The organism is Mesorhizobium sp. 113-3-9 (assembly GCF_016756515.1).
GTDB lineage: Bacteria > Pseudomonadota > Alphaproteobacteria > Rhizobiales > Rhizobiaceae > Mesorhizobium.
Map to the genome: position 1 here is coordinate 112,867 of NZ_AP023246.1, position 115,343 is coordinate 228,209.

Annotated in this window: 100 protein-coding genes (2 of these 100 only partly in view); 57 read left to right on the forward strand and 43 right to left on the reverse strand. The window is 63.8% G+C overall.

Translation table 11 applies throughout. The features are described 5' to 3' along the window. From MesoLj_RS00545 to MesoLj_RS00580, 8 genes are all read left to right on the forward strand, one after another. Positions 1–87, forward strand: the final stretch of a protein-coding gene (locus MesoLj_RS00545; RefSeq protein WP_202324730.1) for an ATP-binding cassette domain-containing protein. The gene continues 750 nt to the left of window position 1, outside the view; 87 of the gene's 837 nt are visible here — the last part of the coding sequence; its start codon lies off the left edge, out of view; its stop codon occupies positions 85–87. Positions 88–165: 78 nt separating this feature from the next. Beyond that, entirely contained in the window at positions 166–765 is a 600-nt protein-coding gene (locus MesoLj_RS00550) for a VOC family protein (RefSeq protein ID WP_140775612.1), read from the forward strand. A gap of 145 nt (positions 766–910) precedes the next feature. Further along, on the forward strand, positions 911–3,205 hold the full coding sequence (locus MesoLj_RS00555; protein ID WP_202324731.1) for a bifunctional salicylyl-CoA 5-hydroxylase/oxidoreductase: 2,295 nt from the start codon (positions 911–913) through the stop codon (positions 3,203–3,205). After that, a complete protein-coding gene (locus MesoLj_RS00560; protein WP_202324732.1) occupies positions 3,202–3,975 on the forward strand; it encodes an SDR family NAD(P)-dependent oxidoreductase in 774 nt (257 codons plus the stop codon). The genes MesoLj_RS00555 and MesoLj_RS00560 overlap by 4 nt, the downstream gene beginning before the upstream one ends. Further along, the gene (locus tag MesoLj_RS00565) at positions 3,969–4,439 is read left to right on the forward strand and encodes a MarR family winged helix-turn-helix transcriptional regulator (protein ID WP_056569752.1); all 471 of its coding nucleotides are present in this window, start codon (positions 3,969–3,971) and stop codon (positions 4,437–4,439) included. Before MesoLj_RS00560 ends, MesoLj_RS00565 begins: the two co-directional genes overlap by 7 nt. Then, complete coding sequence (locus tag MesoLj_RS00570) at positions 4,436–5,248, forward strand: enoyl-CoA hydratase family protein (protein WP_202324733.1); 813 nt, start codon at positions 4,436–4,438, stop codon at positions 5,246–5,248. Before MesoLj_RS00565 ends, MesoLj_RS00570 begins: the two co-directional genes overlap by 4 nt. After that, positions 5,248–6,396, forward strand: coding sequence for an acyl-CoA dehydrogenase family protein (locus tag MesoLj_RS00575; RefSeq protein WP_202324734.1), 1,149 nt, complete (start codon positions 5,248–5,250; stop codon positions 6,394–6,396). The genes MesoLj_RS00570 and MesoLj_RS00575 overlap by 1 nt, the downstream gene beginning before the upstream one ends. Positions 6,397–6,458: 62 nt before the next feature. Continuing rightward, entirely contained in the window at positions 6,459–6,854 is a 396-nt protein-coding gene (locus MesoLj_RS00580) for a RidA family protein (protein ID WP_202324735.1), read from the forward strand. 10 nt (positions 6,855–6,864) lie between these two features. On the opposite strand, the gene MesoLj_RS00585 is transcribed toward MesoLj_RS00580, so the two are convergent. Continuing rightward, positions 6,865–7,956, reverse strand: a complete 1,092-nt coding sequence (locus MesoLj_RS00585) for an LLM class flavin-dependent oxidoreductase (RefSeq protein ID WP_202324736.1) — start codon at positions 7,954–7,956, stop codon at positions 6,865–6,867. Positions 7,957–8,079: 123 nt separating this feature from the next. Between MesoLj_RS00585 and MesoLj_RS00590 the strand changes: the two genes are divergently transcribed. The 6 genes from MesoLj_RS00590 to MesoLj_RS00615 all read left to right on the forward strand — a co-directional run bounded on the left by MesoLj_RS00590 (position 8,080) and on the right by MesoLj_RS00615 (position 13,743). Continuing rightward, positions 8,080–8,841 carry an HpcH/HpaI aldolase family protein gene (locus MesoLj_RS00590; RefSeq protein WP_202324737.1) on the forward strand — a complete coding sequence of 254 codons (762 nt, stop codon included), beginning with the start codon at positions 8,080–8,082 and terminating at the stop codon, positions 8,839–8,841. A gap of 197 nt (positions 8,842–9,038) precedes the next feature. After that, positions 9,039–10,229 carry a pyridoxal phosphate-dependent aminotransferase gene (locus MesoLj_RS00595; RefSeq protein ID WP_181179763.1) on the forward strand — a complete coding sequence of 397 codons (1,191 nt, stop codon included), beginning with the start codon at positions 9,039–9,041 and terminating at the stop codon, positions 10,227–10,229. Between the two features lie 90 nt (positions 10,230–10,319). After that, entirely contained in the window at positions 10,320–11,117 is a 798-nt protein-coding gene (locus tag MesoLj_RS00600; protein ID WP_202324738.1) for an ABC transporter substrate-binding protein, read from the forward strand. 163 nt (positions 11,118–11,280) lie between these two features. Next, a complete protein-coding gene (locus MesoLj_RS00605) occupies positions 11,281–11,955 on the forward strand; it encodes an amino acid ABC transporter permease (RefSeq protein WP_056569735.1) in 675 nt (224 codons plus the stop codon). Positions 11,956–11,972: 17 nt separating this feature from the next. Next, a complete protein-coding gene (locus MesoLj_RS00610; RefSeq protein ID WP_202324739.1) occupies positions 11,973–13,265 on the forward strand; it encodes a cysteine desulfurase-like protein in 1,293 nt (430 codons plus the stop codon). Position 13,266: 1 nt separating this feature from the next. Continuing rightward, positions 13,267–13,743, forward strand: a complete 477-nt coding sequence (locus MesoLj_RS00615; RefSeq protein ID WP_202324740.1) for a GNAT family N-acetyltransferase — start codon at positions 13,267–13,269, stop codon at positions 13,741–13,743. A gap of 33 nt (positions 13,744–13,776) precedes the next feature. Here MesoLj_RS00615 and MesoLj_RS00620 read toward each other — a convergent pair whose 3' ends face one another. The 5 genes from MesoLj_RS00620 to MesoLj_RS00640 all read right to left on the reverse strand — a co-directional run bounded on the left by MesoLj_RS00620 (position 13,777) and on the right by MesoLj_RS00640 (position 19,042). After that, positions 13,777–14,610, reverse strand: a complete 834-nt coding sequence (locus MesoLj_RS00620) for a dipeptide ABC transporter ATP-binding protein (protein ID WP_202324741.1) — start codon at positions 14,608–14,610, stop codon at positions 13,777–13,779. After that, a complete protein-coding gene (locus MesoLj_RS00625) occupies positions 14,607–15,464 on the reverse strand; it encodes an ABC transporter ATP-binding protein (protein ID WP_056569729.1) in 858 nt (285 codons plus the stop codon). Before MesoLj_RS00625 ends, MesoLj_RS00620 begins: the two co-directional genes overlap by 4 nt. A gap of 2 nt (positions 15,465–15,466) precedes the next feature. After that, the gene (locus tag MesoLj_RS00630) at positions 15,467–16,321 is read right to left on the reverse strand and encodes an ABC transporter permease subunit (RefSeq protein WP_171883339.1); all 855 of its coding nucleotides are present in this window, start codon (positions 16,319–16,321) and stop codon (positions 15,467–15,469) included. A gap of 70 nt (positions 16,322–16,391) precedes the next feature. Next, positions 16,392–17,399: an ABC transporter permease subunit gene (locus tag MesoLj_RS00635; protein WP_056569725.1), complete on the reverse strand. Its 1,008-nt coding sequence runs from the start codon at positions 17,397–17,399 to the stop codon at positions 16,392–16,394. A 50-nt stretch (positions 17,400–17,449) separates the two neighbouring features. Further along, a complete protein-coding gene (locus MesoLj_RS00640) occupies positions 17,450–19,042 on the reverse strand; it encodes an ABC transporter substrate-binding protein (protein WP_140769808.1) in 1,593 nt (530 codons plus the stop codon). Positions 19,043–19,512: 470 nt separating this feature from the next. On the opposite strand from MesoLj_RS00640, the gene MesoLj_RS00645 reads away from it, so the two are divergent. Then, positions 19,513–21,534, forward strand: coding sequence for a long-chain fatty acid--CoA ligase (locus MesoLj_RS00645; protein WP_202324742.1), 2,022 nt, complete (start codon positions 19,513–19,515; stop codon positions 21,532–21,534). Next, complete coding sequence (locus MesoLj_RS00650) at positions 21,534–22,247, forward strand: class I SAM-dependent methyltransferase (protein WP_446720284.1); 714 nt, start codon at positions 21,534–21,536, stop codon at positions 22,245–22,247. The genes MesoLj_RS00645 and MesoLj_RS00650 overlap by 1 nt, the downstream gene beginning before the upstream one ends. A gap of 134 nt (positions 22,248–22,381) precedes the next feature. Here MesoLj_RS00650 and MesoLj_RS00655 read toward each other — a convergent pair whose 3' ends face one another. Then, entirely contained in the window at positions 22,382–23,104 is a 723-nt protein-coding gene (locus MesoLj_RS00655; protein WP_202324743.1) for an HAD family hydrolase, read from the reverse strand. Positions 23,105–23,109: 5 nt separating this feature from the next. Beyond that, positions 23,110–24,753, reverse strand: coding sequence for a glucose-6-phosphate isomerase (gene pgi / locus MesoLj_RS00660; protein WP_202324744.1), 1,644 nt, complete (start codon positions 24,751–24,753; stop codon positions 23,110–23,112). 299 nt (positions 24,754–25,052) lie between these two features. Here pgi and pdxR point away from each other — a divergent pair, with 299 nt between their 5' ends. Together pdxR and MesoLj_RS00670 are read left to right on the forward strand one after the other, a co-directional pair. Next, positions 25,053–26,546: a MocR-like pyridoxine biosynthesis transcription factor PdxR gene (pdxR, locus tag MesoLj_RS00665; protein WP_056569714.1), complete on the forward strand. Its 1,494-nt coding sequence runs from the start codon at positions 25,053–25,055 to the stop codon at positions 26,544–26,546. A 190-nt stretch (positions 26,547–26,736) separates the two neighbouring features. Then, positions 26,737–28,326, forward strand: coding sequence for a trimethylamine methyltransferase family protein (locus MesoLj_RS00670; RefSeq protein WP_202324745.1), 1,590 nt, complete (start codon positions 26,737–26,739; stop codon positions 28,324–28,326). A 15-nt stretch (positions 28,327–28,341) separates the two neighbouring features. Here the strand turns inward: MesoLj_RS00670 and MesoLj_RS00675 are convergent, their stop codons facing one another. From MesoLj_RS00675 to MesoLj_RS00690, 4 genes are all read right to left on the reverse strand, one after another. Further along, positions 28,342–28,740 (reverse strand): hypothetical protein, encoded by a 399-nt coding sequence (locus tag MesoLj_RS00675; RefSeq protein WP_202324746.1) that lies wholly within the window; start codon positions 28,738–28,740, stop codon positions 28,342–28,344. 269 nt (positions 28,741–29,009) lie between these two features. Beyond that, complete coding sequence (gene chrA / locus MesoLj_RS00680; RefSeq protein WP_202324747.1) at positions 29,010–30,401, reverse strand: chromate efflux transporter; 1,392 nt, start codon at positions 30,399–30,401, stop codon at positions 29,010–29,012. Beyond that, positions 30,398–31,216, reverse strand: a complete 819-nt coding sequence (locus tag MesoLj_RS00685; protein ID WP_202327097.1) for a chromate resistance protein ChrB domain-containing protein — start codon at positions 31,214–31,216, stop codon at positions 30,398–30,400. The genes chrA and MesoLj_RS00685 overlap by 4 nt, the downstream gene beginning before the upstream one ends. Before the next feature lie 228 nt (positions 31,217–31,444). Beyond that, positions 31,445–33,250 carry an IlvD/Edd family dehydratase gene (locus tag MesoLj_RS00690; protein ID WP_202324748.1) on the reverse strand — a complete coding sequence of 602 codons (1,806 nt, stop codon included), beginning with the start codon at positions 33,248–33,250 and terminating at the stop codon, positions 31,445–31,447. A 150-nt stretch (positions 33,251–33,400) separates the two neighbouring features. Here MesoLj_RS00690 and MesoLj_RS00695 point away from each other — a divergent pair, with 150 nt between their 5' ends. After that, on the forward strand, positions 33,401–33,850 hold the full coding sequence (locus MesoLj_RS00695) for an SRPBCC family protein (protein WP_140769825.1): 450 nt from the start codon (positions 33,401–33,403) through the stop codon (positions 33,848–33,850). A 16-nt stretch (positions 33,851–33,866) separates the two neighbouring features. Here the strand turns inward: MesoLj_RS00695 and MesoLj_RS00700 are convergent, their stop codons facing one another. The 3 genes from MesoLj_RS00700 to MesoLj_RS00710 form a co-directional block, all read right to left on the reverse strand. After that, positions 33,867–35,048 (reverse strand): Mrp/NBP35 family ATP-binding protein, encoded by a 1,182-nt coding sequence (locus MesoLj_RS00700; protein WP_202324749.1) that lies wholly within the window; start codon positions 35,046–35,048, stop codon positions 33,867–33,869. Between the two features lie 75 nt (positions 35,049–35,123). Beyond that, a complete protein-coding gene (locus MesoLj_RS00705) occupies positions 35,124–36,128 on the reverse strand; it encodes an inorganic phosphate transporter (RefSeq protein ID WP_202324750.1) in 1,005 nt (334 codons plus the stop codon). Between the two features lie 3 nt (positions 36,129–36,131). Next, positions 36,132–36,773: a DUF47 domain-containing protein gene (locus MesoLj_RS00710; protein WP_140769831.1), complete on the reverse strand. Its 642-nt coding sequence runs from the start codon at positions 36,771–36,773 to the stop codon at positions 36,132–36,134. Positions 36,774–36,942: 169 nt separating this feature from the next. Between MesoLj_RS00710 and MesoLj_RS00715 the strand changes: the two genes are divergently transcribed. From MesoLj_RS00715 to MesoLj_RS00760, 10 genes are all read left to right on the forward strand, one after another. Continuing rightward, on the forward strand, positions 36,943–37,842 hold the full coding sequence (locus MesoLj_RS00715) for a LysR family transcriptional regulator (RefSeq protein ID WP_202324751.1): 900 nt from the start codon (positions 36,943–36,945) through the stop codon (positions 37,840–37,842). A 135-nt stretch (positions 37,843–37,977) separates the two neighbouring features. Beyond that, the gene (locus MesoLj_RS00720; RefSeq protein WP_056569689.1) at positions 37,978–38,457 is read left to right on the forward strand and encodes a formate dehydrogenase subunit gamma; all 480 of its coding nucleotides are present in this window, start codon (positions 37,978–37,980) and stop codon (positions 38,455–38,457) included. Then, the gene (locus MesoLj_RS00725; protein ID WP_202324752.1) at positions 38,454–40,010 is read left to right on the forward strand and encodes a formate dehydrogenase beta subunit; all 1,557 of its coding nucleotides are present in this window, start codon (positions 38,454–38,456) and stop codon (positions 40,008–40,010) included. Before MesoLj_RS00720 ends, MesoLj_RS00725 begins: the two co-directional genes overlap by 4 nt. 10 nt (positions 40,011–40,020) lie before the next feature. Then, positions 40,021–42,933 carry a formate dehydrogenase subunit alpha gene (fdhF, locus tag MesoLj_RS00730; RefSeq protein ID WP_140769835.1) on the forward strand — a complete coding sequence of 971 codons (2,913 nt, stop codon included), beginning with the start codon at positions 40,021–40,023 and terminating at the stop codon, positions 42,931–42,933. Positions 42,934–42,935: 2 nt separating this feature from the next. Beyond that, the gene (gene fdhD, locus MesoLj_RS00735) at positions 42,936–43,766 is read left to right on the forward strand and encodes a formate dehydrogenase accessory sulfurtransferase FdhD (protein WP_202324753.1); all 831 of its coding nucleotides are present in this window, start codon (positions 42,936–42,938) and stop codon (positions 43,764–43,766) included. Continuing rightward, positions 43,756–44,064 carry a formate dehydrogenase subunit delta gene (locus MesoLj_RS00740; protein ID WP_140769839.1) on the forward strand — a complete coding sequence of 103 codons (309 nt, stop codon included), beginning with the start codon at positions 43,756–43,758 and terminating at the stop codon, positions 44,062–44,064. Before fdhD ends, MesoLj_RS00740 begins: the two co-directional genes overlap by 11 nt. A gap of 112 nt (positions 44,065–44,176) precedes the next feature. Next, positions 44,177–45,730, forward strand: coding sequence for an alpha/beta fold hydrolase (locus MesoLj_RS00745; protein WP_202324754.1), 1,554 nt, complete (start codon positions 44,177–44,179; stop codon positions 45,728–45,730). A 108-nt stretch (positions 45,731–45,838) separates the two neighbouring features. Further along, positions 45,839–46,318 carry a carboxymuconolactone decarboxylase family protein gene (locus tag MesoLj_RS00750; protein WP_140769843.1) on the forward strand — a complete coding sequence of 160 codons (480 nt, stop codon included), beginning with the start codon at positions 45,839–45,841 and terminating at the stop codon, positions 46,316–46,318. Positions 46,319–46,399: 81 nt separating this feature from the next. Further along, positions 46,400–46,762, forward strand: a complete 363-nt coding sequence (locus tag MesoLj_RS00755) for a nuclear transport factor 2 family protein (protein WP_056570412.1) — start codon at positions 46,400–46,402, stop codon at positions 46,760–46,762. 7 nt (positions 46,763–46,769) lie between these two features. Then, positions 46,770–47,084 carry a hypothetical protein gene (locus MesoLj_RS00760; protein ID WP_023775764.1) on the forward strand — a complete coding sequence of 105 codons (315 nt, stop codon included), beginning with the start codon at positions 46,770–46,772 and terminating at the stop codon, positions 47,082–47,084. A 267-nt stretch (positions 47,085–47,351) separates the two neighbouring features. Here MesoLj_RS00760 and MesoLj_RS00765 read toward each other — a convergent pair whose 3' ends face one another. From MesoLj_RS00765 to MesoLj_RS00800, 8 genes are all read right to left on the reverse strand, one after another. Beyond that, positions 47,352–48,779, reverse strand: coding sequence for a gamma-aminobutyraldehyde dehydrogenase (locus MesoLj_RS00765; protein ID WP_202324755.1), 1,428 nt, complete (start codon positions 48,777–48,779; stop codon positions 47,352–47,354). Between the two features lie 103 nt (positions 48,780–48,882). Continuing rightward, positions 48,883–49,698, reverse strand: a complete 816-nt coding sequence (locus MesoLj_RS00770; protein ID WP_056569667.1) for an ABC transporter permease — start codon at positions 49,696–49,698, stop codon at positions 48,883–48,885. Next, positions 49,688–50,656 (reverse strand): ABC transporter permease, encoded by a 969-nt coding sequence (locus MesoLj_RS00775; protein ID WP_202324756.1) that lies wholly within the window; start codon positions 50,654–50,656, stop codon positions 49,688–49,690. Before MesoLj_RS00775 ends, MesoLj_RS00770 begins: the two co-directional genes overlap by 11 nt. Continuing rightward, entirely contained in the window at positions 50,653–51,651 is a 999-nt protein-coding gene (locus MesoLj_RS00780; RefSeq protein ID WP_202324757.1) for an ABC transporter ATP-binding protein, read from the reverse strand. Before MesoLj_RS00780 ends, MesoLj_RS00775 begins: the two co-directional genes overlap by 4 nt. Positions 51,652–51,858: 207 nt before the next feature. After that, positions 51,859–53,013 (reverse strand): ABC transporter substrate-binding protein, encoded by a 1,155-nt coding sequence (locus MesoLj_RS00785; protein ID WP_202324758.1) that lies wholly within the window; start codon positions 53,011–53,013, stop codon positions 51,859–51,861. A 216-nt stretch (positions 53,014–53,229) separates the two neighbouring features. Further along, complete coding sequence (locus MesoLj_RS00790; RefSeq protein ID WP_056569659.1) at positions 53,230–54,141, reverse strand: LysR substrate-binding domain-containing protein; 912 nt, start codon at positions 54,139–54,141, stop codon at positions 53,230–53,232. An 80-nt stretch (positions 54,142–54,221) separates the two neighbouring features. After that, the gene (locus MesoLj_RS00795) at positions 54,222–54,839 is read right to left on the reverse strand and encodes a DedA family protein (RefSeq protein WP_202324759.1); all 618 of its coding nucleotides are present in this window, start codon (positions 54,837–54,839) and stop codon (positions 54,222–54,224) included. Continuing rightward, positions 54,836–55,435 carry a class I SAM-dependent methyltransferase gene (locus MesoLj_RS00800; RefSeq protein WP_202324760.1) on the reverse strand — a complete coding sequence of 200 codons (600 nt, stop codon included), beginning with the start codon at positions 55,433–55,435 and terminating at the stop codon, positions 54,836–54,838. Before MesoLj_RS00800 ends, MesoLj_RS00795 begins: the two co-directional genes overlap by 4 nt. A gap of 290 nt (positions 55,436–55,725) precedes the next feature. On the opposite strand from MesoLj_RS00800, the gene MesoLj_RS00805 reads away from it, so the two are divergent. From MesoLj_RS00805 to MesoLj_RS00820, 4 genes are all read left to right on the forward strand, one after another. Further along, positions 55,726–56,400 carry a response regulator transcription factor gene (locus MesoLj_RS00805; protein ID WP_202324761.1) on the forward strand — a complete coding sequence of 225 codons (675 nt, stop codon included), beginning with the start codon at positions 55,726–55,728 and terminating at the stop codon, positions 56,398–56,400. Between the two features lie 10 nt (positions 56,401–56,410). Further along, positions 56,411–57,772 (forward strand): sensor histidine kinase, encoded by a 1,362-nt coding sequence (locus MesoLj_RS00810; protein WP_202324762.1) that lies wholly within the window; start codon positions 56,411–56,413, stop codon positions 57,770–57,772. A 69-nt stretch (positions 57,773–57,841) separates the two neighbouring features. Beyond that, positions 57,842–58,291 (forward strand): RrF2 family transcriptional regulator, encoded by a 450-nt coding sequence (locus MesoLj_RS00815; RefSeq protein WP_202324763.1) that lies wholly within the window; start codon positions 57,842–57,844, stop codon positions 58,289–58,291. Continuing rightward, a complete protein-coding gene (locus MesoLj_RS00820) occupies positions 58,281–59,180 on the forward strand; it encodes an NAD(P)/FAD-dependent oxidoreductase (RefSeq protein WP_202324764.1) in 900 nt (299 codons plus the stop codon). The genes MesoLj_RS00815 and MesoLj_RS00820 overlap by 11 nt, the downstream gene beginning before the upstream one ends. Here MesoLj_RS00820 and MesoLj_RS00825 read toward each other — a convergent pair. Further along, positions 59,173–59,952 carry a DeoR/GlpR family DNA-binding transcription regulator gene (locus MesoLj_RS00825; protein ID WP_202324765.1) on the reverse strand — a complete coding sequence of 260 codons (780 nt, stop codon included), beginning with the start codon at positions 59,950–59,952 and terminating at the stop codon, positions 59,173–59,175. The genes MesoLj_RS00820 and MesoLj_RS00825 overlap by 8 nt on opposite strands. A gap of 513 nt (positions 59,953–60,465) precedes the next feature. On the opposite strand from MesoLj_RS00825, the gene MesoLj_RS00830 reads away from it, so the two are divergent. Together MesoLj_RS00830 and MesoLj_RS00835 are read left to right on the forward strand one after the other, a co-directional pair. Then, on the forward strand, positions 60,466–61,353 hold the full coding sequence (locus MesoLj_RS00830; protein WP_202324766.1) for a phosphotransferase family protein: 888 nt from the start codon (positions 60,466–60,468) through the stop codon (positions 61,351–61,353). Beyond that, positions 61,350–63,791, forward strand: coding sequence for a GcvT family protein (locus tag MesoLj_RS00835; RefSeq protein ID WP_202324767.1), 2,442 nt, complete (start codon positions 61,350–61,352; stop codon positions 63,789–63,791). Before MesoLj_RS00830 ends, MesoLj_RS00835 begins: the two co-directional genes overlap by 4 nt. Positions 63,792–63,891: 100 nt before the next feature. On the opposite strand, the gene MesoLj_RS00840 is transcribed toward MesoLj_RS00835, so the two are convergent. Continuing rightward, the gene (locus tag MesoLj_RS00840; protein WP_202324768.1) at positions 63,892–64,524 is read right to left on the reverse strand and encodes a class I SAM-dependent DNA methyltransferase; all 633 of its coding nucleotides are present in this window, start codon (positions 64,522–64,524) and stop codon (positions 63,892–63,894) included. 105 nt (positions 64,525–64,629) lie between these two features. Between MesoLj_RS00840 and MesoLj_RS00845 the strand changes: the two genes are divergently transcribed. Continuing rightward, the gene (locus MesoLj_RS00845; RefSeq protein WP_202324769.1) at positions 64,630–65,532 is read left to right on the forward strand and encodes a phosphotransferase family protein; all 903 of its coding nucleotides are present in this window, start codon (positions 64,630–64,632) and stop codon (positions 65,530–65,532) included. Between the two features lie 139 nt (positions 65,533–65,671). Here MesoLj_RS00845 and MesoLj_RS00850 read toward each other — a convergent pair whose 3' ends face one another. Continuing rightward, a complete protein-coding gene (locus MesoLj_RS00850) occupies positions 65,672–66,595 on the reverse strand; it encodes a DMT family transporter (RefSeq protein ID WP_202324770.1) in 924 nt (307 codons plus the stop codon). Between the two features lie 388 nt (positions 66,596–66,983). Then, a complete protein-coding gene (locus MesoLj_RS00855; RefSeq protein ID WP_202324771.1) occupies positions 66,984–68,264 on the reverse strand; it encodes an amidohydrolase family protein in 1,281 nt (426 codons plus the stop codon). Between the two features lie 205 nt (positions 68,265–68,469). On the opposite strand from MesoLj_RS00855, the gene MesoLj_RS00860 reads away from it, so the two are divergent. Continuing rightward, a complete protein-coding gene (locus MesoLj_RS00860; protein WP_202327098.1) occupies positions 68,470–70,224 on the forward strand; it encodes an ABC transporter ATP-binding protein in 1,755 nt (584 codons plus the stop codon). Between the two features lie 167 nt (positions 70,225–70,391). On the opposite strand, the gene ilvD is transcribed toward MesoLj_RS00860, so the two are convergent. Continuing rightward, positions 70,392–72,236: a dihydroxy-acid dehydratase gene (gene ilvD / locus MesoLj_RS00865; RefSeq protein ID WP_140769879.1), complete on the reverse strand. Its 1,845-nt coding sequence runs from the start codon at positions 72,234–72,236 to the stop codon at positions 70,392–70,394. Between the two features lie 265 nt (positions 72,237–72,501). On the opposite strand from ilvD, the gene MesoLj_RS00870 reads away from it, so the two are divergent. Beyond that, positions 72,502–72,969: a VOC family protein gene (locus MesoLj_RS00870; protein ID WP_140769881.1), complete on the forward strand. Its 468-nt coding sequence runs from the start codon at positions 72,502–72,504 to the stop codon at positions 72,967–72,969. Between the two features lie 175 nt (positions 72,970–73,144). On the opposite strand, the gene MesoLj_RS00875 is transcribed toward MesoLj_RS00870, so the two are convergent. Continuing rightward, positions 73,145–74,737, reverse strand: coding sequence for a peptide chain release factor 3 (locus MesoLj_RS00875; protein ID WP_202324772.1), 1,593 nt, complete (start codon positions 74,735–74,737; stop codon positions 73,145–73,147). Positions 74,738–74,964: 227 nt separating this feature from the next. On the opposite strand from MesoLj_RS00875, the gene MesoLj_RS00880 reads away from it, so the two are divergent. Further along, positions 74,965–76,038: an NAD(P)/FAD-dependent oxidoreductase gene (locus MesoLj_RS00880; RefSeq protein WP_202324773.1), complete on the forward strand. Its 1,074-nt coding sequence runs from the start codon at positions 74,965–74,967 to the stop codon at positions 76,036–76,038. On the opposite strand, the gene MesoLj_RS00885 is transcribed toward MesoLj_RS00880, so the two are convergent. The 3 genes from MesoLj_RS00885 to MesoLj_RS00895 all read right to left on the reverse strand — a co-directional run bounded on the left by MesoLj_RS00885 (position 76,032) and on the right by MesoLj_RS00895 (position 78,623). Continuing rightward, a complete protein-coding gene (locus tag MesoLj_RS00885) occupies positions 76,032–77,405 on the reverse strand; it encodes an amidase (RefSeq protein WP_202324774.1) in 1,374 nt (457 codons plus the stop codon). The genes MesoLj_RS00880 and MesoLj_RS00885 overlap by 7 nt on opposite strands. A 153-nt stretch (positions 77,406–77,558) precedes the next feature. After that, a complete protein-coding gene (locus MesoLj_RS00890; RefSeq protein WP_202324775.1) occupies positions 77,559–78,359 on the reverse strand; it encodes a class II glutamine amidotransferase in 801 nt (266 codons plus the stop codon). Between the two features lie 15 nt (positions 78,360–78,374). After that, complete coding sequence (locus tag MesoLj_RS00895; protein ID WP_140769888.1) at positions 78,375–78,623, reverse strand: DUF6356 family protein; 249 nt, start codon at positions 78,621–78,623, stop codon at positions 78,375–78,377. A gap of 111 nt (positions 78,624–78,734) precedes the next feature. Here MesoLj_RS00895 and MesoLj_RS00900 point away from each other — a divergent pair, with 111 nt between their 5' ends. From MesoLj_RS00900 to MesoLj_RS00925, 6 genes are all read left to right on the forward strand, one after another. Beyond that, complete coding sequence (locus MesoLj_RS00900; protein WP_202327099.1) at positions 78,735–79,205, forward strand: Lrp/AsnC family transcriptional regulator; 471 nt, start codon at positions 78,735–78,737, stop codon at positions 79,203–79,205. Between the two features lie 114 nt (positions 79,206–79,319). Beyond that, entirely contained in the window at positions 79,320–79,805 is a 486-nt protein-coding gene (dut, locus tag MesoLj_RS00905; protein WP_056569599.1) for a dUTP diphosphatase, read from the forward strand. Then, the gene (locus MesoLj_RS00910) at positions 79,805–80,464 is read left to right on the forward strand and encodes an HAD family hydrolase (RefSeq protein ID WP_202324776.1); all 660 of its coding nucleotides are present in this window, start codon (positions 79,805–79,807) and stop codon (positions 80,462–80,464) included. The genes dut and MesoLj_RS00910 overlap by 1 nt, the downstream gene beginning before the upstream one ends. 74 nt (positions 80,465–80,538) lie before the next feature. Beyond that, complete coding sequence (locus MesoLj_RS00915) at positions 80,539–81,393, forward strand: hypothetical protein (RefSeq protein ID WP_202324777.1); 855 nt, start codon at positions 80,539–80,541, stop codon at positions 81,391–81,393. A gap of 73 nt (positions 81,394–81,466) precedes the next feature. Next, positions 81,467–82,270 (forward strand): isocitrate lyase/PEP mutase family protein, encoded by an 804-nt coding sequence (locus tag MesoLj_RS00920; protein ID WP_202324778.1) that lies wholly within the window; start codon positions 81,467–81,469, stop codon positions 82,268–82,270. A 13-nt stretch (positions 82,271–82,283) separates the two neighbouring features. Beyond that, positions 82,284–83,282, forward strand: a complete 999-nt coding sequence (locus MesoLj_RS00925; RefSeq protein WP_202324779.1) for a proline racemase family protein — start codon at positions 82,284–82,286, stop codon at positions 83,280–83,282. Between the two features lie 15 nt (positions 83,283–83,297). On the opposite strand, the gene MesoLj_RS00930 is transcribed toward MesoLj_RS00925, so the two are convergent. After that, positions 83,298–83,999: a sulfate transporter family protein gene (locus tag MesoLj_RS00930; RefSeq protein ID WP_202324780.1), complete on the reverse strand. Its 702-nt coding sequence runs from the start codon at positions 83,997–83,999 to the stop codon at positions 83,298–83,300. A gap of 89 nt (positions 84,000–84,088) precedes the next feature. Further along, positions 84,089–84,991, reverse strand: coding sequence for an EamA family transporter (locus MesoLj_RS00935; protein WP_202324781.1), 903 nt, complete (start codon positions 84,989–84,991; stop codon positions 84,089–84,091). Positions 84,992–85,219: 228 nt separating this feature from the next. On the opposite strand from MesoLj_RS00935, the gene MesoLj_RS00940 reads away from it, so the two are divergent. Together MesoLj_RS00940 and MesoLj_RS00945 are read left to right on the forward strand one after the other, a co-directional pair. Then, positions 85,220–86,212: an adenosine kinase gene (locus MesoLj_RS00940; protein WP_140769904.1), complete on the forward strand. Its 993-nt coding sequence runs from the start codon at positions 85,220–85,222 to the stop codon at positions 86,210–86,212. A gap of 433 nt (positions 86,213–86,645) precedes the next feature. Further along, positions 86,646–87,347, forward strand: coding sequence for an antitoxin Xre/MbcA/ParS-like domain-containing protein (locus MesoLj_RS00945; RefSeq protein WP_202324782.1), 702 nt, complete (start codon positions 86,646–86,648; stop codon positions 87,345–87,347). Positions 87,348–87,375: 28 nt separating this feature from the next. On the opposite strand, the gene MesoLj_RS00950 is transcribed toward MesoLj_RS00945, so the two are convergent. Beyond that, positions 87,376–89,655 carry an NADP-dependent malic enzyme gene (locus MesoLj_RS00950; RefSeq protein WP_202324783.1) on the reverse strand — a complete coding sequence of 760 codons (2,280 nt, stop codon included), beginning with the start codon at positions 89,653–89,655 and terminating at the stop codon, positions 87,376–87,378. A gap of 256 nt (positions 89,656–89,911) precedes the next feature. On the opposite strand from MesoLj_RS00950, the gene mutS reads away from it, so the two are divergent. Then, positions 89,912–92,599, forward strand: coding sequence for a DNA mismatch repair protein MutS (gene mutS, locus MesoLj_RS00955; RefSeq protein ID WP_244735497.1), 2,688 nt, complete (start codon positions 89,912–89,914; stop codon positions 92,597–92,599). 251 nt (positions 92,600–92,850) lie between these two features. Here the strand turns inward: mutS and MesoLj_RS00960 are convergent, their stop codons facing one another. The 3 genes from MesoLj_RS00960 to MesoLj_RS00970 form a co-directional block, all read right to left on the reverse strand. After that, on the reverse strand, positions 92,851–93,696 hold the full coding sequence (locus MesoLj_RS00960; RefSeq protein ID WP_202324785.1) for an aldo/keto reductase: 846 nt from the start codon (positions 93,694–93,696) through the stop codon (positions 92,851–92,853). 93 nt (positions 93,697–93,789) lie between these two features. Beyond that, positions 93,790–94,182 (reverse strand): CopM family metallochaperone, encoded by a 393-nt coding sequence (copM, locus tag MesoLj_RS00965; RefSeq protein ID WP_202324786.1) that lies wholly within the window; start codon positions 94,180–94,182, stop codon positions 93,790–93,792. A 43-nt stretch (positions 94,183–94,225) separates the two neighbouring features. Beyond that, complete coding sequence (locus MesoLj_RS00970; RefSeq protein ID WP_202324787.1) at positions 94,226–96,742, reverse strand: heavy metal translocating P-type ATPase; 2,517 nt, start codon at positions 96,740–96,742, stop codon at positions 94,226–94,228. Between the two features lie 193 nt (positions 96,743–96,935). Between MesoLj_RS00970 and MesoLj_RS00975 the strand changes: the two genes are divergently transcribed. From MesoLj_RS00975 to MesoLj_RS01005, 7 genes are all read left to right on the forward strand, one after another. After that, positions 96,936–97,739 (forward strand): glycosyltransferase family 25 protein, encoded by an 804-nt coding sequence (locus MesoLj_RS00975; protein WP_202324788.1) that lies wholly within the window; start codon positions 96,936–96,938, stop codon positions 97,737–97,739. Positions 97,740–98,109: 370 nt separating this feature from the next. After that, a complete protein-coding gene (locus MesoLj_RS00980; RefSeq protein ID WP_202324789.1) occupies positions 98,110–98,907 on the forward strand; it encodes a glycosyltransferase family 25 protein in 798 nt (265 codons plus the stop codon). Positions 98,908–99,057: 150 nt separating this feature from the next. After that, positions 99,058–101,859, forward strand: a complete 2,802-nt coding sequence (locus MesoLj_RS00985) for a [protein-PII] uridylyltransferase (protein ID WP_202324790.1) — start codon at positions 99,058–99,060, stop codon at positions 101,857–101,859. Positions 101,860–102,031: 172 nt separating this feature from the next. Then, positions 102,032–103,630, forward strand: coding sequence for a murein biosynthesis integral membrane protein MurJ (murJ, locus tag MesoLj_RS00990; RefSeq protein WP_202324791.1), 1,599 nt, complete (start codon positions 102,032–102,034; stop codon positions 103,628–103,630). Positions 103,631–103,956: 326 nt separating this feature from the next. Continuing rightward, positions 103,957–105,024 (forward strand): tryptophan--tRNA ligase, encoded by a 1,068-nt coding sequence (gene trpS / locus MesoLj_RS00995; RefSeq protein WP_140769925.1) that lies wholly within the window; start codon positions 103,957–103,959, stop codon positions 105,022–105,024. Between the two features lie 255 nt (positions 105,025–105,279). Then, positions 105,280–105,771, forward strand: a complete 492-nt coding sequence (locus MesoLj_RS01000; protein ID WP_202324792.1) for a universal stress protein — start codon at positions 105,280–105,282, stop codon at positions 105,769–105,771. Positions 105,772–105,916: 145 nt separating this feature from the next. Further along, complete coding sequence (locus MesoLj_RS01005) at positions 105,917–106,486, forward strand: NifU family protein (RefSeq protein ID WP_056570395.1); 570 nt, start codon at positions 105,917–105,919, stop codon at positions 106,484–106,486. A 164-nt stretch (positions 106,487–106,650) separates the two neighbouring features. Here MesoLj_RS01005 and MesoLj_RS01010 read toward each other — a convergent pair whose 3' ends face one another. Next, entirely contained in the window at positions 106,651–107,268 is a 618-nt protein-coding gene (locus MesoLj_RS01010; protein ID WP_140769928.1) for a L,D-transpeptidase, read from the reverse strand. A gap of 227 nt (positions 107,269–107,495) precedes the next feature. On the opposite strand from MesoLj_RS01010, the gene cueR reads away from it, so the two are divergent. Both cueR and MesoLj_RS01020 read left to right on the forward strand, forming a co-directional pair. Continuing rightward, on the forward strand, positions 107,496–107,909 hold the full coding sequence (gene cueR, locus MesoLj_RS01015; RefSeq protein ID WP_140769930.1) for a Cu(I)-responsive transcriptional regulator: 414 nt from the start codon (positions 107,496–107,498) through the stop codon (positions 107,907–107,909). A gap of 1,508 nt (positions 107,910–109,417) precedes the next feature. Beyond that, on the forward strand, positions 109,418–109,918 hold the full coding sequence (locus MesoLj_RS01020; protein ID WP_202324793.1) for an MmcB family DNA repair protein: 501 nt from the start codon (positions 109,418–109,420) through the stop codon (positions 109,916–109,918). A 26-nt stretch (positions 109,919–109,944) separates the two neighbouring features. On the opposite strand, the gene nhaA is transcribed toward MesoLj_RS01020, so the two are convergent. From nhaA to hrpB, 4 genes are all read right to left on the reverse strand, one after another. Then, positions 109,945–111,138 (reverse strand): Na+/H+ antiporter NhaA, encoded by a 1,194-nt coding sequence (gene nhaA / locus MesoLj_RS01025; protein ID WP_202324794.1) that lies wholly within the window; start codon positions 111,136–111,138, stop codon positions 109,945–109,947. Between the two features lie 30 nt (positions 111,139–111,168). Then, positions 111,169–111,732, reverse strand: coding sequence for an ActR/PrrA/RegA family redox response regulator transcription factor (locus tag MesoLj_RS01030; protein WP_140769944.1), 564 nt, complete (start codon positions 111,730–111,732; stop codon positions 111,169–111,171). Positions 111,733–111,796: 64 nt separating this feature from the next. Continuing rightward, positions 111,797–113,128 (reverse strand): ActS/PrrB/RegB family redox-sensitive histidine kinase, encoded by a 1,332-nt coding sequence (locus MesoLj_RS01035; protein WP_140769945.1) that lies wholly within the window; start codon positions 113,126–113,128, stop codon positions 111,797–111,799. 26 nt (positions 113,129–113,154) lie between these two features. After that, positions 113,155–115,343: the 3' portion of an ATP-dependent helicase HrpB gene (gene hrpB / locus MesoLj_RS01040; protein WP_202324795.1), read on the reverse strand. Its footprint extends 274 nt past the window's final position; the window shows 2,189 of its 2,463 coding nt (coding positions 275–2,463); its start codon lies off the right edge, out of view; it ends in the stop codon at positions 113,155–113,157.

Here is a 115,343-nt window from a genome sequence, read left to right on the forward strand (position 1 = left end):
ACGCGCGACCTCATCGCAGCCATTCCGCTGCCCGAAATCGATGCCGGCTGGCTGGACATCCCTTCTGCCGGCAAGGCGCCGCCATGATTGCATACGCACGCCGAAAAGCGGGCCTCGGACGTGCGAACGGCAAACAACCAGGTCCCGCCAATGGAGAGGACTGACATGAAGACGATACTTCGAAACGCGACGCTCGTCGCCGCTATCCTTGGCAGCGCCGGCATGGCCTCGGCGGATTCGATCCCCGGCATGCGCGGCCACGATCACACCGGCATCACCGTTCCCGATATGAAGCAGGCGGTCGACTTCTTCACCGAAGTGGTCGGCTGCAAGAAGGCGATGTCCTTCGGCCCGTTCGCCGACGACAAGGGCACCTTCATGCAGGATCTTCTGGGCGTCGATCCCAAGGCTGTCATCGAACAGGTCACCATGGTTCGTTGCGGCTATGGATCGAACATCGAGCTGTTCAAATACACCGCGCCCGACCAGAAGAACCTGACGCCGAAGAACAGCGACATTGGCGGTTTTCACATCGCCTTCTATGTCGATGATGTCGCCGCGGCGAAAGCCTATCTCGACGGCAAGGGCGTCAAGACGCGCATGGGCCCCTTGCCGGTCAAGGAAGGACCCGCCGCCGGCCAGACCATTCTCTATTTCCAGGCGCCCTGGGGGCTGCAACTGGAAGCGATCAGCTATCCCGACGGCATGGCCTATGAGAAGGGTGCCGAGACAGTGCTGTGGAGCCCGAAGAGCCCGGACAAGTGACCACCCGGCGCGCGCTTGCGGTTCGACACGCGAGCGCGCTGCCCAATATCAGCACAATGATTTCGACATAAAACTTTAAGCTTGAAATATCTCGCCGCCGGCGCGATAGTCGACAAGACAGCAAAGCGAAGAGGAGATCGCAGACATGAAGGTTGCGGTTCTCGGCGGCGGACCAGCCGGCCTCTACTTTGCCATTTCGATGAAGCTCCGGGACGCCGCCCACGATGTGACGGTGTTCGAGCGCAACCGCGCCGACGACACGTTCGGCTGGGGCGTGGTGCTGTCAGCCGAGACACTCGAGAATCTCGCGAAGAACGATCCGGTCAGCGCCGTCTGGATCAAGAAGCATTTTGCCTATTGGGACGACATCGCCGTCATCCATGACGGCGTGCGCACGGTCTCGTCAGGCCACGGCTTCTGCGGCATCGGCCGCAAGCGGCTGTTGATCCTGCTGCAGCGCCGCGCCCGCGAGCTCGGCGTCAAGCTGATGTTCGAGACAGATATCGCCGATCCCCGTCTTTATATGGAGACGCATGACCTGGTCGTCGCCGCCGACGGGCTGAACTCCAGGGCGCGCAACACCTTTGTCGACATCTTCAAGCCCGATATCGACACCCGCAAATGCAAGTTCGTCTGGCTCGGCACCAACCAGAAATTCGACGACGCCTTCACCTTCATCTTCGAGAAGACCGAGCATGGCTGGGTGTGGGCACACGCCTATCAGTTCGACAGCGACACCGCGACCTTCATCGTCGAGTGCAGCGAACAGACCTGGGCTGCCTTCGGCTTCGGCGCGATGACGCAGCAGGAATCGATCGCGGTGTGCGAACGCATCTTCGCCAAGCATCTCGGCGGCCATGCGCTTATGACCAATGCCAACCATATCAGGGGTTCGGCCTGGATCAATTTCCCGCGCGTGCTGTGCGAGCGCTGGTCGTATAAGAACCTGGCACTGATGGGCGATGCGGCGGCATCGGCGCATTTCTCGATCGGCTCCGGCACCAAGCTCGCTTTGGAAAGTGCAGTGGCGCTGGCCGACTATGTCGAGACCGAGCCGGATCTCGATGCAGCGTTCCGCAAATATGAGGATGCCCGCCGCACCGAGGTGCTGAAGCTGCAATCGGCGGCGCGCAACTCGCTTGAATGGTTCGAGGAGGTCGAGCGCTATCTCGGCCTCGACCCGGTGCAGTTCAATTACTCGCTGCTGACACGCTCGCAGCGCATCAGCCACGAGAATCTGCGGCTGCGCGATGCCGAATGGCTGGGTGGTGCGGAAGAGTGGTTCCAGCGCCAGGCGGGTGCGGGCGGCAACAGACTGCGCCGAGCGCCGATGTTCGCGCCGTTCAAGCTGCGCGACCTCAAGCTCAAAAACCGCGTCGTCGTCTCGCCGATGGCGCAGTACAAGGCCGTCGACGGCTGCCCGACCGACTGGCATTTCACCCACTATGCCGAGCGCGCCAAGGGCGGCGCCGGCCTCGTCTATATCGAGATGACCTGCGTCAGCCCGCAAGGGCGCATCACACCTGGCTGCCCCGGCTTCTACGCGCCTGAGCACGAGGTGGCGTGGAAGCGGCTTGTCGACTTCGTCCATACCGAGACCGAGGCCAAGATCTGCGCGCAAATCGGCCATTCCGGCGCCAAGGGTTCGACCCGGCTGGGTTGGGAAGGCACCGACGTGCCGCTGGCCTCGGGCAACTGGCCGATCATGGCCGCATCGGCCGTCGCATGGTCGCCCGAAAACCAGGTGCCGAAGGCGATGGACCGCGCCGACATGGATCTGGTGCGCGACCAGTTCGTGGCTTCGGCCGAGATGGCTGATCGCTGCGGCTTCGACATGCTGGAGATCCACGCCGCGCACGGCTATCTCCTGTCGTCCTTCATCACGCCGGTCACCAACCGGCGCACGGACGCCTATGGCGGTTCGCTTGAGAACCGCATGCGCTATCCCCTCGAAATCTTCCGCGCGGTGCGCGCCGCCTGGCCGGCACAGAAGCCGATCTCGATGCGCATCTCGGCCAATGACTGGGTCGGCATCGAAGGCGTGACACCGGCCGACGCGGTCGAGATCGCGCGGCTGCTGCATGAAGCGGGCGTCGACATATGCGACGTCTCGGCCGGCCAGACGTCGGCACTGGCAAAGCCGGTCTATGGCCGCATGTTCCAGACGCCTTTTTCCGACCGCATCCGCAACGAGGTCGGCATGGCGACGATGGCGGTCGGCAACATCTACGAGCCGGACCATGTCAATTCGATCCTGATGGCTGGCCGCGCCGACCTGGTAGCACTGGCACGGCCGCATCTTGCCGACCCCTACTGGACGCTGCATGCGGCGGTGACGCTTGGTGACCGCGGCGTCAAATGGCCCGATCCCTACCTGCGCGGGCGCGACCAACTCTACCGGCTGGCGGAGCGCGATGCGGCCGCGGGGCTGAAAGTATGACGGCCGCAACAGCGATCTCCGGCAAGCACGCGCTGGTCACCGGCGGCGGCTCCGGCGTCGGCAGGGCCATCGCGCTGGCACTGGCTGGCGCTGGCATCAATGTGACCATCTGCGGCCGCCGTGAAGTGGAACTCGCAAAAGTTGCCGGCGAAAGCGAAGGCATTTTCGGCATCGCCGCCGATGTCACCAGCGAGGCATCCATGGCCTCGCTCTACGAGACGGCGCAAGCCGCACGCGGGGCCTTCGACATCGTCGTCGCCAATGCCGGCATGGCCGGGAGCATGCCGGCGCACAAGACCACGCTCGCCGACTGGCAGAAGACGCTCGACGTCAATTTGACCGGCGCCTTCCTGACGGTGAAGCCTGCGCTGGCCGGGATGGCCGCGCGCAAGGCAGGCCGCATCGTGTTCATCGCTTCGACGGCGGGCTTGAAGGGCTACGCCTATGTCGCGCCTTACGTCGCGGCCAAGCATGGCGTCGTCGGCCTGATGCGGGCGCTTGCGGCCGAGACGGCGAAATCCGGCGTCACCATCAACGCCGTGTGCCCGGGCTTCGTCGAGACCGACATGCTGGAGGAGTCCATCCAGCGCATCATCGAAAAGACCGGCCGCTCGGACGGTGAGGCGCGGGCAAGCTTAGCCTCGACCAACCCGCAAGGCCGCTTCATCCAGCCGCAAGAAATCGCCGCCGCCGTGCTGTGGCTGTGCGGCGACGCGGCGGCGTCGATCACCGGACAGGCAATTTCGATCTCAGGAGGCGAGACATGGTAGCCGGCCCTCTGCCCGCACCGTCGGGACCCGGCAAGGACAGGCTGCGCCTGTGGATCAGGCTGCTGCGTGCCTCGCGCACGATCGAGGCCGAACTGCGGGAGCGCCTGAAGAAAGAATTCGATACGACCCTGCCGCGCTTCGATGTGATGGCAGCACTCTACCGCGCCCCCGAAGGCATGCTGATGAGCGACCTGTCGCGCTTCCTGCTGGTCTCCAACGGCAATGTCACAGGCATTGTCGACCGGCTGGTTTCGGAAGGGCTGGTCGCCCGCGCCCGCCGCAATGGCGACCGCCGCACCTCCATGGTGCGGCTGACGGAGGAAGGCACCAAATCCTTCGCCACCATCGCCGCGGCGCATGAGGGCTGGATCGGCGAATTGCTGGGCAAGGTCAGCGAGGAAGATGCGCGCCGGCTGACCGGCATGCTGACCTCGTTCCGCAGCAACTGGGAGGGACGCGAATGACCGGGATGGCCGGGCTGAAGCCGAAGCATTTCCTCTGGGAGGTCGAGGGCAGGATCGCCAAGGTCCGGCTCGACCGGCCAGAGCGCAAGAACCCGCTGACCTTCGACAGCTATGCGGAACTGCGCGACACGTTCCGCGACCTTGTCTATGCCGACGATGTCGACGCCGTGGTGTTCCTCTCCAATGGCGGCAATTTCTGCTCCGGCGGCGATGTCCACGACATTATCGGCCCGCTGGTCAGGATGGACATGAAGCAGCTTCTGGCCTTCACCCGCATGACCGGCGATTTCGTCAAGGCGATGCTGAATTGCGGCAAGCCGATCATCGCCGCGGTCGACGGTGTCGCGGTCGGCGCCGGCGCCATCATCGCCATGAGTTCCGACATCCGCATCGCCACGCCGGAAGCCAAGACAGCGTTCCTGTTCACCCGCGTCGGCCTCGCCGGCTGCGACATGGGCGCCTGCGCGATCCTGCCGCGCATCATCGGCCAGGGCCGCGCCGCCGAACTGCTCTACACCGGCCGCACCATGACGGCAGCGGAGGGCGAGCGCTGGGGATTCTACAACCGGCTGGTCGATGCGGCAGCGCTCGAAGCCGACGCGCTCGACATGGCGGCGCGCATCGTCTCCGGCCCGACCTTCGCGCACGGCATCACCAAGACGCAACTCAACCAGGAATGGTCGATGGGCCTCGACCAGGCCATCGAGGCGGAAGCCCAGGCGCAAGCGATCTGCATGCAGACGCGCGATTTCGAACGCGCCTACAAGGCATTCGTCGCCAAGGAAAAGCCGGTGTTCGAGGGCAATTGATGGCTGACAAGAGTTTCCTCAACTGGCCGTTCTTCGAAGAGCGTCATCGCGAGTTGGCCGAGCGCCTGGAGGCCTGGTGCGCCAAGAACCTCCCCGTCGATCACCATGACGTCGACGCCGCCTGCCGCGAGCTGGTGGCGAAGCTTGGCCGCGACAGCTGGCTGAAGCCGACGGCGGTTGATACCGACAATCCGGGGCCGCTCGACGTTCGCACCTTGTGCATCACGCGCGAGACGCTGGCGCGCCATGACGGGCTCGCCGATTTCGCCTTCGCCATGCAGGGGCTGGGCACCGGCGCGCTCAGCCTGTTCGGCACACCGAACCAGCAGCAATGGCTGGCAAGGACGCGCGCGGGCAAGGCGATCTCGGCCTTTGCCCTGTCGGAGCCGCGTTCAGGATCGGATGTCGCCAACACCGAGATGACGGCGACCCGCGATGGCGACAGCTACATTCTGACAGGTGAGAAGACCTGGATCTCCAATGGTGGCATCGCTGATCTCTATGTCGTCTTTGCCCGCACCGGCGAGGCGCCGGGCGCCAAGGGGCTGTCGGCCTTCCTGGTGCCAGGTGACGCCAAGGGCCTCGGCATCGCCGAACGCCTCGAAGTGATCGCGCCGCATCCGCTGGCGCGGCTGTCCTTCGACAAGGTCCGGCTGCCCGCCGCCGCACTGATCGGCAAGCCCGGCGACGGCTTCCGCATCGCCATGTCGGTGCTCGACGTGTTCCGCTCGACGGTTGGCGCGGCGGCGCTCGGCTTTGCCCGCCGGGCACTCGATGAAAGCATCAAAAGGGTGGCCGAGCGCAAACTGTTCGGCGCGCCTATGGCCGAATTGCAGATGGTGCAGGGGCATGTCGCCGACATGGCGCTCGACGTCGACGCGGCAGCACTTCTGGTCTACCGCGCCGCCTGGACCAAGGACATGGGCGCGGCGCGTGTCACGCGCGAGGCGGCGATGGCCAAGCTGTTCGCGACGGACAAGGCGCAAGAGGTGATCGACAAAGCGGTGCAGTTGCATGGCGGCGACGGCGTCCGCAAAGGCCATATCGTCGAGAGCCTGTATCGCGAGATCCGCGCCCTGCGCATCTATGAGGGCGCTTCCGACGTGCAGAAGGTGGTGATCGCCAGGCAAGTGATGAGCGCGGGCTGACCGCGAGACATTGACGGCATTCGATTTTGACACTTGGTTTTTGGAATACGGGGAGGCTTGAAATGCACGAGGTTCTGCAGCCTGAAGGCTGGACCAAACCGGTCGGCTACGCCAATGGCGTCGCGGCGCGTGGGCGTCTCATCTTCGTCGGCGGACAGGTCGGCTGGAACGGCCAATGCCAGTTCGAGACCGACGACTTTGTCGGCCAGGTGAAACAGACACTGGAGAACATCGTGGCGGTGCTGGCGGAGGCAGGCGCCACGCCTCAGCACATCACCTCGATGACCTGGTATTTCACCGACAAGGCCGAATATCTGGCCAATCTCAGGGGCATCGGCGAAGCCTATCGCGAGGTGATCGGCCGGCATTTTCCGGCAATGGCCGCCATGCAGGTGGTGGCACTGGTCGAGGACCGCGCCAAGGTGGAGATCCAGGCGACAGCGGTCATACCGGATTAATCTGTCGTCATTACCCGCGAAGGCCTGCCTGCCTCAGCAGCGGCAGCACGTGATCGCATAAATAGGGCAGCTCCTGCGTGTAGTTGACGAAGGAAAGGGCGATGCCCTGATAGCCGTGCCCGGCAATTGCGGCCATGTCGGCAGCGATCGTTTCCGGGGTTCCGATCAGGGGATAGGTGCCGGCGCCGCCGGCGAAGCGCTGGCGGTAACGGTCATAGGCGTGCGGGTCGTGCGACTGCGAGAATTCCTTCTTGCCGGCCATGTGGGCATCGACCGCGTCATGGTCGGCCAGATCGACCGCATATCTGTTATAATAGGCCTGCGCCTCTTCCATCGTCGGGCGGCAGACGACATGCGCCACCGTATAGACACCGACATCACGACCGACCTTGTCGGCCCGTTCGCGGATGTCGGCGACGTGTTTGCCGGCGTCGCTCATTTCGGAAAAGGTCGTGAACAGATAGTCGCACCGGGCGGCGGCGAAATCGCGGCCCGGACCGCCGAATGCGGCGTTCATGGTCACCGGACGCGGGGTCTGCAAACTGGCCGGCCGGCTGACCGCTTCCTTGAGACGATAGTAGGTGCCTTCATAGTCGAGAGGCTCGGTAGAAGCATATAGCTTTTCGAGGATTTCGATCCATTCGGCCGCCTGGTCGTAGCCCTTTTCGACGAGCGGCGTGCCGAACATGCCGAATTCCTTCGGGTTCCAGCCGCAGACGATGTTGAGGCCGGCGCGGCCCTGGCTGACGTGGTCGACGGTCGCCAGCGCCTTGGCGGCATAGAGTGGATGCACCAGCGGCACATGCACGGTCATGAACAGGCCGATCTGTTCGGTCGCCATGCTGAGGGCCGCCGCCCAGGTGAAGGTCTCGAACGACCATTCGCGCACCTTGTTGCGGCCGCCAAAGCCGCGCCAGCGCGCGATCGGCAGCAGAAACTCCAGCCCGGCGCGGTCGGCGATTTGCGCCGCCGTCAGATTGTCCTGCCAGCTCGCCGTCCAACGTTCCTGCACATCTGTGATGGCAAGCCCGCCATCGGCATTGGTCGAGAAGACGCCGAGCTTCAGTTTGTTCGGGCCGTGCAGGGGATGCGCTTTGATCATCTTGAAAACTCGCGGCGGGAGGCCACACGCTAGGCCAGCACCAGAATATTTCAAGCCTGAAATAGCTTCGCCTCGCGGTCGTTTGCGGATATGGATTTGAACAGGTCGAAAAAGAGGATGGACATGAGCGAGTTCCGCCAGAAATGCATCGGCAAGACGAGCCTTGTCGGTTCCTTCGCCGCCATTCCCCATCCCGTTGCGGTCGAAGTGATGGCGCTATCCGGCCTCGACTTCCTCTGCATCGACTGGGAACACGCCCAGATTTCGCGCGACATGATCGAGGCCATGGTGCGAGCCGCCGACGTGCATCGCGTGCCGGCGATGGTGCGCGTTCCCGGCCATGCGCCGGAGGCCATCCAGGCGGCGCTGGACAGCGGCGCGCAGGGCGTGCTGGTGCCGCGCGTCTCGACCGCCGTCCAGGCCGAAGCAACAGTGAAAGCCTCGCGCTATCCACCACAGGGCGAGCGCGGCGTCGGACCCGGCCGCGCCGCGGGCTATGGCTATCGCATCCCCGAATATCTTGCCGGCGCCAACGACAGAACCGTCGTCGCGGTCCAGGTCGAGACAGCGGAGGGGCTCGCCAACATCGACGCGATCGCGGCGGTCGACGGCGTCGACGTGATCTTCGTCGGCCCCGGCGACCTTTCGGTGTCGATCGATGCGATCGGACCGCAAGGCGCCGACAAGCTCAATGCGGCGATCCGGACGATCATTGCTGCAACGATCGCACACGGAAAGGCATCAGGCATATTTTGCGCCAGCCCACAGACGATCGGCCGTTGGGCAGCCATCGGTGCGAGTTTCTTCGTGCTGGCCAGCGACACGATGTTTCTGGGCGCCGGCGCGGCGGCCAACTTCGCCGCGGCGCGCGACGAATTGGCATGAAACGAGCGCATCAGGGCAAAAAAAGGCGTATCGGCAAGGCAACAGGCCACTCAAACTTTTTAAGCTTAAAACTTTCGCCTTGAAAAGTGCCGCACTTTGGATAGCATCCAAGGATCGATGGTGACCGCGATGCCGGAGGGGTTGCCGGCCAGTTCATCGCAGTGCTTCGGGTGGGAGGGGTTCAGTCCTTGTCGTTCATGCTGCCCCAGTCATCGTCCAGCGCGCGCTATGCTTTCGATGGCGTACGCGCGCAGATCCGTGATCTCCATACCGAAAACATTGCCAACCTTGCCGTGCGCGCGCGTGAATTGGGCGACGTCATCGCGCTCTGGTACGGCGAAGGCGACATGGTGACGCCCGCCTTCATCCGCGACGCGGCCAAAGCGGCCTTCGACGAAGGTCAGACTTTCTACGTGCCCAACATGCGCGGGCTTGGGGCTCTGAATGAAGCGCTGTCGGAGTACCAGACGCGCATCCACCGCCGGCCGATCCCGATCGCACGGACCACCGTCACGCCGGGCGGCATGCAGGCGCTATACCTTGCATTGGAACTGCTCGTCGATACCGGCACCAACGTCGTCTATGTGGCGCCGCAATGGCCCAACATCCACAACGCCATCCACCTGATCGGCGGCGAACCACGGCCGTTTTCGCTCGACTTCGAGGGTGACTGGCGTCTCGACCTCGACAGGCTGTTCGCCAGCTGCGACGCCCGCACCCGCGCCATCTTCCTGTCGACGCCGTCCAACCCGACCGGCTGGACCGCCTCGGCCGAGGAGATGAAGGCCCTGCTCGATTTCAGCCGGCGCACCGGCATCTGGATCATTTCCGACGAGGTCTATGGCCGGCTCTATCTCGACGGCGACGTCGCGCCCTCGATCCTGCAGATCGCCGAGGACGGCGACCGGGTGCTGTCGGTCAACAGCTTCTCCAAGGCCTGGGCCATGACCGGCTGGCGCATCGGCTGGCTGACGCATCCATCGGGAGTGGCCGACCAGCTCGGTGCCATGACCCAATACGTCAACAGCGGCACCGCCGCTCCGATCCAGGCTGGCGCGGTTGCCGCAATTCGCCAGGGCGAGCCATTGGTCGAAGAGATCAGGCAGCGGATCAGGACCGGCCTCGACCTCGCCTATATGAGGCTGGCACAGATTCCGGGCGTCATTTTGCCGACGAAACCGCGTGGCGGCATGTATGCCTTCTTTGCCATGGAAGGCGAAAGCGATGCCAGTCGCGCCTGCGCCAAGATCCTGGAGACGGCGCGCGTCGGGCTGGCGCCCGGCCATCTCTTCGGAAGCTCGGCAACGGCCTTCCTGCGCATGTGCGTCTGCCGTGACCGCGACCAGATAGCGACCGCGCTCGACCGCATGGTCGCCGCCATGAATTGACGCCCCGCTGGGAGGCGGGACGGCAAGAAACCGTGCGGGGCCAGCCCCGCCCGATCAACAACCAGAGGGAACACCCCAGAGGGACGACCAATGAAGCTCACCCGTCGCAATCTCATCCTGCTCGCTGCCGCCATCGGCATCGCCGCCGGTCCCGCCACCGCCTATGCCGCCGATGTGCTCAATGTCGGCGCCTACCCGACCAATCCGCCCTTCGAATACAAGAACGAGAGCGGCACTTTCGAGGGCTTTGAAGTCGATATCGTCAACGAAGCGGCCAAGCGCATCGGCATGACCACCGATATCGCCGATCTCGGCTTCCAGGCGCTGTTCGCGGCCACCACCTCGAAGCGTATCGATGTCGCCATCTCCTCGATCACCATTACCCCGGAGCGGCTGAAGTCGCAGTCCTTCACCCAGCCCTACTATGATTCCGACATGGGCATCGCCACCAAGACCGACAGCGCTGTCAACACCGAGGCCGACCTCAAGGGCAAGATCGTCGGCGTGCTGTCCGGCTCGACCGGCGAGACCTGGGTCAAGGCGCATCAGGAAGCCGATGGCTTCAGCGACGTGAAGGGCTATGACACGCAGCAGAACCTTTTGCTCGACCTCAGCGCCGGCCGCGTCGACGCCGCCGTCAGCGACATTCCGGGCATGGAATACTCCTTCACCAAGATGAAGGACCTGAAGGTGAAGCAGCGCATCAAGACCGGCGAACAATACGGACTGATGATGACCAAGGACCACCCGCTGCTCGGCAAGCTCAACGACGCGCTGACGGCGATGAAGAAGGACGGCACGCTGGCCGCGATCCACAAGAAGTGGTTCGGCAGCGACGCGCCGGCCGACTCGTCGACCGTCAAGGAAATGCCGATGCCGAAGGCCTGAGCGGCGACCGAGAACAGGGGCGTGACGGCTCAAAAGGCCGGCACGCCTCGTTTTCATTGATGATCCTTCCCCGGAGCCACAGGTCCGCGCGGCAAAACCGCTTTCGGTGTTTCCGGGCCCTGCTCCAGCGTCGCGGGACGCAAAACGGTTCGGGAACGCTCCCATGTCGCTGATCGACACCTTCTTCAACGCCGACGTCATCGCGTCGAGCCTGCCTGCGCTGCTGCGCGGATTCCTGAACACGCTGCTGCTCGGCCTGCTCAGCATCGGCATCGGCATCCCGATCGGCCTTGTGATCAGCCTGCTGCGGCTCTATGCGCCGAAGCCGCTGCGGTGGCTGGCGGTCGGCTATACCGACATTTTCCGCGCCTTGCCGGTGCTGGTGGTGCTGATCCTGATCTACTACGCGCTGCCCTTCCTCGGCATACGCCTGTCGTCCTGGGCGTCCGCGGTGACGGCGTTCGCCATCATCATGTCGGCCTATTCGGCGGAAGTCTTCCGATCCGGCATAGAGAGCATTCCGCGCGGCCAGTTCGAGGCTTCGCAGGCGCTCGGCCTGCCGTTCCTTCTGACCTTGCGCAAGGTGGTGCTGCCGCAGGCGGTGCGCGTGGTCATCCCGCCGATGACCAGCAACTGCGTCTCGATGTTCAAGGACACCTCGCTCGCCTCGACCGTGGCGCTGCCGGAACTCTTGAAGGAGGCGACCAACGCGCAGTCGCTCTACGCCAACCCCTCGCCGCTGATCGGCGCGGCACTCGTCTATCTCATCTTCCTCTGGCCGATGGTGCGCCTCGTCAGCCTGCTTGAAGCCCGCTTCAAGACCGAAAAGACGCGCTGACCATCAGACCGTTCGCCATGGCACTTCGCAGGAGACATCCCTTGAGCAATCCCCAGGCCACCGCTACCGACGGCTTCCCCGTCGCCACCATCCGGGCCATGTTTCCCGCCCTGCAGCGAGCGGGCGATTTCATCTTCCTGGACAACGCCGCCGGCGCGCAGATTCCGCAGAGCGTGCTCGACGCGGTGACCAACCACCTTGTCTCGCACAATGTGCAGCGCGGCGGCCGCTATGGCCGCAGCGTCACCGTCGACCAGTCGGTCGCCGATGCCCGCACAAGCGTGGCGCTGCTGATCAACGCCTACAGCCCGGCGGAAATCTGCTTCGGCATGAACGCCACCTCGTTCATCCGCCTGGTCAGCCTCGGCATTGGCCAAATGCTTGGAGAACGCGACGAGATCGTCATCACCGACATGGACCATGACGCCAACATCGCCACCTGGCTGGCGCTGGAATCGGTCGGGGCGAAATTCAAGTGGTGGCGCATGCGCGAGGACGGCAACCTGCATGTCGACGATCTGCGCCCGCTGGTTTCCGACCGCACCCGCCTCGTCGCCTGCACGGTGACGGCGCATTCGATCGGCTCGATCGTCGATGTCGCTTCCGTTGCCAGGATCGCGCATGCGGCCGGTGCCGAAGTATTCCTCGACTGCGTGCATTACGGACCACATGGGCTGATCGACGTGCAGGCCTGGGATTGCGACTACCTCGTCTGCTCCGGCTACAAGAACTTCTCGCCGCATATGGGCTTCCTCTGGGGCCGCTTCGACACACTGAAGCGGCTGCCGACCTTCCGCGAGGATTTCATTCCGGACGAACCACCCTACAAGGTCGAGGCCGGTACGTTTATCTATGAGAATGTGTCGGGCATGGACGCGGCCGTGCAGTATCTGGAACTGATCGGCCGCAATCTCGCGCCCTCCAACAATCGCTCGCGGCGCGAAAACATCGTTGCCGGCATGACCGCCATCCGTGACTACGAGCTGGTTCTGGCGCGCGAGATGCTTGGTGTGCTCAAGGGCTGCGGCGCGACTATCTACGGCGTCGCGGACGAGGCCCGCATCAACGAGCGCGTGCCGACCTTCTGCTTCAACATCGGCAAGCTGTCGCCGCAAAGGATCGTCGAGGAGATGGCCGAGATGCAGATCGGCATCCGCGACGGACACATGTACGCGCCACGCCTGATGAAGCGCCTCAATCTGTCGATGGACAGCGGCGCCATCCGCGCCTCGCTGGTGCATTACAACACGGTCGAGGAAATCCACCGCTTCGGCGAGGCGCTGCAGGCGATCATCGCCAAGTTATCGTGACATGACTGGTCTTGGCGAGAACGATGATGAGAGCGCGAATGGGGCGACATATCTTGTTGTCCTCAGCGAACCCACGCCAGAGGACATTGTCGCCCTAGAAGATGGCCTTTACGGCTTCAACGTCGCTGCGACCGGCGTCGATGACGGCCGCTATTTGTCGATCTTCCTGAAGAGGAATGACGGGACGATCTACGCAGGTCTCCACGGGCACAGTTGGGCGGGCGTGTGCGAAATCAAGACGCTATGGATCGCCGAGAGCGAGCGCGGCAAGAGCCTCGGCTCGCGCCTCCTTGCAGCCGCAGAACAGGAGGCTCGGCTGCGCGGGTGCCATGTCATCCATCTCGCGTCCTTCACCTTCCAGGCGCCGGACTTCTATGAAAAGCATGGATTTCACCGGCTGGTGCAACTCGAGGACTTCCCGCGCGGCCACGCCAATGTCCTGCTCGCAAAGACGCTGATGCCTGAGGCACCAGTCTAGCTTCCCCTCGCCGGAAGGCAGCGACGCCCGGAGTCAGGCCGCCGCCTTCTTCTTCGCCAACCTTGCCTTGATCGAAGCGACGTCGGCGCGCGGCGTCGCCGCGAAAAGCGTCCTGGTGTAACTGTGTTTGGGGTCGGAAAAGACCTCGTCGCGCGAGCCGTATTCGACCGCCTCGCCGAAATACATCACCATCACATCGTCGGCGATGTAGCGCACCACGGACAGATCGTGGCTGATGAAGACATAGGTCAGCTGGAATTCGTCCTGCAGGTCGGCGAGCAGGTTGAGCACCTGCGCCTGCACCGAAAGATCGAGCGCTGAAACCGGCTCGTCGAGCACCAAGAGGCTCGGGTTCAGCATCAGCGCGCGGGCGATGGCGATGCGCTGGCGCTGGCCGCCCGAGAACATGTGCGGATAGCGGTTGTAGTGCTCGTGACCGAGGCCAACCTTCTTCAGCATCTTCATGGCGAGGTCACGCCGCTCGGCGGCCGGTTTGTCGGTGTTGATCAGCAGCGGCTCACCCAGAACGTCGCCGATCTTCTGGCGCGGATTGAGCGAGCCGTAAGGGTTCTGGAAGACGATCTGCACCTTGCGGCGCATTTCCTTGGTCAATCCGCCCCTGGCGATGTCGACCTTGTTGCCGTCGATGAACAGCTCGCCCGCGGTCGCCGGATCGATCAAGGTGATGATGCGGGCGAGCGTTGACTTGCCGCAGCCGCTTTCGCCGACGATGGCGAGCGTCTTGCCCTTGTCCACGGTGAAGGAGACGCCCTTGACCGCATGCACGGTGCGCGGTCCGGTGAACAGGCCGCCGCCGATGTGATAGTCGCGGACGATGTTCTTGCCTTCGAGGACCGTGGTGCTCATGCGGAGGCTCCAGCGGCGGAGGGAGCGGGCTCGAACAGCATGTCGGACACGGTCGGCAGCCGGTCGCCGACGGCGTTTTCCGGCAGCGCCGACAGCAGTGCGCGCGTGTAGTTGCTCTTTGGCGATTCAAACAGCGACAGCACGTCGGCCTCTTCCATCTTGCGGCCCTTGTATTGGACGATGACGCGGTCGGCGGTCTCGGCCACCACGCCCATATTGTGGGTGATCATGATCAGCCCCATGCCGTATTTGGCCTGCAGCGAGACCAGGAGATCGAGGATCTGCTTCTGGATGGTGACGTCGAGTGCGGTCGTCGGCTCGTCGGCGATCAACAGCTTGGGATTGCAGGCAATGGCGATGGCGATCATGACGCGCTGGCACTGGCCGCCCGACATCTGGTGCGGAAACGAACTCAGCCGTTCCTCCGGATCGGCAATGCCGACCAGCTTCATCAGTTCGATGGCCCGTGCCCGGCGCTGGGCGCGATCCATGCCCATGTGGAAGCGCAGCACCTCCTCGATCTGGAAGCCGACGGTGAAGCACGGATTGAGGCTGGCGATCGGTTCCTGGAAGATCATCGATATGTCCTTGCCGACGATCTTGCGCCGTTCGGACGGGCTGAGCTTCAACAGATCGACGCCATCGAAGGCCATGCGGTCGGCCCTGACCGTCGCCGTGTTGGGCAACAGCCCCATCACCGCCAGCATCGACACCGACTTGCCGGAGCCGGACTCGCCGACGATCGCCAGCACCTCGCGCGGTTCGATCGAAAGGTCGATGCCTTGCACGGCCATGAACGGTCCGGCAGCGGTGTCGAAGGAAACGGTGAGGTTCTTGATCTCAAGCAGAGGCATGCTCACGACCTCTTCAGCTTGGGGTCGAGCGCATCGCGCAGACCGTCGCCGATCAGGTTGATGGCGAAGACGGTGATCAGGATAGCGAGGCCGGGGAACGTCACCACCCACCAGGCGCGCAGGATGAACTCCCGTGCTTCGGCAAGCATGGTGCCCCATTCCGGCGTCGGCGGCTGTGCGCCCATGCCGAGGAAACCGAGCGCGGCCGCCTCGAGAATGGCGTTGGAGAAGGACAACGTCGCCTGCACGATCAGCGGCGCGATGCAGTTGGGCAGGATGGTGACCAGCATCAGCCTGAGATGGCTGGCGCCGGCAACCTTGGCCGAGATGACATATTCGCGGTTCTTTTCCGCCATTACGGCGGCGCGGGTGAGCCGCGCGAAATGCGGCTGCAGCACGAAGGCGATGGCGATCATGGCATTGACGAGGCCAGGGCCAAGGACCGCGACCAGCACCAGCGCCAGAAGCAGCGACGGGAAGGCCAGGATGATATCCATGATGCGCATGATCAGCGTATCGACCCAGCCGCGGCAATAGCCGGCCAGCAGGCCGAGGATGACACCGGAGATCAGCGCCGTGGTGACGACGACGAAGCCGATGGCGAGCGAGAAGCGTGAGCCATAGATCAGGCGCGACAGCATATCGCGGCCGACGGCGTCGGTGCCGAGCAGGAACTGCGCATTGCCGCCCGCCTGCCAGGCCGGCGGCGTCAGGAAGAAGTCACGGAACTGATCGTCAGGCGAGTGCGGGGCGAGCAACGGCGCGAAGAGAGCGACCAGGATCAGCAGCGCGAAGACGAAGAGGCCGATCACCGCGCCCTTGTTGATGGAGAAGTAGTGCCAGAATTCCGCGAACATCTGCAGCCGCGCGTCCTGCGGCTTGACGACGGTGGCGGCTTCGACGGTGGCTGGGCCTTCGTTGGTCATGTCAATTGGCCCGTATGCGCGGGTTGATGACGGCGTAGAGCACGTCGACGATGAGGTTCACCGACATGACGATCAGCGCGATCAGAAGCAACCCGCCCTGGACGGTGAAATAGTCGCGCTTGGAAATGGCGTCGATCATCCACTTGCCGATGCCGGGCCAGGAGAAGATGCTCTCGGTCAGGATGGCGCCGGTGAGCAGCGTGCCGACCTGCAGGCCGATGGTGGTGACGACCGGGATCAGCGCGTTGCGGAAGGCATGCAGGCCGATGACGCGGCGCGGCGCCAGGCCCTTGGCGCGCGCGGTGCGCACATAATCCTCGCCCAGCACTTCGAGCATGGCCGAGCGCGTCTGCCTGGCGATGACCGCCAGCGGGATGGTGCCGAGCACGATGGTCGGCAGGATGAGGTGCGACACCGCCGAGCGGAACGCGCCCTTCTGCCCGGAAATCAAGGAATCGATGGTCATGAAGCCGGTCACCGGCTTGAAGAAATAGAGGAGGTCGATGCGGCCGGAGACCGGCGTCCAGTGCAGCGTGCCGGAAAAGACGATGATCAGCAGCAGACCCCACCAGAAGATCGGCATGGAATAGCCGGCCAGCGCGGTGCCCATGGTGAGCTGGTCGAACCAGGAGCCGCGGCGGATCGCGGCGAAGATGCCGAAGGCGACACCGAAGACGACGGCGAAGATCATGGCGAAGATGGCGAGCTCGACCGTTGCCGGGAACCGCACCAGGAAGTCCTTGAGCACCGGCGTCTTGGTGGAAAACGAGGTGCCGAAATCGCCGCTGAGGATATTGGTCAGGTAGGTCAGATATTGTTGCCAGATCGGCAGGTCGAAACCGAACTGGTGCATCAGCGCCGTGTGACGTTCGGGCGACAGGCCACGTTCTCCCGCAAGCACCAGCACCGGATCACCGGGCAGGATGCGCACGAAGCCAAAAGCGAGGATGGTTATCCCGATGAAGGTCGGGATGATGAGGGCGAGCTTGCCTAGGATATAACGCAGCATGGCGGGCGAGGTGGGGCGGCACCTTGTGGCGCCGCCCCGTTTCGCGAACCTTATTCGGCGATATCGACGCCGTCAAAGCGGTGGATGCCGAGCGGATCCATCGCAAAGCCGGAGACGGTCTTCTGCATCGGCATGAACACCTTGGAATGCGCGAGCGTTGCCCACGGTGCCTGTTCCTTGAAGATGACCTGTGCCTGTTCGTAGAGCTTGGTACGCTCGGCCTGGTCGGAAACCGTCTTGGCCTTGTTGATGAGCGCATCGAAGTCCTTGTTGCACCATTCCGCGCGGTTGTTCGAACCGACGGAAGCGCAGCTCAGGAGCACGCCGAGGAAGTTGTCCGGATCGCCATTGTCGCCGGTCCAGCCGACGATGACGGCGCCGTCGTGATCGACCGCCGAAGCGCGCTTGAGATATTCACCCCAATCGTAGCTGACGATGTTGACGGTGACGCCGACTTTGGCGAAGTCCGCCTGGATCAGTTCGGCGGTGCGGCGCGCGTTCGGCATGTACGGGCGCGAGACCGGCATCGCCCAGACGTTCATCTTGAGATCCTTGACGCCGGCTTCCTCAAGCAGCTTCTTGGCCGCGTCCGGATCGTACGGATCGTCCTTCACGTCCTTGTTGTAGGACCACATGGTCGGCGGGATCGGGTTGATCGCCACCTGGCCGGCACCCTGGAAGACGGCGTCGATGATGGCCTTCTTGTTGATGGCCATGTTGAGCGCCTTGCGGACACGCACGTCGTCGAACGGCTTCTGCTGTGTGTTGTACATCAGCGCGCCGACGTTGAGGCCTTCCTGCTCCGCGACCGTCAGGTTCGGATCAGCCTGCAGACCGGCAATATCGGCCGGCGCCGGGTACGACATGATGTTGCATTCGCCGGCCTTGAGCTTCTGCGCGCGCACCGCCGGATCGGTGGTGATGGCGAAGACCAGATCGTCGATCTTCTGCTTGCCGCCCCAATAGTCGGGGTTGGCTTTGTAGCGGATGGCGGCGTCGGTCTGATAGTCGACGAAGATGAACGGACCGGTGCCGACCGGCTTCTGGTTGAACAGTTCAGGCGTCTTGTCGGCCTGCAGCTTGTCGGCATATTCCTTGGAGACGATGGAGGCGAAATCCATGCCCAACGTCGGGATGAAGGTGATCGCCGGTTCCTTGAGGGTGAACTTCACCGTCTGGTCGTCAACCTTCTCGACCTTGGTGATGTTGTCGCCGAACTGGTCATTGTAATACTGATAGGCAATGCCCGGTATGTACTGGAACCAGGGGCCGTTCTTGTCGACCTGGCGCTCGAACGAGAACACCACGTCGTCGGCGTTCAGATCGCGCGTCGGGGTGAAATAGTCGGTGGGCGCGAACTTGACGCCCTTGCGCAGCTTGAACGTATATTCCTTGCCGTCGTCGGAAATGGTCCAGCTTTCAGCCAGGCCGGGCGAGATCGAGGTCTTGCCGTGATCGAATTCGACGAGGCGGTTGAAAACGGTACGCGAGGACGCGTCGAACGTCTGGCCCGCGGTGTACGGCGCCGGATCAAAACCCTCCGGCGATGCCTCCGCGCAATAGACCAGGGTTTTCGCGTTGGCCACGCCTCCCAGGACGCTTGCAGCCAGCAACGCGGCTGCAAAAGTCAATTTCTTCTTCATTGAGCACTCCCTGAATGTTCTTCCAAGCCCCTCTATCAGGCTCGCGAAGCGCGCATATAAGCACCGTTTTTCCGGCTTTGGAACACCCCGTTTGCTTACCCCGCGGGAAGCAGGAAAAAAATCCGTAATTTTGCTAAATGGCAGAAAAAATTAGCAGTTTTTTCCATTCACGATATTATTAACGACCGCATTTTTTTATTGATCCGGCATTTGGCGACATCGTTGCCGCGTCGCGTCTTCAGCCGGCCTCGGAAGCGGAAAGATACCGTTCCAAGTGTAGCCGGCGGGGAAGATTTTCGGCGGCAAATCTTTCCGCGCCTTGCCGCAAGGGCAAGACTTGCACCGCCGCCGATAGAGGCAATACATAGATGGTCAGGCTGGCGGCAGCGGAGGACGTCTCTATCATCTGGAGGCGGGCGCGGCACAGACGACCAAGAGACGCGCGAACAAGAATTGCTAGGGAGGAACGGGTGGCAAAAGCATCGAAGGCGCCGGTGAAAGTGTCGGCCAAGGCGGTTTCGAAACCAGCCGCCGCCGACGGGCAAGGCAAAGCTGCCGCCAAAGCCGCGACCGCCAAGGCAGGCGCGAAGCCCGCCAAGACGGCACCAGCGGCAAAGGCGGCGACCACGGCCAAGAGCCCCGCCAAGCCGGCCGTGAAAGCCGCTCCGGCAAAGACCTCGCCGACGAAGTCTTCTCCCATAAAGGCAGCGGCGAACAAGGCCGGCGCAACGAAGGCCGCATCGTCAGCGAAGGCGGCACCGACACCGCCGCCCGCACCAGGCCGGCGACTGCCGAAGGCACTCACCGAGCTCGTCGCCGGCCTGCCGGAAAAACCATGGCTGAAAAGCTATCCGAAGAACATGCCGGCCGAGATCGGCCCCCTTCCCCACAGCTCCATCGGCGACTTCCTTGTCGCCGCGTGCAAGCAGTTTTCCGGCCAGCCGGCCTTCACCTGCATGGGCAAGTCGATCACCTATGCGGAGCTTGAGCGGCTCTCGGCGGCATTCGGCGCCTATCTGCAATCGACGGGACTGCAGAAGGGCGCACGCGTCGCGCTGATGATGCCGAACGTACTGCAGTATCCGGTGGCGATGATGGCGGTGGCCCGCGCCGGCTATACGGTGGTGAACGTCAATCCGCTCTACACGCCGCGCGAACTGGAACACCAACTCAAGGATTCCGGGGCGCAGGCCATCGTCATCCTCGAAAACTTCGCAGGCACACTGCAGGCCGTGGTCTCCAGGACCTCGGTCAAGCATGTCGTGGTCGCTTCCATGGGCGACATGCTCGGCGGGCTGAAAGGCACGATCGTCAATCTGGTCGTGCGCCGCGTCAAGAAAATGGTGCCGGCCTGGTCATTGCCCGGCCATGTCAAGTTCAACGCGGCGCTGAAGGCTGGCAGCGGCATGAACTTCAAGCCGGCCACGGTGGCCGCCAATGATGTGGCCTTCCTGCAATATACCGGCGGCACAACGGGGATCTCGAAGGGTGCTACCCTGTTGCACAGCAATGTGCTGGCCAACGTCGCGCAGAATTCGCTCTGGATCGAAGACGCCTACACGATCAAGCCGAAGCCCGCGCATCTCAACTTCGTCTGCGCACTGCCGCTCTACCACATCTTCGCGTTGACGGTGAACGCTCTGATGGGCATGCAGCAAGGCGCCCAGAACATCCTCATCCCCAACCCGCGCGACATTCCAGGCTTCGTCAAGGAACTCGGGAAATATCCGGTCCACATCTTTCCCGGTCTCAACACGCTGTTCAATGCGCTGCTCAACAATGAGGATTTCCGCAAGCTCGACTTCAAGCCGCTGATCCTGACGCTGGGCGGCGGCATGGCGGTGCAGAAGGGCGTTGCCGAGCGCTGGAAGGCGCTGACCGGCTGCCCAGTCTCGGAAGGCTACGGCCTGTCGGAAACCTCGCCGGTGGCGACCGCCAACAAGTTCACATCGGGTGACTTCACGGGCACCATCGGCCTGCCGCTGCCTTCGACCGAAATCGCCATCCGCGACGATGACGGCAACAATTTGCCGCTGGGCGAGGTCGGCGAGATCTGCATAAGGGGACCACAGGTGATGGCCGGTTACTGGAACCGGCCCGACGAGACCGCCAAGGTGATGACCAAGGACGGCTTCTTCAAATCGGGCGACATGGGCTTCATGGACGAGCGCGGCTACACCAAGATCGTCGACCGCAAGAAGGACATGATCCTGGTCTCCGGCTTCAACGTCTATCCGACCGAACTCGAGGAGGTCGTGGCCATGCATCCGGGCGTGCTTGAAGTCGCGGCGATCGGCGTGCCGGACGAGCATTCTGGTGAAGTGCCGAAGCTGTTCATCGTCAAGAAGGATCCAGCCCTGACCGCGGAAGCCATCACCGCTTTTTGCCGCGAGAACCTTACCGGCTACAAGCGGCCCAAATACATCGAGTTCAGGACCGAATTGCCGAAGACGCCGGTCGGCAAGATCCTGCGGCGGGCGCTGCGCGGCTAGTGATCCTTGCCGACAATGATGCACCGGACCGGCGCCCTCGCCTCGATGCGGCGGAATTCATCAAGGCCAACATGCGCCTTGTCCCGGTGCCCGCACTTCCCGAAATCCGGCTCTACACCGCCCATCCGGGCAGCGGATTGAGGCGGCTGGTCGAGCCTGAAGACGATGCGGGCGCGGGCGCGCCGGAGCCGCAGCCGCCCTACTGGGCCTATGCATGGGCCGGCGGCGCCGTTCTGGCGCGCTATGTCCTCGACCATCCGATGAGCGTGGCGGGCCGCCGCGTGCTCGACCTGGGCGCAGGGTCCGGCCTGGTCGGCATCGCCGCCGCGAAGGCCGGCGCGTGCGAGGTGGTTGCCGCCGAAATCGATCGCAACGGCATCGCCGCGATCGGCCTCAATGCAGCCGCCAACGGCGTCGTCATCACGGTGATGGATGGCGATATCACCGGGGGTTCGCCCCCCTTGGTCGATCTCGTGCTTGCCGGTGATGTGTTCTACGGACAGGACGTCGCGGCGCGCGTCATGCCTTTTCTCGATCGCTGCCTCGTCGCCGGCGTCGAGGTGCTGGTCGGCGATCCGGGGCGGGCCTATCTGCCGCGGTCGCGGTTGCGCCTGCTTGCGGAATACAAGGTGCCGGACTTCGGCGAGGCGAGAGACGCCACATTGAAACCGAGCGGCGTCTTTCGCTTCGAGGCCGAGACCGCCCCTGCCTAGAGCATTTCACCGTTTCACGGAAAAGCGCGCCGCGGTGAAACGGATCCATGCGGCGCACCTTGGGTCCTTGCTTTCATGCATGTCGTTGTCCCAAAACCGAAGTCACTTTGGGCGACATGCATCAGCGGAGGCGATCAAACCGTCTCCTTGACCCGCGTTGAAAGGAAATCCGGCAGGTCGGCAACCGAATCCAGGATGACGTCGGCGATCTCGGCCAGCGATTCGCGCGTACCGGTGCCGGAAAGCACGCCGACCGCCAGGCCACAACCGCCGGCACGCGCCATTTCGAGGTCGTGGCGGTTGTCGCCGACCATGGCGATCTCCGCCGGCTTCAGCCCGGTGAGGTCGCAGAAGGCCTGGATGGTGTCGGGCGCGGGTTTGGGGTTGGCCACCGCGTCGTAGCCATAGGCCGCGTCGAAAAGCTGCGCGACGCCGAGCGTGACCAAGGTCTTTTCCGCGCCGCTGGTGGAATCGTTGGTGGCGACGCCAAGCCGGTAGGATTTTTTATGCAGCACCGCCAAGGTGTCGACGACGCCCGGCAGGGCCACCGCCATCGCCGAGCCTTGCACCGAGGTGATCTCGTTGAAGCGGGCGACGGCCAGCATCTGGTCTTCGTTCGACAGGCGCGGAAACCAAAGTTCGACGACGTCGAGATTGGTGCCGGAAGCAAAGATGGAGTCGGGCTTGAAGCGCCGGTTGGCGAAATCGAAGCCGGCGGCCGCGAGCAGCCTGTCGGCCTTCCAGCGGTCGCCATCGGATGCGTCCATGGCCATGAAGTCGGCAACGCCGAGCCACGTCGCGTTGAAGTCGACAAGTGTCCCGTCCTTGTCGAACAATATCCCCTTGATGTCTGCCAAGTCGTTCACTCCGAACCACGCAATTGGTGGATGCGTTCCACAAGGCCCCTTGTAGAGGCGTCACGGTTTGCGGCGCTTTCCTTACCTTCCACGACAGGCAGCAGGCCGGTCGCCAGCTCCTTGCCGAGTTCGACACCCCACTGGTCGAAGGAATTGATGTTGAACAACGTACCCTCGACGAAGACGCGGTGCTCGTAGAGCGCGATCAGCCGGCCGAAGGTGCGCGGGTCGAGCTTGCGATAGAGGATGGTCACCGACGGCCGGTTGCCGGAGAAGACGCGATGCGGCGCTATCCTGTCGACATCGTCCGGCTTCATGCCCTTGGCCAGCATCTGCGCGCGGGCTTCGTCCAGCGTGCGACCCTTCATCAGGGCTTCCGACTGCGCCAGGCAGTTGGAGAGCAGCAGATCGTGTTGATGCCGCAGGTTCGGCTCGTGGCCAACGGCCGCGGCGAGGAATTCGACCGGAATGAGGTCAGTGCCCTGGTGCAGCAACTGGAAGAAGGCGTGCTGGCCATTGGTGCCGGGTTCGCCCCAGACCAGCGGTCCGGTCGGCGTCGTCACGGGCGTGCCGTCGAGGGTGACACCCTTGCCGTTCGATTCCATATCGAGTTGCTGCAGATAGGCCGGCAGCCTGGACAGGCGCTGGTCATAGGGGATGACCGCGCGCGCCGGATAGCCGCAGATGACCCGATGCCACCAGCCGACCAGCCCCAGAAGCGCCGGCAGGTTCCTGGCCAGCGGAGTGGTGCGGAAGTGCTCGTCCATCTCATGCGCGCCGTCGAGGAAGGCGCGAAAATTTCTTGGGCCGACGGCGATCATGACAGGCAGGCCGATCGCGCCCCAGACCGAATAGCGGCCGCCGACCCAGTCCCAGAAGCCGAAGACGCGATCCTGCTCGATGCCGAACTTGGCCACCAGGTCGAGCGCCGTCGAGACGGCGGCGAAATGCTTGCCGACCGCTTCCTTGCCGAGCGCCTTCTGCACCCAGTCGCGCGCCGTCTGCGCGTTGGTCATCGTCTCGACCGTGGTGAAGGTCTTGGAGGCGATGATGAACAGCGTGGTCTCGGCGGACAGGTCCTTCAGCGTGTCGTGGATATGGGCGCCGTCGATGTTGGAGACATAGTGCGCGCGCGGTCCGTCATGATAGGGGGCGAGCGCCAGCGTCGCCATGGCCGGGCCGAGGTCAGAGCCGCCAATGCCGATGTTGACGATATCGGTGATCTTCTTGCCGGTGGCGCCAGCTGCCTTGCCGGAGCGGACCGCATCGGCAAAGGCACCCATCGCGTCGAGCACGGAAATGACATCCGCCTTGACGTCCTGGCCGTCGACGGTGACGCCCTTGCCGCTGAGGTTGCGCAGCGCCGTGTGCAGCACGGCGCGGTCTTCGGTGATGTTGATCTTCTTGCCGGCAAACATGGCGGCGCGGCGACCCTCGAGATCGGCGGCAGCGGCCAGCTTCTCCAGCAAATCCATGGTGGTGGCGTCGACGGCGCATTTCGACCAGTCGAGCAAAAGGTCACCGTCGGTGGCGGAGAATGTCTTGAACCGCTGTGGATCGGCGGCGAAGGCCTGGCGCATGTCGGCCGGCGCGCCGGCGCGATGATCGCGCAAGGCGGCAAGCTGTTTCTGGAAGGCTGATTTATCCACTGGCGGGGACTCCTGGCGTTTTTCGACGCACTCTATCAGACCGGATGTTTCCGGCGCGTGTCGTCGCGACAAAACTATTGAGCCGAATTCCGTCCGGTCAATACGCGGCGATGACGCAGCGCGTCACGAAGTGATGACATGGTTTGTGACAGGAACGATACAGCGCCCGATTTCGGCTGAAGGATCACTGGCATAAATCCCAAAGATCAGAAAAATTGATTGGCGCAACCCCTTGTGCCACCGTTACATTCGACTGGTCCAGCCAAGCGAAAAAAGCTGGCCATCGAGGAACATCTTCCATGCCACAGAGAAACGACACGGCGATATGGTCCGGCCTGTTCCGGATTTCGGCTGAATCCGGCCAGACCCTGCAGGCGCAGATCCGCCAAGCCATCGTGGCCGCCATTCTAGACCGTCAGATCGCCGCTTCGATGCCGCTTCCTTCCTGCCGGATCCTGGCCGAAAAACTCGGCGTGGCGCGCGGAACCGTGGTTCTCGCCTTCCAGCAGCTTGTCGACCAGGGTTTCCTGGTGGCGCGCGAGCGGCGCGGCCATTTCGTCAATCCGGACGTGCTGGCGACACCGGCCAAGCCGCACCAGAAGGCGCCCGACCAGGCCAACGAGATCGACTGGAAGGCGCGCCGGCAGATCGCCGCCAGCGACATGCCGCCGCCGGCCAAGCACGAGAACTGGATCAAGTCGTCCTACCCCTTCGTCTATGGCCAGTTCGACCCGGCGCTGTTCCCGACCGCCGAGTGGCGCGAGTGCAACCGCATGGCGCTGGCCGTGCTCGAGATCCGCAACTGGGCGTCCGACATGGTCGATCGCGACGATCCGCTCTTGATTGAGCAGATCCAGGCGCGGCTCCTGCCCCGGCGCGGCATCTTCGCCAATCCCGACGAGATCATCGTCACGCTTGGCGCCCAGAACGCGCTCTACATGCTGGCTTCGCTGCTGATGACCAAGGGCTCGAAGGTCGCGATGGAGGATCCCGGCTACCCCGACGCGCGCTCGATCTTCCGCCTTGCGGGCGCCGAGATCCAGCCTGTGCCTGTCGACCAGTCCGGCATCGTAACCTCCTCCATCCCCAATGATTCCGGCTTCGTGTTCGTCACGCCCAGCCATCATTGCCCGACCATGGTGCCGTTGTCGGCCGAACGGCGGCAGGATCTGCTGGCACGTGCCAACCGTCACAACCAGATCATCATCGAGGACGGCTATGACAGCCAGCTTCTCGACGAGGCGCCGCAGCAGGCGTTGAAGAGCCTCGATCGCTCCGGCCGCGTCGTCTATGTCGGCTCGATGTCGAAGACGCTGGCTCCGGGCCTGCGGCTTGGCTACATCGTCGCCTCGGCTGGACTAATCGCGGAACTCAGGGCGCTGCGCCGTTTCATGCTGCGCCATCCGCCGGCCAACAATCAGCGCGCCGTGGCGCTGTTCCTGTCGCTCGGCCATCACGAGGCCCTGGTGCGGCGTCTGTCGAGCGCCTTTGACGAGCGGCGCAAGCGTCTGGTCCATGCGATTTCCGCTTTCCTGCCGGAATGGCGTTCGACCGATTCGGCCGGCGGCACGTCGCTATGGCTCGAAGGGCCGCGGGGCACCGATTCCCGTGGTTTGGCCGAGGCCGCCGCCTCGCGCAGCGTCATCATCGAGCCGGGAGACCGCTTCTTCGACCGCACCGAAAAGCCTTCGCGTTTCATGCGGTTGGGCATTTCCTCGATCGCGCTGCAGCACATCGAGCCCGGCATCCGCGAACTCGCCACCGCGGCCGGACGCAGGCCGGCCGCTGCCTGATCCACTCACCCGATCCTTTGACCTGAGCCCCCAAAGGCGGCTCCGGTTCCTTTAGCTCTGGCACATGCAACCGGACAGGCTGGCCCATAGGCTGTGCCAAAGCCGGCGGCATAGTCGTGGCACAAAGGGGAAGAAGCAGCCGATGGTGGACCAACCGCCGCCCTGCTTCCGAGAAAGCTGGAGTGTCTCCATGTCAGTGGTTCTTGAAAAGCAGGAAGCGACGGCGGATCAGCGCTCGCGCCGCTCCGGTGGACGCGAAGCGCGCCGCGCCATGCGGGCAGCGCCGCTCGCCGACGACATCAGGCCGGTGCGCGCCGGCCTCGAAGGCGGCAGCTACGGGCCGTTGCGCGGGAACGACCAGGAACGCATCCACGAGGCGGTGCTGACGCTGCTGGAGACGGTCGGCTTCGCCAATGCCATCCCTTCCTGCATCGAGGCACTGACCAGGGTCGGCGCCACCCATGGCGATGATGGCCGCATCCGTTTCCCGCGCGCGCTGGTGCTCGACACCATCAAGAAGGCGGCGCGCAACTTCACCTTGCACGGCCAGGACCCGAAACATGACATGGTGATCCAGGGCAAGCGCGTGCACTACGGCACGGCGGGTGCCGCCGTGCATCTGGTCGATGTGGAGAAGCGCGAATATCGCGAATCGCTGCTGCAGGACATCTATGACGCGGCCCGCCTCGTCGAGGGGCTCGACAACATCCATTTCTTCCAGCGGCCGATGGTGCCGCGCGACATTCCCGATCCGCTCGAAATGGACTTCAACACGCTCTACGCCTGCGTGATGGGCACGTCCAAGCATGTCGGCACCTCGTTCACGGTGCGCGAGAACGTGCAACCGGCGCTGGAAATGCTCTACGCCATTGCCGGCGGCGAGGAGAATTTCCGCGCCCGGCCTTTCGTGTCGAACTCCAACTGCTTCGTCGTGCCGCCGATGAAATTCGCCGAGGACGCCTGCGGCGTGCTCGAGGCCTGTGTCGAGGGCGGCATCCCGATCCTGCTTTTGTCGGCCGGCCAGGCCGGCGCGACGGCTCCGGCGGCGATTGCCGGTGCCGTGGTGCAGGCGGTGGCCGAAGTGCTGGCCGGCCTCGTCTATGTCAACGCCATCAAGCCGGGACATCCGGCGATCTTCGGCACCTGGCCGTTCGTCTCGGATCTCAGGACCGGAGCCATGTCGGGCGGTTCGGCCGAGCAGGCGGTGCTGACGGCTGCCTGCGCGCAGATGGCGCAGTTTTACGATTTGCCCGGCGGCTCGGCCGCCGGCATGACGGATTCGAAACTGCCCGACATCCAGTCCGGCTATGAAAAAGGCATCACCGACGTGATGGCCGGTCTTGCCGGGCTCAACCTGGTCTACGAATCGGCCGGCATGCATGCCTCGCTGCTCGGCTTCTGCCTGGAAAGCCTGATCATCGACAATGACATGCTCGGACATTGCCTGCGCTGCGTCCGCGGCATCGAGGTGACCGATGAAGCACTGTCGATCGACACCATCGCCGAAGTCTGCCTGAAGGGACCGGGCCATTATCTCGGCAACGAGCAGACGCTGCGGCTGATGCAGACCGAGTATTTCTATCCGGCCGTCGGCGACCGGTTTTCGCCGAAGGAATGGAACGAAAAGGGCCGGCCCGACATATTGCAGCGCGCGATCATCGAGAAGAAGCGCGTCCTTGTCGAACGCTTCCCGCGCCATGTGCCGAAGCTGCTCGACGACAGGCTGCGCGCGCGCTTCGGCGACATGATCAAGCTGCCGCGCGCCAATATGGGCGGCTGAGCCGCGTCAAAGCAGTCAGTCGGCTCCCAGGCCGTAGCGTTCGACGACTTCGGCGTTGATCAGTTTGGCGTGCAGCGTCATCAACACGATCTGGGCGTCGAAACTGTCGCCGGCCTCGACCGCGTCCTCGATACGGCGCTCCACGTCCTGCCGCTGCTGCAGGCCTTGGGAGCGCTCGAACGCCTCCGGTCCGGCAACGCAATAGCTGAACAGCCGCGCCACGTCCGGGTAGGCCTGCGGCGGCGGCTCGTCGGACCAGCGATCCTTCATCAGATTGACGAGGGTGAGTTTCACGCCCTCCGGCACAAGGGCGGGATGAAGGTCGGCGCCACGCAATGCCGCATCAAGCTGCCTCAGATCGCCCGATCGTCCGAACATTCCGAGAAAGCCCAGGGAAGAGCGTCGCTGCGCCATGATGTTCCAATCCGTTTCCAACCACTTAAGTGGTCGGCGAGCGGAATACAAAGGCAGGAGAAGATCTAAGCGCGGTGCGTTGAAACGGATTCATGCGACGCGCTTCAGGTCTTTGTTCTCATGCATGTCGTTCTCCCAAAACCAAGGTCACTTTTGGGCGACATGCATTAGAGCAATCCCAGGAAAAGTGTGTAACGGTTTTCCGTCCGGAATTGCGTAAAAACAAATAGTTAGAGCGGTTCTGCGATTCCATGAAACGCTGAACCGCTCTAGCCGCTCGCCGCCAGCAGCAAGACACCGGCAAGGGCCGATCCGGCGAGCGTCGGCAGCATGCCGATCTTCAGCCTCAGGATGGCGATCATCGCGGCACAGGAAAGCAGTGCCGCACGCCAGTCGATCGACGAAAGCACCGGGACATTAATACCGAGACCCATCGCGTGCACCTCACGGAAAACGACGTGCAAGGCAAACCACAAAGCAAGGTTCATGATGACGCCGACAACAGCGGCGGTGATCGCCCCCAACGCGGCCGACAATGCCCTGTTGCCGCGCAAGGTCTCGATGTAGGGCGCGCCAAGGAATATCCAGAAGAAGCACGGCGTAAACGTCACCCACAAGGTCAGCAGCGCGCCAAGCGATCCGCCAAGCAGCGGGTTCAACGACCCGGCGTGACGGAACGCGGCGATGAAGCCGACAAACTGCAACACCAGGATGAGTGGACCAGGCGTGGTCTCGGCAAGCCCAAGACCATCGACCATCTCACCGGGCGCGAGCCAGCCGAAAGACTGGACAGCCGCCTGCGCGACATAGGCAAGCACCGCATAGGCGCCACCGAAGGTGACGACCGCCATCAGGCTGAAGAACCGGCCTATCTCTGTCCATACGCTGGCAGAGCCGGTGAACCACCAGATAACAAGAACCGGTCCGAGCCAGATCGGCAGCCAGATTGCGACAGTGCGCGGCGCATGCCATCTGGTCGGTTCGACATGGGTCAACTCTCCGCGCTCGAACATCAGGTCGACCGCTCCCTTGATATCGGCAATGTCGTCCTTGCCATGCGCCGAGCCGGAAAACAGGCCGGGAACAATGCGGTCTCCCAGCCATCCTGTCAGGCCCGCGAGCAGGACGATGAGCGGAAACGGCACGTTCAAAGCGTAGATGGCGATGAAGGCCGCAACCGCGATCGACACCATGGCCGGGTTTTTCAGCGCACGCCGTCCGATGCGGATCACCGCCTCGATGACGATGGCAAGCACCGCCGCCTTCACACCGAGGAAGAGCGCCTCGACGAGCGGCATGTCGCCATAGAGCACGTAGAGACTGCTCAAGACGAGCATGACGAGCGCGCCCGGTAGGACGAACAAAATGCCGGCGACAAGGCCGCCGATCGTCCTGTGCAGCAGCCAGCCTATATAGATGGCGAGTTGCTGGGCTTCCGGGCCGGGCAGCAGCATGCAGTAATTCAGTGCATGCAGGAAACGCTGTTCGCCGATCCAGCGTCGTTCCTCGACCAGTTCCTTGTGCATCAGCGCGATCTGCCCGGCGGGCCCGCCAAAGCTGAGCAGTCCGATCTTCGCCCAGACCTTCAGGGCTTCGGCAAAGGTCGGTGCCGCCGGCGCTTCGACGTTCCCCGACCTGTGTGCAGGCACAACGGCGCTCATGACGGTTTACCTGCGCTGGGCCAGTTGTGCGTTTCCTCGGTGGCATCGCGGCACCAGCGGAAGAACGCATCGTAGAGCAGCATGCCTGCTTCCAGTTGCTCCAGATCGTCGCGAAACATCCGCGACAGGCCAAGCGAGGCAGCCAGAAAGCCGGCGGCCTGGGGCACCAGATCGAGACTTGCAGTGTCGGCCGCGCGCACAATCACGGCAAGGCGATCGAGTGCGGCGGACCCCAGCCCGAATTCCTCGATCATCGTATCGAAGGTGCAGCGTTCGCCACGATGGCTCCAGAACACGTTGTCGATGTCGAACGGCTCGGCCTGAAAGCGGTCGGCCACGGCAGGCACTTCGGCCGCCTCGACGAACAGGAAGACCGCGCGAGGATCGATGAAACGCCGGATCAGCCAGGGGCAGGCGATGCGGTCGACCTTGGGGCGCGCGCGCGTCACCCAGACCGTGCGGCCCTTTTCATCGCGCGGCGGCAATTTGTCGGTGCGGACCAGAAGTCCGTCCGCATCGCGCCAGGCTTCGAAGCCACCTTCGAGGGTTTCGGCGGGGATCCCCCCGTGGCGCAGCCATGCGGCTACACCTTGCGAGAGTTTCCGGCCTTTCTGGCAGACCACCACGACGGGCTTGCCGGCGAAGTCGGAGGCCCAGGTCGAAACGGTTTTGAAATCGCGGCGGACCAAGGCCGGCAGCAGGCGCGGATCGGCGTCGAAATCCTCATCAATGCGGACATCGATGATTGCAGGCGCACCCGGCAGGCCGACCAGACGGGATAGTTGCGATACGGTGATAGCGGTTGTTGACGGCATGGCGTCCACCTCCTGATAGAGAAGCCTGGACGCGAACGTTGGGCTGACGCCTCACGGGGTCGTCGCGATGCACCCCTTGTCATGATCGTGGATTTGTTGGGCACGCTTGTCAAGGATCGTGACCGGTCTCGAACCGTGTCAGGACGCACAATGCCAGATGGAAGAACGGCTGGCGGCCTGATTGATCAAGCCGCCAGCCGTCGATCCGATGTCAGTGGGTGTCCCCAATCAATGATTGTCCCTGGGAACGCCGCTGGTATGGGCGACGTCCAGGTATTTCACGGCCGGCTTCAGCACCATCCCTTCGGAGAACTGGTCGACCATGCCGCGCTGGATCTCCTGCCACGGCGTCTGGTGCTTGGGGTAGTGGTAGCCGCCATCGCTCTCCAGCTCGGCGCGCCGCCTGGCAAGCTCTTCATCGCTGATCAGCATGTTGGCGGTGGCCTTGCGCAAGTCGATGCGCACACGGTCGCCGGTCTTGAGCAGCGCCAGCCCGCCGCCGATCGCGGCTTCCGGCGAGGCGTTGAGGATCGATGGCGAGCCCGACGTGCCCGACTGGCGGCCGTCACCGATGCAGGCCAGCGAGTGGATGCCCTTCTTGATGAGATAGGCCGGCGGCTGCATGTTGACGACCTCGGCGCCGCCGGGATAGCCGACCGGGCCGGCGCCGCGCATGAACAGGATGGTGTGCTCATCGATGCCTTGCGCCGGATCGTCGATGCGGGCGTGGTAATCCTCCGGACCGTCGAAGACCATGGCGTTGCCCTCGAAGGCTTCCGGGTCGCTCGGGTTGGACAGATAGCGCTCGCGGAATTCCGGCGAGATGCCGCTCATCTTCATGATCGCGGAATCAAACAGATTGCCCTTGAAGTTGATGAAGCCGGCATTGGTCTTGAGCGGTTTGTCGACACTGTGGATGACGTCGGCGTTTTCGTTTGCGACACCCTTGCAATTGTCGCCGATCGATTTGCCGTTGACGGTCACGGCTTCAGGATAGGGCAGCAGCCCGGCCTTCATCAGTTCGGCAACCACGGCCGGCACGCCGCCGGCATGATGATAGTCCTCGCCCAGATATTCGCCGGACGGCTGCAGATTGACGATGAGCGGCACTTTGAGGCCGATCTTCTGCCAGTCGTCATTGTCGAGCGGCACGCCGAGATGGCGGGCGATGGCATTGAGATGGATCGGTGCGTTGGTGGAACCGCCGATCGCCGAATTGACGACGATGGCGTTCTCGAAGGCCTTGCGCGTCATGATGTCGGAGGGCTTCAAATCCTCATGCACCATGTCGACGATGCGCTTTCCCGTTTCGTAGGCGATCTGGCCGCGCTCACGGTATGGGGCGGGGATGGCGGCCGAGCCCGGCAGCTGCATGCCGAGCGCCTCGGCCAGCGAATTCATCGTGGTGGCGGTGCCCATCGTGTTGCAATAGCCGGTGGAGGGCGCCGAGGAGGCGACGATGTCCATGAACTCGTCATAATCGATCTCGCCTGCCGACAGGCGCTGGCGCGATTCCCAGACGATCGTGCCGGACCCGGTACGCTTGCCCTTGTGCCAGCCGTTGAGCATCGGGCCGACCGACAGCGCGATGGCCGGGATGTTGACGGTGGCCGCCGCCATGAGCAGCGCCGGCGTGGTCTTGTCGCAGCCGATGGTGAGCACGACGCCATCGAGCGGATAGCCGTAGAGCACCTCGACCAGGCTGAGATAGGCAAGGTTGCGATCAAGGGCCGCGGTCGGGCGCTTGCCGGTCTCCTGGATCGGATGGCAGGGGAACTCGAAAGGGATGCCGCCCATCGAGACGATGCCTTCGCGCACGCGCTTGGCGAGCTCTATATGGTGCCGGTTGCAAGGCGACAGATCCGAGCCGGTCTGGGCAATGCCGATCAACGGCTTGCCCGACATCAGTTCGGCCCGGGTCAGCCCGTAATTCAGGTAACGCTCCAGATAGAGCGCCGTCATTCCCGGATTGTCGGGGTTGTCGAACCACTCCTGCGAGCGAAATTTCTTCTTTCCTGTGGGGGCGCCAGCCATCATGGTCTCCGTATTTGTATGACAAATCGATATGACAACGCGCGGATGCAGGCAAGGGGCACGCGCGATCTGAATCCGGACTTTGGTGCGATAGACATGTATCGGGCCGCGCGCTAGGACCAATCGACATCAGTTGCACGGGAGGTCTTGATGGCTTTGGTGATCGAAGGCGAGGAACGCATCACGGCGCCCGTCCAGAAAGTATGGGAAGCTCTGAACGACCCGGCGGTGCTGAAGGAGAGCATTCCCGGTTGCCAGAGCCTGGAGAAGACGTCGGACACCGAGATGGCGGCGACGGTCGTGCTGAAGATCGGACCGATCAAGGCGACCTTCAATGGCGAGGTGACGCTGAAGAACCTCAAGCCACCGCATTCCTACACGATCCAGGGCGAAGGCAAGGGCGGCATCGCCGGCTTCGCCAAGGGCGGCGCCGACGTGACGCTGACTGCGGATGGACCGAATGCCACGGTGCTCAAATATGCCGCCAAGGCCGAAGTCGGCGGCAAGATCGCCCAACTTGGCAGCCGGTTGATCGAGTCGACTTCGAAAAAGCTGGCCGGGCAGTTCTTTTCGACATTTGGTGAGAAGGTCGGCGGCTGACCCTCCTCCCGGGAGGTCACTCGAAGACGATGCTCGGCACCGCCGCTTCGGCCGCGCCGCGTTCTTCATTGACCCTGTCCCAGACCTTGGCGGCGATGTCGCGATAGGTTTTCGCCGCGGCGCCGTCAGGATCCGAGACGACCACAGGCGCACCGGCATCCGAGCTTTCGCGGATGCCCATTTCCAGCGGCACTTCGCCGAGGAAGGTGACGCCGAGGCGCTCGGCCTCGCGGCGCGCGCCGCCATGGCCGAAAATGTCGTAGCGCTTGCCGGTGTCCGGCGCGATGAAATAGCTCATGTTCTCGACGATGCCGAGCAGCGGCACGTCGACCTTCTTGAACATGTTCAGCCCCTTGCGGGCGTCGATGAGGGCCAGGTCCTGCGGCGTCGAGACGATGACGGCGCCGGCCAGCGGCACCTGCTGCGCCATGGTCAATTGCGCATCACCGGTGCCGGGCGGCATGTCGACCACGAGCACGTCGAGCCTGCCCCATTCGACCTCGCGCAGCATCTGTGTCAGTGCCGACATCACCATAGGCCCGCGCCAGATCATCGGCGTTTCCTCATCGACAAGGAAGCCCATCGACATCACCTTGAGGCCGTAATTCTCCATCGGCTTCAGGATCTTGCCGTCAACCGTCTGCGGCCGGCCATGGATATCGAGCAACTTGGGCATGGACGGGCCGTAGATGTCCGCATCGAGCACGCCGACCCGCAAGCCATTGGCGGCAAGGCCAAGCGCCAGATTGACGGCGGTGGTCGACTTGCCGACGCCGCCCTTGCCCGAAGCAACCGCGATGATCGCCTCGATGCCTGGCACGCCACGCTTGCCCTGGCTGTGCGAAGCAGGGGCATGCGGAGCAGCACGCGATGCGGCAGCGGCGGGCGGAGCAGACGGTGCCGGCCTGGGCGCGGCGCGCGCCGGAACCGGTGCCTCCATGCCGCCGCCCTTCTTTTCCGCGGTCAATGCGACAACGGCGCCGGCAACACCTGGAATTGCCTTGACGACACGTTCGGCGGCGGCGCGCAGCGGCTCCATCTCCTGCGCCCTGGCGGCTGGAACAGTGATCGAGAAGAACACTTTCGAATCGGCGATGAAAATCTCGGAAACCATGCCGAGGTCGACGATATTGCCGGTGAAATCCGGCCCATTGACCGTCTTCAGACGCTCGGTGACGATTTCCTTGGTGACGGACATGATTTTATCCTGGCGTTGGGCTGCCGCTCAGATAGTGCAGATTGAAGCCGACTCCAAGCGCCACGATGCCCCCGGTCAACCCGCCAGGTTGACGGCAAGATAGGTGAGAGCCGAAATCGCCGCCGTCGCCGGCAAGGTGATGATCCAGGCGATGACGATGTTGCCGGCGATGCCCCAGCGCACCGCTGATACGCGGCGGGCGGCACCGACGCCGATGATGGCACCGGTGATCGTATGCGTGGTCGACACGGGAACGCCGAGCCAGGTGGCGGCGAACAGCGTGATGGCGCCGCCGGTTTCGGCGCAGAAGCCCTGCATCGGATTGAGCCGGGTGATCTTCGAACCCATCGTGTGGACGATCCGCCAGCCGCCGAACAGCGTGCCGAGCGCCAGCGCCGACTGGCAGGTGAGGACAACCCAGAGCGGCACGTAGAATTTCTCGCCGAGCATGCCTTGCGAATAGAGCAGCACGGCGATGATGCCCATGGTCTTCTGCGCATCGTTGCCGCCATGCCCGAGCGAATAGAGCGAGGCGGAAAAGAACTGCAGGACGCGAAAGGTGCTGTCGACGGCGAACGGCGTCTGGCGCACGAACAGCCACGAAACCACCAGGATCAGGACAAGCGCCAGGATGAAACCGGTCGCCGGCGACAGCACGATCGCGGCGACCGTCTTGCCAAGTCCCGACCAGACGATGGCACCGATGCCCGCCTTCGCGACGCCGGCGCCGACCAGCCCGCCGATCAGCGCGTGCGAGCTGCTCGAAGGGATGCCGGCAATCCAGGTGACGATGTTCCAGACAATGGCGCCGACGAGGGCCGAGAAGATCACCGCCGGCGTGACGATGCTGACGTCGACGATGCCTTTCCCCACGGTCTCGGCGACATGCAGGCCGAAGAACATGAAGGCGATGAAATTGAAGAAGGCTGCCCACAGCACCGCATATTGCGGCCTGAGCACGCGTGTGGAGACGATGGTGGCGATGGAATTGGCCGCATCGTGCAGGCCATTGAGAAAATCAAAGAACAGCGCGACGGCGACAAGGCCGGCCAGCAGGGGGAAGGCGATCGCGACGTCCATCGCCTAGACGTTCTCGATGACGATGCCGCTGATCTCGTTGGCGACGTCCTCGAAGCGATCGACCACCTTCTCCAGCTGACCATAGATTTCCGAGCCGATCAGGTAGGCCATCGCGTCACCGCGGCCGTGGCGCCTGAACAGATCCTTCAGGCCCTGCTCATGCAAATCGTCGGCCCGGCCCTCGGCGCGCATGACTTCCTCGGCGAGGGCGTTGAGGCGTGCGCTGTTGGCGCCGACCTTGGCGAGCAGCGGGATCGCCTCCGCGACCAGCCGCGCGGCGTCGACGATGACGGCGCCCATTTCCTGCATCAGCGGATCGAACTCCCGCTTCTCGAACAGTCTTACCGTCTTGACGGTCTTGTGCATCATGTCGATGGCATCATCCATCGACTGGATCAGATCCTTGATGTCGCCGCGATCGAAAGGGGTGATGAAGGAGCGTCGCACGGCCAGCAGGACTTCCGCGGTGACGTGATCGGCCTCGTCCTCGAGATCGACGATCTTCTGGCACCAGCGATCGATGTCCTTGCCCTGGAGAAGCTGTTGCAGCGCCTCCGCGCCGCCGACCACCGTGCGGGAATGCCGCTCGAACAGGTCGAAGAAACGATCTTCGCGTGGCAGCAGCTTGCGGAACCAGCCCAGCATGTCAGTCTCCCCTCGCGCCCGGTCCACGACCGTTTCATTGACATAGCGCCGCGCGATGCCGCGGGAAACAGTAAGCCGGCTGAAAGATGTGGATGCGGAACGATTGCGCATATCGCTTGCGGCAAAGGACAATTTCCCCGAGCCTGTGCGTGACGACCGAAAGGATGGCATGATCGACAAACTCGAATTCTTCATCGCGCTGGCCAAGGAAGAGCATTTCGGCCGGGCGGCGGAAGCATGTGGCGTGACCCAGCCGACCCTGTCGGCCGGCATCAAACAGCTGGAGGGGCAGCTCGGTGTCATGCTGGTCAATCGCGGGTCGCGTTTCCAGGGGCTGACGCCGGAGGGCAAGCAGGTGCTGGTCTGGGCGCGCCGCATCGTCGGCGATTCGAGGACCATGCGCGAGGAGATGCGGGCGGCTCGCCACGGCCTTTCCGGCCGCATCCGCATTGCCGCCATTCCGACCGCGCTCGCCATGGTGGCGCGGCTGACGACGCCGTTTCGCGAAAAGCACCCGGGCGTCACCTTCTCGGTGTTGTCGCGCACTTCGATCGAGGTGCTGTCGTTGCTCGGCAATTTCGACATCGACGCCGGCATCACCTATCTCGACAACGAACCGCTTGGACGGGTGACCAGCGTGCCGCTCTACGACGAGCGCTATCAATTGATCACAGCCATAGGCAACCCTTATTCGGATCGCGACAAAGTGTCATGGGCCGAGATCAGCCAGTTGCCGCTGTGCCTCCTGACGCCCGACATGCAGAACCGCCGCCTCATCGACCAGCATCTGGCCGAGGCCGGCGTTCAGGTGCGGCCGACGCTCGAATCCAATTCGATGATCGTGCTGTTCTCGCATATCCGCACCGGCAAATGGTCGTCGATCATGCCGCTCAACCTCGCGGAAACATTCGGCTTTTCGGAACCGATCCGGGCCATTCCGATCGTCGACCCGGATGCCAGCCACACGGTCGGCCTGGTGGCCGCGCCGCGTGAACCGCACACACCGCTGGTGCAGGCGCTGCTGGACGAGGCAATGGCGCTGGCAGACGATTTCCGCGCCCATCGCTAGTTTAGAGACAAGGGGCTGAACGTGTTCGATAGAAGATTTCTATCAAGCAACGGATCAGCTTTATTGATTTCGCGAGTTTCCTCTGTTTTTGTAACGACTTAGCGCTAGAACGCTACCGACCAGGGAGGGCGCTGCATGACGATGCAGCCTGCAAGTACCGAGATCGTATCGCGCACGGCCGCGATCATCCACGAGCTGAAAGGCCTCGAAGGCCCGCTGCTGCCGATCCTCCACGGCATCCAGGAAGAGTTCGGGCATGTGCCGCAGGACGCCGTACCCGTCATCGCCGATGAACTGAACCTGTCCAGGGCCGAGGTGCACGGCGTCGTGACCTTCTATCATGACTTCCGTGCGCGGCCGGCAGGCCGCCACGTGCTCAAGCTGTGCCAGGCGGAAGCCTGCCAGTCGATGGGTTCGGATGCCGTGGCCGCCAGGGTCAAGCAGCTGCTCGGCATCGATTTCCATGAGACCACCCGCGATGGATCGGTCACGCTCGAGCCGGTCTATTGCCTCGGGCTTTGCGCCTGTTCGCCGTCGGCGATGCTGGACGGCGAGGTGATCGGGCGGCTCGATGACGACAAGATCGACGAGATCGTTGCCGAGGTGCGCTCATGATCCCCCGCATCTACATTCCCGGCGATTCCGGCGCGCTGGCGCTCGGCGCTGAAAAGGTCGCCAACGCCATTCGCGCTGAACTCGCCGAGCGTGGCATCGAGGCCAAGATCGTGCGCAACGGGTCGCGCGGCGCCTATTTCCTCGAGCCCATGGTCGAGGTGGCGACCGCCAGCGGCCGTGTCGCCTACGGGCCAGTCAAGCCGTCGGACGTCAAGAGCCTGTTCGATAGCGGCTTCCTCACCGGCGGCCATCACAAGCGCTGGCTGGGCGCGCCGGACAAGATTCCCTTCCTGGCCAAACAGACCAGGCTGACCTTTGCGCGCTGCGGCATCAACGATCCGCTGTCGCTCGACGCCTACAAGTCGCTCGGCGGGCTGAAAGGCCTGCAGAACGCGGTGGCCATGGCGCCCGCCGATGTCGTCAAGCAGGTTACCGAATCAGGCCTGCGCGGCCGTGGCGGCGCGGGTTTCCCCACCGGCATCAAATGGAAGACGGTGCTGGATACGGCGGGTGACCAAAAATACATCGTCTGCAACGCCGATGAAGGCGACAGCGCCACCTTCGCCGACCGCATGATCATGGAGGGCGATCCCTTCGTGCTGATCGAGGGCATAACGATCGCCGGTGTCGCGACCGGCGCGACCAAGGGTTTCGTCTATATCCGCTCGGAATATCCGCATGCGGTGGCGACGATGAACAAGGCCGTCAAGATCGCCCGCAAGGCAGGCGTGCTCGGCGTCAACGTGCTGGGTTCGCCCAACGCCTTCGACATGGAAATCCGCGTCGGCGCCGGCGCCTATGTCTGCGGCGAGGAAACCTCGCTGCTCAACAGCCTCGAAGGCAAGCGCGGCGTCGTGCGCGCCAAGCCGCCGCTGCCGGCGATCCAGGGCCTGTTCGGCAAGCCGACGGTGATCAACAATGTCATCTCGCTGGCTTCCGTCCCTATCATCATGGACAAGGGCGCGGCCTTCTACAAGGATTTCGGCATGGGCCGCTCGCGCGGCACGATCCCGATCCAGATCGCCGGCAACGTCAAGCATGGCGGCCTGTTCGAGACGGCCTTCGGCCTGACGCTGGGCGAGATCGTCGACGATATCGGCGGCGGCACCGCCACTGGCCGGCCGGTGAAGGCGGTGCAGGTCGGTGGCCCGCTCGGCGCCTATTTCCCGCGCTCGCTGTTCGACACCGCCTTCGACTATGAAGCCTTTGCCGCCAAGGACGGGCTGATCGGACATGCCGGTATCACCGTGTTCGACGATACGGCCGACATGCTGAAGCAGGCGCGCTTCGCCATGGAGTTCTGCGCTATCGAAAGCTGCGGCAAGTGCACGCCCTGCCGCATCGGCTCGACGCGTGGGGTGGAGACCATCGACAGGCTCGCCGCCGGCATCGAGCCGGAAAAGAACCTAGCTCTGGTCACCGATCTCTGCAACACGATGAAGTTCGGATCGCTCTGCGCGCTGGGTGGTTTCACGCCCTACCCGGTGATGAGCTCGATCACCCATTTCCCCGAGGATTTCAAGCCCGCGCCTGCGCGCGTGGCTGCTGAATAGGAGCTGGCAGATGAACATCAAGGCCGACTTCCCGACACTCATCGAAGAACTCGACTACGGGACCCCGGAATCGAAGGCGCAAAAGCAGGTCACGCTGATCGTGGACGGCCGCAGCATCAGCGTGCCGGAAGGCACGTCGATCATGCGGGCGGCGATGGAAGGCGGGGTTGAGATCCCGAAGCTCTGCGCCACCGACATGCTGGACTCGTTCGGCTCCTGCCGTGTCTGCCTGGTCGAGATTGAAGGGCGCGGCGGCACTCCGGCGTCCTGCACGACACCGGTCGGCGAAGGCATGGTGGTGCGCACGCAGTCCGACCGGCTCGACGCGATCCGCCGCGGCGTCATGGAACTCTATGTCTCCGACCATCCGACCGGCTGGAACGAGAAGGCCGGAACCGGCGCCAGCGAGTTCGACGCGGTGGCGAAGTCGGTCGGCCTGACCGAGAACCGCTACGGCATCGAGGGCCGCAACCACGTCAAGCAGGAAGACGGCGTGGCGCCCGGCCATGGTTCGCTGGCGGTCGATTACATCGCCCGCGACGAATCCAACCCCTATTTTACCTATGATCCGGCGCAGTGCATCGTCTGCTCGCGCTGCGTGCGCGCCTGCGAGGAGGTGCAAGGCACCTTCGCGCTGACGATCGAGGGCCGCGGTTTCGAGTCGCGCATGGTTGCCGGCATGCACGAGGACTTCATCGCCTCCGAATGCGTGTCCTGCGGCGCCTGCGTGCAGGCCTGCCCGACCGATGCGTTGCGCGAGAAGACAGTGCTCGAGAAAGGCATGCCCGAGCGCTCCGCCGTCACCACCTGCGCCTATTGCGGCGTCGGCTGCTCGTTCAAGGCCGAGGTGAAGGGCGACGAAGTCATCCGCATGATGCCCTACAAGGATGGCAAGGCGAACCATGGCCATTCCTGCGTGAAGGGCCGTTTTGCCTATGGCTACGCCACCCACAAGGACCGCATCCTGTCGCCGATGATCCGGGAAAAGGTCAGCGATCCCTGGCGTGAAGTGAGTTGGGAAGAGGCGATCGCCCATACGGCCAAGGAATTCCGCCGGATCCAGTACCAATATGGACGCACCGCGATCGGCGGTATCACCTCGTCGCGCTGCACGAACGAAGAGACCTATCTCGTGCAGAAGATGGTCCGGCAGGGCTTCCGCAACAACAATGTCGACACCTGCGCGCGTGTCTGCCATTCGCCGACCGGCTATGGGCTCGGCCAGACCTATGGCACCTCGGCCGGCACGCAGGATTTCGATTCCGTCGAGTTCACCGACGTCGCCGTCATCATCGGCGCCAATCCGGCTTCCGCCCATCCGGTCTTCGCCTCGCGGCTGAAGAAGCGCCTGCGCCAGGGCGCCAAGCTGATCGTGCTCGATCCGCGTCGCACCGAAATGGTGAAATCGGCACATATCGAAGCGGATTATCATCTGCCGCTGAAGCCCGGCACCAATGTCGCGGTGCTGACGGCGCTGGCCCATGTCATCGTCACCGAAGGTCTGTTCAACGAAGCCTTCATCCGCGAACGCTGCGACTGGACGGAGTTCCAGGACTGGGCGTCGTTCGTCGCCTTGCCGGAAAACAGCCCGGAAACCGTCGGCAAGCTTTCCGGCGTCGATCCCGAGTTGATCCGTGGCGCTGCCCGGCTCTACGCCAAGGGCGGCAATGGCGCGATCTATTACGGCCTCGGCGTCACCGAGCACAGCCAGGGCTCGACCACCGTCATGGCGATCGCCAACCTTGCGATGGCGACAGGCAATATTGGCCGCCCAGGCGTGGGGGTGAACCCGCTGCGTGGCCAGAACAACGTGCAGGGCTCGTGCGACATGGGCTCCTTCCCGCACGAACTGCCGGGCTATCGCCATATCTCCGGCGAAGCCGTGCGCGACATCTATGAAAGCCTGTGGGGCGTGAAGCTCGACGACGAACCTGGCCTGCGCATCCCCAACATGCTGGATGCCGCCGTCGACGGCTCGTTCAAGGGCATCTACATCCAGGGCGAGGACATCCTGCAGTCCGATCCCGACACCAAGCATGTCGCCGCCGGCCTTGCAGCGATGGAATGCGTGGTCGTGCACGACCTGTTCCTGAACGAGACGGCGAACTACGCGCATGTCTTCCTGCCGGGCTCGACCTTCCTTGAGAAGGACGGAACCTTCACCAATGCCGAGCGCCGCATCAACATGGTGCGCAAGGTGCTGGAGCCGAAGGCACGCTACGCCGACTGGGAAGCAACGCAGGAGCTCGCCCGCGCGATCGGGCTCGACTGGAACTACCAGCATCCCTCCGAGATCATGGACGAAATCGCCAAGACGACGCCGAGCTTCGCCGGCGTCTCCTTCGAGTTGCTCGACCGTGTCGGGTCGGTGCAATGGCCCTGCAACGAGAAGGCTCCGCTCGGCACGCCGATCATGCATGTCGACAGCTTCGTGCGCGGCAAGGGCAAGTTCATCCGCACCGAATATGTGGCGACGGACGAGAGAACCGGCCCGCGCTTCCCGCTGCTTTTGACCACCGGCCGCATCCTCAGCCAGTACAATGTCGGCGCGCAGACGCGGCGCACCGACAACGTCATGTGGCACTCGGAAGACCGGCTGGAGATCCATCCGCACGATGCCGAGAACCGCGGCCTGCGCGATGGCGACTGGGTGCGGCTGACCAGCCGCTCCGGCGAAACGACGCTGCGTGCGCTGATCACCGACCGGGTGTCGCCGGGCGTGGTCTACACGACGTTCCACCATCCCGACACGCAGGCCAACGTCATTACCACCGACTTCTCCGACTGGGCGACCAACTGTCCGGAATACAAGGTGACGGCGGTGCAGGTCGGCGCCTCCAACGGGCCGTCGGAATGGCAACGCGAGTACGATGAACAGGCAAAAAACAGCCGCCGCATCGCCTCGCTGCAAGCGGCAGAGTAACCTTGGCCGCGCGCCGCAAAGCAACGACTGAGATATCGCGGCTGGCGCACCGCGCCAGCGGCACGGTTGCGGCCAACCGCATGGTGCCGGAGGAGACGCCGGTGGCATTCTCCTTCGCCGGCACCACGCATGCGGTGATGATGGCAAGCCCGGCGGACTTCGAGGATTTCGCGCTCGGCTTCTCGCTGACCGAAGGCATCATTGCCTCCCCTGAAGAGATCGAAGCGATCGAGGTCGAGGATCATGGCGCCGGCATCGACATCCAGATCCGGCTGAAAGACCTCGCCAATACGCGCTTCGAGGCGCGGCGCCGCAGGCTTGCCGGGCCGGTCGGCTGCGGTTTGTGCGGCATTGAATCCATCGAGGAAGCAATGCGATCGGTTGATGCCGTTGGTGCGTCAAAACTTACTCTTGATGCCGACGACATCGTGCGCTCCGTCAAGCTGTTGTCGAAGGTGCAGCCGCTGCACACGGAAACCGGAGCCGTGCATGCCGCCGGCTTCTACATCCCGGGCAAGGGCGTCGTGATGGCACGCGAGGATGTCGGCCGCCACAATGCGCTGGACAAGCTGGCCGGTGCGTTGGCCAAAGCCGGCATCGACGGCACGTCGGGCGCCGTGGTGGTGACGTCGCGCGTCTCGGTCGAGATGGTGCAGAAGACGGCGGCGATCGGCTCGGGCTTCATCATTGCCGTCTCGGCTCCGACCGCGCTTGCCATCCGCACCGCGCAGGAGGCGGGCATGACGTTGGTGGCGCTGGTGCGCGGCGACGATTTCGATGTTTTCACCCACCCCGACCGGGTGATCTATGGAGCCGCCCAGCATGTCGCATGACGAAGACCACATCACGAGCACGAGCGAAAAGCTGGTGCGCATGGCCAACCAGATCGCGACCTTTTTTCATTCGCGGCCGCGCGAGGAAGGCGTTGCGGGCGTCGCCGAGCATATCAACAAGTTCTGGGAGCCCAGGATGCGGCGGCAGTTCTTCGAGTTGCTGGACAGCGGCGAAGGCTTCGACGAACTCGTCGTGGCCGCATCCGCCAGGATCAAGCGCCCGATCTCGCCGGCCGATGCCGATCTCAAGCTCGGACTGAAACCCTCCCCAGCCGACGTTGCTGCCTCGCAAAAGTAGCCTCCGGACCGCACGGACTTATATTTCCTTTCGCTAAAGTTTGAGCTGCCGCTATCGATGCGGCTCTGCTATGTTTGACGATCAGAAATCGTCAGGCCGGGCGGAAGAACTCGTGAGGCCGATCGAGACCCGATATGCCCTCAGTGGCGAGGTGCGGATCGCCTATCAGGTGGTCGGCCAGGGATCACTTGATCTCGTTTTCGTGCCGGGCTTCATTTCCAATCTCGACCTGCATTGGGAAGACGAGGGCTATACCAGGCTCTTGAGGCGGCTGTCGGCATTCTCGCGGCTGATCCTGTTCGACAAGCGCGGCACGGGTCTTTCCGATCGTGTCGATGTCCATCACTTGCCCAGCCTTGAGATACGCATGGATGATGTGCGCGCGGTGATGGACGCGGCCGGCAGCGGCCGGGCGGCACTGCTTGGCGCTTCCGAAGGCGCGCCGATGGCAATGCTGTTCGCCGCCACCTATCCGGAACGGACGCGGGCGCTGGCGCTCTATGGCGGCTATGCACATTTCCACAAATGGGTGATGCCACCCGAACGCCTCGATGCCTTCATCGCAACGGCCGAAACGGCCTGGGGCACCGGCGCCACCTTGCCCAGTTTCGCGCCGGGACGGGTGGATGACACCCGTTTTTCAACCTGGTGGGCGCGCTTCGAGCGCTTGTCGGCGAGCCCGACAGCAGCTGCGGCACTGGCGCGGATGAACGCGGAGATCGACGTGCGCGGCGTGCTGGCGGCAATCAGCGCGCCAACGCTGCTGATCCATCGCCGCAACGATGCCCGGGTCGATCCCGACGCCAGCCGCTTCCTGGCCAGGAAGATCCCGAATGCGCGGCTGACCGAAATCCCGGGACGCGACCATCCGATCTGGACCGGCGATGTCGACCGGGTGGCCGACCTGATCGAGGAGTTCCTGACCGGCGCGTGCGCCGTGGCGGAAGCCGAACGCGTTCTGGCCGCGCTTCTTGTGACACGCATCTACGACACGGCGCGGCTTGGCGACCGAATGTGGAGCGAACGCTGTGAGCGTTTCCAGGAAACCTGGCGGACGCTTGTCGGGCGCCATGGCGGGCGCTGCGTGGACATGCATGGCGAAACGATGATTTCGCGCTTCGATGGGCCAGGGCGCGCCTTGCGTTGCGCGGCGTCGTTGCGCGAGGCGGCGCAGCAGATCGGCGTGGCGAGCGCCCAAGGGGCGCATGTCGGCGAGATCGAGTTGCGCGGGCCACCGACCGGATTGACGGGCCGCGTGACGATGCACCTCGCCACGCATGCCGGGCGCGGCGACATATTGGCGTCGCGGCTTGTCGCCGACCTGGCCGCCGGGTCAGGGCTCCATTTCACCGACGCCGGCCGCATCGGCATCGACGAACTGGACGAGCCGCTGGCGCTTGTCCTGGCGATGTCCGAACAGCATCTGGAACCGGCTTGCCGCCCAAAGGCCAAGGCGACCGAGCCGGCCTGCCTGACGGCGCGCGAGAGCGAGGTGGTGAATTTGATTGCCGACGGCAAGAGCAATGCCGCGATCGCGGCCGAACTCAGGCTGAGCGAGCACACGGTCAAGCGCCACGTCGCCAACATATTGCTGAAACTCGACCTGCCATCGCGAGCCGCGGCGGCGGCATTTTCCGTCAGGCACACTGGCCCGGACGGGCCATGAGGGCCATGGCGCTTTCGGGCGAAGCGGGCATGCCGATGCAGGCGTATCAATTTCCCCCATGCAGGCCGGGCGGATGCCGCCGGGAAGGCGCTGCGAACGGAGGATGAAATGCTCAAGTCAAAACTGAATGTCAGATCATTTGTGATCGCGGCAGGCATTGGCGCGCTGTCCGCGATCGCTCCAGCAAAGGCCGAGGATGCATCGGCGACAGCCGCCTACAAGGACATCCAGGCGACGCTCGGCTCGGTGCCGGACATGTTCAAGACACTGCCTGACGTCGCGGTCGCCGGCGCCTGGGCCGAGATCAAGGGGGTGCAGCTCAACCCCAAGACCGCGCTCGACGGCAAGACCAAGGAGCTGATGGGCCTTGCGGTGGCCTCGCAGATCCCCTGCCAGTACTGCATCTATTTCCACACCGAGGCGGCCAAGCTCAACGGCGCGAGCGACGAGGAGATCAAGGAAGCGATCGCCATGGCGGCGATCGTTCGCCATTGGTCGACGATGCTCAATGGCAGCCAGGTCGATCTCGCCACTTTCAAGAAGCAGACCGACGACGTCTTCGCGGCCGTCAAGGCGAAGTCGCAGTGAAAGACGCTGCCCGCCGATAAGCGCCGGGCAGACTTGCGAACGTCAACCGCCCGATCGTGAAGACGGGCCATGGAGGATAAAATGCTGACCAAGACCCAAGCCGTGGATGGCGCGGCCATCAAGAAGGCGATCGAAACCCGTGACGGCAAGATGCTGTCGAGCTTCTATGCCGATGACGCGCTGGTGCGGGTGATCGACCGCAACAACCCGCCGAGCAAACCGCGCGAAATCCGTGGGCGCGCGGCGATCACCACCTTCTGGGACGATATCTGCAGCCGGGCAATGACCCACAAGGTCGATACAACGATCGCCGACGGCAACAGCCTCGCCTTCACCCAGGCCTGCGCCTATCCGGACGGCACAAAAGTGTTCGCCGCGGCGATGCTGGAACTGAAGAACGGGCAGATCGCACGGCAGACGGTCGTGCAGGCCTGGGACGAGTGAGGCCGCCATGTTCAGCGCCAGATGGCAGATCGACGCCAAATTCGGCCACAAGCAGACCGTGCTCGAATTGCTGAAGAAATGGGAACGCGAGATTGGCTCACAGGTCGGTCTCGCCGACCTCCAGTTCCAGATCATGACCGGCTCGATCGGTGCGCGGGAGGCGACGGTCGAATCCCATCACCAAGTCGAGAGCCTGGCCCAACTGGAGGCGTTCTTCGCCAAGATCGGCAAGATCGACGCACACGCCAAATGGGGTAAGGAGATGGAGCCCTATGTCGTGTCAGGCACCAGCCTGTGGAACATCTATCGTATTGTCGAGTAGCGGCTGCGCAGCGGTCTTACCTCTCCCCTTGTGGGAGAGGTCGGATTGCCCCGATTTGTCCTTCACAAATCGGTTGGCAATCCGGGTGAGGGGTAAGCTGGCGCCAAGCTGGAACACCCCTCATCCGGCTCGGCGCTGCGCGCCGATCCACCTTCTCCCACAAGGGGAGAAGGGAAAATGGCCGCCTCCCGGCCCTTCGCAGGCTCAGGGCGTTCGAAGCTCGAAAAGCCAAGCAATTGGCTTTTCGTCCGCTACGCGGACCGCTTCTCACCCGTGTGCCACCATCACATGGCGCACGGCGGTGTAGTCTTCCAGCGCATAGAGCGACATGTCCTTGCCGTAGCCGGACTGCTTGAGGCCGCCATGCGGCATCTCGTTGGTCAGCATGAAGTGGGTGTTGATCCAGGTGCAGCCATATTGCAGGCGGGCGGCCGTCGCCATGGCGCGCGAGACATCCTTCGTCCACACCGACGAGGCCAGGCCGTAGTCGCTGTCATTGGCCCAGTTCACCGCCTCGTCGACTTCCGAGAACCGGGTGACCGAGACGACCGGGCCGAAGACTTCGCGGCGCACGATCTCGTCTTCCTGCAGCGCGCCGGCGACGACGGTCGGCTGATAGTAGAAACCGCTGCCCTCGCCCGGCTTGCCGCCGGTGGTGATCTCGATGTGCTTCAGCTCCGAGGCGCGCTCGACGAAGCTCGACACGCGATCGCGCTGACGGCGCGAGATCAGCGGCCCGATCTCGTTCTGGGTATCGTCGGGCAAATTGTACTTGATGGTCGACACCGCCGAGGACAGATCGGCGACAAGCTTGTCGTAGATCTTCTTCCCGGCATAGATGCGGCAGGCGGCGGTGCAATCCTGGCCGGCATTGTAATAGCCGAAGGCGCGCAAGCCATTGACCACGGCGCCAAGATCGGCGTCGTCGAAGACGATGACCGGCGCCTTGCCGCCAAGCTCGAGATGGGTGCGCTTGACCGACTTGGCGGCGGCCTGCAGCACCTTCTTGCCGGTGGCGACGTCACCGGTGATCGAGATCATGTTGACCTTGGGGTGGTTGATCAGCGTGTTGCCGACGCTGTCGCCACGGCCGAGCACGACATTGACGACACCTTCGGGCAGGATCTCGGCCAGGATCTTCGCCAGCTTCAGGGCGGTCAGCGGCGTCTGCTCCGATGGCTTGAAGACGACCGTGTTGCCGCCAGCGATCGCCGGCGCCAGTTTCCAGGCCATCATCATCAGCGGGTAATTCCAGGGCGCGATGGAGGCGACGATGCCGATCGGGTCGCGCCGGACCATCGAGGTGTGGCCAGGCAGATATTCGCCTGCGACAACGCCCGGCATCGAACGCACCGCGCCGGCAAAGAAGCGGTAGCAGTCGACGATCGCCGGGATCTCGTCATTGAGCACGGCATTGATCGGTTTGCCGCAGTTCAGCGCCTCGAGCGTGGCGAACTCCTTGGCCTCGGCCTCGATGCGGTCTGCGATCCTCAGCAGATAGCCGGAGCGCTGCGCCGGCGTGGTGCGCGACCACAAGACGAACGCTTGTTCGGCGGCACTGACCGCCACCTCGATCTGCGCCTGGCTGGCCTCGGGCAGGTTGAGAATGGTCGCCCCTGTCTTCGGATTGAGGATCGGCTCCTCGGTCTCGGCGCCCTTCTCGAACTTCGAGCCGATCAGCATCTGGGTGTCCATTGGGTTTCTCCTTGAACAGAAGTGAGTAGTGAATAGTGAGTAGTTGGTAGTCAGTGATGAGCAGGCTCCGGCTGTGGATTTCCCTACTCACTACTCACTGTTCTCATTTGCCCGAACCGGCGATCTGATCACCGTCGCGGGTCAGGTAGTAGGCAAACAGGATGGGCAACAGCGTCACCAGCACGACGACCATGGCCACGACATTGGTGACCGGACGCTGGCGCGGACGGATCAGTTCCTCCAGCATCCAGATCGGCACGGTTTGCTGCTGGCCGGCGGTGAAGGTGGTGACGATGACCTCATCGAAGGACAGCGCGAAGGCCAGCATGCCGCCGGCAAGCAGCGCGGTGGCGATGTTGGGCAGCACGACATGGCGGAAGGTCTGGAAACCATCGGCGCCGAGATCCATCGAGGCCTCGATCATCGAGCCGGAGGTGCGGCGGAAGCGGGCGACAGCGTTGTTGTAGACCACGACGACGCAGAAGGTGGCGTGGCCGAGCACGATCGTCCAGAACGAGAAGGGAATGTCGGCCAGCGCAAAGGCCGAGCGCAGCGCGATGCCGGTGATGATGCCGGGCAGCGCGATCGGCAGGATGACCAAAAGCGAAATGGTTTCGCGGCCGAAGAATCTCGTGCGCGACACCGCGGCGGCACACAGCGTGCCGAGCACAAGTGCGATCGCTGTCGAGATGGCGGCGACGCGTACCGACAGCGACAGCGCCTCCCAGACGTCAGGCCGGTTCCAGGTGACGGCGAACCACTGCGTGGTCAGCCCAGGCGGCGGCCAGACGAAGCTCTTCTCCTCGGTGGTGAAGGCGTAGACGAAGATCAGCAGGATCGGCAAATGCAGGAAGAGCAGGCCGCAGGCTGCAGCGATCTTCAGGCCGAGCGGAGCGGATTGACCACGATCAGAGCGCATCGAAAGCCCCCATGCGCTTGGCGCCCCAGAGGTAGAAGCCCATGATGACGATGGGCACCACGGTGAAGGCGGCGGCGAGCGGGATGTTGCCGGCCGTGCCTTGCTGCGAATACACGGCCTGGCCGATGAACAGGCGCGAGGTGCCGATGATCTGCGGGATGATGTAATCGCCCAGCGTCAGCGAGAAAGTGAAGATCGAGCCGGCGACGATGCCGGGCAGCGCCAGCGGGAACAAAACATTGCGGAAGGTCTGCCCCGGCGAAGCGCCGAGATCGGACGAGGCCTCGACCAGATTGCCGGGCACGCGCTCGAGTGCCGCCTGAACCGGCAGGATCATGAAGGGCAGCCAGACATAGACGAAGACGATGAAGGTGCCGGTGAACGACACCGACAGCGAGTTGCCGCCGACAACCGGCAGCGACAGCCAGGCATCGAGTACCCACAGCAAATGCAGCTTGGCGAGCAGCCAGGTGAGGATGCCTTCCTTGGCCAGGATCAGCTTCCACGCGTAGATCTTGACCAGGTAGCTCGACCACAGCGGCAGCATGACGCCGAGATAGAACAGCGCCTTCCAGCGGCCGCGTGCATAGCGCGCCGCATAGTAGGCGATCGGAAAGGCGACGACGGCCGAGGCCAGCGTGACGAGTGCCGCCATGGTCACCGTGCGCAGGATGATGTCGAGATTGGCGGCCTGGAACAGGTCGCCATAGGTCTTCAGCGTGAACTGGCGGTTGATGAGGCCGGAGTACTCGTCGATGGAGAAAAAGCTCTGTGCCAAGAGCGCGAAGAGCGAGCCTATATAGACGATGCCGAGCCACAGCACCGGTGGCAGCAGCATGAGGAGCAGAAGCAGTTGCGGCCGGCGCCAGAACAGGTCCGACAGCGCACCGCGCATGCCGCCGCTGCCCGGCAGGATCGCGGGGGCCGTGGCGCGCGGCATGGTGGCCTCGACGCTCATGCCGGTTCGTCCATCAGATGCAGGTGCTCGCGGTTGAAGGTGAGCACCACCGCCTCGCCTTCCGCCGGCAGGGCAGTGCCGGCCGGCACGACGGCATGCAACTTCAATCCGTCGGCATCGAGCGCCAGCCTGGTGGTGGCGCCGAGATAGTTGGTCGAGACGAGGCGGGCGGCAACCCCTTCGCCGCTTGCGGCACGGCCGACGCGAATGGATTCGGGCCGCAGGCTGCCCCAGCGATGCTGGCCGGAATAGCGCTGGACGAAGTCCGGCGGCAGCACGTTGGAGGAGCCGACGAAATCGGCGACGAAACGGGTTCTCGGCCGCTGATAGATATCCTCCGGCGTGCCGATCTGCATGATCCTGCCATCGTTGAAGACGGCTACGCGGTCCGCCATCGACAGTGCCTCGCCTTGGTCGTGGGTGACGAAGACGAAGGTGATGCCAAGCGCCTTCTGCAGCGATTTCAGCTCTTCCTGCATGTTCTCGCGCAGCTTGAGGTCGAGCGCGCCTAGCGGCTCATCAAGCAGCAGTACCTTGGGCTGGTTGACCAGCGCGCGGGCCAGCGCGACGCGCTGGCGCTGGCCGCCGGAAAGCTGGCCGGGCCGGCGGGCGCCGTAGCCCGGAAGCCGCACCAGCGACAGCGCTTCCTCGGCCGCCTTGTGGCGCTCGGCCTTGCCGACGCCCTTGACCATCAGCCCATAGGCGACGTTGTCCAGCACATTGAGGTGCGGGAACAGCGCATAGTCCTGGAAGACGGTGTTGACGTTGCGGCGGTAGGGCGGAACACCCTCTGCACGCTCGCCGAAGATCGAGATCGAGCCGGCACTCGGCTGTTCGAAACCGGCGATCAGGCGCAGGCATGTCGTCTTGCCCGAACCCGACGGGCCAAGCATGGCGAAGAACTCGCCCGGCGTTATGTCGAGATCGACCGCGTCGACAGCGCGAACGCTGCCGAAATGGCGCGAAACTTTCTGGAAGGAGACGGCAGAGGTCATGGGCTGTCAGTCTGTTGCCGGTTTATCAAAATCATCCTCCGCTACAAATCTGGCCAGGATCGCGAAATTCGCACGCCGCTTCACCTCCCCCTCGATGGGGGAGGTCGCGGCGAAGCCGCGGGTGGGGGTGATGGCGCGGACCTATCGAACAGGCCCCACCCCGACGCTGCGCATCGACCCTCCCCACAAGGGGGAGGGTAAGCGAAATCACCGTCCGCCGATGACGCCGATATAGTCGGACACCCAGCGGTAGTAAGGCACGCACTGGTCGTTCTGGGTGACGCATTTCGAGACCGGCGTCTTCCAGAACTTGATCTTGTCGAAATTGTCGTAGCCGTTGGTCTTGCAGCCTTCCTCGCCGAGCAATTCATTACCCTTGCAGGCGGCAGGCACCACCGGCAGCGAACCGAACCAGGCCGAAACATCGCCCTGCACCTTCGGCGACAGCGAATGCTCAAGCCACTTATAAGCGCAGTTCGGATGAGCCGCGTCGGCTTCCATCATGGTGGTGTCGGCCCAGCCGGTGACGCCTTCTTCCGGCACGGTCGAGGCGACCGGCTTCTTGGCGGCGACCAGCGTGTTGACCTGATACGGCCACGAACCGGATGCCACGACGCCTTCATTCTGGAAATCGTCGACCTGGATGGCGGCATCATGCCAGTAGCGGCCGACCAGCGTGCGCTGGACGCGCAGCAGATCGAGGGCGGCCTTGTACTGGTCTTCGTTGAGCTCGTAGGGGTCCTTGATGCCGAGTTCCGGCTTGTGGAACATCAGATAGTTGGCGGCGTCCGCGATGTGGATCGGTCCGTCATAGGCCTGGACGCGCCCCTTGTTGGACTTGCCGTCCGGCAGCTTCATCTCTTCGAAGACGACGTTCCAGCTCTTGGGCGCTTCCTTGAACACCTCGGTGTTGTACATCAGGATGTTGGGGCCCCACTGATAGGGAACGCCGTAATGCACCTTGTCGACGGTGAACCAGGGCGCGTCCTTGAGGCGATCGTCGACCGCCTTCCAGCTCGGGATGAGATCGGTGTTGATCGGTTGCACGCGCTTGCCGGCGACCAGGCGTAGCGAGGCATCGCCTGAAGCCGTGACGAGGTCGAAGCCGCCTTCGTTCATCAGCGAGACCATCTCGTCGGACGTGTTGGCGGTCTTGACGTTGACCTTGCAGCCACTCTCCTTCTCGAAAGCGGTGACCCAATCATAGCCCTTGTCGGTCTCGCCGCGCTCGATATAGCCCGGCCAGGCAACGATGTTGACCTGGCCTTCGCCCTTGCCGAGTTCCTTGACCTGGGCGATGGCCTGACCAGAGAAGGTCAGCGCGACCGTCAGCGCAGTGCATGACTTCAGGAATGAATTCATCATCGATCTCCCATTTTGGCGCCTGATCCCGAAACCGCTCCGGTTTTCGCCAGATCAAGCGCGGACTGAAAAACTGTCGGTTCGTCCTATGGACTTGATGTCGCTCTGGTGGCGGCTTTGGTCCGTGGTACGGAAGGTGCTTGGAAAATTCCGGTTTCGCAAATTCATTTATCAGAAAGGCGATATCGGTTTTTCCGATAGATTGACACGCTTCAATCAGGGGCGTTGGCGGACCGTGCGCTGCGACTGGGCAAGGCCGACGAAGTCCCGTGCCGCCTGCGGCAGGCCGGAGCCGCGCCGCCAGACCATGCCGACCTGCACCACCGGCAAGGAGCCCGAAATATCGCGCGATTCGATGCGGTCGCCTTCCAGCGACCATGGCCGGTAGACAAGATCGGGCAGCAGCGCCACGCCGGCCCCGGTGGCAACCAGACTGCGCACTGCCTCGACCGAGCGGGTGCGGAAGGCGACATGCGGCTTGGCGCCGATCGCCGTCAGCAGCTTGCCGGTGTTCTCCTCGATCTCGTCGACGGTGAGCATGATCAACGGTTCGCCGGCGATGTCACCAATGCCGATGATGTCGGCGCCGGCGAGCGGATGGCCGAGCGGCAGCCACAGGCGGTAGGCCGAGACCTCAAGGATCTCGGACTGCAGCGCCGTGCGATCGCGCAAATTGGAAGTGACCATGACGGCGATGTCGAGCTTGCCGCCGATCAGCAGATGTTCGAGGTAGTCGCCATTGTCCTCGATGGCCGAGACCTCGACACCCGGATAGGCGCGGCGATAGCGGGCGAGCAGATCCGACAGCACATAGCCGGCGACCAGCGAGGTGACGCCGAGCTGCAGCCGCCCGCCCGCCACAGCCTGCTCGCCGGAGAAAGAGCGGCGCGCATCGGACACGTCGGCGAGGATCTTGGTCGCATGACGCAGGAACTGATGGCCCTTGTGGGTGATGTTGAGGCCACGCGGATGGCGCTCGAACAATTCGACGCCGAGATCGCTTTCGAGTTCCTTGATCGCTTCGGTGACCGAGGACTGCGAGATGGAGAGGTTCTGCGCCGCGCCCGACACCGTGCCTTGCTCGGCGACGGCGATGAAGAACTGCAACTGTCGGATGGTGAACGCCATGGCCGGACTAAACACCGGCGGCGAAGCGAAGGAAAGCCAACGGCGGGCTTATCCCATGGCTGGAGGCTGTTGCCGTGCGCTCAGCCGAACACCAACATGATGCGCCGCCGGCATGCAGGACCATAACGCAATGCCAACATGAAGGCCGTCTCCAGCGCCACGACGATGACGATGATGCGCAAACCCACCGTAAAGGTGTCCTGACCGCTGCCGCGCAGGAGATAGCCGGTCAGGAGAAAGCCCGCATTCCAGATGGTGGCGCCGAGCAGTGTCGCGATTGCGAAGGGCAAACCAGGCAGACTGAGGGCGCCCGCCGCGATCGGCAGGTAGTTGCGCACGGTCGGGATGAACTGCGCCAGCAAGGACACCCTGACATGATTGCGGCGATAGGCCTGGCCGAGCCTGCGGTAGGTCGCGGGGCGCAGGAAGACATATCTGCCGACACGTTCGATCAGCCTGTCGGCACGGTCAAATCCGATCCGGCGGCCAACCCCATACCAGACAAGGCAGCCAAGGAAGGAGGCAAGCGTCGTCACCACCAGCAGGATCGCCAGTGTGAAGCCATCCGGTGCAGCCGTCATGCCGAGGAACAGCAGCAGCACATGCGAGGGCGGAACCGGCAGGATCTTCTCGGTGAAGGCAAGGCAAAAGACGCCGAACAGGCCGAAGCCGAGAATGGCCGACAGCGGGCCGGTCATGCGAAGCGCCAGTCGGAGGACGTGACAGTCTTGATCCTGGCGATGCGATAGACCGTTGCCGGCGGGAAATTGCGAAAGGTATGGCCGACCCGCGTGACCTCGAGATCGAGCCGATCGAGCAGCGATTGATCGAACGGGCAGCGCCAGCCGAGCGTGAGCTGATACAGCGCCCCGCCCGGACGAAGGTTCGCGAAAACGCCTTCGAGAATGGCAAGCGTCTTGCGCGGTGAAATCAGGCGGAAGGGCAGCCCGCTGATGGCGGCGCCGACCACCGGCCCGGGGAATAGCGACAGATGGCGCAGGCCGACGGCATCCATCTCGAAAATTCGGGCGGCGGGAAAGCGGCGCATGAGAAGTGCCGCGAAATCCGGATCGGATTCGATCAGCGTCAGATCCTCTTCCCTAACCCCGCGTGACAGCAGCGCGCGTGTGAACGGGCCGGTTCCAGGACCGAGCTCCAGCACCGGGCCGGTTTCGGGGCCGATGTCGCGCGTCATCAAGGCCGCCAGGCTGGAACTGGACGGCGTGACGGAGCCGACCCTGAACGGCGCAACGGTCCACGCCATGAGAAAAGACAGGGCATCATGTGCAGGCATAGGCAACCTCAATCCCGGACAACAGCACGCCAACCAATTTGGCGTGGCCGCTCGATTTCGTTTCGGCGTCGGGCCCGAACCTGTTGCATCGTCAGGCCCGACGCCTTGACGCCGGCATGGCGGTTCGTGCCGACCGGCGCTGTTTGCCGTGGCTGGATTGCATAGACATTGCGCAATAGCGCGGACGCAAAGAAAGGACTTGCCGGCCTCGGGCCATTCGGCTTTGCCATGTCTACGCAATGTTGGCGCGGTAGCGCCTGATACGGTGTGCTCGTTGCCGGGGAGTGTGGATGCGTATCTTGCTGGTCGAAGACGAGCCCGAAATGGTCTCGGCGCTGCGTGCGGCGCTGAAGCGCCACGACATGGTGGTCGATCACGCCGGCACATTGGTCGAGGCGGAAGGCTTCGTTGCCGTCGACAGCTACGACGCCATCCTGCTCGACCGCCAGTTGCCTGACGGCGACGGGCTGTCGCTGGTGCCGAGATTGCGCTCGGCGGCGAACACCACGCCGGTGCTGGTGCTGACGGCCAGGGGCGACACGTCTGACAAGGTCGACGGGCTGGACATGGGCGCGGACGACTATCTGGCAAAGCCGTTCGCCTTCGAGGAATTGCTGGCCCGTTTGCGCGCATTGCTCAGGCGGCCGGCGCCGTTGCAGTCGCAATTCATCCGCGCCGGCCATCTGGTGCTCGATGTCGGACATCGCGAGGCTGCGATCCGTGGCGAGCCGCTCAGCCTGCCGCGGCGCGAGCTGCTGGTTCTGGAGGCGCTGATGCGGCGAACCGGCCGCATGGTGCAGCGCGAGGCGCTGATGGAAGCAGTGTTCGGCCTCGACGACGAGATCCAGTCCAATGCGCTCGATACCCATGTTTCGCGCCTGCGCCGCAAGCTCGCCGACGCCGATGCCGGGGTGACGATCAACGGCATTCGCGGCGTCGGCTATCTCCTGCGCGAAACGACGTGAGCCTCGATCGATGAGCCTCAACTGCCCACGTTCGCTCAAATGGAGCCTAGTGCTGCGCATCGCCTTGCTGCAATGCGCGATGCTGACGCTGATCATCGTCGGTATTCTCGGCGCATTGCTCGCCACCGGCCTCATCCCCCACGACTATGAGGACGGCACGATGGACGTGCTGGCGGATGCCGTGGCACGCGACGCCGGCGGCAAGCTTGTGCTGCGCGAGACTTCGGATCTGACGAAGCTGCGATCCGATGTCCCCGGCCTGTGGTTCATCATCCGCGACAAGCAGGGGCAGCGGCTGCAGGAAGGCACGGTGCCGGCCATCTTCCAGCCCTTCGCCGGCCTGCTGGACACCATCAGCGATGCGCGTGTCGACAAATCCATCGGCGAGAGCGCGCCGCCGGATGCAAAGATCCGCTGGACCGAAACGGCCGCCGGCAACGTCCAGATCTTCACCGGCACCAAGGGCGGGCTTTCGCTGCTGCGCCTGCTCGGACAGGCGCCGCAATTCTTCCTGCAAGGGATATTGCCGTTGGCCGGCCTGATGGCGCTGGCCACGCTGTTCGCGACGCCCTGGGTGGTGCGCGGCGCGCTGTCGGGCCTTGGCCATGCAGCGGCCGAGGCCGAGCGCATCGACATCGACCAGCGCGGCGTGCAACTGCCGCTGAAGGATGTGCCAAAGGAGGTCGCGCCGCTGGTCAAGGCGGTGAACGCCGCCCTCGCACGCCTGGACAAGGGCTATGAGCGCCACAAGCGCTTCCTGACCGATGCCGCCCATGAACTCAGGACGCCGGTCGCCATCCTCAACACACGCCTGGCCTCGCTGCCGGCAACACCCGAGCGGGCCCGGCTGCTGCAGGACGCAGCACGGCTTTCGACGCTGACCGACCAGTTGCTCGACCTACAGCGCCTCGACCGGCAGACCTCGCCTTTCGAGAAAGTCGATCTGGTGGCCATCGCGCGCGGCGTCATCGTCGATCTCGCGCCGATGGCGTTCTCTGCCGGGTATGAAATGTCGTTCGAGCCGGCAAGAGATACGGTTTTCGCGACCGGTGACCGCACCGCGATCGAACGCGCGGTGACCAACATCGTCCTGAACGCCATCGAGCATGGCGGCCGCGCGGGCAAGATCACCGTGAGCGTTGCAGCTCCGGCCGTCATCGAGGTGCGGGACGAAGGCGGCGGTGTGCCGCCAGCCGAGCGCGAACGCATCTTCGAGCCGTTCTACCGGCTGCGCCCTCAAGATCACGGCGCCGGGCTCGGCCTCAACCTGGTGCAGGAAATCATGCAACTGCATGGCGGGCACATCGAGATTTTCGATGGCAAGCCGTGCGGCGCCTGCTTCCGGATGAGTTTTCGCGCCTTGCCGGCATAGCACCACCGTGAACGGTAGAAATTGCGTTGGCGTGATTGACATCGCCGCAATCGTAACTAAATAAGTTACATGAAACGCAACAGCCGACTGTCCTCAACCCTGCACATTCTCGTCCACATGGCCGAGAAGCCAGAGCACGCGCTGACCTCCGAGCAGCTTGCCACCTTCATCCACACCAATCCGGTGGTGGTGCGCCGCACCATCGCCGGCTTGCGCGATGCCGGCATCGTCACCTCGTCTCGTGGGCATGGCGGCGGCTGGCTGCTCGGGCGCGCGCCCGAGGACATCTCGCTGGCCGAGATCAGCGCAGCACTTAGCGAGACGCTGCTGCCGTTCAGCACCGAGCCGGAAAGCCCCGGCTGTCTCGTCGAGCAAGCGGTGATCGCCGTACTCGATGATTTTCGTGTCGCGGCGGAGAAGCTGCTGGCGGAGAAGCTCAGCCGCATCACGCTGGCCGACCTGACCGCCGATTTCCGCCGCCGTTACGACCTCATTGGAGTCTCCAGCCATGCAATATGATCTTGCCGTCGTCGGCGGCAGCTTTGCCGGCCTGTCCGCCGCGATCCAGGCGGCGCGGGCCCGGCGCAACGTGCTGGTGATCGACGCCGGCCAGCCGCGCAACCGCTTTGCCGCGCATTCGCATGGCTTTTTCGGCCAGGATGGACGCACACCCAGCGCCATACTCGATGATGCAAGGCGGCAACTGCTTGCCTATCCGACAGCCAGGTTTGTTCAGGCGCGTGCAAACAATGCCGTTGCCAACAGCAGCAGCGATTTCGAGATCACCACCGATGGCGGCGAGACATTCGGCGCCTCTCGACTGGTTCTGGCCACCGGCGTGCGCGACATCCTGCCGGAGGTTCCCGGGCTTGCCGGGCAATGGGGCAAGACCGTGCTGCACTGCCCCTATTGCCATGGCTACGAGGTTTCCGGCGGGCCGCTTGGCGTGCTCGCAACCGGCCCGATGTCCATGCATCAGGCGCAGTTGATTACCGACTGGGGTGACGTCACGCTGTTCGGCAACGGCCAGATAGAGCCCGACACCGAGCAGATGCTGGCCATGGAGGCCAAGGGTGTCAGGTTCGAACCCGCGACAGTCAACGAACTCAGGGAGGACGGCTCCGGCGGCCTGATCGTCCAGCTCGACAGCGGCCGACAGGTTGGTGTCAGGGCGATGTTCACCGCACCGCGCAACATGATGGCGAGCCCGCTTGCCGAGCAACTCGGCTGTGGCTTCACCGACGGCTTCCTCGGACCGGTGATCACGGTCGATGACCGGCAGCAGACGACGATCCCCGGCGTCTATGCTGCCGGCGACGCGGCGCGCGCGATGCACAACATCGCCTTTGCCGTATCGGGCGGGACTTTCGCGGGCGTGTGCGCCCACCAATCCCTGGTGTTCAGCTAAAAGCGACTTCGCCACCGGCGATGCTGAGCCGCACGCCCGCCTGCGCCAGCGCCGCGGCTACATCGTGCGGCGGCGCGCAGTCGGTGGCGAGTTCGGAAAAACCGTCGAAGCCGCAGACCTGGACCAGGCCCTGGCGGCCGAACTTCGTGTGATCGGTGACGACGAGCGAGCGCTGGCCGCGTGACAGCACCATGCGGGCGAACTCAGCCTCTTCCAGATCGTAGTCCATGACACCCGTCACGGCATCGACGGCACCGGTGGAGATGATGGCATGGCTGACGGAGAAGCGGCTGACGAACTCGATGGCCGAAATCCCGAACGCGGCCCCTGAATCGCTGCGCAGCTCGCCGCCGGCCATATAGACCTTGTTGCCGTTGATCGTGGCCAGCGTGCGGGCGATGTCAGACGAATTGGTGACGACCGTCAGCCGCCGGTGGCCGAGCAGTTCCCGCGCCAAGAACGAGGTCGTGGTGCCGGTATCGAGCATGATGGACTCGCCATCGCGGATGGTGGCGGCGACCATGCGGGCAATGACGCGCTTGGCATCAGCATTCTCGCGCATGCGTCGCTCGAACGGCGCTTCGCCGATCATCGACGGCAAGCCGATCGCACCATGCATCTTCAGCACCGACCCATCAGCGGTGAGCGGCTTGACGTCGCGGCGCACGGTTTCGAGCGAAACACCCAGCCGGTCGGCCAGGCTGGCGATGGTGACGGTTCCCTCTTCCTGCAGCAGCCGAAGGATCTCGCCGTGGCGTTTGGAATGGACCATTGGGGTTTCCCGGGCTCAGGCTTTTGACCGGTTTTAAGGTAATTCAAGCGCTTTTAAAGGGACTGATCCTTGGTTTCGGGCAAAATACCCAAAAAAAGTCACATCTTTTTGTTGACAACCGGGCAACCTTGGCGTGAAATCCATTCATCGACAGAGGTTTCGGAGCTGCAACGGGAGGGCGATGGCAGAGCCGCAACTCACTGGCCAGGCAGTCTTGAACGTGCCTGACGCAAGGAATTTTCAGATCCGCGGGGGCGGATGCCGGGATCAAAAGCCTGGCCAAGGGGCTCGTCGGTGCGGTGCGGGATACCGATCCTGGCGTCCCGCACCGACGAGATTTGCGCTTCTCCCCGCCGTCGCTGCGCTGTCCATGGCGCCTAATGCATGTCGCCCGAAAGTGACCTCGGTTTTGGGAGAACGACATGCATGAAAACAAGGGCCTAAGGCGCGTCGCATGGATCCGTTTCAACACGACGCGCTTTAGTCGAAGCCCCGCAAACCAGGGATGATCCCGTGATTGCCGAAGACCGCATCCGCGCCCTGCCCTGCTGGACCGGCGCCGTCGAGATCGCCCCGCTGCCCGGCGGCCTGAGCAACGCCAATTATGTGGTCAGCGACGGTGCCGGACGGCATGTCGTGCGCTTCGGTCAGGACTACCCGTTCCACCACGTCTTCCGCGAACGTGAGGTGATGACGGCACGGGCGGCCCATGCCGCCGGTTTCGCACCGGCGGTCCATTACGCCGAGCCGGGCATCATGGTGACGGCGTTCCTTGGCGCCAGGACCTATCTTGCCGAGGACGTGCGCACCAATCTCGGCCGCGTCGCGGCCTTGATGCGCGGCTTCCACCGGGAGATGCCCAACCATATTTCCGGCGCCGGCTTCATGTTCTGGGTCTTCCACGTCATTCGCGACTATGCGCGCACGCTCGAGGAAGGCGGCAGCCGCAAGCGCGCTGACTTGCCACGGCTGCTCACGCTGGCAGACGAGTTGGAGCGGGCGCAGAAATTGCTGCCAATCGTCTTCGGCCACAACGATCTTTTGCCGGCTAACATTCTCGACGACGGCAGCAGGCTGTGGCTGATCGATTTCGAATATGCCGGTTTCAACACGGCGATGTTCGACCTTGCCGGCGTCGCTTCGAACGCGGGCATGAGCGACGAGGAATCCTTCGCCTTCCTGACCGCCTATTTCATGAAGGAACCGGACGAGGCGATCCGCCGCTCGCACGCCGCCATGCAATGCGCCTCGCTGTTGCGCGAGGCGATGTGGAGCATGGTGTCGGAACTCTATCTCGACGCGCCAGGCATCGACTATGTCGCCTACACCGAGGAAAACCTGGTGCGGCTCGACGCGGCGCTGGAAAACTACCGGACAAAATACGGGATCCTGAAATCATGACATTGCCCAGCCAGGCCGCCATCGTCGTCATCGGCGGCGGCATCATCGGCTGCTCGACGGCCTATCATCTCGCGCGCGACCACAAGGCCGACGTCGTGCTGCTCGAACAGGGCAAGCTGACCTCGGGCTCGACCTGGCACGCCGCCGGCCTGGTCGGGCAATTGCGCTCGTCGGCATCGATCACCCGGGTGCTCAAATATTCGGTCGACCTCTACAAGGGACTGGAGGCTGAAACCGGTCTTGCCACCGGCTGGAAGATGACCGGCTGCCTGCGGCTCGCCACCAATCCCGACCGCTGGACCGAATACAAAAGGCTGGCGACGACGGCGAAGAGCTTCGGCATGGACATGCATCTTTTGTCGCCGGCCGAGGTCAAGGCGATGTGGCCGCTGATGGAAACCGACGATCTCGTCGGCGCCTCCTGGCTGCCGACCGACGGCCAGGCGAGCCCTTCCGACATCACGCAGTCGCTGGCCAAGGGCGCGCGCATGCATGGCGCGAAGCTGTTCGAGGAGGTCCGCGTCACCGGCTTCGAGATGAAGGGCGGCCGCATCACGGCCGTCAAGACCAATCAAGGCGACATCGCCTGCGACAAGGTGGTGAACTGCGCCGGCCAATGGGCGCGGCAGGTGGGCGCCATGGCCGGCATCAATGTGCCGCTGCAGCCGGTGAAGCACCAATACATCATCACCGAGAAGATCGATGGACTGGCGACCGACGCGCCGACGCTGCGCGACCCCGACCGGCGCACCTATTTCAAGGAGGAGGTCGGCGGGCTGGTGATGGGCGGCTACGAGCCCAACCCGCAGGCATGGACAACAGGCGATGTGCCCAACGACTGGGAATTCCGTCTGTTCGACGACGATTACGACCATTTCGAACAGCACATGACACAGGCGATCGCGCGGGTGCCGGCGCTGGAAAGCGTCGGCGTCAAGCAGATGATCAACGGGCCGGAGAGCTTTACGCCGGACGGCAATTTCATTCTCGGCACAGCACCCGAATGCGCCAACATGTTCGTCGGCGCCGGCTTCAACGCCTTCGGCATCGCCTCGGGCGGCGGTGCCGGCTGGGTGCTGGCGCAGTGGGTGGTCGATGGCGAGGCGCCGCTCGACCTGTGGGTGGTCGACATCAGGCGTTTTTCCGCGCTGCACCGCGACCGGCAATGGGTGTGCGAGCGCACGCTGGAGGCCTATGGCAAGCACTATACGATCGGCTTCCCGCACGAGGAATATGCCAGCGGCCGGCCGCGCATCATATCGCCGCTCTACAACAGGCTCAAGCAACGGCGCGCTGTGTTCGGCTCCAAGCTCGGCTGGGAGCGGCCGAACTGGTTCGCCCCAGAGGATGTCGAGCCGCGGGACATCTATTCCATGGGCCGGCAGAACTGGTTCGCGGCGGTCGGCGACGAACACCGGCATGTCCGCGAGCATGTCGGCATCTTCGACCAGTCGTCCTTCGCCAAATACGAGCTCAGCGGACCCGACGCGGCCAAGGCGCTGGACTGGATCTGCGCCAACGATGTCAGCAAGCCGGTCGGCCGGCTGACCTACACACAACTTCTCAACACGCGCGGCGGCATCGAAGCCGACCTGACCGTGGCGCGGCTGGCCGAAGACAGATTCTACATCGTCACCGGCACCGGTTTCCGCACGCATGACGCCTCCTGGATCCGCGACCATATCGGCGAGGGCCTCGATGCCGGACTGACCGATGTCACCGAGGAATTCGGCACGCTGTCGCTGATGGGACCGCGCGCCCGCGATGTGCTTTCCGCGGTGACCGAGGCCGATGTGTCGAACGCGGCATTCCCGTTCGGCCATGTGCGCGAGATCGCCATTGCCGGCCACACGGTGCGGGCGCTGCGCGTCACCTATGTCGGCGAACTCGGCTGGGAATTGCATGTGCCGATCGCGGCCACTGGTGAAGTCTTCGACGCATTGACGGCGGCGGGCGAAAAGCACCGCATCCGCCCGGTCGGCTACCGGGCGCTGGAATCGCTGCGCCTGGAGAAGGGCTACCGCGCCTGGGGCTCCGACATCACACCCAACGACACGCCGCAGGAAGCCGGGCTCGGCTGGGCGGTCAAGCTGCGCAAGAACACGGATTTCGTCGGGCGGCGCGCGCTGGAGACGATCGGCGGGGCGCCTCTGAAGAAACGCTTTGCCGGCTTCACGGTCGACAGTCCGGAGATCGTGCTGCTCGGCCGGGAGACCATCCTGCGCGATGGCGAGCCGGTCGGTTACCTGACCAGCGGCGGCTATGGCTACACGATCGGCAGGAATATCGGCTATGGCTATGTGCGCAATGGCGACGGGGTGAGCGACGATTTCCTCGCCTCGGGCGATTATGAACTGGTGGTCGCCATGGAGCGGACGCCGGCCAAGATCCATCTCGAGCCGATGTACGATCCGACAGCGGAGAGGGTAAAGACCTAGATACGGTTCATTGTTTCACGGAAAGCGCCGAACCGCTTCTTTGTGGCGCCGCAATCCCCAAAGGGACACAGCGATACACTTCTTTCTTGCTGGAATTACTTCAGTTTACCCGGAGGACGAGGCCTCGGCTGGGCACGGTGTCGGCCTCGCCTGGCATGGAGACGTAAGGGCGCGTCTCCTCGGCGCGGGTGACGATGCCTTGCGCCTCGAGTTCGGCGATGCGCGCTGCAAAACCCTGATCCCACAGCGTGTTCTTGACCGTCAGCACGATCACCCCGCCGGGCCGGCAGATGCGGATCAGGTCGTCCAGACCTTCGACGCCGACATGGCCCGAGGTGAAGACTCCGGCCGAAACAATTCCGGCATAGGCATCGTCGGCAAAGGGCAGCCTGCCGCCGAGCGCGAGGCAATGCAGCGCGGAATAGACACCCTTGCGAGCGGCCTGATCCAGCATGCCTTGCGAGATGTCCAGCGCCTCGACTTCGGGATAGCCTGCAATGTTCAACCATTCACCGATGAGCCCGGTGCCCGCGCCGGCATCGAGCAGCGGTGCGGAGCCACGCGGCAGATGGCGGGCGAGCAAGGCAAGGCAGATCGTCGGATGGCGATAGCCGGCGGCTGACATGTCGGCGTCATAGGTCTGAGACCAACGGTCATAGAGAGCGGCCACTTCCTCTGGCCGCTTCGCCGCGTAGGCAGCGCCGAGCGCGCCATGATGTTTGCTGTCCACCATCGTCGTTCCGCCAGCCGCTCTCTCGCTCACCACGATCGGATGATAGCCAAACGGCGAAAATTGTGGAACCGTTGCGATGAGAAATAATCGCGTGGGGGCGCAGGCATGGTGACAGACGAGGCGCGGGCAAAACTTGCCGCCATTCCGGCGCTGGCCGGCTATGCCGGACCGCTCGACCGGCTTGGCGGCCTCACCAATCTCGTCTTCAAGGCCGGCGACTTCTGCCTGCGCATTCCGGGCAAGGGCACCGAGGAATACATCAACCGCGCCAACGAAGCGGTGGCGGCGCGCGAGGCGGCAAAGGCCGGCGTCAGCCCTGAAGTGCTTCATGCCGACGCCGGCACCGGTGTGATGGTGACGCGCTTCATCGCCGGTGCGGAAACGATGTCACCGGAGAAATTCAGGGAACGGCCGGGCAGCCCCGCCCGCGCCGGCGAAGCGTTCCGCAAGCTGCACGCGTCCGGTGCGGTGTTTCCCTTCCGCTTCGAACTGTTCGCGATGATCGACGACTATCTCAAGGTCCTGTCGACCAAGGATGTCGACCTGCCCGCCGGTTATCATGACGTGGTTCGCGAGGCAGGGAGCGTGCGCTCGGCACTGGCCAGCCATCCCTTGCCGCTCGTCGCCTGCCATTGCGATCCGCTCTGCGAAAACTTCCTCGATACGGGCGAGCGGATGTGGATCGTCGACTGGGAATATTCGGGGATGAACGACCCGCTCTGGGACCTCGGCGACCTCAGTGTCGAAGGCAAGTTCGACGCTGCGCAGGATGAGGAGATGATGCGCGCCTATTTTGGCGGGGAAGCAAAGCCGGTGGAGCGCGGCCGTATCGTCATCTACAAGGCGATGTGCGATCTTCTATGGACGCTGTGGGGGCTGATCCAGCTTGCCAACAACAATCCGGTCGACGATTTCCGCGCCTATGCCGACGGCCGCTTCGCACACTGCAAGGCGTTGATGGAGACACCGGAATTTTCGCGGCATCTGGCGGCAATACGCCAGGGTTAGAGCAATTCCAGGAAAAGTGTGTAACGGTTTTCCGTCCGGAATTGCGTAAAAACAAATAGTTAGAGCGGTTCTGCGATTCCGTGAAACGCTCTAGCCCCGCACTCGTTCCAAAACGCTGCACACTTTTGGGCGGCAGGCGTCAATTCACGCCCTTCGGCACGTTTTCGGGCGGCACCGTGGTGTCGACCACCTTTTGGCGGTGGAAAATGAAGATGCCGGCCAGGACGACGATGCCGGAGCCGATCAGGATGCGTGGGCCCGGAACATCACCGAAGAACACCAGTCCGAACACCACGGCCCATAGCAGCAGCGTGTAGTGCAGCGGCGCCAGCGTCGAGGCCGGCGCCAGCTTCAATGCCCTGGTGATCATCAGATGAGCGGCACAGGAGACGATGCCAAGCAGGAGCATGGCGCCGAGATCAAGCGCCGAGGGTGTCCGCCACGCGCCGATGGTCAGCACGCCGCCGACCAGCAACGTGCCGATCGTCTGCCATGTCACAAGGTTGGTATCGCTGGTGCCGCGCAAACGCCGGTTGAGGATGATGGCGAAGGCAAAGGCGATGCTGCCGACAAGGGCGAAGGCCGAAGATAGCGAGAACGCCTCCGAGGACGGCTTCAGGATGATGAGCACGCCACAGAAGCCGACCAGGATCGCCAGCCAGCGCCGCCAGCCGACCTTTTCGCCCAGCAGCAGGTGCGACAGCGCCGCGACGTAGATCGGTCCGGCCATGTAGAAGCTCATCACGTCGGCGAGCGGCAGATAGACGACCGCGGCGTAGAACAGCCCGGTATCGGCCGTGGTCGCGACCACGCGCAGGAGTTGGAGGATAGGCCGCTCCAAGTGGAAAAGCTTTGCGGCGCCCTGGTTGGCGATCATCGGTCCGAGCACGATGAAGGCGCCGATAGAGCGGATCAGCACCACCTGACCGACGGAGAAGCTTGCGACCAGCCATTTGCCCATCGCATCGTTCAGCGCAAACATGAAATCGCCGGCCAGCATCAGCAGAATGCCGGCCAGAAGAACGTTCCTGATTGTGGAACTCTGCGCCACGGGCTGCGTCATGCCGATCCCGATTCCTCCCTCGCGTAAGGCCGCGTCGTAAACGGAAGCGGCCGCTTTGACGAGGAGAAATCCGGAAATCGGCAAGGCCAGTGCCGGGAATCGGCTGGGGCTAGGCCTTCCCAACTTCGTCATCCACGGGCGGAGCAGCCGCGGAGCGGCGTCGCGAAGACCCGAGGATCCATGCCGCGACATTAGCCGAGGAATGCAGCGGAATGGATTCTGGACCGTCGCAGCGCTTTGAAGTCGCGGCATGGATCCTGGGGTCTGCGCTGCGTCGCTTCGCTCCTTGCTCCGCCCCAGGATGACGAAATGATCGGCGTTTGAGCCAATCGCCAAGGCTTGCTGCCTGTCAATGCAAGCGACTCGTCAAACCTTCTGCGCCGAGGAACTAGCCGGATATGTGCCTGCGGTTCACCGCCGACGGCCTGCCAGGCAGGGAAAGCCTGGTATCCTGCCTTGTCCGTTCCGCCACCACCTTGCCCCTGGCGATGACGCAAATGCGCTCGGCGCGCAGGCGCAGGGCCTCGATCGGATTGCCGGCGTCGAGAACGACGAGGCTGGCGCGCTTGCCGACGGCCAGGCCCAGATGATCCAAGCCCATGATGGCGGCGTTGACATTGGTGACCATGTCGAAGCAGCGCGCCATGTCGGCCGGGCTCGACATCTGGGCGACATGCAGGCCCATGAAGGCGACATCGAGCATGTCGGCGGTGCCCAGCGAATACCAGGGATCGAGCACGCAATCCTGACCCCAGCCGACACGGATGCCGAGCGCCTGCATTTCCTTGACCCGGGTCATCCCGCGGCGCTTCGGGAAGTTGTCGTGACGGCCTTGCAGCATGATGTTGATCAGCGGGTTGGGGATGGCGGAAACGCCGGCCTCGGCGATCAGCGGCAGAAGTTTCGAGACGTAGTAGTTGTCCATCGAATGCATCGAGGTGAGATGCGAGCCGGCCACCCTGCCCTGCAGGCCCAGACGCTGCGTTTCATAGGCCAGCTGCTCGATGTGGCGCGACAGCGGGTCGTCGGTCTCGTCGCAATGCAGGTCGACCATCAGGCCGCGTTTTGCCGCGATCTCGCAAAGCTCGGTCACCGAGCGCGTGCCGTCGGCCATGGTGCGCTCAAAATGCGGTATGCCGCCGACGATGTCGACGCCCATGTCCAGCGCGCGGATGGTGTTTTCGCGCGCTTTCGGCGAGCGGTAGAAGCCGTCCTGCGGAAACGCCACGAGTTGCAGGTCGATGTAAGGAGCGATCGTTTTCTTGACGTCGAGCAGGGCCTCGACGGCCAGCAAACGGTCATCGCAGACGTCGACATGGGTGCGGATGGCGAGCAGGCCCATCGAAACCGCCCAGTCGCAATAAGCGAGCGCCCGGTCGCGCACCGCCTCATGCGTCAGCAACGGCTTCAGTTCACCCCACAATGCAATACCTTCGAGCAGCGTGCCCGAGGCATTGATGCGCGGAATGCCGTAGGACAGCGTTGCATCCATATGAAAATGCGGATCGATGAAGGGCGGCGAGACCAGATTGCCGCGGGCGTCGACCTCGGTCCGGGCGGAACCTTGCAGTTTCGGCTCGATCGCCGCGATCATCTCGCCGCTGATGCCGATATCGGCAATCCTGCCATCCGGCAGCGTGCCGCCACGAACTATAAGGTCGAAATCCATCTGCCGTCATCCTATTCCAGAATCACCCAGCCATGGTGGCGCAAAAGACAGCTTGCCGCAGCCGTTTCTTTCGGCGGCCGCGAAAGGTTTCCTCCGGCGACAACTCCCTCTATAAGCCGCCTCTCGTCCACGCAGCGATCGGCTTCGGACTCAAGGCCACAGTCGCAAACCATGGAAGTCTCATGTGAACTTAAACTTGCCGTTCCTGAAACGCGATGAACGCTCGGCGGAGAACCAACGCCTTATCGTGCGGTTGGTCAAAGAGTCCTTCGGGCAGCATAAGTTCGGATACGGGGCGGCCATCCTGTCGATGCTCGTGGTGGCCGGCATGACGGCTGCCAGCGCCTGGATCCTGCGCGAAATCACCAATGAGTTCGTGATCGACAAGCGGATCGACCGTGTCAACATGATTGCCGGCGCGGTCGCCGGGATTTTCATCCTCAAGGGCCTCGCCAATTTCGTCCAGGCCTACTTCATGAGCCGGGTCGGCAATGCCATCATTGCCGACCGGCAGCGCAAGATCTACGACCGCATCCTGGCGCAAGGCATCGAATTCTACCATTCGACCTCGTCATCCGACCTGATCACCCGCATGACCAACAATGCCCAGGCGGCACGCAACGTGCTCGACCTGATCGTCACTTCCTATGTCCGCGATCTGGTGACCCTGCTCGCCTTGATTGGCGTCATGATCTGGCAGCAACCGGCGCTGTCGCTGATCTGCTTCGTCGTCGGTCCGCTGGCCATCTACGGCGTCAATCGCATCCTGAAGCGTGTACGCAAGTTCGCCGCCATGGAGTTCCGCTCGGTCGGCCAGATCATCCAGGTGATGCAGGAAACCGCAATCGGCGTGCGCGTCGTCAAATCCTTCAACCTCGAAAGCCTGATGCGCAAGCGCATGTACAAGGCGGTGGCGGACGTCGAGGATCGGGCCAACAACATCGCCGCGCTGGAAGCGGTCACCAGCCCGGTGATGGAGACGCTGGCAGGGCTGGCGATCGCCGGCGCCGTCATGGTCAGCGGTCTCCTGGTCCTGCAGGGCGGCCAGATGCCTGGCAACATCATGGCCTTCATCGCGGCGCTGCTGCTTGCCTATGAGCCGGCAAAGCGACTTGCGCGCGTGCGCATCTCGCTGGAAAGCGGCATTGTCGGCGTGCGCATGATGTTCCAGCTCGCCGACGAGCCGCTGACCCTGGCCGAGAAACCGGACGCGCGGCCGCTTCGGGCCGGACCAGGCGAGATCCGGTTCGACGCCGTCAACTTCGCCTATCAGAACGGTCCGCCAGTGCTCGACGGATTCGACCTGACCCTTTCAGCGGGCAAGATGACGGCGCTGGTCGGCCCCTCCGGCGGCGGCAAATCGACGATCCTGAACCTGATCATGCGCATGTACGACCCGAAGAGCGGCAAGGTGCTGCTTGACGGCCAGGATATTTCGCATGCGACGCTCGCCTCGCTCAGGGAAAAGATCGCCTATGTCAGCCAGGACACGTTCCTGTTTGCCGGCACGATCATGCACAACATCCGGCTCGGGCGAGAGGGCGCGACCGACGACGAAGTGATCGCCGCCGCCAAGGCCGCCAATGCGCATGACTTCATCATGGCGCAGGCGAAAGGCTATGAGACCGATGTCGGCGAGAATGGCGGCCTGTTGTCGGGCGGCCAGCGCCAACGCATCTCGATCGCACGCGCCATGCTGCGCGATGCCGAGATCCTCCTGCTCGACGAGGCGACCAGCGCGCTCGACGCCGAATCCGAAGCGCTGTTCCGCGACGCACTGCAGCAACTGACCGAAGGGCGCACAACGATCGTCATCGCGCACCGCCTGTCGACCGTGCACCAGGCCGACACGATCGTGGTGCTGGAAGCCGGCAAGGTGGTGGAGAGCGGGCCGCACAAGGAGCTGCTCAAGCAGGGCGGGCTTTACCAGAAGCTCTATGAGTATCAGCTGATGCCGTAGCGCGGCGCCTTTCCTTCTCCCCTTGTGGGAGAAGGTGGATTGCCGCGAAGCGGCAAGACGGATGAGCGGTGTTCCAGCGGAGTGAGACGTTGGCGTTCCCTGGAACACCCCTCATCCGTCGCCTGCGGCGACACCTTCTCCCACAAGGGGAGAAGGAAGAAACTACGTCACTCCGGCACGTGCCGCACCGCGCCCTTGTCGGCGCTGGTGGCGAAGGCGGCGTAGGCGCGCAGGGCGGTCGTCACCTTGCGCTTGCGCTTTTCTTCCGGCTTCCAGGCCAAGGCGCCCTTGGCCGCCATCGCCGCGCGGCGTGCCTCAAGCTCGGCATCACTTACGGCCAGGCGGATGGTGCGGTTGGGAATGTCGATCTCGATCGTATCCCCTTCCCTGACCAACCCGATCGTGCCGCCTTCGGCGGCTTCGGGCGAGACATGGCCGATCGACAGGCCCGACGTGCCGCCGGAGAAGCGGCCATCGGTGACCAGCGCGCAGGCCTTGCCGAGGCCCTTCGACTTCAGATAGCTGGTCGGATAGAGCATTTCCTGCATGCCGGGACCGCCACGCGGTCCCTCATAGCGGATGACGACGACATCGCCGGCCTTGATCTCGTTGGACAAGATTGCCTTGACAGAAGCGTCCTGGCTTTCGAACACGCGCGCCGGGCCGGTGAATTTCAGGATCGACTCATCGACGCCCGCCGTTTTCACGATGCAACCGTCCAGCGCCAGATTGCCTTTCAGCACGGCAAGACCGCCATCCTTCGAAAACGGCGTCTTTGCGGAACGGATGACGCCCGTCTCACGGTTGGTGTCGAGCTCGTCCCAGCGCCGGTCCTGGCTGAAGGCGACCTGCGTCGGCACGCCGCCGGGCGCGGCGAGGAAGAAGTCGCGGACATTCTGGCTGGAGGTGCGCGAAATATCCCAATGGTCGAGCGCCTCGCCGAGGCTGGCCGTATGCACCGTCGGCAGGTCGCGGTTGATCAGCCCTGCTTCGTCGAGCTGGCCAAGGATGGCCATGATGCCGCCGGCGCGGTGGACATCTTCCATATGCACGTCGGACTTTGCCGGGGCCACCTTGCAGAGCACAGGAACCCGCCGCGACAGCCGGTCGATATCCTCCATGGTGAAGTCGACCTCGCCCTCATGGGCCGCGGCCAGGATGTGCAGCACCGTGTTGGTCGAACCGCCCATGGCAATGTCGAGCGTCATGGCGTTCTCGAAGGCGCCCTTCGAGGCGATGCTGCGTGGCAGCGCCGTCTCGTCATCCTGTTCGTAATAGCGCTGGGCGAGATCGACGACGAGATGGCCGGCTTCGACGAACAGCCGCTTGCGGTCGGCATGCGTCGCCAGCGTCGAGCCGTTGCCCGGCAGCGACAGGCCGAGCGCTTCGGTCAGGCAATTCATCGAATTGGCGGTGAACATGCCCGAACAGGAACCGCAGGTCGGGCAAGCCGAGCGCTCGATGACCTTGACGTCCTCGTCGGAGATCTTGTCGTCGGCGGCCGCGACCATGGCGTCGACCAGGTCGAGCGCCTGCGTCTTGCCAGCCAGCACCACCTTGCCGGCCTCCATCGGTCCGCCCGAGACGAACACGGTCGGGATGTTGAGGCGCAGCGAGGCCATCAGCATGCCGGGAGTGATCTTGTCGCAATTGGAGATGCAGACCATGGCGTCGGCGCAGTGGGCGTTGACCATGTATTCGACGGAATCGGCGATCAATTCGCGCGACGGCAGCGAATAGAGCATGCCGTCATGGCCCATGGCGATGCCGTCATCGACGGCGATGGTGTTGAACTCCTTGGCGACGCCGCCGGCCTTCTCGATCTCGCGCGCGACCAACTGGCCGAGGTCCTTCAGATGGACATGGCCCGGCACGAACTGGGTGAAGGAATTGACCACCGCGATGATCGGCTTGCCGAAATCCGAGTCCTTCATGCCGGTGGCGCGCCACAGGCCGCGGGCGCCGGCCATGTTGCGGCCATGGGTGGTGGTGCGGGAGCGATAGGCAGGCATGTTTTTTCCTTGGTGGCTGGCCGCGGCCAAGGCATGGCGCGGCGGAGCTGAATTTGGATCGCAGGCGTTATAGACGCCAGAGCTTGGTCTGGCCACATTTTTGCGATGCGCCAGATTCCGCCGAAAAACGAGAGACCAGGAAAAATCGCACGCCGCTGTCGGATTGCGCGGCGCGCGACCGTCCTTGGGCAGACGGCACGGAAATGGCACCATTCTCGGGGTCAGCCGTTTCACACTAGCAGCAAGAGCAAGCGAGGAGCGCGACATGCAAAAGATCACCACCTGCCTGTGGTTCGACGGCCAGGCCGAAGAGGCGATGAACCACTATGTCTCCATCTTCAAGAATTCGAAGGTGCTGAGCGTTCTGCGCTGGCCCAAGGGACACGCCAGTGAGGGCAAAGTGCTGATGACCACGTTCGAGCTCGACGGCGTGCCGTTCCAGGCGCTCAATGGCGGCCCGAACTTCAAGTTCAACGAGGCGATGTCACAGTCGATCGACTGCAAGACGCAGGAAGAGGTGGATTATTTCTGGGAAAAGCTCACGGAAGGTGGCGAGCCGGGCGTCTGCAGCTGGCTGAAAGACAAGTTCGGCGTCTCCTGGCAGGTCGTGCCGGAGCAATTGCCGAGGCTGCTTCTGGATCCGGACAGGGCCAAGGCCGGCCGGGTGATGTCGGCGATGATGCAGATGGGCAAGATCGACATCGCCAAGATCGAAGCGGCGGCCAAAGGTTAAGCACTGCGCGATCTTCCCTTCTCCGCCTGTGGGGGAAGGTGGATTGCCGCGAAGCGGCAAGACGGATGAGGGGTGTTCCAGCGGAGTGAGGCGTTTGCGTTCCCTGGAACACCCCTCATCCGACCTCGCTTCGCGAGGCCACCTTCCCCCACAAGGGGGGAAGGAAAAACAACCCTTACGCCGCCTGGTCGCGGACCTGGTAGTCCTTGATCGTGGCGAAGCGGATCGCCTTCCAGCGTTCCGCTTCGTAGTTCAGCGAGAAGGCGTGCTGAGCGAGGAACACCGGATCGTTGTCGAGGTCGCGGGCAATGTCACCGCGATGCGCCTCGATGAAGCGCAAGACTTCCGCCTTGTCGTCGGCCGATATCCAGCGGCAGACGGAAAAGCGCGACATCTCGAATTCGACGGGCAGTGTGTATTCGAAATTCAGCCGCTCCTTCAACACGTCCAGCTGCAGCGCGCCGACAACGCCGACGATGGCCGGCGAGCCGTCCTCGGGCGAGAACAGCTGCACGACGCCTTCTTCGGCCATCTGGTGCAGCGCTTCCTTGAGTTTCTTCGCCTTCATCGCGTCGCCGAGGCGGACGCGGCGCAGGATCTCCGGCGCGAAATTCGGCACGCCGCGGAACAGTATTTCCTCTCCTTCGGTCAGCGTATCGCCGATGCGCAGCGTGCCGTGGTTGGGGATGCCGACGACGTCGCCGGCAAAGGCTTCGTCCGCCGTGACGCGGGTGCGGGCAAAGAAGAATTGCGGCGCGGACAGGGACATCGGCTTTCCCGTACGCACCAGCTTGGCCTTCATGCCGCGCTCGAGCTTTCCCGAGCAGACGCGAACGAAAGCGATGCGGTCGCGGTGATTGGGGTCCATGTTGGCCTGGATCTTGAAGACGAAGGAGGTCATCTTGTCCTCGGTCGCCTCGACGGTTCGCGTGTCGGCATCCTGCGCGCGCGGCGGCGGGCCGAAGGCGCCGAGCGCCTCGATCAGGTCGCGAACACCGTAGTTGCGCAGCGCCGAGCCGAAATAGACCGGCGTCAGATGGCCCTCGCGGAAGGCATCGATATCAAGGGGTCTGCACGCTTCTCGCGCGAGCTCCAGCTCCTCGATGAAGGCCTCGCGCTCGTTTTCCGGCAGCAGGCCGGCGACGCGGTTGGAATCGGGACCGTTGACCGGCGTGCGTTCCTTCTCGTCGTCGCCCTTGCGCACCGCATTCAGCGCCAGGTGATAGGTACCGGAGAACGTCTTGCCGCGGCCGATCGGCCAGGTGATGGGGGCAGTGTCCAGCGCCAGCTTCTGTTCGATCTCGTCCAGGATTTCGAACGGATCGCGGCTTTCGCGGTCCATCTTGTTGACGAAGGTGATGATCGGGATGTCGCGCAGCCGGCAGACCTCGAACAGTTTCAGCGTGCGCGGCTCGATGCCCTTGGCGGCATCAATGACCATGACGGCCGAGTCGACCGCCGACAGCGTGCGATAGGTGTCGTCGGCGAAATCCTCGTGGCCGGGCGTGTCCAGAAGGTTGAAGACATTGTCCTCATATTCGAACGTCATCACCGAGGTGACGACCGAAATGCCGCGCTCGCGCTCTATCTTCATCCAGTCGGACCGGGTCTGGATGCGGTCCTTCTTGGCCTTGACCTCGCCGGCAAGCTGGATGGCGCCGCCGAACAGCAGCAGCTTTTCGGTGAGCGTCGTCTTGCCGGCGTCGGGGTGGGCGATGATCGCGAAGGTGCGGCGGCGCGCCACTTCCTCTGGTATTGTTTCGGGCATTCTCTGGGATTTCCGTGTGACAGGCCGGGCTTCTAGCAGCGCAGTGCCGGGCTGTCGACCGGTCCGGCGGCGCTGACGCCGCCGGATGCCGTCTCGCTGTCCAGATCCGCAATTCGACCGTCCCTGCTCCACACTGGCCGAGAGCCGGACATTTCGACATTGGCAAGCGGCTACAGGAATGCCACTTGGATAGACATCCGTTGGAATCATGAGACAGAGGAGCGAGCATGGCAGCGGCGAAACAAGTCATCGTCATCGGCGCCGGCATCATCGGCGCTTCGATCGCCTGGCACCTGACCAAGGCCGGTGCACAGGTGACGGTCGTTTCCGAAAGCGGCGCAGGTGGCGTCGCGACGCCCAATTCCTTTGCCTGGATCAACGCCAGTTGGGGCAACCCCGAAATCTATTTCCGGCTGCGCATCCGCGCCATGGCCGAGTGGAAACGGCTGGCAAATGAGCTGCCCGGGCTTCCGCTCGCCTGGTGCGGTGGCCTGTGCTGGGACCTGCCGGCCGACCGGCTCGAAGCCTACGCGGCCGAACATTCTTCCTGGGGCTACGGCATCGAACGCGTCGACGCCAAGCGGGCGGCGCAAATCGAGCCCAACCTCGTCGAGCCCCCTGAATTCGCTGTTTATGTCGCCGAGGAAGGCGTGACCGAACCGGTTGCCGCGGCCAGGGCCCTGCTGGCCGATGCCGAACGGCATGGCACGCGGGTCATTGCCAGCACGGTTTCGGCGCTGGCCCAGACCAATGGCCGGATTACCGGCGTGGACACATCGCATGGGCTGATTGCCGCCGACGAAGTGGTGATCGCCGCCGGCGTCGGCGCTCCGGACATTGCCGCGACGGCGGGGATCAGCCTGCCGATCGAGACGCCGCCTGGCCTGATTGTCCATTCGCGGCCACACAAAAAGCTGCTCAACGGCCTGGTGCACGACGAGAAGTTGCATATGCGCCAGACGGCTGAAGGCCGCATCATCGCCGGCTCGGATTTCGCCGGCGGCGACCCAGGCGATGACCCCGCTGCCACGGCGCGCGAATTGTTTGCAGTAGCGAAGGCAGCGTTGCGCGGCGCCGGGGATCTGGAGCTCGATTTCCACACGGTCGGCTACCGGCCGACGCCGATCGACGGCTTTCCGATCATCGGCCGCGCGGAGAGCATGGACGGCCTGTATGTTACCGTCATGCATTCCGGCATCACGCTGGCGCCGGCCGTCGGCCTGTTCGCTGCGCGGGAAATCCTCGACGGCGAGCGCGACACGCTGCTGGCGCCCTATGGATTGTCGCGCTTCGCTCAGTAGCCCGGCAGACGGCGGAAGCCGCCGATAAGCGGCTCCATCGCCGCCGCAATACCAAGCAGCTGGGATTCCGACCAGCGTTTGCCGACCAGTTGCAGGCCGATCGGCAGGCCGTCGGGATCTTCACCATACGGCATCGAAAGTGCCGGATGGCCGCTGTAGTTGAAGACAGCGCCGTAGGCCGACAGCATCCAGTAGCTTTGTTCGCGACCGTCGACCTTGATCGGCTTGCCCGGCTCGCAATGCGGGAAGGCGGTGGTCATGGCGACCGGGCAGAGCAGCGCATCCCAGTCGTCGAAGAACCGGTCCCAGGCGAGAATGGATTTGTCGCGGCGGGCGAGCGCCTCGAACCAGCGCGAAACCGGTGTCGGCTGCGCCGAGGGCAGGGGTTGGGCAGCTTCCATCATCATGCCGATCAGTGCGCCGCCTTGCGCCAGATCGTCGTGCAGGTCGAGCCTGGGCAGTTTCGCTTCCTCCACGGTCGCCCCGGCCGAGCGCAGATTCCCGGCGAGATCTTCGACCGCTGCACTGATGTCCGCCGCCACCGGGAAGCCGCGAAAGGACGGCGCGAAAGCGATGCGTAGTGCCTTGAAGTGGAGCTTCGGCATGGCCTCGACCGGCAACGGCGCAAGATCGGTATCATGCCCGTCCGGCCCGGCGATGATCCGATAGATCAACGACAAATCGCCCACGCTGCGCGCCAGCGGTCCGAGGCAGGACATCAGCCGCACGCTGCGCGCCATGCCGCCCGGGTCCGGGAAGGCACCGGCCAGCGAGACGCGATGTTCCGTCGGCTTCAGCCCATAGACACCGCAGAAGGCGGCAGGCAGTCGGATCGAATCCTGCATATCGGTGCCGACATCGAACGATGTCATTCCGGCGGCGACTGCTGCCGCGGCGCCGCCGCTGGAGCCGCCGGCGGTGCGCTCAAGGTTCCACGGATTGTTTGTGCGGCCGAACAACGGATTGTTCGACTGCCAGTCGGAAAGCATGGTCGCGACATTGGTCTTGGCCATCAGCACGCCGCCGGCGGCCTTCAGCCTCGCAACCACCGGGCTGTCGTGGCTGGCGACATGGTCGACGAAGGCCGGGAAGCCGACCGTGGTCTTCATGCCTGCCGTCTCGTGCGTGTCCTTTAGCGTGAAGGGAACGCCATGCAATGGCCCGAGCGCCTCGCCGCGTGCAAGCGCCGCGTCGGCGTTTTTGGCGCGTTCGCGAGCGCCTTCCCTGTCGAGCGAAATGACGGCGTTGATGCCTTCGTTGTGTCGGTCGATCCGCGCCAAATGGGCGTCGAGCGCTTCGACAGCGGAGATCTTGCGTTGGGCAATGGCGGCGGCGAGGTCGACGGTTGAGGAGAAGGCGACGTCCATGGTGGATGCTCCGGCTTGGCCGCTTGCCTGGAAAATGGCGGACAGCGGCACGACTTCAAGCGGAGTTGAGCATTCGGAGCTTGGCTCCGTTTGATCGGAATTGTGCCGAGGCCAATTGAGGGGGGCGCTGGCCTGCGGCGTTTCCGACTTAGATTACCCTGCCAGCGCCAGCCTCGCCGCCGTCGGCGCGAATGGCCGAATGCTGATGCCGTCCCCAGTCATGGTGACGAAGCTCGACGGCGGGATCGCCTGCCAGTCGCCGCCTTCGCGATCGAAAGGCTCGGAGACGATGCAGCGGCCGCCACCCTTGCGCAGGGTAGAGGTGTAGAGTGTCGGCGCATGCGCATCGGTGGCATATCGAACCGCGTGCAGCGCCTGCCCGTCCGAGAAGGCGGCGGTAAGCTTCAGCGCCGGTTCGAGGCCGGCTCGGCGCGAGGCTTCGAGAACCCGGCTGGTGGCGCGCGACACCGCACCCTGCGGGTCGCCGGCCAATCCCTCGTCGATCATAAGGAGAAAAAAGAGTTCGGAATCGGTGGTGCCTTCGCGCTGGTCGAAGACGGCATCGGACAATGAATTCTCCAGCGCGCGACGGATTTTCTCGAAACCGCCTATCTGGCCGTTATGCATGAACGACCAGCGGCCGGAGATGAAGGGATGGCAGTTCATGCGGCTGGTCGCGCCGCCAGTCGAGGCCCGCACATGGGCGAGGAACAGGCCGGATTTGATCTGCCGGCACAGGCTCTTCAGATTGGGATCGGACCAGGCCGGCAGGATGTCGCGGTAGAGGCCGGGTTCCGGACGGTCGCCGTACCAGGCAAGGCCGAAGCCGTCGCCATTGGTCGGTGACTTCGCCTCCTGGGCGCAATGGCTCTGGGCGATCAGCGAGTGACAGGGCGCCGTGAGGATATCTTCGAGAAAGACCGCTTCACCGAGATAGGCCGCCCAACGGCACATCGCTTCTTTCGTCCTCTAGGCGCGATCCGGAAGAGCCGCGGGCTCCTTGGTCGCGTGTGTGCCTCTGTTGTGCGTCCGCTCGTAAAGCTCACGGACGATTCGGCTGGCGGTAGTCTCGAAGAGAAATGGCAAGAAAGCGTGAACGAGCGCGGCACCCGCCGCCATCAGCAAACGCGACGAAAACCAGGCAGCGAAGGCCATATGGCCGAAATAGGTCTCGCCAACCTTGGCCGGATGAGAGGTGAAGATGCTTGCGACTGACATGCTGGTCCCCTTCAGCGTGAGTTCCGATATGAGTATCCTGACACGCTTCGCCGGTTCATCGGTCTCAAAATGTCCTTGTATTTTGCCATTCCATGGGACAAATATCCCAATATGACGCTGGATATCGATGAAATAGACCGAAAACTGCTTGCCGAATTGCAACGCGACGGCACGCTGTCGGTCGACCAGCTATCGGAACGGGTAGCCTTGTCGCGCAATGCCTGCTGGCGGCGCGTCAAGCGGCTGGAGGAAGAAGGCGTCATCACCGGACGCGTGGCGCTGGTCGATGCCGACAAGCTCGGGCTTGGCTTGTCTGTGTTCATCCTGGTCCGGACGTCGAACCATGATCCGGACTGGCTGCACAAATTCCGCGCCGCGGTGACCGGCTTTCCCGAGATCAACGGCGTCTACCGGATGTCCGGCGATCTCGACTATGTCCTGCGCGCCCGTGTCGCCGACGTGAAAGCCTATGACCGGCTCTACCAGCGGCTGATCGCCAAGGTAGCGCTGTCCGATGTCTCCGCCTCCTTCGTGATGGAGGAGATCAAGGAAACGACGGTGGTTCCGATGGAAGTGCGCTGAAGCGTGCTAAGGTCATAGTGATGCCCGAGGTCATAGTGATGCCCGAAAGAAAGCCGTTGATACCCTTGCGGGCGAATTGACCGAATCGGCAATCGCGCCGATAGGATCGATTTTATGCGCGCAGCCCTCCAAAACTCCTCCGTCATCGGTCCGACCGTCGGCTTCGTCAGGTTGCCGCATGCTGAAGGACTACCCCTCCCCGCCTATGAAAGCGCCGGCGCCGCCGGGATGGATCTGCGCGCCGCGGTGCCCGACGACCGGCCGCTGCTGATCCTTCCCGGAAAACGCGCCCTGGTGCCGACCGGGCTGATCCTGGAAATCCCCGAAGGCATGGAAGGCCAGGTACGGCCGCGCTCCGGGCTTGCTTTCAAGCATGGCCTCACCGTCCTCAATTCGCCAGGCACGGTCGACAGCGACTATCGCGGCGAGGTGAAGGTGCTGCTGGTCAATCTCGGCGATGAGGATTTTGCCGTGACGCGCGGCATGCGCATCGCCCAGATCGTTTTCGCCGCCGTGACGCAGGTGGCCGCCGAAGAACGGTCGCTGGCCGGTGGCACGGCGCGTGGCTCGGGCGGGTTCGGATCGACCGGCACCGCCTGATGCCCATCCCGAAACTTGTCATCTTCGACTGCGACGGGATCCTGGTCGACACGGAGAACCTCGCCAACCGGCGGCTTGCCGAGTGGCTGAGCGCGGCTGGCTATCCGACGAGCTTCGAATATTGCCGCAAGAATTTCTCCGGCCGCAGCATGGCCTCGGTGCAGAAGGAGATCGAAGAGCAGACCGATGTCCGCCTCGGCATCGATTTCGTCGATCGCTGGAATGCCGGCCTGCCGGACCTGTTTTCCCATGGCGTCGAGGCGATCCCCTATGTCCGGGAGTTCATCGAGGCGGTTCGCGGGGCCGGCATCCCCTATTGTGTCGCCACCTCTGCCAGGATTTCGAAGATGCATATCACGCTTGGCCAGACCGGGCTGCTGCCGCTCTTCGAACATGCGATGTTCAGTGCCACCATGGTCGGGCGCGGCAAACCGTTCCCCGACCTGTTCCTGCATGCGGCCAAGACCATGAGCTTCGCGCCCGCCGACTGCATCGTCATCGAGGACAGCGTCGCGGGCACGCAGGCCGGCATTGCCGCCGGCATGCGGGTGTTTTCCTATCATGGCGATCCCTATTCCGACCGCGAGGGCCTGATCCAGGCCGGCGGCATCCTGTTCGATGACATGCGCGAACTGGCCGGCCTGGTGCCGATCCACTGATCCTGTTCCGACACGGCTGCACGATGCCGGAACCCGTGCTAGCGTAACTGGCCTGATCTCCGGGGGGGACATTCATGCCGACGAACCTGCTCCGCCTCATGCTCGCCTTGATGCTGCTGCCGTTCTTGTGGGCGGCGGCCGGCGCGCAGGCCGTGAGCTTCCCCGAACTCAACAGCCCGCTGCCCGACCGCAGCGATATCACCTATCTCGACCTGGCCAAAATGGTCATCCCGGACCTCGCCGCCGACAAGGACGGTTTCTACAAGGGCGGATTGCCGATCGACATGCGCCACATTGCCGGTGGCGATGACGGCGGCTCGCCGCCGGAGACAACGAGCCTGCCCAATGCGGCGGTGCTTCCCATCAAGGCCGGCGGCAAGGATCGGCTGGCGATGCTGTTCGATCTCGGCGATTCTCCCGACAGTGCCGAAGGCTATGCGGTGCTCGCGCTCTACGACGTCACGGCCAAGCCGAAACTGCTCGATGCGGCCAATGTCGCGGTCGACCGCAGCACCTATTTCCGCGAGCCGAACAAGCTTTCGATCGGCACCGGCGACGACGTGCTCATCTCCATGAGCACGCATTTCAATTCGAACCAGGGCTATGTGAGTACCCTACTGATCCTGCCTCGCGAGGATCGCCTTCAATTGGTCGACACGATCAACACGTTCGACGAAAACGTCTGCGCCTACAAACGCACCCAGGATCTGGCCTTCCTGACGCTGGACGACGGAAAGCCCTATGCGGCGATCAAGGTGACGGCGACCGACGCCACGGTGCCGAGTGGTGAAAGTTGCGATGAGGCCGCGCCCGAGGCCGCGTCGCACGACATTTCCGTCACCTACCATTGGGACAAGAAGACATCGCACTACGTCAAGGATTCCGACGCGTTCGAGAAATTGTCAGCAGAGAACGCGAAGCGCTTCTGAACCAAACGCATTCGTTTGCCCGACTTGGGACAGCGCGGTAGCATCCGCTCAAAACTCGTGATGGGGAGCATTCATGGACAAGGGCAAGATCTTTCGCGACCTGCATGCCTCGACCTTCGTCATGCCCAATCCCTGGGATCCGGGCACGACCAAGCTGCTCGGCTCCTTCGGTTTCAAGGCATTGGCGACAACCAGCGCCGGCTTCGCCTTTTCGCGCGGCCTGCCGGACGGCTCGGTGACCTTCGAACAGATGATCCATCACTGCCGCGAGGTGACGGCGGCGACCGACCTGCCGGTCTCGGCAGATCTCGAGAGGGGCAAGGGCGACAGTGCTGAGCGGGCCGCCGAAACCATCTTCGCGGCGGAAGCGGCCGGCCTTGCCGGCTGCTCGATCGAGGACCACACCGGCGATCCCGACAAGCCGATCTATGATTTTTCGCATGCGGTCGAGCGCGTCGCCGCGGCGGTGGAGGCGGCGCGGGCGCTGAAGCGCGATTTCGTGTTCACCGCGCGCGCCGAAAATTTCCTCTGGGGCAGAACCGATATCGACGACACGATCAAGCGGCTGCAGGCCTTCGAGAAGGCTGGAGCCGACGTGCTCTATGCGCCGGGGATCGGCGACATCGAGATGGTGCGTACGATCTGCTCGGCGGTCGGCAAGCCGGTCAACGTCATGGCAAAGCCGGGCTTTACCATCGCCGATCTTGCCATGGCCGGCGTGAAGCGCATTTCACTCGGGCCATGGCTGACCAATTTCGCCTACGGCATGCTGGAGACGGCGGCACGCGAGATCCAGCAGGACGGCACGTTCGGCTTCACCCGCGCCGCCATGCCTTTCGGCAAGCTGCAGGCGCTATACAGCAAGCCATCATTATGAACAGGCTGGGCGCATGACGCTGACCGTTGTCGACATGCATACGGGCGGCGAGCCGTTGAGGATCGTCACCGGCGGCTATCCCCGTATCCCGAAGGGCACCATCCTGGAAAAGCGCGCCTATGTGCGCGACCATCTCGATCATCTCAGAAAAATCCTGATGTTCGAGCCGCGTGGCCATTACGATATGTACGGGGCCCTGCTGGTCGAGCCCGACTTGCCGGGCGCCGATCTCGCGGTGCTGTTCATGCACAATGAGGGCTATTCGACCATGTGCGGCCACGCCATCGTCGCGCTCGGCCGCTACGCCATCGATGAAGGGCTGGTCGCGAAACAGGAGCCGATCACGACCGTCAACATCGAGGCGCCGTGCGGCCTGGTCGTCGCTTCGGTCGAGGTTCTGGACGGCAAGGCCGGCGCCGTGTCGTTCGAGAGCGTGCCGGCCTTCCTGTTTGCCGGTGACCAGCAGATCGAACTGGCAAGGTATGGCAAGATCGGCTTCGACATCGCCTATGGCGGCGCTTTCTACGCGCTGGCGGACTGCCATCAGTTCGGGCTGGAATTCGGCCGTGACCGCGTGCGCGATTTTGTCGATGCCGCAACGACGCTGACGAACAGGCTCAAGGCGGAATTTCCGCTGTCGCATCCCGACCACGCCGACCTCGCCTTTCTCTACGGCACCATCCTGACCGACGGACGCGACGCGTTTTCCGGCGAGGTGACGAAGAACATCTGCGTCTTCGCCGAGGCCGAGGTCGACCGCTCGCCGACCGGCTCCGGCGTCACCGCCCGTCTCGCCGCCATGCTTGCCAAGGGCGAGATCGCTATCGGGCAGACGCGGACCTTCGAGAGCATCGCCGGCTCACGCTTTTCCGGCGCGGTGGCGCGGACGGCGCGGGCCGGCCCGCATGAGGCGATCATCGCCCGCGTCGGCGGCCGTGCCTACTACTCCGGGCGGGCGGAATTCATTGTCGAGCCCGATGACGAGCTGGGGCGAGGTTTCCTGCTGCGTTGAGCAGAGCTAGCTGCGCTATCGACGTGCCGCTTCCCGTGCCGAAATCGCCTTGTGCAGGTGCACCATCATGGCGGCGGCGAAAAGCGGCGTCACCAAATTGAGCAACGGCACGGCGAGGAAGGCCGCGATGACCAGCCCGGCGAGAAAGACCGTGCCGGCATACTGCCGGCGCAAGGCCCTGGCTTCGTCTTCGCCGCGAAAGCGCATGGCGGCAAATTCGAAGAATTCGCGGCCGAGCAAATAGCCGTTGACGACGAAGAAGGCGGCAATGTTGATGCCCGGCACCAGCAGGAGCAGCAAGGCGACGATGTTGCCGAGGATGACGACGCCGAGGAATTTTATCGCCAGCACCAGCGAGCGCAGCGCCGGCATGGCGCGCCCAATCGGCTCGCCGGGATAGTCGGTGCGCTCGACCACTTCGGCGACATCGTCGAGGAACAGGCCGGCGATCACCGCCGTCACCGGGGCGACGAGCAGCGCCGTGCCGAAGGCAAGCGCTATTGCCGCGATGATGCCGCCCAGCCAGCCGGCCCAGGACGGCATGCCGGGCAACAAGGCCTGCAGCCACGGGAGCGCCAGCCACTCGACCAGGCTGGTCAAGCCGAACCACAAGGCGACCAAGGCCAGCACGGTCAGGCCAAGCGTCTTGACGAACACGGCGCGAAACGGCGGCGAGAGCAGCTCGAGGGCCGCAGTGCGGGCAGCGTCGAAAATCACCGTGCTTCAACCCCAAGTCAGCGACAGCGCCGTAAAGGCGGGACGTTCACGAGATAGGCAGCGCGGCTCGTCAGCACAAGCGCGTATCGCTATCGGGCAAACGCCGGCTTTCTGACCGGGATCGTCATGGCGGCGACGCCGGCCACGACAAAGGCCATGCCCAGCCATACCGTTGGCCCCAGGCTTTCGCCGAGGAAGACAGCACCGATGCCGACGCCGATCGGTACGCGCAGATAGGCCTGCGATGTCGTGCCGACCGAACCCAGCGTGTGGATGAGGCGGAAATAGATGACGAAGGCCAGCGCGGTCGAAAACACCGACAGGCCAAGCAGGGCCAGGATCGATGTCATCGAGGGTGTCAGCGTCCATGGCTGGTCGACCAACAGGCTGAGCGGCACCAGCATGACCGCGCCGCACAGCATCGAACCGGCGGCCGGCAGCATCGGATCGAGGCCCTTGAAGCCACGGCCGAAGATCGCCGCACCGGCATAGCAGATCGTTGCCACGACGATGGCGACCTGTGCCCAGAGTTCGTGACCGAGACCACCCAGCGCCTGCGTGCCGACAATGAAGCAGATGCCCGCTATGCCGGCGCCGACACCGATCAGCTTGCGCACAGTCACCGGCTCATGGCGAGTGATGAGCGCTGTGAAAACGAAAGTGAAGATCGGCGAGGTCGCATTGAGGATCGTGGCCAGGCCGGCATCGACCGAGCGCTCGGCGGCGGCGATCAGCGTGAATGGTATGACGCTGTTGAGGCATGCCTGGAAGGCGAAGCGGCGCCAGCTTGCCGCATCGCCCGGCATGGCCAGCCCGCGCCAGCGGATGATGGCGAACAGGATGCCGCCGGCGATCAAGGTGCGGGCGGCGATGAAGGTGACCGGCGGGATCGTCTCGACGCCGATCTTGATGAAAGTGTAGGAGGCGCCCCACAGCACCGCCAATACGGCAAGCAACGCCAGGTCGATGGTCGTGTCGTTCTTCGCGGACATGGGCTTGCCGTCTTCGGGTGCGGTCGATCAGGCCAGATTTGTAGGCAATGCGGCGATGAAACGCTTCGTCCACGGTCGAATTGTCGTAGCGCCTGGCTGTTGGTGCCCTGTTCTGGGGCCATCCCGCCAAAGTTGAGTGTCGTGCTCTAGGCAAAGCTGCCGTTAATCGCTAAACCCGCGCCCGGCCAGCGTGGCAAGAAGCCGGCTCGGGTTTTGGCGGAGATATTGATGCCGGATTATGACGTGCTTTGCATCGGCAATGCCATTGTCGACATCATCGCCCAGTGCGAGGAGGAATTCCTCGAAACCAACGGCATCATCAAGGGCGCGATGAACCTCATCGATACGCGGCGCGCCGAACTGCTCTACAGCCGCATGGGCCCGGCGATCGAGGCCTCCGGCGGCAGCGCCGGCAACACGGCGGCAGGCGTCGCCTCCTTCGGCGGACGCGCCGCCTTCTTCGGCAAGGTCTCCAACGATGCGCTGGGCGAAATCTACGCGCACGACATCCATGCGCAGGGCGTCGCCTTCGACACCAAGCCGCTCAAGGGCGAGCCGCCGACGGCGCGCTCGATGATCTTCGTCACCCCCGACGGCGAACGCTCGATGAACACCTATCTCGGCGCCTGTGTCGAACTCGGCCCCGAGGATGTCGAGGCCGAAAAGGCCTCGGGCGCCAAGGTCACTTACTTCGAGGGCTATCTGTGGGACCCGCCGCGCGCCAAGGAGGCGATCCGGCAGACGGCCAGGCTGGCACACGCGGCAGGCCGCGAAGTGTCGATGACGCTTTCGGATTCGTTCTGCGTCGACCGCTACCGTGACGAGTTCCTCGAGCTGATGCGCTCGGGCACGGTCGACATCGTCTTCGCCAACAGCCACGAGATCAAGTCGCTCTACCAGACATCGTCCTTCGACGAGGCGGTGGCCAAGATCCGCAAGGACTGCAGAATAGCCGCGGTGACCCGTTCTGAAAAAGGCTCGGTCATCGTGCGCGGCGACGAGACCGTGGTCATCCAGGCGACGGCGATCCGCGAACTGGTCGACACGACGGGCGCAGGCGATCTCTACGCCGCCGGTTTCCTGCATGGCTACACGCAAGGCCGCGACCTCAAGACCTGCGGCGACCTCGGCTCCCTGGCGGCCGGACTGGTGATCCAGCAGATCGGCCCAAGGCCAAGGCAGAATCTGCGCCGCGAGGCGGAACTGGCGGGGTTGTTGTAGGGACAACTGCTGATCTCCCCCCTGTGGGGGAGATGGCCGGCAGGCCAGAGGGGGGCGCTGTCCCGCTGGCATTTCCGACTTTTTATTTCATAGCTTCAGGGCTCAACACCTGCCGAGAGCCGGGGGCACGGCATAAGCATCGCTACGTAGCGATCCTTCGCCCCCCTCTGCCCTGCCGGGCATCTCCCCCACGAGGGGGAGATCGGCAACTTCACCGTCGCGTTACTGTCACATATCGCCCCTACACGAAACCGTGAGTGTCCCGTGACTGACATTTCGGGACGCCCGCAGCCAGATGGGGTGTTGAAAGATGCAAGACAGCAAGCTGTCGGGCAGCGCGATGCGTTGCCGCCACGATCTTCGTTTTCCGCAATAAAAATTCAGCAATGGGCCGCGGCTGAGGGAGGAACGCGCGCGGCCAGAAGACATATGCATGAGCAGATTTCAGCCACCTGGTCCTGGACAGGACGACTTCGCGGAAATGGTCGCGGAGGACGTCGAGCGCGCGCTTGCCCATTATGACGAGGCCATAAACCAGTCCACCGTGGTGTCGGTCGGCAAGATCGCCGGCAGCATAGCGTCCGCCGTCACCTTGCTGTCGCCGAAACACCAGCGCGCCATCGACGCCATCCATGCCGACCTTCCCGGCCTGGCCTCGAAATTCGTGCGCGCGCTGGCAGCGGAAGCCGCGCGCCGCAGCGAAGCCGGCACTGCCGGGGCCACAAACCAGTTGACGGCTTCGCTGGCCGATGAGCCGCTTCCTGCACCGCCACGGTCCGACGACCTCGAATCGATGCTGATCGAGGACTGGGCCGGCCGTGTCGCCGGTTCGACCTACCTGGAAGAAAACCTGGGCATCGCCCGCTCGACCCTGCATCGCTGGCAAAGGCGCGGCGACGTCATCGCCTTGCGCAAGGGAGGCCGCAAACACGTCTTCCCGCTGGCGCAGTTCGTCGACGGCAGGCCTGTCGCAGGCATAAGCGACGTGCTCAAGCAGATCGGCAATCCGAGGCTGGCGTGGCTATGGCTGACACGCCCCACGGCACAGCTCGACGGGCGCATTCCAATCGACCTGCTGCGCGCTGACGAAGTCTCGGATGTGGTCGAGGCGGCGCGGGCGTTCGCGCCGGGCTGAAGCTCTCATCCGCTGCCCGGACCGCTCCTCAAGTCCCCGCCGTGTACGCCGCGATCACCGCCATGTTGACGATGTCGCTATCCTTGGCGTTCAGCGAGACGATCTGGACCGGCTTGTTCAAGCCGACCAGCAGCGGGCCGATGACCGTCGAGCCGCCGAGTTCCTGCAGCATCTTGGTCGAGATCGAGGCCGAGTGGAAGGCCGGCATCACCAGCACATTGGCCGGACCGGTGAGGCGAATGAACGGGTACTGCGCCATGGCGCGCGCGTTGAGCGCGACGTCGGCGGCCATTTCGCCGTCATACTCGAAATCGACGCGGCGCTTGTCGAGGATGCGCACCGCTTCCTGGACGCGCTCGGAGCGCTCGCCCTGCGGATGGCCGAAGGTGGAATAGGCGAGCATGGCGAGCCTCGGCTCATAACCCATGCGGCGGGCAAAGCCTGCCGCCTCCTCGGCGATGTCGGCGATCTGCTCGGCGTTCGGCATGTCGTGCACGGCGGTGTCCGCGACCAGCACGGTCTTGCCCCGCGCCAACACGATCGACACGCCGATGACGCGGTGGCCGGGTTTGGCGTCGATGACGCGCCTGATATCGTCGAGCGCGGTCGAATAGTTGCGGGTCACACCGGTGACGATGCCGTCGGCATCGCCCAGCGCCACCATGCAGGCTGCGAAGTGGTTGCGGTCATTGTTGATCAGGCGCTGGCAGTCGCGGAACAGGAACCCCTTCCGCTGCATGCGCTCATAGAGATAGTCGGTGTAGATGCCGTTGCGGCGTGACAGCCGCGCATTGATGATCTCGATGCCTTGCTTGTTGAGGTCGATGCCGGCGTGCTTGGCGTTTTCCTTGATGACATCGTCGCGGCCAAGCAGGATGGCGGTACCGAGCCGCTGGTTCACATAGGAGACGGCGGCGCGCATCACCTGCTCTTCCTCGCCTTCGGCGAAGACGATGCGCTTGGGCTGGCGGCGCACGCGGTCGTAGATGCGCTGCAGGGTCGAAGCGATCGGGTCGCGGCGGGCCGACAGTTCCTGTGCGTAGCGGTCGAGGTCGAGGATCGGCTTGCGGGCGACGCCGGAGTCCATCGCCGCTTTGGCGACGGCCAGCGGAATGGCCGAGATCAGGCGCGGATCGAACGGCACCGGAATGATGTAGTTGGGGCCGAATTTCGGCCGGTTGCCCTGGTAGGCGGCGGCGACGTCGTCGGGCACGTCCTGGCGCGCCAGTTCGGCGAGCGCCCTGGCCGCGGCGATCTTCATGTCGTCATTGATGGTGGTGGCCCGCACGTCCAGCGCGCCGCGGAAGATGTAGGGGAAACCGAGCACGTTGTTGACCTGGTTCGGATAGTCCGAACGCCCGGTCGCCATGATGGCGTCGGTGCGGATCTCGGCCACTTCCTCCGGCGTGATTTCGGGATCGGGATTGGCCATGGCGAAGATGATCGGGTTCTTGGCCATCGATTGCACCATGGCGGTGGTCAACGCGCCCTTGGCCGAGAGGCCGAGGAAGACGTCGGCGCCGTCGAGCGCCTCGGCGAGGCTGCGCGCGTCGGTCTTGACCGCATGCGCCGACTTCCACTGATTCATGCCTTCGGTGCGGCCCTGGAAGACCACGCCCTTGGTGTCGCACAGGACGATGTTTTCCGGCGCGAAGCCCATCGCCTTCATCAGCTCTATGCAGGCGATGCCGGCGGCACCCGCGCCGTTGCAGACCAGCTTCGTGGTCTTCATGTCGCGGCCGGTGACTTCCAGCGCGTTGATCAGGCCGGCGGCCGAGATGATGGCGGTGCCGTGCTGGTCGTCATGGAAGACGGGGATGTCCATCAGCTCGCGCAGCCGCTGCTCGATGATGAAGCATTCCGGCGCCTTGATGTCCTCGAGGTTGATGCCGCCGAAGGAAGGACCGAGGAAGCGCACACAGTTGATGAACTCGTCGGCATCCTCGGTGTCGACCTCGAGGTCGATGGAATCGACATCGGCAAAGCGCTTGAACAGCACCGCCTTGCCTTCCATCACCGGCTTGGAGGCCAGCGCGCCGAGATTGCCGAGACCAAGGATGGCGGTGCCGTTGGAGATGACGGCGACCATGTTGCCGCGCGTCGTGTAGTCGAAGGCGCGGCTCGGATCCTCGGCGATGGCGCGCACCGGCACGGCGACGCCTGGCGAATAGGCGAGGCTCAGATCGCGCTGCGTCGTCATCGGCTTGGTGGCGACGATCTCCAGCTTGCCAGGCCGGCCCATGGCGTGGAATTCGAGCGCTTCCTGCGCGCTGACGGACGGACCGCTGTTCTCGGTTTTCCTGGCCATGATGCTTTTGATTTCCTCGCCGGTGCAGCACCTCCTTGAAGCGGGTGCTTTGTTTCGGTCCGAATTAAGACCACACACCGCCGCGTGTAAACCGCCACCACGCCTGAATCGCGGATCATGGGGGAAATTGCCGGCACTTCCCGCCTCGGTCTTCCCCTGCTTTTCGAAGCCCCGGCATTAAACCCGGCCATCACATCTGCTAGCGTGCCGGGCCATGAACATGCACAGCCCCAACGAGCCCGACGCCCCCGAGGTGATGACGCCGCCACAGCCCGGCACGGCCGCAGTGACGCCGATGATGGAGCAGTTCATCGAGATCAAGGCCGCAAACCCGGATTCGCTGCTGTTCTACCGCATGGGCGACTTCTACGAGCTGTTCTTCGACGACGCCGAAAAGGCAAGCCGCGCGCTGGGCATCGTCCTGACCAAGCGCGGCAAGCACCAGGGCCATGACATCCCGATGTGCGGCGTGCCGGTGCATGCGGCCGACGATTATCTGCAGAAGCTGATCGGCCAGGGGTTCCGCGTCGCCGTCTGCGAACAGATCGAGGATCCGGCCGAGGCCAAGAAGCGCGGCTCCAAATCGGTGGTGCGCCGCGACGTGGTGCGGCTGGTGACGCCGGGCACCATCACCGAGGACAAATTGCTGGCGCCGTCGGAATCAAGCTTCCTGATGGCGCTGGGGCGGGTAAAGGGCGGCGCGGACCATTCCTTCGCGATTGCCTGGATCGACATCTCGACAGGCGCTTTCCGCGTCGCCGAGACCACCGCCGACCGGCTGCTCGCCGACATCTTCCGTGTCGATCCGCGCGAGCTGATCGTCGCCGAACCGGTGTTTCATGATCCGGAGTTGAAGCCTGTGTTCGACGTGCTTGGCCGCGTCGCCAACCCGCAACCGCCATCGCTGTTCGATTCGGCCTCTGCCACCGGGCGCATCGCCCGTTTCTTCGAGGTGGCGACACCGGACAGCTTCGGCACGTTTTCGCGGGCCGAACTGTCGGCCATCTCGGGCGCCATCGCCTATGTCGAGAAGACGCAGAAGGCCGAACGCCCGCCGCTGTCGCGCCCTGAACGCGAAGAGCAGGGCTCTACCCTGTTCATCGATCCAGCGACACGCGGCAATCTCGAGCTGTTGCGAACATTGTCGGGCAGCCGCGAAGGCTCGCTGTTCAAGGCGATCGACCGCACGGTGACCGGCGGCGGCGCAAGGCTGCTCGCCGACCGGCTGATGGCGCCGCTGACCGACCCGGCGGCGATCGGCGCAAGGCTGGACTCGGTGTCGTTCTTCCGCTCCGAAACGCGGCTTTGCCAGGCGGTGCGGGCGAGCCTGAAAAGCGTCGCCGACATGCCGCGCGCTTTGTCCAGGCTGGCGCTCAACCGCGGTGGCCCGCGCGACCTCGGCGCGTTGCGCGCCGGCTTCGAGGCGGCGGGCGCCATCGCCGAGATCTTTGCAGCGATCACCCTGCCCCAGGAATTGGCGGCCGCACTTGCCGCCATTCATGCATTGCCCAAGCCGCTTGCACAGCACCTGACGCAAGCGCTTGGCGACGAACTGCCGCTGCTCAAGCGCGATGGCGGCTTCGTTCGCGGGGGTTACCACCCGGAACTCGACGAGATGCGGGCGCTGCGCGACGAGTCGCGAAAAGTGATCGCCGGGCTGGAGCGCTCGCTGATCGAGGAAACTGGCATCCGTTCGCTGAAGATCCGGCACAACAACGTGCTGGGTTACTATATCGAGGTGACCGCCAACCACCACGCGGTCATGACCGGCAGCGATGGCGCCAAGGCGCGCTTCATTCACCGCCAGACCATGGCCAACGCCATGCGCTTTACCACCACCGAGCTTGCCGAACTCGAAACCAAGATCGCCAATGCCGCCGACCGCGCGCTGAGCATCGAACTGGCCGCCTTCGATGCGCTGACGGCGGAAGCGGTCGGCGAGGCCGAGGCGATTCGCGCCGGCGCCGACGCGCTCGCCATACTCGACGTGTCGGCGGCACTGGCGCTTCTGTCGGAAAGCGAAGCCTGGTGCCGTCCGGTGGTGGATTCGAGCCTCGCCTTCGAGATTTCCGGTGGCCGGCATCCTGTCGTCGAACAGGCCTTGCGCCGTTCCGGCGAAGGGCCGTTCGTCGCCAATGATTGCGATCTCTCGCCGGAGGGGAGCGCCAAGAACGGCGCGATCTGGCTGCTGACCGGCCCGAACATGGGCGGTAAATCGACCTTCCTGCGGCAGAACGCGCTGATCGCGATCCTGGCACAGACCGGGTCATTCGTGCCGGCGGCATCGGCCCATATCGGTGTCGTCGACCGGCTGTTCTCGCGCGTCGGCGCTTCGGACGACCTGGCACGCGGCCGTTCGACCTTCATGGTCGAGATGGTCGAGACGGCGGCCATCCTCAACCAGGCCGGCGAGCGGGCGCTGGTGATCCTCGATGAGATCGGCCGCGGCACCGCCACTTTCGACGGCCTGTCGATCGCCTGGGCGGCGGTGGAGTATCTGCATGAGAAGAACCGCTGCCGGGCGATCTTCGCCACCCATTTCCACGAGATGACGTCGCTGGCCGGCAAGCTGGCGCGGCTGCACAACGTCACCATGCGGGTCAAGGAATGGGAAGGCGACGTCGTCTTCCTGCACGAGGTCGGCAAGGGTGCGGCCGACCGCTCCTACGGCGTGCAGGTGGCACGGCTGGCCGGCCTGCCGGAAGCGGTGGTGGATCGGGCCAAGGCAGTCCTGCACCAGCTGGAAGAAGGCGAGGTTTCCGGCAAGACCAACCGGCTGGTCGACGACCTGCCGCTGTTTTCCGTGGCGATGAAGCGGGAAGCGCCGAAGCCGGTGAAAAGCGATGCGCTTGGCGCTGCCCTCGGCGAGATCAATCCCGACGAGATGACGCCACGGGAAGCGCTGGAAGCGCTGTACCGGCTGAAGGGATTGGCCGGGAAGTAATTTTACCATCCGGGCGGCAGCGCCGAAACCGCCAATCTCCCCCCTTGTGGGGGAGATGTCCGGCAGGACAGAGGGGGGCGTCGTAGAGTGCTGACCTTGCTTGACTTGCCCTCTGATGGTGCTCGGCAGACAATGGCGCAAGGAAGCAGCAGTCGTTATAAAATCGATATGTTGGCGGGACAGCGCCCCCCTCTGCCCTGCCGGGCATCTCCCCCACGAGGGGGGGGGAGATTGGCAGCTTCACCGCGGGCTCAAATCATCTCCAGCCCGCGCTTGCGGGTCGGCGGGGGGAAGGCGCGGTCGAGATCGGCGAGGTCTCCGCCCGTAAGCGCGATGTCGAGCGCGGCAAAATTCTGGCGGACGTGCTCCTGGCTGCTGGCCTTGGGAATGGCGACGACGCCGTCCTGATGCATCACCCAGGCCAAGGCGATCTGGGCCGCGGTTGCATTGTGGCGGGCGGCGATGGCATCGAGCCTGGCGTTGCGCGCCAGCGCGCCCTGCTCGACCGGCGAATAGGCCATCAGCGGGATGCCGCGCTGCCGGCTCCAGGGCGCCAGATCGAACTCGAGGCCGCGCCGGACCAGATTGTAAAGCACCTGGTTGGTCTGGACGTTGCCGCCGTCGGGCAAGCCGGCGAGCTCCTCCATTTCCTCGGTGTCGAAATTGCTGACGCCCCAATGGCGGATCTTGCCGGCCTTCTTCAAGGCCTCGAAGGCCTCGACCGTCTCCGCCAAAGGCACGCTGCCCGGCCAATGCAAGAGATAGAGATCAATGCGGTCGGTGCGCAGGCGCTTCAGGCTGTTCTCGCAGGCGCGTTGCACGCCCGCGCGCGAAGCGTTCGACGGTAGAACTTTTGAAACCAGGAAGACCTCGGCGCGGCGCCCGGCAGTGGCCTCTGCCACCACTTCCTCGGCACCGCCGCTGGCATACATTTCGGCGGTGTCGATCAGCGTGATGCCAAGGTCGATGCCGAACTTGAGCGCATCGACCTCGCCAGCACGGCGGCGGGAATCCTCGCCCATCTTCCATGTGCCCTGGCCGAGAACGGGTATGGCCTCGCCAGACGGCAACGCGGTGGTTCTGACGCTCGACGGCATGGCAGGCTCCAGTTGAGGCCCGATCGCATCACAGGCCGGACGAGAAATCCAGAGCGTTCTCGCCGCAGCCTACCTTGCGATGCCTCGAAAGCTCTATTTCACCGGATGGGCGGCAAGCCAGTCCTGCATCTGCTTGATCTCGGCTTCCTGGGCGGCGATGACGCCTTCGGCCAGCTTGCGGATCTCCGGGTCCTTGCCGTTGGCAAGCTCGACCTTGGCCATGTCGATGGCGCCCTGATGATGCGGGATCATGCCGCGAACGAAATCGACGTCGGCGTTACCGGTATATTTCGATGCCATCATGTCGGCATGCATCTTGTCCATCGCCGCCTTGTAGCCTTCGGTCGAAGGGCTGGTCGCGTCCGTCGACATGCCGGCCATGTCGTGTTTCATCTCTTCGCTCTGCGCCGGAACGCTTTCGAGGAAGACGGCGAGCAGCATTCCGGCCGCCATCAGCAAAAGCACGAGTTTCTTGGCCAAGGTCATTCATGGTCTCCTGTTGGTTGGTTTTCGTATTTGGGGGCTTGGATCAGAGTTTCAACGTCCGCAGCCGCAATGCGTTCGCGATGACGGAGACCGAGGACAGGCTCATCGCCGCCGCCGCCAGCATCGGCGACAAAAGCATGCCGGTGAGCGGATAGAGCACGCCGGCGGCCACCGGCACGCCAAGGACATTGTAGAGGAAGGCAAAGAACAGGTTCTGCCGGATGTTGCCGATCGTCGCCTGGGCCAGCGTCCGAGCCCGAACAATGCCGTTGAGGTCGCCCTTGACCAGGGTGATGCCGGCGCTTTCGACCGCGACATCGGCGCCGGTGCCCATGGCGATGCCGACATCGGCGGCGGCCAGGGCCGGCGCGTCGTTGACACCGTCGCCGGCCATGGCGACACCGGCGCCCTTGCGGCGCAGTTCGTCGACCAGAGCTGCCTTCTGTTCCGGCAGCAGCCCGGCACGAACCTCGTCAATGCCGAGACTCCCGGCGATAGCCCTGGCCGTGCGCTCATTGTCGCCCGTCGCCATGATGATCCTCAGGCCGCTGTCATGCAGGGCCTTGATCGCTTCGGCGGTGGTTGCCTTGATAGGATCGGCGACAGCGACGATGCCGGCCAGCGTCTTGCCGGCAGCGACAAACATCACCGTCTTGCCTTCAGCCTGCAGCGCCTCCGTCCTGGTAGCGATGGAGGCGATGTCGATACCGAGATCGGCCATCATCGCCGCATTGCCGAGCGCGACCTTCTGCCCCGATACGGTGCCGAGAACACCCTTGCCGGTGACCGCCTCGAAATCGCTGGCCTCCGCGATCTTCAGGTCACGGGAGCCGGCGCCCTCGACGATTGCCTCGGCAAGCGGATGCTCCGAGCCTTTTTCCAGGGCGGCGGCAAGCGCCAGCAATTCATTCTCAACGATGCCCCCGGCAGCAACAACATCGGTCAGTTTCGGCCGGCCTTCGGTCAGCGTGCCGGTCTTGTCGACGATCAGCGTGTCGACCGAAGCGAAGCGCTCGAGGGCGGCGGCTTCCTTGATCAGCACACCGGCATGCGCCCCGCGCCCGGTGGCGGTCATGATCGACATCGGCGTGGCGAGGCCGAGCGCACAGGGACAGGCGATGATCAGCACCGAGACCGCCGAGACGACGGCGAAGATCAGACTTGGCTCGGGGCCGAAGACCGCCCAGGCCATGAACGCCACGATGGCGACAAGGACGACCGCCGGGACAAAGTAGAAGGAAACGCGGTCGGCCAAGCCCTGGATCGGCGCGCGCGAACGCTGTGCCTTGGCGACGAGTTCGACGATGCGCGCCAGCGTGGTCTCGGCGCCGATCCGCTCGGCGCGCATGATCAGCGAGCCGTTCCTGTTGAGCGTGCCGCCGGTGAGCGCGTCGCCTTCGGCCTTTTCGACCGGCAGCGGCTCGCCCGTGATCATCGATTCGTCTATGGCGGAGCGCCCTTCAATCACGGTGCCGTCGACCGGCACGGCATCGCCGGGCCGGATGCGCAGGCGGTCTCCAGCCTGGACGCTGTCCAGCGGAACATCGGTCTCGGAACCGTCTTCGGCGATGCGCCGCGCGGTCTTTGGCGCCAGATCGAGCAAGGCTCGGATCGCCGATCCGGTCTTTTCGCGGGCGCGCAGCTCCAGCACCTGGCCGAGGAAGACCAGCGCGACGATGACGGCGGCAGCTTCGAAATAGACCGGCACCGCGCCGCCATGGCCGCGGAACTGATGCGGAAAGATGTCCGGGAAAAGCGTGGCGACGACGCTGTAGAGATAGGCCGCACCGACGCCGAGCGAGATCAGCGTCCACATGTTCGGACTGCGGTTGAGGATCGACTCCCAGCCGCGGTGAAAGAAGGGAAAGGCGGCCCAAAGCACGACCGGGCTTGCCAGGGCCAGCTCCAGCCAGGTTTTTGTCCGATCGCTGACCAGGGTTTCAAAGCTCAGGCCGACCATCGGCGCCATGGCGATGATCAGAAGCGGGATCGACAAAGCCGCGCTGACCCAGAACCGCCTGGTGAAGTCGACCAGTTCGGGATTTGGCCCTTCATCGCCGGATGGTACGCCCATCGGCTCCAGCGCCATGCCGCAGATCGGGCAGGAGCCGGGCTTGTCGCGGATAATCTCGGGATGCATCGGGCACGTGTATTGCGTGCCTTTGGGTGCCGGCACCGGCGCCGGCCTGTCGCTGAGATAGGTTTGCGGTGCCGCCTCGAATTTCGCCTTGCAGCCGGCGGAGCAGAAATAGAAGCCCTGGCCTTCATGGCGCACGAAATGCCTAGCCGTCGAGCGGTCGACGCTCATGCCGCAGACAGGGTCGGTGGCCGTCATGTATTTTTCCGGCTCGGCCTGGAATTTCGTGCGGCAACCTTCACTGCAGAAATGATAGAGGCGGCCGCCATGCTCCGATGTCGGCTTGCCGGCGTCCGGATCCACGGTCATGCCGCAGACCGGATCGCGCAGAACGGCCGTATCGGCACCCTCCGAAGCGCAACAGCTTCCGTGTGCGCCATGCGAATGGTGGTCGCCGCGATGGTCATGGTCTGAATGCGTCATTCCAGGAATGCCTCTATCCTCTGCCTGTTTGCGGAGGTAGTGCTTCCAGTAACTGGAAGGTCAAGGGCTGTTTTGATTTTTCGTGTTTCCAGATCCAGCCCAGGCTGTTCGCCCCGAAAAAAGCCCACATTCCGTAGCGCAGCCTGCTAATATAATGCCGATCCCTCCAACGCGATGCCGATCCCGTTAAGACATGAAGTGTCTGGTCATCAATCTTGATCGGTCTCCTGACCGCCTTGCCCATATTGCGGCGGAGTTTGCCCGCGTCGGCATCGCCTTCGAGCGAATCGTCGCGATCGACGCGCGTGACCATCCCGACCTGATGCTGCAGCCGCAGCATGCGATGTATTCCATCCGGCGCCTGTCCCACAGCGAGATCGCCTGCATGCACAGCCATCGCGCCTGCTGGGCCATCATCGCGCAGGACGACGCCCCTTATGGCGCCGTCTTCGAGGACGACATCGTGTTTTCCGCGAAAGCCGGCGCCGTGCTTGCCGATGTGAGCTGGATTCCGGCCGATGCCGATGTCGTCAAGCTCGAGACATTCTTCATTAAAACCATGACACAGAGGAAAAGAACCGCCGTCGGTCACGGCTTTTCCTTGGTCAGGCTCCGCAGGAACCACGTCGGAACCGCCGGCTACATCCTGTCAAGGCAAATGGCGCGCGACCTCCTCGACGCTACCGCACAGGCCAGCGCGGCGGCCGATGATCTCGTCTTCAATCCGGCGTTCCCCCCGTCGGGCGAAAAGACGATCTACCAGCTTGTCCCCGCGCTTTGCGCACAGGATCAGTTCGTCGGCCACAGACTGCCAAGCCTGCTTGTCGAGGAACGCGAAGCGGCATGGGACGCAAGCGGGCTGACCATCAAACGCAGAAGGCCGGTCACCGAGAAAATATGGACGGAGACCAGACGCGTCGTCGAATGGATCATTGATTACTGCCGAATGCGGCGATACACGGTCGTCCCCTTCGATCCGCCCGAAGCAGACCGATAGACTTGTTTCCGGGATCAGGCAGCTTGATGCCAGGTGCCGTTAAAACGCATATAGACATCCATGAAAAAAAGTATTAGCAGACACCGCTGTCGGAAATTGCTTAACCTCATCGAGGAAAATCTTTAGCCTCACTTCGAATTCCGCCTTTCTGCCTGCAAGGTCGAATAGAAAATTTCTCCTGCTTCCCTCTGTATGTAATTCTTGGAATATTCGCCGACTTTAAATCCTGGCTTTCATCTGCGACATGAAATCCACTCAAAAAAAATCAACAACAATACCATCACCTGTGCTAGACTGCTCCTGCGGTGCTTTACGACTCATGCCGGCTCCGTGAAGGCAAAGATTTCGTAAGAAACAGTTCTTAGAAAAAATGAAGCGCCTGGTCATCAATCTCGATCGGTCTCCCGAGCGGCTTGCCCACATGACAGGGGAGTTTGCCCGCATCAACATCGGGTTCGAGCGGGTCGCGGGCATCGATGCAAAGCAGCATCCCGAGCTGGCGCTGCAGCCACAGCACGCGATACACGCCATCCGGCCGCTTGCCGGCAGCGAGATCGCCTGCCTGCACAGCCATCGTGCCTGCTGGACGATCATTGCCCAAGACGATGCTCCGTACGGCGCCGTGTTCGAAGACGATATGGTCTTCTCCTGCAAGGCGGGGGCCTTGCTGGGCGATATCAGTTGGGTGCCGGCAGACGCGGATGTCGTGAAGCTCGAGACGTTCTTCTCCAGAACCGTGGTCCAGAGGAGAAGGATCGCCGCCGGCAACGGTTTTTCCGTGGCCCGGCTCCGCAAGGGCCATCCGGGGGCCGGGGGTTATCTCCTCTCGCGGCAAACGGCACGCGACTTTCTGGAGGCGACGGCGCAGATCAACATAGCTGTCGATGATCTCATCTTCGACCCCATCATGTCAGCCGGCAAGACGGTCTACCAACTTGTTCCCGCCTTGTGCGCACAGGACCAGTTCGTTGCCGACAGGCTGCCAAGCCTGCTTGATCAGGAACGGGATGCCGCGCGAACCGCGAGCGGGCTCATGACAAGGCGCAGGAAGCCGACAGCGGTGAGAATCACGAGAGAGGCCGGACGAACCATACGGTGGATCGCCGACTTCTGCAGATTCCGGCGACACATTGTCATACCCCTCGATCCGGTCGAGGCAGCGAACTAGCGGTTCATCGCTTCACGGAAGCCGAGTGCTTTCCCGAGAGAACCGTTTCACACTTTCCTGGACTTGCTTCAGCCCTCGCGCCGGCCCCATACCCAGCGCCGCGAAAACGCGCTATAGACGCCGCCCAAAAGGCAAGGCCGACCGGTACCTATGGCGAAAATCTCCCTGAAGCTCGATGAACTGATCGATGGCGAAGCCTTGCGCCGCGAGATGACCGCGCTGACGGACGCCACGGCCGGCGACGGTTCCGGGCAGGCCGCCCGCGCCGGTGTGCTCCAGCTTCTCAAGGCCCGCCTCGCCGAAGGCCGAAAGATCGCCGAGGCCATGCTGAGGCAAGATGGCGGCGGCAACGCCTGCGCCGAGCGGCTGTCGCATCTGATGGATGAGCTGATCCGGGCGCTCTACGATTTCGCGGCGACGCATGTCTACCGGGTGAAGAACCGCTCCGTGGCCGAACGCATGGCCGTCGTCGCCGTCGGCGGCTACGGCCGCGGCACGCTGGCGCCGGGATCCGACATCGACCTCCTGTTCCTGCTGCCCTACAAGCAGACGCCGTGGGGCGAACAGACCGTCGAATACATGCTCTACATGCTGTGGGATCTGGGCTTGAAGGTCGGCCACGCCACCCGCAACATCGACGAGTGCCTCAGGCTGTCGCGCACCGACGTCACCATCCGCACCTCGATCCTGGAAGCGCGCTTCCTGTGGGGCGAACGCAAGCTCTATGACGAGCTGATGCTGCGCTTCGACCACGAGGTGGTGCGAACGACCGGCCCGGAATATGTGCAGGCCAAGCTCGCCGAACGCGACGAGCGCCACGCCAAGGCCGGCGAAAGCCGCTATCTGGTCGAGCCCAATGTGAAGGACGGCAAGGGCGGCCTGCGCGACCTGCAGACGCTGTTCTGGATCGGCAAGTATTTCTACCGGGTGCGCACCGGCGAGGAACTGGTCGAGAAGGGTGTTTTCACCGAGGCCGAATACCGGGAGTTCCAGAAGGCCGAGGACTTTCTGTGGGCGGTGCGCTGCCATATGCATTTCCTCACCGGCAAAGCCGAGGAGCGGTTGCATTTCGACATCCAGCGCGAGATCGCCGAGCGGCTGGGCTACACCACCCATCCCGGCCTGTCGGCGGTCGAACGCTTCATGAAGCACTACTTCCTGGTGGCCAAGGATGTCGGTGACCTGACCCGCATCTTCTGCGCCGCGCTGGAGGAGGAGCAGGCCAAGCATGTGCCGGGGTTCAACCGCATCTTCCTGACCTTCCAGCGCCGCAAGCGCAAACTCGCCGGCACGTCGGACTTCATCGTCGACAACCACCGCATCAACATCGCCGACGATCAGGTGTTCGAACGCGATCCGGTCAATCTGCTGAGACTGTTCTGGTTCGCCGACAAGCACGGGCTGGAGTTCCACCCCGATGCGCTGAAGCTGCTCACCCGGTCGCTCGGTTTGGTCAACAAGTCGCTGCGGCGCGACGAGGAAGCCAACCGGCTGTTCCTCGACATATTGACCTCGGACCGCAACGCCGAGCTCAACCTGCGGCGCATGAACGAGGCCGGGCTGCTGGGCCGGCTGATCCCGGATTTCGGCAAGATCGTCGCCATGATGCAGTTCTCGATGTACCACCACTACACGGTGGATGAGCACCTGATCCGCTGCATCGGCGTGCTGGCCGAGATCGAACGCGGCGACGGCGAGAAGATCCATCCGCTGTCGCATTCGCTGATGCCGGGCCTGAAGAAGAGCCGCGAGGCGCTCTATGTCGCCGTGCTGCTGCACGACATCGCCAAGGGCAGGCCGGAAGATCATTCCGAGGCAGGCGCCCGCATAGCGCGGCGCATCTGTCCGCATATGGGGCTGTCGGCGGCGGATACGGAAACGGTCGCCTGGCTGGTCGAAAACCACCTCGTGATGTCGATGACGGCACAGACCCGCGATCTCAACGATCGCAAGACCATCGAGGATTTTGCCTCGATCGTGCAATCGGTCGAGCGGCTGAAACTGCTTTTGATCCTCACTGTCTGCGACATCAGGGGCGTCGGCCCAGGGGTGTGGAACGGCTGGAAGGGCCAATTGCTGCGCACGCTCTACTACGAGACCGAACTGCTCCTGACCGGCGGCTTTTCGGAAGTGTCGCGGGCACAGCGCACCGCGGCGGCGCGCGAACGCCTGGCCGAGGCGCTCGCCGACTGGCCCGACAAGGCCCGCAAGCGCTATGTCGGGCTGCATTATGAAAACTACCTGCTGGCCGTGGATCTGCCGGACCAGCTTCGCCACGCCGAATTCATCCGCGAGGCGGACGCTGCCGGCAACAGGCTCGCCACCATGGTCAAGACCCACCAGTTCGAGGCGGTGACCGAAATCACCGTGCTGGCGCAGGACCATCCCCGTCTGCTCTCGGTCATTGCCGGGGCGTGCGCCGGTGCCGGCGGCAACATTGTCGACGCCCAGATCTTCACCACCTCGGACGGCCGCGCCCTGGACACGATCCTGATCTCGCGGGAATTCGACCGCGACGAGGATGAGCGCCGGCGCGCCGAGCGCGTCGGACGGCTGATCGAGGACGTGCTGTCAGGCAAGAGCTGGCTGCCGGAGATGATCGAGAAGCGCACCAAGCCAAGGCGCGGGTCCAAGGTATTCAAGATCCCGCCGCGCGCCGAGATCCGCAACGCGCTGTCGAACCGCTTTTCCGTCATCGAGGTCGAGGGGCTCGACCGCCCGGGCCTGCTGTCGGAGATCACCGGCACGCTGTCCGACCTGTCGCTCGATATCGCGTCGGCGCACATCACAACCTTCGGCGAGAAGGTCATCGACACCTTCTATGTCACCGACCTCACCGGCCAGAAGATCGACAGCCCGGCCCGCATCGCCACCATCCGCAACCGGCTGATGGCGACGCTCGAAGGCATCGCGCCCGAACGCGGCGGCAAGGCCAAGGCGGCCGCCGAGTGACTGCCATCCCCACCTTGTCCCAATCCCTGGAGCTGTTCACCGTTTCACGAAAACGGCGAACCGCTCTAACTCTTTGTTCTAACACAGTTCCCAGGGGCAATGCGCTATGCGCTTTGCCCGGGAAAACCGCTCACAGTTTTCCTGGAATTGCTCCAAGGCAGTCTTCAAACGCATGAGCCTCGTCAAGAAATTCGCTACCGTCGCTTCCGGCACGCTGATGAGCCGCGCGCTCGGTTTTGGCCGCGAGATGCTGATGGCGGCGGCACTCGGCACCGGACCGGTCGCCGACGCCTTCAACGCCGCTTTCCAGTTTCCCAACACCTTTCGCAGGCTGTTCGCGGAAGGCGCCTTCAACGCCGCCTTCGTGCCGCTGTTCGCCAAGGAGATCGAGACGCATGGCACAGACGGCGCCAAGCGTTTTTCCGAGGAAGTGTTCGGCGTCCTGTTCTCGGCGCTGCTGGTGCTGACCATCGCCATGGAACTGGCGATGCCACTGATCGTGCGCTATCTGGTGGCGCCCGGCTTCGCCGACACGCCGGGCAAGTTCGAGACGACCGTCCGGCTCGCGACGATCATGTTCCCCTACCTGATCTGCATGTCGCTCGCGGCCATGATGGCGGGCATGCTGAATTCCCTGCGCCGCTATTTCGCCGCGGCGATCGCGCCCGCTTTCCTCAACATCATCCTGATCAGCGTGCTTGGCTACGCCTGGTATCATGGGCTGGACGCACATGCTGTCGGGTTCAGCCTGTCGTGGGGCGTTCTGGCGGCGGGCATCGTGCAACTCGCCATTGTCTGGGTGGCGGTGCGCAACGCCGGCATCTCGATCGGCTTCCGCCGGCCGAAAATGACGCCGAACGTAAAACGCCTTCTGATCCTAGCGCTGCCGGCGGCGATCACCGGTGGCATCACCCAGATCAACCAGTTGATCGGCACCGCGATCGCCTCGGCGCAGGACAGTGCCGTGTCCTCGCTCGCCTATGCCGACCGCGTCTATCAGCTGCCGCTCGGTGTCGTCGGGGTCGCGGTGGCAATCGTGCTTCTGCCGGAACTGTCGCGGGCGCTGAAGTCAGGCAATCTAATCGAGGCCGCCAACCTGCAGAACCGCTCCGTCGAGTTCACCTTGTTCATGACCTTGCCGGCGGCCGCCGCACTCTGGGTGATGTCGGAGCCGATCGTGCGGCTGGTCTATGAGCGCGGCGCCTTTGCCGCCAACCATTCGACGCCGACGGTGGCGGCGATCCTGGCGATCTTCGGCCTGGGCCTGCCGGCCTTCGTGCTGATCAAGGCCTTCACCCCGGGCTATTTCGCCCGCGAGGACACGCGCACGCCGATGATCTTCGCCGCGATCTCGGTGGCGGTGAACGTCGCCACCGCGCTGACGCTGTTCCCCAGAATGGGCGCACCCGGCATTGCTGTCGCCTCGGCCGTGGCCGGCTGGGTCAACGCGCTGATGCTGCTTGCCGTGCTGATCCGGCGCGGCCACTGGGGCCGCGACGTGGCGCTCCTGAAGCGCATTCCCCGGCTGGTTCTGTCGGCGGCGGTGATGGCGGTGGCGCTGTATTTCGCCGAGCATTGGCTGGCCGTCAGGCTCGGCCCCGGTTCGCCGCTGGTCGTCAAGGCGACGACGGTGCTGACGCTGGTGGCCGGCGGGGCGCTGCTCTACTTCGTCACCGCCTTTGCCACGGGTGGCGCCGATTTCGGCATGATCCGGCGCAATGTCAAACGCAAGGGACCACCGGCGCCTAAGGAACAGTCTCCAGGTCAGTAAGCCTGACGGTGGCGGCGTCGCCGACAAACATCAGTCTTCGCGAGACAATTCGTCGTAGACCTGGCGCGGCAGTGGCGGCGTCTTTCTCCCCGTCACTTTACGGGGAGAAATGTCCGGCAGGACAATGAGGGGCGGCGCGAACCTGTCAGACTGAGAGACAGGCGCAACAAGCGCGACGCCCGCATTGAACAAACAATTCAGCCTGAAGCAATGGCGCTGCGGGCTCTCCTGCCTCTTGATCCTCCCCACACTCTCGTTCATAAGCGCGCCGTCGAAAAGACTTTCGCCGCGCGCGAAACGGCCCTCCACAAGCCCTGAGGAACCCCATGTCCGCCTTCAAGCCCCTCGTCTTCTCCGGCGTCCAGCCGACAGGCAATCTGCATCTCGGCAACTATCTCGGCGCCATCAAGAAATTCGTCGCCCTGCAGGACACGTCCGACTGCATCTATTGCGTCGTCGACCTGCATTCGCTGACGGCACAACTCGTCCATGACGACCTCGCCGACCAGACGCGCTCGATCACCGCCGCCTTCCTCGCCTCCGGCATCGACCCCAAGAAGCACATTGTCTTCAACCAGTCGCGGGTGATGCAGCATGCGGAGCTTGCCTGGATCTTCAATTGCGTCGCGCGCATCGGCTGGATGAACAAGATGACGCAGTTCAAGGACAAGGCCGGCAAGGACCGCGAGAATGCCTCGCTGGGGCTGCTTGCCTACCCCTCACTGATGGCTGCCGACATCCTGCTCTACCGCGCCACGCATGTGCCGGTGGGAGAGGACCAGAAGCAGCATCTGGAACTGACCCGCGACATCGCCCAGAAATTCAACAATGACTTTTCGAGCCGCATTGCCAGCCTTGGCGTCGGCGTCGAGATGCAGGTTGGCGAGGAGACGGTGAACGGCTTCTTCCCGATCACCGAGCCGGTCATCGGCGGCCCGGCGGCACGCATTATGAGCCTGCGCGATGGATCGAAGAAGATGTCGAAGTCGGATCCGTCGGACCTGTCGCGCATCAACCTGACGGACGATGCCGACACCATCTCGAAGAAGATCCGGAAGGCCAAGACCGATCCGGAAGCCTTGCCGAGCGAGGTCGACGGGCTGGAAAGCAGGCCGGAAGCGGAAAACCTGGTCGGCATCTATGCGGGCCTGGCCGAGATTTCGAAAGCCGACGTGCTCAAGGAATTCGGCGGCCAGCAGTTTTCGGTGTTCAAGCCGGCGCTGGCCGACCTCGCGGTGGAGAAGCTGGCGCCGATCGCCGGCGAAATGCGCCGCATCCAGGGCGACCGCGCCTATGTCGACGCGGTGCTCAGGGATGGCGGCGAACGCGCCGGCGTGCTGGCCGAAACAACCATGAAGACGGTGCGCGACATTATAGGCCTGCTGCAGGGCTGATCCCGGCGTCGGTGCACCGCATCGACACTGGCACAAGGCCGGCCGCTTGCGGCCGGCCGAAGCGGGTGGCAGATTGCGACCGAAAACACACTCGTGTCTCTGATTTTGAAATTCGCCAGAGTTGTAATGCGAATTTCAAAATCAGGGACACGAGCAAACTATTGATTTCTAGTGTCGTTTTTGATTTCGAAGTTCGCTCGGGGCGAGATATCGAAAGCAGGCGAACTTCGAAATCACGACACCAGGTAGATAGACATGGTCTCCAAACGCCTTAGCCGCGAAGCCGGTCATCGCAGGAAATTCCTGACGATCATCGACGACACGCCCGAGTGCGAGCGTGCCGTCGCCTATGCCTCGAAGCGGGCGCTGAGCACCAGCGGCACGCTGGTGCTGCTCTATGTCATCGTACCGGACGATTTCCAGCACTGGCTGGGCGTCGAGAAGATCATGCGCGAGGAGGCGACCGCAACGGCGCGCGCGGCCCTCGACATCTATGCCAACAAGGTGCGCCAGAAGCTCGGCATCGAGCCGGAAATGGTGGTGCGCGAAGGCAAGCCGACGGAAGAGATCCACAGGCTGATCGAGGAAGACCAGGATATCGCCATCCTGGTGCTGGCGGCAGGCGCCGGCAAGGAAGGGCCGGGACCGCTGGTCGGTGCCGTTGCCGGCAAGGGTGCGGCCTTCCCTATTCCGGTCACGGTCGTGCCGCAAAACCTTTCGGACGAGGAGATCGACAGCCTCGCTTGAAACCAGCCAGGGATTCGATCCCCAGCCAGCAAAAACATTCCGCCAGCCAGCCGTTCGGGCGACGCGTTTCGCTTGAATGTCCAGCCAATAGAGCCTATTTAGAACTATTCCAAACTAGTTGCCCGAAATGGGCACGGAGACGGCCATGTTCATCCAGACCGAATCGACGCCCAATCCGGCGACGCTGAAATTCCTGCCCGGCAAGGAAGTGCTCCTGGAGGGTACCGCCGATTTCCGCGACGCCGATAGCGCGGCCACGGCCTCGCCACTGGCCGGCCGGCTGTTCGAAATTCCCGGCGTCACCGGCGTCTTCTTCGGTTATGACTTCATCACCGTGACCAAGGATGGCCCCGACTGGCAGCATCTGAAGCCGGCGATCCTCGGCGCCATCATGGAGCATTTCATGTCCGGTGCGCCGGTCATGGCCAAGACCGGCCCGGCCGCCGAGACCAGCCAGACCGGCGAATTCTATGACAAGGCCGACGAGGAACTCGTCATCACCATCAAGGAACTGCTCGACACACGGGTGCGTCCGGCAGTGGCCCAGGATGGTGGCGACATTACATTCCGCGGCTTCGAGAACGGCACGGTGTTCCTGCACATGAAGGGCGCCTGCGCCGGTTGCCCATCATCGACGGCGACGCTGAAGCACGGCATCCAGAATCTGCTTCGCCATTTTGTGCCCGAAGTGCAGCAGGTCGAGCAGGTCGCCTGATACTTTCCGCGCCGCCGCTTCGGCCTGCGGGCGCGACCTCAAACATCCTGTTCGTGAACAACAAAAAACCGGGCCGAATTGCCCGGTTTTCTGTTTGGGACGTCCGTTGTTGCCTAGACGGTCCGCGCACGAAAGATTTGACCCTGATCCTGAGATCAGGATGCTTACATCACGATGACCTTGGCGCCGACCGAGGCGCGGTCATAGAGATCGATAATGTCCTGGTTCATCAGCCGGATACAGCCAGACGACATCGCCTTGCCGATCGAATTCCATTCCGGGCTGCCGTGCAGGCGGTAACCCATGTCGCCGCCCTTGTTGAAGAGATACATCGCGCGCGCGCCGAGCGGGTTCTTGAGGCCCGGCTCCATGCCGTTGGCGAACTTCTCCAGTTCGGGCTGGCGCTTGATCATTTCACGGGGCGGCGTCCAGGTCGGCCATTCGCGCTTCAGCGCGATATGAGCAGTGCCATGCCACTCGAAGCCCTCGCGGCCAACGCCGATGCCGTAGCGGATCGCGCGGCCATCACCCTCGACGAAATAGAGGAACTTGTTCTGCGTATCGACGATGATGGTACCCGGCTTTTCCTTGGTGTCGTAGTTCACTTCCTGCCGGTGATACTGCCTCGGCACTTTTTCGATCGGGATGCGCGGCAGCTGGTAGCCAGCGTCGGTCACCGCGCCGTAGTCGTTTGAGAAAATCTGCCCGCCGATGGTGCTGCAACCGGCGATAGCAGTGGACAGCGCCAATGCGGCAATTATTGCGAGCGACTTCATGCGCATGTGATGATCCGGTGCCCTGCCCAAACGCCAGCGGCACGAGTCGGCCGCTTTCTCTCCATCATTCATGCTGGCATTTGCTTTGCTTGCCAAGCACACGATGCCTATATCCGTGGCCTTACGTGCTGGTAAGCGTATCAGTATGGCATTTCGGCAACAGCCTTCACCAGATTGTGAAGTAAATTCAATGGGCCTGAACCGCGCGGGCCACAGGATCGAGGATCTCCGCCATGAATGTCGGCGACGCCGCCCACCGTTCAGGACTGCCGGCCAAGACCATCCGCTACTATGAGGAGATCGGCCTGATCGCGCCGGCGCGTGCCGCCAACGGCTACCGTGATTATTCCGGCGACGACGTCCACCGGCTGGCCTTCCTGCGCCGCGCGCGCAACCTCGGCTTTTCCATCGACGATTGCCGTCAGTTGATGGCACTCTACCGGGATCGCGGCCGCGCCAGCGCCGACGTGCGCGAGATCGCCGCCGCCCATGTCACGGCAATCGAGGAGAAGGTGCGCGAACTGCAATCCATGCGCTCGACGCTGCAGAAACTGATCCATGCCTGCCATGGCGACGACAGGCCGGACTGCCCGATCCTGGATGACATGGCGGGGACGGCGGCGGGAGCCGACCAGGCGTTCGGCTGACTGGAACATCTCCGCCGTCCTGCCGCAGGCCATGCCCTCGCATTCAAGCCTCAAGTGCAGACCCTTTCGATCTCGCTCGTCTATCGTTTCAATGCCGACGAAGCGAGAGGCAGAGCCTTGCCCGACGGCAGCAATGTTTCCGCGAAACCATAGCAGGCAGGGGATTCTGGCGGGCCGAGGGAGGCGCTTTCCATCGGCCGCCGCGTTGAACGCCATCATACGCAATCTGCTCGCCACGGTTCGGTCGACCAGGGACTTCAGTCTTATTTGCGTAGTTGCTAATATATATGTAGGCTAGTCCTCGCGGGGATAATCATACCCAACGCCCAAACCCGCAATGGCCGGCGCAGCCCCCCTATAGACCCAAAGCCAAACTGCGCCGGCCATTCCGCCAGCCCCTTCCCCGACGTCAGGCCTTATATGCTGAATAACTAAAGTAATGGAACGTCCAATGGACATTGACGGAACCAAAACGGTAACGTCAGACCTTTGCTTTTCTGGCGCAAGACTTTAGTCCTGCCGTCCTATGGTTAGGATCGGAAGTTGATCGAGGCGAGATAGGGCCATCTCGCAACAGGTCAATACCAGACTGCACTTGACCGGATTATGGCGTGATCGCGGAAGGCCGCTCACAGTCCAACGGGTCTGTCAAATATGCAATCGCCCGGCACAAGGGGATATGCGGTTGACAAACCAAGCTTGCGAACTCGGCGAATGCCTTAATCCTCGGCCAGTTCCAACCGAACTCGCTGCCATTCTTCCCAACAATTTTCTGGATCAATATCGAGATAGCCTCGCGACTCGTCCACCCGCCTGGCGTCTTCCTGAGTGAGCGCAATGGCCGGACAGCTATCACGGATTTGGATGACCTCATCCTATGATCGGCAACATGGAGAACGCCTGTCAGTTCATCGCGGCCATGCGGGACAAGGTTTGACCGCCCATTCCCCTACGGCTGGTAGCGGGCTTAGGCCGCCACCTCCCATGCTCGGTATTGTGATTGGTCCATCCTATCATCGGGGCGCATGGTGGCCTTGGGTCAATCGGGGCCTGCGGATCGTCTAGAGCTATGCCCCAGGACCCCATCCGAATTGAACAGTTTTGGGATAAGAACCCGCTGGCGATGCCATGGATGGAGAAATTCCTTCCAATAGATCGCATGTGGCAAGATGGGGTCGCCACGGTAATAGGCATATTTATCAATGGCTGTATAAGTTTGACGTTATTATCTCTATTTTTTACGAAGAGCGTATTAATCGGTATAATCAGTGTACTTCCTTCATCATAACTTCTGGCTAGTTTAAATAATAGAATGGCCCGCGCACAGCGTAAATTCTTCCGCACCAAGAGAGATGAGGGAAGAAGTGGCAACGGCAATAATGCAACTGGCTCAAACGGCCCCATTGTTGAGAGGTAGCCGTCAACCGCAGAGCGTGGGTCTGTCAAATATATAATCGCCCGGCACAAACGGGTTCAAACCGTGAACAGAATCTGGCATGGTGCTTGTCATGCCAATCATCTCCCCCATCGCGATCAACCCTCTCATCGACGGTCGCCAGTCGGAACGCGCCATGCTGGTGCGCCGTGGCGTGCAGCGGCTGCTCATGGAAATGGGCGCGCATGTGCTGCCTGAACTGTCGCTGGCCACCGGCCGCCGCGCCGACCTCGTGGCACTGACCCGCCAGGGCGATATCTGGATCATCGAAATCAAATCCTCGATCGAGGATTTCAGGGTCGACCGCAAATGGCCGGACTACCGGCTGCATTCCGACCGCTTCTTCTTCGCCACCCATCCCGGCGTGCCGGCCGAGATATTTCCGGACGAGTGCGGCTTCATCCTGTCCGACGGCTACGGCGCTGAAATCATGCGCGATGCGCCGGAGCACCGCATGGCGGCGGCGACGCGCAAGGCGCTTATGCTGCGGATTGCGCGCGCCGGTGCCTCGCGGCTGCTGGCGGCGGAACTGGCCGGCGTCTCGGTGCCGGCTCTGGAAGGGGAAAGCGAGTAGTTCGCGGGCCTGCGCGGCATCCGCCGCTACTCTTCACCGCCCTCCGCTCCAGCAGCAGGCGCCATCAGCAGCACGGCGGCGCCAAGGATGGCGGCGATGAAGGAGCCGGCTAGAATGCCGACCTTGACCGCGTCCTGCAGGGCCACGTCGCCGGCGAAGGCAAGCAGGCCGATGAACAGGCTCATGGTGAAACCAATGCCGCAGAGCAGCGAGATGCCGAGCATGTGTGACCAGCCGGCATGGGCCGGCAGGTCGGCCAGGCCGAGCCTTATAGCAAGCGCGGACGAGCCGAGCACACCGACGAGCTTGCCGACCACCAGGCCGGCGGCGACACCCAGCGTCAACGGCTCGATCAGCGCGCCAAGGCTAAGGACGGCAAGCGAAACGCCGGCATTGGCAAAACCGAAAATGGGGATGATGACGAAGGGCACGATCCTGTGCAGGCCATGCTCCAGCCGGTGAAGCGGCGAATGGTCGAGGTCGTGGCCGATCCCGGCGGAGCGTTCGAGCGGGATGGTCAGCGCCAAGGCGACGCCGGCAAGCGTGGCGTGGACACCCGATTTCAGCACCAGCACCCACAGGATGGCGCCGAGCACGAGATAGGGCACCAGCGTCATCACCCGCATGCGGTTGAGCACGACGAGCACGGCAATGACGGCGAAGGCGGCGCCGAGATAGGCCAGCGACAGGCCGCTGGTGTAGAAGATGGCAATGATGATGACGGCGCCGAGGTCGTCGATGATGGCGAGCGCGGTGAGAAAAACCTTCAGTGAGGCCGGCACGCGGCTGCCGAGCAGCGACAGCACGCCGAGCGCGAAGGCGATGTCGGTGGCGGTCGGGATCGCCCAACCGGGCAGTGCGGCTGAATTGTTGCGGTTGATGGCGACATAGACCAGTGCCGGAACCAGCATGCCGCCCGCCGCCGCGATGCCAGGCAGGACGCGGCGCGGCCATGTCGAAAGCTGGCCGTCCAGCATCTCGCGCTTGATCTCCAGCCCGACGAGCAGGAAGAACACCGCCATCAGCCCGTCATTGATCCAGTGCGAGACGCTGAGCGGGCCGAGATAGGCGTGGAGCACGGAGAAATAGGTTCCCGACAGCGGCGAGTTGGCGATGATCAGGGCAAGGGCCGCCGCCACCATCAGGATGATGCCGCCGGCCGCTTCGCTATCGAGAAATTCGCGGAAGACGGAAACCGGCCGCTGCTTCAAATCCTGCATGTCGCCTCCGCTGGTCACCCGGCCTGCCGCTCAGCGCGGTGCGCGCTTGGCCAGTATCCGCTGCAGCGTGCGGCGATGCATGTTGAGCCGGCGCGCGGTTTCGGAAACGTTGCGCTCGCACATTTCGTAGACGCGCTGGATGTGCTCCCAGCGAACGCGGTCGGCCGACATCGGGTTTTCCGGGGGCGCGGCGCGCTCGCCCGAGGTGCGGGTGAGCGCGGCAAAGATGTCGTCGGCGTCGGCGGGCTTCGACAGATAGTCGACGGCACCGAGCTTCACGGCGGTCACCGCGGTGGCGATGTTGCCGTAGCCGGTCAGGATGATGGTGCGGGAGTCCTCGCGCTTCTCGCGGATGGCGGCGACCACGTCGAGGCCGTTGCCGTCGCCGAGCCGCATGTCGACCACGGCGTAAGCTGGCGGATTGGCGCGGGCCTTGCCCACGGCCTCCTCGACGCTCTCGGCGGTCTCGACCACGAAGCCCCTGGTTTCCATGGCGCGGGCCAGACGGGTGAGGAACGGCTTGTCGTCATCGACGATCAAAAGCGAGGTGTCTTCGCCTTCAACCATTGCGCCACTATTTTCATCGCCTGTCATCGTCTTGAAAATTCCTGCTGCCTTAATTTTACGCAGATATAGTTTTGCGCCGCTATTGTCCAATTTATGCAGTGTCAAACATGGTGGCAGGGGCCGTTTCCGGGTTCAGGAAGACTGTTCTCGGCCACGAAATCTGCACCACGGCGCCCTCGCCCAGGCCGCTTGAATTGCGGAAATCCAGCGCGGCACCCGAGCGCTCGAGCAGTGTCTTGGCGATGAACAGGCCGAGCCCAAGCCCGCCGCCGGCCTCGGTGCCCTGACGTGTCGACATATAGGGCTCGCCGATGCGATCGATGATCTCGGGGGGAAAACCGGGCCCGTCGTCGATGATCGAAAAGGTGACGGTCGCCTCGTCCCAGCTCCAGCGCACGGTGACGCTCTTGCGGGCGAAATCGACGGCGTTCTCGACCAGATTGCCGAGGCCATAGATGACGCCCGGATTGCGGCGCCCGACCGGCTCGGGCCCGGTGCGCTCGCCGGGGCGAAGCTTGATCGAGATGCCGAAGTCGCGATGCGGCGCGGTGACCTCCTCGACCAGCGAGGTCAGCGGCAAGCGGGAAAGATGCGCCTCGCCCTCGGACGACAGGCTGGTCAGGCGCTTGAGAATTTCGCGGCAGCGCTCGCTCTGCGAGCGCAGCAGCTTCACGTCTTCCCCGTATTTCGGGTCGCTGCCGAGCGCTTTTTCCATCTCCTTGGCGACAAGCGTGATGGTGGCGAGCGGCGTGCCAAGCTCATGCGCGGCGGCCGCCGCCAGGCCGTCGAGCGCCGAAAGGTGCTGCTCGCGCTGCAGCACCAGTTCGGTGGCGGCAAGCGCATTGGCCAGAAGCCGGGCTTCGGCGGCCACCCGGAAGGCATACATGGCCGTGAAGGCGATCGAGGACAGCACCGCCATCCACATGCCGGCGACATAGATGAAAGGCATCACCAGCGGCGCGCCTTCATACCAGGGCAGCGGCAGATGGATGAAAACCAGCAAGGTCGCCGCTATCATCACCAGCCCGCCGAGAATGGCGGTCAGGCGCAAGGGCAGCGACGTCGCCGAGATCACCACGGGCACGGTCATCAGCAGCGAGAACGGATTGGTCAGGCCGCCGGTCATGTAGAGCAGGCCGGCAAGCTGCAGGCTGTCGAAGATCAGGATGCCGAAAGCGGCGAACGGGGTGAGCCGGTGCGCGGCCGGAAAGCGGAACGCCAGGAACAGGTTCATCCAGGCCGAACAGGCGATCAGCGCGAAGCACAGGCTGACCGGCAGCGGGAATTTCAGGCCATAGGCGACGACGAGCACCGCCACGCTCTGGCCGACAATGGCAAGCCAGCGCAGCCGGATCAGCGTGTTGAGACGCAGCCTCTGACTTTGCTGGAAATCGGGCGCACGCAAAACATTGATCATGGCCATGGATTACAGCCGCAGGAGGACAAGCGCTAGGTCCCGCGCGGTTTTGCGCGAGCGGTGGCCGTGGCGAGCAGCGGATTCTCCGGCCAGACATGCTTGGGATAGCGCCCGCGCATGTCGGCGCGCACATCGGTCCAGGAGCCGCGCCAGAAGCCGGGCAGGTCGCGTGTCGTCTGGATCGGCCGGTGCGCCGGCGACAACAGCTCGAGCGTCAGCGGCACCGTGCCGTTGGCGATCGAGGGATGGCGGTCGAGACCGAACAGTTCCTGCACGCGCACCGCCAGCACCGGCCATTCGCCGTCATAACGGATCGGCACGTGGCTGCCCGACGGCGCGTCGAAATGCGTTGGCGCCAGCGCATCGACCTTGCGCTGCAGGTCGTGCGGCACGAGCGAAGCCAGGCCGGCCGAAACAACACCGGAATCGACGGCGGCCAAGGATGCGGCACCTGACAGGAAGGGCAGCAGCCAGTCGTCAAGGCGCTCGATCAGCGCTTCATCCGACATATCGGGCCAGGGCGACCCAAGGCCACGGTGCAGCCAGGACAGTCGCTGGCGCAGCGTCTCGGCCTCCTTGCTCCAGCTCAGCAGCGACAGCCCGTGCTCGCGCAAGGCGTCAAGAATGGCGCGGTCGGCCTCGGCGCCTGAGGGAGCGGGCAGCATGCGCTCCGCGAGCGTGATGGCGCCGAGGCGAACAGTCTCGCGCACCCGCACGGCGCGCCGGTCGCGATCGAAGCTCGTTTGCCGGCGCGTTTCGATCCGGTCGGCCAGCGTGGCGCGGATGTCGTCCTCGCCGATTGCGGCCGCCGCGGCGATGCGCGCGTTCTGCGCCTTGCCCTGCAGGTCGGCGACAACCAGGAACGGCTCGCCCGCCAGCGGGTCGGCGGCATCGAGCATGGCGCCGGACCCATTGGCCAGCACGAAGCGGCCGCGCTCGCCGCGCGCCTTGGCGACGCGGTCCGGCCAGGCATGGATGAGCAAGGGACCAGCAGCAACGGCCGCGCTATCCTTCTGGCCGCTCGCCTGTCTTGCCAACCGCTCCGCTAGCTGCCGCGCGGCGACGGCGCGCGGCGATCTTTCCGCGCGAAAACGCATCAGCCGCCGTTCGAGATCGGCGCCGTCGCCACCAAGGCCACGTTCGGTCAGCAGTACGGCCAACATAGCCGCCTCGCCGGCATGGCCGCTCTTCGCCGCCTCGGCCACCATATGCGCCAGCCGCACCGGCAGAGCGAGCTTGCGCATGGCCATGCCCGCTTCCGTCAGGCGGCCTGCCTCGTCGATAGCGTCCAGCGCGCGCAGCAGCACCCTCGTCTCGTTGAGCGCCGGCGCGGGCGGCGGATCGAGGAAAGCGAGCGCCGTCGGATCGGCGACACCGAAGGCGGCGCAGTCGAGCAGCAAGCCCGACAGGTCCGCCTCGAGGATTTCCGGCGGCGTGAAGGCGGGAAGTGCCGCCGTCTGTTCGGCGCGCCACAGCCGGATGGCGACGCCGGCTTGCGTGCGCCCGGCGCGGCCGGCGCGCTGATCCGCGGAAGCCTTGCTGACGCGCACGGTTTCCAGCCGCGTCAGTCCGCTCGCCGGCTCATAGCGCGGCAGCCTCGACAGGCCGGAATCGATGACGACGCGCACGCCGTCGATGGTGATCGAGGTTTCGGCGATGGAAGTTGCTAGCACCACCTTGCGGCGACCGGGCGGCGCGGGCTTGATCGCGGCGTCCTGCGCCTTGCCGTCGAGCTGGCCATAGAGCGGCACGATGTCGGTGTCGGCGCCGACCCTCCCGGCCAGCCGCTCGGCGGTGCGCTCGATCTCGCGCTGGCCGGGCAGGAAGGCAAGCACGCTGCCGCTTTCGTCGGTGAGCGCCGAGCGGATCGCCTTGGCCATGGGATCCTCGATCGGGACACCGGCCGGCCGTTCGTCGTAGCGGATATCGACGGGGAAGGCCCGGCCCTCGCTTTCGATCACCGGCGCGCCCGACAGGAGCTTGCCGACGCGGGCGCCGTCCAGCGTCGCCGACATAACAACCAGGCGCAGATCCGGCCGCAGCGCACCTTGTACGTCAAGTGCCAGGGCAAGGCCGAAATCACCGTCGAGCGAACGCTCGTGGAATTCGTCGAAAATGACCGCCGAAACACCGCGCAGTTCGGGATCGTCGAGGATCATGCGTGCCAGAACGCCCTCGGTGACGACCAGGATCCTGGTCCGGGCCGAGGTGCGGTTCTCCA

Bases quoted from the DNA above. Each gene is read 5' to 3' on its own strand.
- MesoLj_RS00920 (WP_202324778.1), top strand. From the start codon at position 81,467: ATGGACAAGGGCAAGATCTTTCGCGACCTGCATGCCTCGACCTTCGTC.
- MesoLj_RS00750 (WP_140769843.1), top strand. From the start codon at position 45,839: ATGCTCAAGTCAAAACTGAATGTCAGATCATTTGTGATCGCGGCAGGC.
- MesoLj_RS00740 (WP_140769839.1), top strand. From the start codon at position 43,756: ATGTCGCATGACGAAGACCACATCACGAGCACGAGCGAAAAGCTGGTG.
- MesoLj_RS00770 (WP_056569667.1), bottom strand. From the start codon at position 49,698: ATGCGCTCTGATCGTGGTCAATCCGCTCCGCTCGGCCTGAAGATCGCT.
- MesoLj_RS00885 (WP_202324774.1), bottom strand. From the start codon at position 77,405: ATGGACGTCGCCTTCTCCTCAACCGTCGACCTCGCCGCCGCCATTGCC.
- cueR (WP_140769930.1), top strand. From the start codon at position 107,496: ATGAATGTCGGCGACGCCGCCCACCGTTCAGGACTGCCGGCCAAGACC.
- MesoLj_RS00960 (WP_202324785.1), bottom strand. From the start codon at position 93,696: ATGCCGTCGAGCGTCAGAACCACCGCGTTGCCGTCTGGCGAGGCCATA.
- MesoLj_RS01000 (WP_202324792.1), top strand. From the start codon at position 105,280: ATGGTCTCCAAACGCCTTAGCCGCGAAGCCGGTCATCGCAGGAAATTC.
- MesoLj_RS00705 (WP_202324750.1), bottom strand. From the start codon at position 36,128: ATGGACGTCGCGATCGCCTTCCCCCTGCTGGCCGGCCTTGTCGCCGTC.
- MesoLj_RS00710 (WP_140769831.1), bottom strand. From the start codon at position 36,773: ATGCTGGGCTGGTTCCGCAAGCTGCTGCCACGCGAAGATCGTTTCTTC.
- MesoLj_RS00675 (WP_202324746.1), bottom strand. From the start codon at position 28,740: ATGGCGCAGCGACGCTCTTCCCTGGGCTTTCTCGGAATGTTCGGACGA.
- MesoLj_RS00695 (WP_140769825.1), top strand. From the start codon at position 33,401: ATGGCTTTGGTGATCGAAGGCGAGGAACGCATCACGGCGCCCGTCCAG.
- ilvD (WP_140769879.1), bottom strand. From the start codon at position 72,236: ATGCCTGCCTATCGCTCCCGCACCACCACCCATGGCCGCAACATGGCC.
- MesoLj_RS00820 (WP_202324764.1), top strand. From the start codon at position 58,281: ATGCAATATGATCTTGCCGTCGTCGGCGGCAGCTTTGCCGGCCTGTCC.
- MesoLj_RS00775 (WP_202324756.1), bottom strand. From the start codon at position 50,656: ATGAGCGTCGAGGCCACCATGCCGCGCGCCACGGCCCCCGCGATCCTG.
- MesoLj_RS00840 (WP_202324768.1), bottom strand. From the start codon at position 64,524: ATGGTGGACAGCAAACATCATGGCGCGCTCGGCGCTGCCTACGCGGCG.
- nhaA (WP_202324794.1), bottom strand. From the start codon at position 111,138: ATGCAGGATTTGAAGCAGCGGCCGGTTTCCGTCTTCCGCGAATTTCTC.
- MesoLj_RS00805 (WP_202324761.1), top strand. From the start codon at position 55,726: ATGCGTATCTTGCTGGTCGAAGACGAGCCCGAAATGGTCTCGGCGCTG.
- MesoLj_RS00945 (WP_202324782.1), top strand. From the start codon at position 86,646: ATGAGCAGATTTCAGCCACCTGGTCCTGGACAGGACGACTTCGCGGAA.
- chrA (WP_202324747.1), bottom strand. From the start codon at position 30,401: ATGAGCGCCGTTGTGCCTGCACACAGGTCGGGGAACGTCGAAGCGCCG.
- MesoLj_RS00940 (WP_140769904.1), top strand. From the start codon at position 85,220: ATGCCGGATTATGACGTGCTTTGCATCGGCAATGCCATTGTCGACATC.
- MesoLj_RS00580 (WP_202324735.1), top strand. From the start codon at position 6,459: ATGCACGAGGTTCTGCAGCCTGAAGGCTGGACCAAACCGGTCGGCTAC.
- MesoLj_RS00635 (WP_056569725.1), bottom strand. From the start codon at position 17,399: ATGCTGCGTTATATCCTAGGCAAGCTCGCCCTCATCATCCCGACCTTC.
- MesoLj_RS00610 (WP_202324739.1), top strand. From the start codon at position 11,973: ATGGCACTTCGCAGGAGACATCCCTTGAGCAATCCCCAGGCCACCGCT.
- MesoLj_RS01010 (WP_140769928.1), bottom strand. From the start codon at position 107,268: ATGCGCATGAAGTCGCTCGCAATAATTGCCGCATTGGCGCTGTCCACT.
- MesoLj_RS00670 (WP_202324745.1), top strand. From the start codon at position 26,737: ATGTCAGTGGTTCTTGAAAAGCAGGAAGCGACGGCGGATCAGCGCTCG.
- MesoLj_RS00625 (WP_056569729.1), bottom strand. From the start codon at position 15,464: ATGCCTCTGCTTGAGATCAAGAACCTCACCGTTTCCTTCGACACCGCT.
- MesoLj_RS00760 (WP_023775764.1), top strand. From the start codon at position 46,770: ATGTTCAGCGCCAGATGGCAGATCGACGCCAAATTCGGCCACAAGCAG.
- MesoLj_RS00890 (WP_202324775.1), bottom strand. From the start codon at position 78,359: ATGTGCCGTTGGGCGGCCTATCTCGGTGAAGCGGTCTTTCTCGAAGAT.
- MesoLj_RS00615 (WP_202324740.1), top strand. From the start codon at position 13,267: ATGACTGGTCTTGGCGAGAACGATGATGAGAGCGCGAATGGGGCGACA.
- MesoLj_RS00685 (WP_202327097.1), bottom strand. From the start codon at position 31,216: ATGCCGTCAACAACCGCTATCACCGTATCGCAACTATCCCGTCTGGTC.
- MesoLj_RS00765 (WP_202324755.1), bottom strand. From the start codon at position 48,779: ATGGACACCCAGATGCTGATCGGCTCGAAGTTCGAGAAGGGCGCCGAG.
- MesoLj_RS00950 (WP_202324783.1), bottom strand. From the start codon at position 89,655: ATGGCCAGGAAAACCGAGAACAGCGGTCCGTCCGTCAGCGCGCAGGAA.
- MesoLj_RS00570 (WP_202324733.1), top strand. From the start codon at position 4,436: ATGACCGGGATGGCCGGGCTGAAGCCGAAGCATTTCCTCTGGGAGGTC.
- MesoLj_RS00595 (WP_181179763.1), top strand. From the start codon at position 9,039: ATGCTGCCCCAGTCATCGTCCAGCGCGCGCTATGCTTTCGATGGCGTA.
- trpS (WP_140769925.1), top strand. From the start codon at position 103,957: ATGTCCGCCTTCAAGCCCCTCGTCTTCTCCGGCGTCCAGCCGACAGGC.
- MesoLj_RS00845 (WP_202324769.1), top strand. From the start codon at position 64,630: ATGGTGACAGACGAGGCGCGGGCAAAACTTGCCGCCATTCCGGCGCTG.
- MesoLj_RS00585 (WP_202324736.1), bottom strand. From the start codon at position 7,956: ATGATCAAAGCGCATCCCCTGCACGGCCCGAACAAACTGAAGCTCGGC.
- MesoLj_RS00565 (WP_056569752.1), top strand. From the start codon at position 3,969: ATGGTAGCCGGCCCTCTGCCCGCACCGTCGGGACCCGGCAAGGACAGG.
- murJ (WP_202324791.1), top strand. From the start codon at position 102,032: ATGAGCCTCGTCAAGAAATTCGCTACCGTCGCTTCCGGCACGCTGATG.
- MesoLj_RS00835 (WP_202324767.1), top strand. From the start codon at position 61,350: ATGACATTGCCCAGCCAGGCCGCCATCGTCGTCATCGGCGGCGGCATC.
- MesoLj_RS00980 (WP_202324789.1), top strand. From the start codon at position 98,110: ATGAAGCGCCTGGTCATCAATCTCGATCGGTCTCCCGAGCGGCTTGCC.
- MesoLj_RS00875 (WP_202324772.1), bottom strand. From the start codon at position 74,737: ATGCCCGAAACAATACCAGAGGAAGTGGCGCGCCGCCGCACCTTCGCG.
- MesoLj_RS00590 (WP_202324737.1), top strand. From the start codon at position 8,080: ATGAGCGAGTTCCGCCAGAAATGCATCGGCAAGACGAGCCTTGTCGGT.
- MesoLj_RS00550 (WP_140775612.1), top strand. From the start codon at position 166: ATGAAGACGATACTTCGAAACGCGACGCTCGTCGCCGCTATCCTTGGC.
- MesoLj_RS00575 (WP_202324734.1), top strand. From the start codon at position 5,248: ATGGCTGACAAGAGTTTCCTCAACTGGCCGTTCTTCGAAGAGCGTCAT.
- MesoLj_RS00605 (WP_056569735.1), top strand. From the start codon at position 11,281: ATGTCGCTGATCGACACCTTCTTCAACGCCGACGTCATCGCGTCGAGC.
- MesoLj_RS00725 (WP_202324752.1), top strand. From the start codon at position 38,454: ATGATCCCCCGCATCTACATTCCCGGCGATTCCGGCGCGCTGGCGCTC.
- MesoLj_RS00795 (WP_202324759.1), bottom strand. From the start codon at position 54,839: ATGACCGGCCCGCTGTCGGCCATTCTCGGCTTCGGCCTGTTCGGCGTC.
- MesoLj_RS01030 (WP_140769944.1), bottom strand. From the start codon at position 111,732: ATGACAGGCGATGAAAATAGTGGCGCAATGGTTGAAGGCGAAGACACC.
- MesoLj_RS00600 (WP_202324738.1), top strand. From the start codon at position 10,320: ATGAAGCTCACCCGTCGCAATCTCATCCTGCTCGCTGCCGCCATCGGC.
- MesoLj_RS00985 (WP_202324790.1), top strand. From the start codon at position 99,058: ATGGCGAAAATCTCCCTGAAGCTCGATGAACTGATCGATGGCGAAGCC.
- dut (WP_056569599.1), top strand. From the start codon at position 79,320: ATGCGCGCAGCCCTCCAAAACTCCTCCGTCATCGGTCCGACCGTCGGC.
- MesoLj_RS00555 (WP_202324731.1), top strand. From the start codon at position 911: ATGAAGGTTGCGGTTCTCGGCGGCGGACCAGCCGGCCTCTACTTTGCC.
- MesoLj_RS01035 (WP_140769945.1), bottom strand. From the start codon at position 113,128: ATGGCCATGATCAATGTTTTGCGTGCGCCCGATTTCCAGCAAAGTCAG.
- MesoLj_RS00690 (WP_202324748.1), bottom strand. From the start codon at position 33,250: ATGGCTGGCGCCCCCACAGGAAAGAAGAAATTTCGCTCGCAGGAGTGG.
- MesoLj_RS00870 (WP_140769881.1), top strand. From the start codon at position 72,502: ATGCAAAAGATCACCACCTGCCTGTGGTTCGACGGCCAGGCCGAAGAG.
- mutS (WP_244735497.1), top strand. From the start codon at position 89,912: ATGACGCCGCCACAGCCCGGCACGGCCGCAGTGACGCCGATGATGGAG.
- MesoLj_RS01005 (WP_056570395.1), top strand. From the start codon at position 105,917: ATGTTCATCCAGACCGAATCGACGCCCAATCCGGCGACGCTGAAATTC.
- MesoLj_RS00630 (WP_171883339.1), bottom strand. From the start codon at position 16,321: ATGTTCGCGGAATTCTGGCACTACTTCTCCATCAACAAGGGCGCGGTG.
- MesoLj_RS00850 (WP_202324770.1), bottom strand. From the start codon at position 66,595: ATGACGCAGCCCGTGGCGCAGAGTTCCACAATCAGGAACGTTCTTCTG.
- MesoLj_RS00810 (WP_202324762.1), top strand. From the start codon at position 56,411: ATGAGCCTCAACTGCCCACGTTCGCTCAAATGGAGCCTAGTGCTGCGC.
- MesoLj_RS00720 (WP_056569689.1), top strand. From the start codon at position 37,978: ATGACGATGCAGCCTGCAAGTACCGAGATCGTATCGCGCACGGCCGCG.
- MesoLj_RS00715 (WP_202324751.1), top strand. From the start codon at position 36,943: ATGATCGACAAACTCGAATTCTTCATCGCGCTGGCCAAGGAAGAGCAT.
- MesoLj_RS00825 (WP_202324765.1), bottom strand. From the start codon at position 59,952: ATGGTCCATTCCAAACGCCACGGCGAGATCCTTCGGCTGCTGCAGGAA.
- MesoLj_RS00560 (WP_202324732.1), top strand. From the start codon at position 3,202: ATGACGGCCGCAACAGCGATCTCCGGCAAGCACGCGCTGGTCACCGGC.
- MesoLj_RS00910 (WP_202324776.1), top strand. From the start codon at position 79,805: ATGCCCATCCCGAAACTTGTCATCTTCGACTGCGACGGGATCCTGGTC.
- pdxR (WP_056569714.1), top strand. From the start codon at position 25,053: ATGCCACAGAGAAACGACACGGCGATATGGTCCGGCCTGTTCCGGATT.
- fdhF (WP_140769835.1), top strand. From the start codon at position 40,021: ATGAACATCAAGGCCGACTTCCCGACACTCATCGAAGAACTCGACTAC.
- MesoLj_RS00815 (WP_202324763.1), top strand. From the start codon at position 57,842: ATGAAACGCAACAGCCGACTGTCCTCAACCCTGCACATTCTCGTCCAC.
- MesoLj_RS00640 (WP_140769808.1), bottom strand. From the start codon at position 19,042: ATGAAGAAGAAATTGACTTTTGCAGCCGCGTTGCTGGCTGCAAGCGTC.
- copM (WP_202324786.1), bottom strand. From the start codon at position 94,182: ATGACCTTGGCCAAGAAACTCGTGCTTTTGCTGATGGCGGCCGGAATG.
- MesoLj_RS00855 (WP_202324771.1), bottom strand. From the start codon at position 68,264: ATGGATTTCGACCTTATAGTTCGTGGCGGCACGCTGCCGGATGGCAGG.
- MesoLj_RS00800 (WP_202324760.1), bottom strand. From the start codon at position 55,435: ATGCCTGCACATGATGCCCTGTCTTTTCTCATGGCGTGGACCGTTGCG.
- MesoLj_RS00790 (WP_056569659.1), bottom strand. From the start codon at position 54,141: ATGGCGTTCACCATCCGACAGTTGCAGTTCTTCATCGCCGTCGCCGAG.
- MesoLj_RS00620 (WP_202324741.1), bottom strand. From the start codon at position 14,610: ATGAGCACCACGGTCCTCGAAGGCAAGAACATCGTCCGCGACTATCAC.
- MesoLj_RS00700 (WP_202324749.1), bottom strand. From the start codon at position 35,048: ATGTCCGTCACCAAGGAAATCGTCACCGAGCGTCTGAAGACGGTCAAT.
- MesoLj_RS00895 (WP_140769888.1), bottom strand. From the start codon at position 78,623: ATGTCAGTCGCAAGCATCTTCACCTCTCATCCGGCCAAGGTTGGCGAG.
- MesoLj_RS00970 (WP_202324787.1), bottom strand. From the start codon at position 96,742: ATGACGCATTCAGACCATGACCATCGCGGCGACCACCATTCGCATGGC.
- MesoLj_RS00925 (WP_202324779.1), top strand. From the start codon at position 82,284: ATGACGCTGACCGTTGTCGACATGCATACGGGCGGCGAGCCGTTGAGG.
- MesoLj_RS00935 (WP_202324781.1), bottom strand. From the start codon at position 84,991: ATGTCCGCGAAGAACGACACGACCATCGACCTGGCGTTGCTTGCCGTA.
- MesoLj_RS00975 (WP_202324788.1), top strand. From the start codon at position 96,936: ATGAAGTGTCTGGTCATCAATCTTGATCGGTCTCCTGACCGCCTTGCC.
- MesoLj_RS00900 (WP_202327099.1), top strand. From the start codon at position 78,735: ATGACGCTGGATATCGATGAAATAGACCGAAAACTGCTTGCCGAATTG.
- MesoLj_RS00880 (WP_202324773.1), top strand. From the start codon at position 74,965: ATGGCAGCGGCGAAACAAGTCATCGTCATCGGCGCCGGCATCATCGGC.
- MesoLj_RS00785 (WP_202324758.1), bottom strand. From the start codon at position 53,013: ATGAATTCATTCCTGAAGTCATGCACTGCGCTGACGGTCGCGCTGACC.
- MesoLj_RS00755 (WP_056570412.1), top strand. From the start codon at position 46,400: ATGCTGACCAAGACCCAAGCCGTGGATGGCGCGGCCATCAAGAAGGCG.
- MesoLj_RS00915 (WP_202324777.1), top strand. From the start codon at position 80,539: ATGCCGACGAACCTGCTCCGCCTCATGCTCGCCTTGATGCTGCTGCCG.
- MesoLj_RS01020 (WP_202324793.1), top strand. From the start codon at position 109,418: ATGCCAATCATCTCCCCCATCGCGATCAACCCTCTCATCGACGGTCGC.
- MesoLj_RS00780 (WP_202324757.1), bottom strand. From the start codon at position 51,651: ATGACCTCTGCCGTCTCCTTCCAGAAAGTTTCGCGCCATTTCGGCAGC.